Source organism: Bdellovibrionota bacterium (assembly GCA_040386775.1).
Lineage (GTDB): Bacteria > Bdellovibrionota > Bdellovibrionia > Bdellovibrionales > JAEYZS01 > JAEYZS01.
In genome coordinates this window covers 114,687-230,029 of sequence record JAZKEU010000012.1, presented here as the reverse complement: position 1 = coordinate 230,029, position 115,343 = coordinate 114,687, and the positions used below count along the sequence as shown (strand labels likewise).

The window sequence follows — 115,343 nt, the reverse complement described above, 5'->3', positions numbered from 1 at the left end:
AAACTTCATCATCGTGACTTTTAGTCCGCGAGACTCAAGAAGTGTGCCTAGACTTGCAGTCACTAAACCTTTTCCTACGCTGGAAACAACCCCGCCAGTAACAAAAATAAATTTTTGTTCTAATTTTTTCTTATTGGTTTTCTTTTTTAGATTCTTGGTGTTCTTCTGAGTCATTTTGTTCCTTTTATTTACGACGCCTATTTGCCAAGTAATTTTCTCTCTATAATTAACACATCTGAAGGCTGGTCGACACCTCTTGTTTCGTAATCGACGCTAGTAACCTGAATTTTAGCCCCTAAGTACAGGGCTCTCAGTTGCTCCAAAGACTCTTGAAGCTCAATATTTTGAGCCGGAGTTTCACAAAACTTCTGTAAAAATGCTTTTCTATAGCCATAGAGACCTACATGTTGCAGATTAACATCTTGCGAAAACTCAATGCCTCTAGAATAAGGTATTGGGAAACGGCTAAAGTAAATCGCCTCAGAATTGTGATTTAAAACAATCTTAACTACATTAGGATTTTCAATATCTTTCAAAGACTTAAATGGATGCCCCAATGTTGCCATTTCTGATTTTGGATTATTGATCATGGATTGAACCAAAATATCGAGGACTTCGCCAGTGAGAAGCGGTTCATCGCCTTGAATATTAATTGCGATATCAAATTGTTCATTTTTAATCGCCGCCCAAATACGATCGGTTCCGCTCTGGAGATGGGTATCCGTCATCACAGCATCCACGTTACAATCTTCAGCAAGCTTCATGATTCTCTCGTCGTCTGTGGCTACGATCAATTGATCTATCAATTTTGATTTTTTCCCCGCCTCGATCACCCACTGAAGAAGGGGCTTTCCTGCGATCAATGCAAGGGGTTTTCCAGGAAACCTTGTCGAGCCATATCTTGCAGGAATTACACCGATGACCTTCATTTATGTTCCCTTAATCCAGTGGTTATAAATAAAGTTTTCTAATTCATTAATACCTATATTTTTTTCTGCAGATGTTGCAAAAGTAAATTCTGTTTCGGATTCTTTAACGATTTCTTGTTTCTTTTTAGCAAGCTCAGCCTTAGAAAGCTTGTCCACTTTCGTAAGAGCAACGACCAAATGAATTCCTTCCATGTGTAGCCAATGTCTGAGGTCTTTTTCTTCTTCTTCCCAATTTCTTCTTGAATCCATCACGATGATCACGCCCACGAGAGTGTCTCTTGTCATCAAATAATCTTCGATCATTTGGCGCCAGCCTCTACGATCAGATTCTGCAACGCCAGCAAATCCATAGCCTGGTAAATCCACAACAATATATTTTTCTTCTTTGGTGAAGAAATTGATCAGTTGAGTTTTTCCTGGTTGTCCGCTGACTTTGACGATGTCTCTTTTTAGAATTGAATTGAGAAGTGAAGACTTGCCGGCGTTAGATCTACCAACGACGGCAACTTCTTTTAGAGATGGCTCGGGATACTGTGTTGGATTTTGTGCGCTAGTTATAAATTTAGAAATATGTTTCATGTGGGCCGCCCAAATGAGTATGTCCAAAAACGGGGAAAAGTTCAAATTCTTAGATCAAAAAAGTGCTTATTTTGCTTAAAAACCTATAAATCGCGTAAAAAGTCCCGGCATGGCTTTTGTAATTGGTCCTGTGGGCTATAAACTTAGCCGCGAGGAGGAAGTATGTTCTTAAAAAACCTGTCAAACCCGCATTCTGATCCCATAGAGATGACGGAGTTTCTGTGCTTTGGAAGTGCTGAAGACAATCACATTGTGCTGACCGAAGAGCACATGAATGAAAAGCATGCAAGAATCGAAAAGAAGGGGAGCGAATATCTGGTGAGAGATCTAAGGTCCGCAAGAGGAACTTTTGTGAATGACGTGCAAATTCTCGAAAGATATCTCCATCCTGGAGACATTATTAAAATTGGAAGTACAGAATTTATTTTTCACTCATCTAATACGGTTTCATTAGCGGAACAAATGACAAGTAAAAATCCGAAGTGGCAAGAACAGCTAGAAAGAATTCCAGATATAGCTAAGTCAGATCTTTCCGTGTTGATTTTGGGTCCATCAGGAACAGGAAAAGAAGTGATGTCCCAATATATTCATAAAATGTCTTTAAGAAAAGATGCTGCCGTATTGACGGTGAATTGCAGTGCTCTCACGGAGTCCTTAGCAGAGAGCGAACTTTTTGGGCACGTAAAGGGTAGCTTTACTGGGGCCACGCAAGATAGAAAAGGGGCCTTTGAGACCGCAAAGAATGGAACGCTGATTTTGGATGAGATTGGTGATCTGCCAATTGGTCTTCAGCCCAAACTTCTAAGGGCACTCGAAAATAGAGAGATCAAGCCTGTCGGCTCTGACCGTGTAGTGAAGACGAATGTTCGTATCATTGCCTGTACTCACCAAGACCTAAGGAAAAAAGTTGAGAAAGGGGAATTCAGGTTAGATCTCTTTTATAGATTGAATATCATTCAAGTCAATGTTCCCTCATTTAAAGAAAGAATGGAGGATTTTGACAAAATTCTTTTTACTTTTTCTAAAGAAATGAAAGTGAAATTCACAAACTGTGCTATCCAAGAATTAAAAACACATGATTGGCCAGGAAATATTAGAGAATTAAAAAATTTAGTTTCAAGAGCCAGGGCAGTTTTTCCTGGTCATTCTATCGAGAAGCGACATGTTCTAAAACTGATTGATCAAAAAACTGTGGACATAGAATCATTCGGAGCTATTCACATCGCTAATGGCTCATCAAAGAAAAATGTGATTAAAGAAATTGAAAAGCAAATCATTCAGAAAAGACTTTTAATCAATGTTGGAAACCAGAGAAAGACAGCGGAAGATTTGGGAATTCCCAGAAGTACACTGAATGATCGCATTCGCACTTACAAAATTAATATTGAAAGTCTTTTAAAAAGTAAAATCGAACAAGAAAAAGAGGAAACCGCTAAGGTTTGATAAGAAGAGTTTTAAAGAAAATGTCTTTGACCTTGCCGTTATTTAAAACAAGGTTGAGTTCTCTTTTCATTCGGTTCTTCCAAGTTTGCTTACCATCTTCTGTTTGAAGTTGATCGTAATTTAGACCTTCGCAAAAACGTTGCAAATGATCTTGGATCTGCTTTTCACGCTCTTTAATTTCCACAGAAGCTTCGCTGGTATCTGTACGAACATAAAGATCAAAAGCAATCATGGGATTGGCCGTGGAAAGTTTGCCAGGTTTTACGTTCACTACGATCTTATTGATAAGAACCACATGTTGTGGGAGTAGAAGATCATTGCTGTATCTGATCACCTTAGAATCTGAGGCATAATTGAACTTTTGATCAGCTACGCTTTCGAAGGTAGAGAGATAAGGTATTTTCCAAAATTTTTTCCACTGAGGAGCTGTTTTATAAACGGTGTAAGTGAGCAGAGCTACGGCAAAGCAAGTGAAGACCTTCATCCAACCCATCAATCCAAAATTTTTAATGATATTTTTAGGTCTTTGAATGATGGGAGAGCCAATGATGGCTTTTGAAACTTTACCTGTAGCTGCAATAATGGCTTTTGCTTTAACTAACCATGGAGGTGGTTCCGCAGGCGCTTCTGGAGCGGCAGCTGGAGGCGGAGTTGTGGGTTTTTTAGGATCTTTACTTTCAGCCATTTGAGAAATTCTAAGTTGAATTTCTCATCAGCGCAAATAGATTATCTTGTGCTCCAGCCTACAACTCGTCCATTTTCAAAATAAACAAGTCTTTTTTCGATTTTATAATCTTCTTGAGTTTGTACTGGTAGTGAAAAAGTCCATCTTTCATTTTCAAACTGTGGATTGCCTGAAACCTCAACGAAGTCTGGATCTCCCCAGCTTTCTCTGACAGCATCTTTTTGCATTCCTAATGCGATGTCATTTTGCTCAATCAAAGAGGCAATAGTTCTGTTGTATCTTTCAGCAGAGAACCCTAGCCCTCTTGCTTGAATCCATCTTTCTCTAGCGAAAACATCTGCGAGTTGCAAGAATTCGATTTTTTCTTCTTCGTTCAAGTAGGGTTTGTATCTTAGATATTGTTTTCTTTCTTCTGGAGTTAGAAGGTTAGATTCTAAATTTTTCTTCTCAGAGGTTGTCTGATATTCAGTACTTTCCCTTGGAGAAAGTGATCGAGAGGAAAAATCATTATGTCTTCCGCTGATATCTCTTAGAGAAACCTCTCTGAAATCCGAATCCGAGTAGCTGGTGTAACCGCTATTGGGTGATCTCTCAAGCGGTAAACCCGTGCAAGCGACGTTCATTGTTAGGTTTAAAAAACAAACTGCAAAAGTTAGTGCATTCAAAAATTTCAAAACTTACCTCCGTGTAAGTTATTTTTCTTACCATTCTTTATCGGATCAATCTGAGACGAAAATTAGGGTGAAGACTTTGATGTGCTTTCTTTCTAGACTTACCGCTGGACTTTAGGTTTGGAATCTCGACTTTGAGACTCGACCTAGGTCAAAGGAGCTAGACTCATAGAACAAAAAAAGGTGCTTACTTCCTTAGTCATTCTGTAGACTTATTAAAGACTAGAGCATCCAGATTTTTGCTGGTTATTTTTACTGTGGAGTATGCATCATGAGATTCATCGTGTTTTTAATATTACTCTCAATTTTTTCGATCGAGAGCTATGCCGTTAAAATTCAATTTCCCGAAGATGAATTGGCGAGCGAATCTGTATTACCAAAGTTTGACAATCCAGAGCCAGTGAAAAATAGAAATATAATGACCAAGGGAAGATTCGAGATCACGGGAATGTTCGGTTGGACATTGAACGATGTATTCGTTGATCCTCTCACATTTGGTGGCATTGCTACTTATCACTTCACAGAAATTCATGGCTTGCAATTTTACTACAATAAATTTTCTGCAAAAGAAAACGATTATCCTTCGCAAATTGACTCAGAAACTGGCGTAGATATTCCGAATCCTGCAGTTCCTGATTCAGCCATGCTTCTTGCGTACCAGATCACACCTTATTACGGAAAATTAAGCTTAACAAAACAAGGTGTTACCAACATGTCATTCTACGGAACGGCCGGCATTGGTACATATGCTGTTTCGGGAGATAATAGTTTTGCAATGAGCGCAGGTCTTGGTTCGAAAATTTATTTAACAAAAAGATTTAATATTCGTTTGGATTACAGATGGTTTTTCTTTAATGCAAAAGATCCCATCAATGAAGTGGATCAAGGCTCAAACGGATCAATTGATAAAACGTTACCGGATAGAGCACAGTTCAATTCGATCCTGACAGTTGGTGCGGGATTTTTATTTTAGTTACGACAATAGGTTGAAGAGTAAGGATACAACATGAAAAGACTTTTAGTTTTAATAATCCTTGGGACAGCAAGTACATTTGCGGTCAATGCTTATGCACAAGAGGAATTGTCTGAAGAGGTATCGGAAAACGTTGGAACGGCGGATTCGACTGCTCTGGAAGAACCTGCTATTCCCGAAGAATCTCTATACAAAAATGAAGCGGATACGCTTATGGAAAATAAAGTTGAAAGACTAGAAAAGAAACCCGAGACTTTCACCGAAGATGCACCTAAATCTGAAAAACTAAAAAGCATTTCTGAACTAGATAAGTTAACTCCATTCAACGATATCGCCGTTATTCAAAAAAGATTTTTACCAAAGTCTCAGCGTTTTGAATTCAATCCGAACTTAGGCTTGATCACCAACAATGCTTTCTTTATGACAACGTTCTTACAGGGGCGCCTAGCCTATGCCATCACAGAGAAATGGGCTATTGAAGCCATCGTTGCTGTATTTATGGATCAGAAATACAAAGTAACTAAAGATTTAGAAGATGAAGCCAGCGTTCAGACAACTAGTTTGCTCTTGCCAGAAATGTATTATGGAGCAGATATCAGATGGAGCCCGATCTACGGAAAAATGGGTTCTTTCAGCGAAGGTATTGTTCCCTTTGATATGTACTTCTCTTTGGGTGCGGGAATCATGGACACGAACCAAGAAGATTCGCCATTAGCTATTCATGTTGGAACAGGGCAAATTTTTGGGTTGAATAAGTGGATGGCGTTCCGCTGGGATTTGTCAGGGTATATGTATTCAAGTGAAGTGACTAAGTCCAACGGTACAGGAAAAAACAGCGATTCTTTTACGGATGTACAACTGAGCCTGGGGATGAGTTTTTTCTTCCCAGATGCGACGTATAGATAGAGATGGGGTCAATGATGACGAAGAAAATATTAATTTACATCTTAATGCTAGGACTTATACAGGCGGCACCGTTGTCTAATTTTACGGAGCGAGCCCAAGCCCAAACTGTAAAAAAGAAACCAACCAAAAAGAAATTAAGAAAATCTACTTCCAGTAAGAAGCCGACAAAAAAAACTACGTCAGCCAAAAAACTTCCTCCCAAAAAATCTGCAATCTCAGGAGCAAGATCAAGCAATTCAGAATTACAAGATGCACTGTCTTTAGCTAAGGGTGGAAATTATGAAGAAGCGTCATTAAGACTCTTTAATTTAAGCCGCTCTCCTAGATACTTAAAAGAAAGAATGCAGATTAAATATCTTTTGGGGCTTATGCTCTACGACATGAAAATGTATCAAGCAGCGGCTTTCCATTTTGTGGATGTTGTAAGAGATGGAAACAGTTCCTATATCAAAAAATCTTTAGAAAAATTATCACTGGCTGCGGATCAACTGGGTGATGTGACCTTACTCAACTACGCAATTTCGAAAGTGGAATTGAATGATTTTCCAGCTGATAGCCAAGACATGCTGAGATATAGAATTGGTGAATATCAATTTAGAAATGGTGAGCTTGCAAAATCTGCAGCGAGCTTCTCGGCTGTGGATGAAGGAACTCCGCTTTACGGCAAAGCAAAATACATGGAAGCTCTTTCGTATGCTACACAAAATAAAAATGAAATGGCGATCAGATCTTTCAATGAGCTATTGAGCTCTCGAAATCCTGAGAACATCACGGATACAACAAGAGTGGCCGCGTTAATGGGTCTTGCAAGATCTCATTATCAAAACAAAGAATGGGATCAGGGTATGTCTTACTACAGACAAGTCCCGAGAGATACCGAATTTTATCATGATGCTTTATTTGAAATTTCTTGGGCACAGATGAGAGCTGCGCAGTTTAGATCGGTGCTAGGGAATATGCATGCTCTTCACTCTCCTTATTATGAAGATTTTTATATTCCAGAGAGTTTGTTATTGAGATCTTTGGTTTATATGTACATTTGTCAGTATGAAGAGATGGAAAAAACATTGGATTTATTTGAGAAGATATATCAACCAGTGAGAAAAGATCTTGTAGACATCATCAAAGGTTATAAGACCACTGATAAATACTATAAAGAAGTCGAAAAAGTTATTTTAGGTTTTGATAAGTATAAAAAAGACATGGGAATCAGAAAAAATAGTGGAATCCCATTCATCGTAGCAAGAAAAATTATGAGAGAAACAGATTTTGCCAAGAGCTATGATTACATTAAAATGATTGATCATGAATTGAAGTTGATCAGCGAAAAAAGCTCAAAATGGAGATCTTCTCCTCTCGGCATGTATGCCAAGAAAGTATTAGCAACTCGTGCCGAACGTGCTCGTGAAAATACAGGCGTACTGGTTAAGAAGTACGTAGTGGATATACACAAGGATCTTCTGGAGCTATTCAAGCAGCATGATTTTGCTAGATTTGAAATGTTAAATGGTAAAAAAGACCAAATGAAAAAGAAGATGTTAAAGCCTGAAGGTGAAGAAAAAGAACAAGAAGATGAAGATAGAAGTTTCTACATCCAAAACGGTTTTGAGTACTGGCCGTTCCAAGGTGAATACTGGCTGGATGAAATTGGAAACTACTACTACTTAGGTAAATCTCGTTGCGAAAAATAAGGTTAGGATAAGAATGAAAAAATTAATCAACTCAGCTTTGGCCTTAAGTTTAATATCTGGTGGCTTGACTGTTAATGTCGACGTTTCTCATGCGCAAGATCGAGCGAGAAGAATAGCGCCGGCGAATAAATCAGCTCCAGGAAAGAAAGCCGCCACCGTAGCGGACGTTCTTTCTCGTTACAAAGACAGTGATAGGGGCGGTAATGTTCAGATCAGTAAATTCACTAAAATCATTCCAGATGCAGCAGCTCCAAAGCAGGTGGTGATACGTAACACCAAAAAAATTAAACCTCCATCAGCGATGAAATTCTTTATTAAGAGTAATGAAAAAGAAGCTCAGTTAGAAAAAATTCTAGATCAGCAAATCAATGAACTCTATTCACTCAGTCAAAAATTCAGAAAAAGTCCAGAACGTGGCGAGATCTGGCTAAGACTTGGTGAGCTCTATGTTGAGAAAGCAAAGCTTGTTCAATACAGAATTCAAAGTGATTTCGATAAAAAGATTGCGGTGTGGGAATCAAAAGGCAGAAAAGGCAATCCACCACAAATTCAAATGAACGCACCACAAGTGTACAATAAGAAGGCGATAGAACTCTACGGTTGGTACATTAAGGATTTTCCTAAGAGTAAAAAATTAGATCAAGCTTATTTCTTTATGGGTTACAACTTTGTTGAACTTGGGCAATTTAAAAAAGGAACAGCATACTATGAAAAACTCACCAAAGAATTTCCTCGCTCTATATATGTAACAGAATCATACTTCGCTACCGCAGAATTTTATTTTGAAAATAGTGATTGGAAAAAAGCTGCCGAAAATTACAAAGCAGTTTTAAAATCTCCAAGAAGCAGAATTTACCCATTTGCCATGTATAAAGTCGCTTGGTGCTATTATAGACTTGGCCAAACTGCGATTGCCATCAATCATTTAGAAAAAGTAATCGAAATTGCTGAAGAGAACGTAAATCAAGAATCGGAAGACGGAAAAGCTATAAATAAAATTCGACTTGCGGATGAGGCCTACAATGATTTAATTCTTTTTTATCCCGATGTTAAAGCCTATGAGCAAGCCTCCACTTATTTCGAAAGAATGGGCGGAGAGAAAAGAGTTTATAGTTCTTTAGAAAAATTAGGATATTTGTACTCTGATCGTGGCCAAAGGGAAGCGGCCAAATATGTTTTTGCCCAATTGATCGAAATGAATCCAGATGCGCCGAAAAACTTTGATTTCCAAAATCAAATCGTACAGAACTACGCTGTAGGCGGAAGTCGCCAAACTTTCAGAGAAGAGTTATTCAATTGGATTACTAACTACAATTCTGAAAGTTCTTGGGCGCAAGCCAACCCCAAAGAAGTTCAAAAATCTTTTGATACCAGAGAATCAACACTCAGAAATATTATCTTGAATGAGCACAAAGCTTTGCAAAAATCTAGAAATCCAACAGGGCAAAAGTTAACCAAGAACTTGTATGAACTTTATGTAAAAGAATTTGATAAAGCAAAGAACACGGCAGAGATGAGATTCTTCTTTGGGGAATTGCTCTATGACATGAACGAATTTGAGACAGCCTCTGCTCAGTACAGATGGGTGATTCAGAACGCGCCAACCAGTCAATATTACGGACCAGCGACTCTCAACGTGATTTTAGCACTAGAAAAATCTTTACCAACAGAAAAAGAACTTGAAAAAATTAGAGGTCAAAGTTTAGATCCATTCCCATTCAATGCAGAAGAACAAGAATTCGTAACAGCTGCAGAAAACTACTTTGCTAAATTCCCAAAATCCGAAAAATCTTTGGATATCAGATTTAAAACAGGCAGGCTCTACTACACGCACAATTATTTTGACCACGCTCTTGTGATCTTCAAAGAAATCATTAGCAAGCATCCAAAGACAGAGTTTGCGGTATATTCAGCGAATTTGATTCTAGATATCTATAACTTAAGAAAAGATTACGAAGGTTTATCGAAAGTTGGCCAAGAACTTCTCAATACTCCGGGTTTAAAGTCTGCTGATGTGAATATGGACATCAAGAGCGTTGTGGAGAAAGCAAAGTTTAAAGAAGCTCAAGACCTTGAAGTCAAAAAAGACTATCCAGGATCGGCAAAAGTTTTTGAGAATTTTTCTAAAAATTACCCAGCATCAACTCTGGCTCCGATTGCTAAATTCAACTCTGGAATTAACTACGAAAGATCTGGCGAGTTGCCAAAAGCTGTTCAGATGTATACAGGATTCTTAAACTCAGGCAGTAAGGAAAACGAAAAGCAAAAGAAAGAAGCCAGACGCCTCGTGGGTCGTATTTATGAGAGAACGGGACAATTAAAGAAAGCCGCTGAAGAGTTTGAGAAATTCACAAATGAATATCCAAATGATCCTTTGGCTGCAGATTTGTATTTTAACTCGGCAGTGATTTGGGCCGGATTTAAAAATTACTCAAGAGCCATTAAAAACTACGAGATGTTCCAAAAGACAAGTAAGAAAGCCAACAAAGTGGATGCCCTCTTCTTGATCGGCGAGATCTATGAGAAGAGAAATAGTCTAGCGATGGCTAATGGATATTATGAGCAATATTTGAATGCAGGTCCGAGAGATATGAGATTGGTGATCACCGCGGCTTATAGAATTGCCAAAAATGCTGAAAAGGCAGGAAATCGCGCAAAGGCTGAGGAATGGTACAAAAAAATCATTGGTCTAAAGCGCAGAGCTGGTGGAGACATAGGTGCGAGAGAATCCGCTGAGGCCCAATTCAAATTTGTATTGCCAACATTGAATGAAATGATGGCGATTAGAATTCCAAACGATCCAAGAGGACAAGGACCAGCAATTCAAAAGAAATTGGCTCTCATCAATAAAATGAATAAAGAATTAGAACCAATTGTAAAATTGGATGTGGGTGAATACGTGGTAGCGTCTCTTGCAACAGCAGGACAGGCTTATGAACACATGAGCGATGCAATTTATAAAGTTCCACTCCCTAAGGGTTTAAATGCTGAACAACAGCAGGTTTATATGGCGGAAGTGGATAAGGTTGCGGGGCCACTCAAGCAGCAAGGGTTGGATAATTATAAGAACGCCATCAATAAAGCTCGTCAAATTGATATCTATAGCGAGTACGTGAGAACGGCTTACCAGGCTCTCGACAGAATGAACAAATCAGAAAAAGTTCTCGAAGAAGTATCTATCGATTACATCATTCCGAAGGTGGATTTATGATGAACAATAAAAATTTAATATTGGCAGGGTTGATTCTTTTAAGTGTGGGTTGTTCTTCGAGCAAGGTAAAAAATTACAACGAAGGTGATAAAAAATCTTTTGGAGAATTTGATAACGAAGTGGAAGGCAGCCCAAAATCTGCAACTCCGGGAGGAAAGTCTTCTCCACAAGTCGATGAGAAAGAAACTCCAAAGGTTTCTAGTAGTGAGTTAGGAGATAAATTTGAAGCTGCCGTAAATTCTCAAAGAGAAAATGAGATGATCGCTACGGGCAGTGAACTCCTTGCGCGTGATTCTGAAAACGTTAAGATCCTCAATGGCTTTGCGATTTTTTATCTCAAGAACAATGAGCCGGACGCTGCAAAAATTTATTTTGATAGAGTTCTAGCAAAAGATCCAAAGAATGCGGACGCAAACAATGGTATTGGTGTGATTCAAATGAAAGAAGGAAAAGAGTATGAGGCTCAAGGATCTTTCAAAAAAGCACTGCTTGGTGATAATGACCATTTAGGAGCAAGTGCAAATCTTGGCGCCTATTATTTAAAATATTTAGATTACGATAAAGCTTTGGCTCTGTTAGAAAATGCATACGATGAAGACAAGAGTAATCCTGCCATTGCAAATAATTATGCCATCGCACTTCGTGGTGTAGGCAAAGTAGATAAGGCTCTTAGTGTGTACAAAAGTATAGATTCTAAAAATCAAAAGGTTCCAGTTTTGCTGAACCAAGCTATACTTTGGGCTGAATTTAAAAAAGATTCTAAGGAAGCAAAAGAGATTTTGAATAAAGTTAGATTTATAACAACTGATCCTGTTATACTTAAGAAAGTTAATACGTTAACTCAAAAGTTGGATCAAGAAGTAACTAAATAAAGACGGCAACAAGGATGTTCAGCTTGAATTACTTTAGACCATTCAAATTATTTGTAATCATTACCTTTTTGGCATTCCTATTTTCGGGAGTGCATTCTTTTGCGCAAGGAAAAGAAAAGAAGAGAACAAATATCAATTTCGAAGATCAGCTCATTCGCGGTGAAGTTCAAAAACCAGAATTATTTTATATTATGCAAAAGAAGCAATTCAACTTTGGTAGATTGATCAAGTTAAGAGAAAATTTCTTACCTGAAATGAGAAAGACTTCAGAAGTTGTTCCAAGAGGTGTTAAATGAGTATTACGGATCGCGTATTTATACGTGTTTACTTAGCGCAAGATTTAGTTGAAGTTTTTCAGTCTGGTGAATCTCAAATCGTTATTGGATCTGAAGGTGAAGCCCATCTAAAACTAAAAGGTTCAGATATTTCTTCGGTTCACGCTCTTATCGAAAAAAGACAAGATGGATTTTATATCTGTGACTTAGGTTCGCAGTCTGGAACATTCAAAAATGGACAGCAAGTTCTGGATGATAGAATTAATTCTGGAGAAGAAATTAAAATCGGCGGATACAGATTAGAATTTTTTATTGGTTTGCCAAAGCCAGTTTCTGCGGGGCCGGCTGCATCAGTGCCAAAAGTCCCAGAGCCACCGAAAGTAATTCCTGTATCAGCGCCTAAGGCAGTTCCGCAAGTTCCAAAACCAGCGCCGGTTGTCGTGGCACCCGTTGCACCGAAGGAAACTCCAAGTGTTCATAAAGTTGAAAAACCAGTTTCATTAGGTGGCGTAGAAAAACACGAACCTTATGTTCAACCCACAGGATTAAAAGGAACATACGCTCCTCCAAGTGAAATCAAAAACTTGAGTGAGCAAATGAGACCTGTAAAAGGAACTGTTGTTGAGGTGACGGTAGCTTGGAACGAAAGAATTCTAGATACATATCATTTTGACTCTACACAAGTTGTTACGATTGGTAGCAGCCCTAAAAATACAATTAGTATTCCTGTATTTGATAATACGGTTTCTCATCCATTGGTTAAAATTGATTCGCAAGTGAGAGTGCTCATTACTCCAGATATGAATGGTGAAGTGAGAGTGAATGAAACTGTGACAACGATCAATGATTTAATTTTACAAGGAAAGCTTCCGCGCGAAGGTGCGGGATATGCAATTCCTTTAGACCAAACCTATGTAATTAGAATTGATCTCGGAAGTGGCGTGAGTGTTTACGTTCGCTTCGTTGCGGCTACTCCTAAGGCGATTGCGGCTCCGTTCTTACTTTTAGCTACGAGTGAAATTGCGACATTACTTTCGACGGTGATGTTTTTTGGTATCTTAGGAATTTATTTTGCAATTTATACTCCAGATGCTCCAGAGGAGCCACCTGTTGAGGAAATAGTAAAAAAAGCAGCTTTCGTTTATGATCGTCCAAAGCAAAGAGTAGATCTTTCTGAAGAAGCAAAAAGCGCAGAATCTGCAACTGAAGCTTTCAAAGATCAAGAGAAGGCTCCAAGCCGTGGCGAAGAGGGTGCAGCTTCAGCAGCAATGCCAAACAAATCTCAGTCTACAGTTAAAAAGCCAACGACTCCAAATCCAGGAACCGGAAAAGGTGTCGTGAAGGCAACAACTTCAGCAAAGGCGAAACCAGATAGTAGCGCAAAGAGCAAAGCTCCGGATCCAACGAAGCAAGGTATCTTCAGTGCTTTCGGATCAAAAGGTTTCAACGATCAATTATCTAAAACATATTCGGGTTCTGGAAACTTAGCGGGCGCAGCTGGTCAAGCAACAGGAACTGGCGGACAAGCGGCACTTGGAGCAGGGAATACACCTGGTACAGGATTGAAAGATATTGGTGCTGGTGGTGAAGGAACTGCCACTTATGGTATCGCCGGCGTGAACACAAAAGGTCGAGGCGGAGGTGTTTCAGGTTACGGGACGGGTGGTCTCGGAGCGAAAGGTCGTGCATCAGTTGTTCCTGGTGGTGAAGGTGAAACTTTCTCTGGTTCGATCGATAGGGAAGCGATCAGAAGAGTGATAAGAGAAAACCAAAGACAAATTACGGCTTGTTATGAAAAGACATTAAATAAAAATCCAAATCTTTACGGTAAAGTGATCTTGGAATGGGTGATCGTTGGAAATGGTAGAGTATCTTCGGCTAGGGTATCGAGTTCAACACTCAAAAACTCTGAAGTGGAACAATGTATTCTCTCAAGATTGAGAACATGGAAATTCCCAGAGCCGCCGCCAGATCAGGAAGCTGTAGTAAGTTATCCGTTCCTGTTCAATGCACAGTAATTGGATATTGAGAATTAGAATTTAGGATTTAAAATTAGAAGTTGAGAATGTTTAATATTTAGAATTGGACCGAATATTTAGAATTGGAAATTACTTAAAAAATTGAAGGACAATAATGGAGGTTCCCTTGATTTCAATAGCACACGCACAAGAAGTAGTAGCAACAGCGACAGCAGAAACTGCTGTTCAGATGAACTTTGTTCAAAAAGCTTTCCACGATGGTGGATGGCCGATGTACATCATCGCGATTGTTGGAGTATTAACAGTATTTATCATCGTTGAGAGATTTATGGCTCTTATGAAATTAACGGTAGATAAAGATGATTTCATGGACAAAATCCTTGGAATGGTTTTAAGAGGAGATCTACGTGGAGCGATCACTTTCTGTGATTCACGCCCGGTTCCCTTAACAAATACATTAAAAGCAGGATTAGTTTCTGCTGCTAATAAAAGGCCAGATGAAGAAATTCAAGTGGCAATGGATGGAGCCGCACTAAAAGAAACACCAAGACTTGAAGGATGGACAACATTCCTTGCGGTGTTTGGTAACGTGGCAACATTGATCGGACTACTTGGAACGATCGTGGGTCTAATCACATCATTCGGTGCGGTTGCCGACGCCGATCCTGCAAAAAAAGCAGAATTATTATCAAAAGGTATTGCAGAAGCTCTGAATTGTACAGCGTTTGGACTTTTAGTTGCGATTCCAGCGATCATTTTCTACGGATACTTTCAACATAGAATCGGTAGAGCAATCACGGAAATGCAAGAAGGTTCAATGAACCTTATCAACGTTGTAGTAAGCAACCGCGATAAAATGAAGTACTAAGCAATATTGTTTTGATCGTTAAATTTAGTAACTAGTTAGGAATATTTGATATGGCTCAAATTACAGAAAAAGGTAACGGTAGGGATACGAACGTTGATTTGAACATCGTTCCTTTTATTGACCTTATGTGTGTGTGCATTATCTTTCTTCTTGTGACTGCGGTGTGGACTCAGGTTTCCATGATTCAGATTGGAAGCTCGGTTTACAGCAAAAGAACAGAGGCAACACCCGATGAACCTCCACCACGTCCAGAGGTAGCATTTAGACTCGATGTGGTTTCAAGTGGATATGTTGTGAAGATTGGGAAAAATCAATTGAGCATTCCTAAAGTGAGCGCAGCTTACGACGACAGAACATTGATGGCGGAACTTCAGAAAATTAAAAAAGAATATCCAGACAAAAAAGATGGCGTCATTACGGTTCAAGAAGAATTAACGTATGACGATTTGATCCACGGAATGGATATGTTACTCCGTGGTGGGTTCGAAGAGATTTCAGTCGCAGCGGGCGGGGGAGCTCCATAATATGCCAATATACGCACCAGGAAAAAGAGACAGAAAAAATAGACAGTTGAGTGGTGGGAAAAGAAGTGTGGTGGCGATCCTTTCGTTGACTGCCATGGTGGACATGTTCACCGTTTTGACAGTATTCCTTCTACAAAACTACAAATCGACAGGGGAAGTACTTTTTATTCCAAAAGAAGTAGTTCTTCCAAATGCAGCTGAAACAAAAGAATTAACACCAGCTCACGTGGTGACAATTTCCAATCAATTTGTATTCTTGGATCAAGAGCCATTAGTTGATTTCAAAGAAGTGAAAGAGCAGAGAGATTGGTTGGTCCGACCTCTTTATCAAAAACTAATTGATGCGATTCAAAAGAGCGAAGTGGACAACCGCCAAGCTTTAAAAACTCAAATCAAAAAAGTTGTCGGCAACCAACAAAAGCCAACAAAAGAAATCAACCAATTCCGACGCGTAACCGTACAAGCTGATAAAAAGATCGATTTCCTAACGATCAAAAAAGTCATGTACACCGTCACAGAAGCCGGCGCCGAAGAAATCAACTTCGCTGTAATGGTAGTTGAAAAAGGCGATTTGGGCGCATTACCAAAATAATATCAAAAAATATACTAAAACAAAAAAACTCTGGTAATCAGAGCTTTTTTAGAAAGAAAATTGGAGCTCTCGAATGGAATAAGTCTAACTTTAATTTGAAAGCTTCGAAATATTTTGAATTATCAGAAGAATCCATTTAAAAAGAAGTATGAGTAAACGTAATTTGCGCGTATTGATATTGATTATTGTGAATCTAGTCTTGGGTAATTCTATTTTGTACATTCATGAAATATATCTTAGAAAACAAGAGCAGTTTGATATGTCTTGGTCTGATTTTTCCTTAATAGCTGTGTTATTACTAATTCCAACTGCCAACTACCTAAAAGATAAAAAACCTCTCTGGATTTCTATAGCGATGAGCTTAGTTTTATCGTATCTGATTCCAGTACTAGGGTTTTTTGTAAGTATGCGCTTCAGTCTTATTGCGCTTATTGGTGGTGCAAGTTATCTCTTCCTTGGATTTTTTTACTTTGTGTTTCCAATGTTCATAGTCAACGCTATCATGTTCCGTTGGATCCAGAAGAAAAACTTTGCGGATATAAAGCCGATCACTTGAGCTCTTCGCTCGTCTAACCTTCCTATTTTGATTGTTTCTCAATTTTGAGTTTCAAAATAAGAAAATTATTTTATAAAACTATCACTATAGATTTTGTATTTTAAAGTTAAGGTATGGTTGCATCTTTTGGAATCCAAACTTTTCGATGGCTGCTCTTTGGTTGTGGGTTCTGCACAATAATCTTAGATTTTGGATGGTGGTTTTACCGCCCATTGCGATTGGTGTGATGTGGTCGTATTCGAGGAACTTGTTTGAGTTGCAACTCTTGTGTGTGCACTGGCCTTTGTCTCTCTTGTAGACTGCGTGCTTTATCGTGGATGGGATGTATCTAGTATGACTGACGCTCGTCCGTGATTGTCGATTCTTGAGACTCGAGGCATCCAGTCTCGACCCTGAGGGCTTGGTCTCAAGAATATTTTTACTCTGTTGTTTTTTTACTTCCTCTATCGGAAGCTGAGGCGTGTTATTTTTCTGTTTTCTAATCTTTGCTCTGTTAGCTTTTTCAATTGGATCTATCTTTTGTATTACAATCTCTGCCATTGCTTCGATTAGCTCTTGATCTGTCATACTTGGGTTTTTATGGGACATAAGAGCTTTGATCTTATCTAACTTTGAGATGAGATCTTTATTTAAAACCACCTTAAGCTCAGTCTTATTAACGGTTAGTTCTCTTCTTTTCTCTTGAGGAACGCTTTGCGGGGAAATCGTTATCAATTCTTGGATGCATTCTCGAGAAGACTTGTTTTCTAATTTTTCTAAGATTTCTTTCTTTTCTATTACCGAATAGCTTTTGCCTACTTTAGCCTCTTGTCTAAAAAAGCTTTGCGCTTGAGATATAGAAGATAAATTCAAATCCCCTGAAATGATCTTTTCTTCTAATTCCGGAATCAACTTCATGGCTCTCATGGAATCAATCCTTCTTTGAGCGGAAGCACTAGAATATTTTAACACTTTCACGCAATACTCAAAGAGTGAAGGATAGTTCTTAGAATAAAGTCTTCTTCTTTCTAGTTCTGCTAATTTATGAAGAACAATAATTTTATGATGAGTTTCATCGGCTACAGATTGTTTAAGTGATATTTCTAGATCGATATCTGATAAGTGTTTATAGGTCATGTGTTTCTCCTCTGAATGAAGAAGAACATAGCATATGTTTCTAGAATTCAATTTTTAACGATTTTGAAACTTGAAAGTGTAATTGATAAAATGGATTTACGCTTTCTCATCAGCCTTAGATTGTAACGATTGAATAAAAATATAAGAACCAGAGGAAAGAAAAAATAAATTCAATCTAGCTCTTCTAATTAACCAAAAAACTCGTCAATAAATTTGTAAAAATATTTTTTAATTGACGCGATGACAGTACGAAAAACTAGGGGGTACCTTTTTCATTTAAGCCATTCTTTCATTATTGTTTTTATTTGAGTTTGATACTTTACGTTTTTTGCAGAGCAAACAGCTTTAAATTCTGTAAGTAGACTCTCAGGAATTTTGATACTGATCAAAATACTTTCGTCTTTGGATTTAACTTCAGGAATATTCCCGAGATTTCTATAGTCCTCGAGGATTTTGATCACTTCATGGCTTTTAAGTTTTAAGCATTGCTTGATGAAGCTATTCATCTTCACAGCTTCGCTCATTTTGGAATCTCCAATAGAAACTTAAGATCCGTTTGGTCTTTCTCATCCGTCGAGGCTTTTTTCATTTTAATAAGATCTTCAAAAGTAACAATAGGGACTTGGTACGTGTGCATTCTTTTAACTTGAGAATTCATGGTTAAAGCATTGTACTTGATATGCACGTCCACTCTTTGGGTTTCATCCTTTGGATTGATGAAGTACCAAGAGTCTTCCACGTCTTTTAATTTTGAAATGCTTTGGGCACCAAATTTTTCTGCCTTAAGACCACAGTCTCTTAAAGCGTGTTCAATTTCGATGAATCCTTCGATCGAATTGTCTGTGATGATATCAATATCAAAAGTTTTACGAATGTAGCCGTGAAGAGCTACAGCGTAACCACCTGTGATGATGTAAGGGATTCCGTTTCTTTCTAATGTTTCGATGACTTGATAAAAGAACATACAGAAAGTATATACCGAGTAGCCCCGACCTCGAACTGCTTTGAAAAAATAAGAAATAAAATAAGACCTACGACTAGGCGTTGAACTGATTTACGTAATCTACAATGATAGATTCAAATTCTTTTGGAAGATCTCTGAACTCGAGACCTGTGTAGCCGCCAAGATCTTTATACACGACAACAGCATTCGTTTGAATTCCTTGTTCAAGAAGTGGACTTTTCAGTTGAAGATTCACATCCTCGCCAGTTCGCACTGTTTCTAAACCTCTTACGCCCATTCCGCCTGCACTGATAGATCCTGCATGTGCAATAAGAGTATCATTGATGTCACTTGCTTTTTTAAGTAGCAAATCACCTTTGAACGGAGCTCTTGGATGTTTTCTGCGAGTAATTCCAAAATAAGTAACAAGCTCTGGAATTTCAAAAATACTCATCCAGCGATCCATTCCTACATGCCATACACGGCAGCTGCCAATGATTCCATTGGTTTGAACAAAGTTTTGAAGTTCTTTAGAATTCATGGGACCTTTTTGTGTTCCTAGATATTCTGCGTACCACGCCACTGTTTGAATATTGTTTCTGAGACTTTCTAAGATTGTACTTAAGTCTTTACGCCAAACATCGATAGAAACCCAGTCGCGCTGACCTTTCCACCAGATAAGAGCTTGATTAGACCATTTTTTTTGATCCAAGCCAGCTTCAACGCTCTCAGTTGAGAACGGTCCGCTTACGACATCATTAAAATAAATATACCAGATGAGACTCATAGCCAGATTTGATCGGTACTTTTAACCGCTTTCTTTATGAAACATTTCTTTAAATCTAGTCTAGTCTATTAATTTTGGTATACATAGAGAATATATATTAATTAAATCTTAACACTTTTTTTCCTCGAGAAACCAAGTAGAATAGAATGATCATTTTATGAAGTTACTGAATAAGTTATCGAACAAATTTAAGAGTAAAATCTTTTACAGATATATGATTCCAATTTTGATGCTAGGAATAGTTGTCGAAATTTTAATCATTGCTCCTGCAAAAATCGAAAAGAGCAAAGACCTTGCTCTGGATGCAGACATTCCATCAGTGGCAACAGACCAAAATCAGCAAGTAATGCTGGGAGTGCATCTTGTTGAGACACATGAGACTGGAAAAGACTGGGAGCTTTGGGCAGAAAAAGCATACAACTTTAAAGACGACGGAAGTTGGGTCATTGAAAAAGTAAAGATCAGAATTTTTGGTCAGCAAGATGGTTCGAGTCAAAAAAATACTTATTATGATGTGACTGGCGAAAGGGGACAAATCGATCCAAAGAAGAAAAATATTGTGATTGATGGCGGAGAGGGAGATGTGCAAACCCTTACTTCAAATGGCTACCTCTTGAAAACTAAAAAAGTTATCTATGATACAGACATGAAGCAGATTCGCAGTGACTCGGAGATCAAAATGTTTGGCCCCGAAATCAAAGGAGAATCTCGTTTGGAATTGACGGGCTACGGAATGCTCACGGATTTAAAAACAAATGAATTAAAAATTCTAGACAATATCAAAGCAAAGAAAACTCTAAAACAAGGTCAATTGGTGACAGTTTCGAGTCAGACTGCCTCATTCAACTCTGAAAACTACGTTGCGCAATTTCACAAAAATGTTGTGGCGGATTATGGCCCATACCGCGTAACTGGACAACAGGCGAAGCTTGAAGTAGATCCTAAGTATCACAACGTAGATTTAGTCACAATTTCAGACCAAGTGAGGCTCTCTGATATCCAGAGATGGGCAGTGGCAGATAAAGTAGCAATTTACACTCAAAGCCGAAAAATGGTCTTGAGTGGATCACCTAGATTGATTCAAAATAATAACGAGCTTTCGGGCCAAGAGATTACATTCTTCGAAGAAACTCAACAGATTCAGGTGAAAAAACCTAAAGCCCGTTTTGATAAAGACACAAAAGGTCTTTAGAACCCTTAGAACAGGATTAGAGAAAAGGATTAGAGTAAGGATGACTGAAGAAAAAAGTAAACTGACAGCAGTAAAATTAAATAAATCTTTCAAAGCTAGAAAAGTTGTTTCCGATGTTTCTTTTTCGGTGGAATCGGGTGAGATCGTAGGATTGCTAGGACCTAACGGTGCTGGTAAAACCACCAGCTTTTACATGGTGGCAGGTCTTGTAAAGCCGGATGACGGAGAGGTTTTTATCAATGATAAAGCCATCCAAGATCAACCCATGTTTCAGAGAGCACGTGAAGGTTTGAGTTATCTTGCGCAGGAACCTAGTATTTTTAGAAGACTCACGGTTGAAGAGAATATTTTGGTTTCCCTTGAAGCTCAGGGATTTCGGGGAGCAGAAAGAAGAAAGCGTTTAGATGCGCTGATTGAAAATTTCAAATTGGGACACGTTAGAGAAAGTATCGGAATGGCACTTTCTGGTGGTGAAAGAAGAAGAGTCGAAATCGCAAGAGCACTTGCTTCTAGACCAAAGTTCTTATTGCTGGACGAACCTTTTGCGGGGATTGATCCCATTGCCGTCGGAGACATTCAAAAATTAATTTCGGAACTCAAAGACACAGGAATTGGGGTCTTGATTACTGACCATAACGTACGAGAAACTTTGAGAATATGTCAAAGGGCATATATACTTAAAGACGGTGCTATACAGGTTTCAGGGTCCAGTGAGGAGATCACAAATTCACCAGTGGCTAGGAAATTCTATTTGGGCGAGAATTTTACACTATAGGAAGAAAAAAACTGTCAGGATCGGATAGTTCAATATCGAAAATACCGATAGGTTTCTATCAAATAGATACAAAGGACTAGTAGATGGGCATGAATCAGAAGTTGAGTTTAAAGCAGACTACAGAACTAAGGATGACCCCTCAGTTACAGCAGGCTATTAAACTTTTACAGCTGTCTCGCCTTGAGCTTGAAAAAGCAATCAGAAAAGAGATCGAAGAAAATCCCGTATTGGAAGAAGCCTCTGACGGCGCTGGTGATCAAGCAGAAAAAGTGGCAAAGAGTGAAGATCCCACTGCGGAATCAACTCCAGATTTAGATCCAAGAAAACAAGAAGAATTTGATTGGGAATCTTACGTTGAAAATCAAAACAAGCCTTCGCCCGTAGCGCAAGGCCAAGATTTTGATGAGATCATGAATTACGAAAACATGATCACGGCGACGCAAACTCTCTATGAATATTTGATGTGGCAAGTGAATCTCTTTGGCTTCAATGATGAAGAACGCGCCATTGCTGCGATTCTGGTGAATTACATTGATGATGATGGATACATTAAAACTCCATTTGACCAGATCGCAGAAGAAGAGGGAATTCCGGTAAAAGAACTTGAAGAAATCCTCCCCTTCATTCACGAATTCGATCCACCAGGAGTGGGCGCAAGAAACCTGCAAGAATGTCTATTGATCCAAGCAAAGCATTTGCAAGAAGATACGAATGATCTTGTGGATCTCATTACAAATCACATCAAAGATTTAGAAAAAAAGAACTATGACAAGATTGCAAAATCGATCGGAAGAGAAATCGGCGACGTTGTCGAAATGTGCAAGATCATTTATGAAATGGAGCCAAAGCCAGGAAGAGCATTTATGCCTCCGGAGACTATTTATGTGACTCCAGATGTGTATGTTGCACAAGTGGGCGATGAGTTTATTATTTCATTAAACGAAGACGGTCTTCCGCGTTTAAGAGTTTCCAATTTATACAAGAACATCTTATCCGGAAAAGCTGAGAACAACGTGACTCAAGATTATATCAAAGAAAAACTAAAGAGCGCGGTGTGGTTGATTAAATCTATTCATCAGAGACAAAGAACCATCTACAAGGTGACAGAAAGTATTGTTAAGCACCAAAGAGAGTTCTTTGAAAAGGGTGCGGCCTTCATTAAGCCCATGATCTTAAGAGACATTGCTAATGATGTGGGAATCCATGAGTCGACAGTATCGAGAGTGACTACTTCTAAATACGTTCATACTCCTCAAGGAATTTTTGAATTAAAATACTTCTTTAATTCTGGAGTGTCGAAAACAGACGGCGATTCACTGGCTTCTGAATCTGTGAAATTAAAAATCAAAGATTTAGTGACTAAAGAAAACAACAAAAAGCCACTCTCTGATCAAGAGATCGTAAATAAGTTGAAAGCGGAAGGTATCCAAATCGCTCGTAGAACTGTAGCGAAGTACCGTGATGCTCTCAATATTTTACCATCCAGCAAACGCAAGAAAATGTTCTAATATGCTAGAATTTAATGATATGAAAAAACTAATATTATTATCTGTAGTGACCCTGTCTTTGGTTGGCTGTTCGTCTTCGCCAAAGCTTTATCCGAATCAGAAACTTCAGTCTGTAGGTAAAGAGCAGGCAGAAGCGGATATCGAAAAGTGTAAGGAACTAGCGGACAATTACTTGGAGTCTAGTAAGGGAAAGCAAGTGGCAAAGGGTGCTGGTAGCGGGGCCATAGTAGGTGCTGCCGTCGGTGGAGCCTTCGGTCTGCTAACCGGAAATTTCGGTAGAGGTTTAGGGCAAGGTGCAGTCATGGGCGGCGCTGGTGGTGCAGCGGGTGGAGCGATTTCACCGGATCAACTCAAGCGTAATTTCGTCAATAAGTGTCTCGCAGAGAGAGGTTACGAAGTCATTGGTTGGGATTAGTCTCATTTTGAGATTCTTTTAGACAGGCCTCAGGTCCAGTCCAGCAAACTCCGATAAATTATTATCAATAATACCTGTGGCTTTTGGTGAAACAGGTGCAACAGTAGGAGTCTCAGTCATGAAATGTGAATTTACATACATCAAGGTAGAGGGATCGGAGCATGTGGAAGGCCATGCGCAAACGCTCTTAAGTAAAGTTGAAAAGTTTATGACCGGGCCAATAAAAGGACACTTCACATTTTCTCAGGAAAAATTTAATCACAAAGTGGTCCTCACGCTGACGGCCAAAAATATTTATTATAAAGCCGAAGCCAAAGACGAAAATTTTTATAGCGCAATCGAAGACGCCGTAGAAAAAATGCATAAGCAATTGCATAAGAAAATGTCGAAAGTAAAGAACCACAAGATCAAGCATCCAGCCAAGGAATTAAATAATTTGATTTCTCTGGAAGACTACCGTGAAATGGTTCAAACGAGACGCAAATTAGGTTGATGTAATATTTCTTCTGACTATGCAGGAGCTAAAAACTTCTGCATAGTTTTTGCTAGTAAGTCCTTGTCTAATGGCTTAGTCAAATAATCGTCAAATCCACTTTGCAGAGCCCGATCTCTTTCGTCATTGATAGCATGAGCTGTTAATGCAATGATGGGCTTTTTAAAACCCAATTTCCTAAGCTGCTCAGTTGCAGAATACCCATCCAATATAGGCATCTGAATATCCATTAAAATCAAATCCGGGTTAAATTTTTCAACCTCGTCTATAGCTTCTTGTCCATTGTTGGAAATCTGTACCTGGGCCTGAAAAATTTTTAAATAATGTTGAATAAGAAACTGATTATCTACGGAATCTTCTACAACAAGAATTTTTTTATCGCTTAGATTAACCACTCCGCTCGAAGAAGAATTTTTAGGTTTCTCTTGAGTCCAATTCACTCTAATGGATTCATGATTTTCAGCTGGTTCAGCTGTGATTGTGAAAACAAATCGACTTCCTTTTAGAGGTTCACTCCATTCGATGTCCAGATCTCCACCCATTACGCGAGAAAGTTGGCGCGACAGAAGAAGGCCCAGACCACTGCCGCCATATTTACGAGTGGTAGAGGTATCAGCTTGAGAGAAAGGTTTAAAAAGTTTTGATTTTTGATCTTTAGAAATTCCGATACCAGTATCTTCAATTGTAAAAGCCAATTTAAATTCTTTATCATTATCAAGTGATCGTACAAATAAAGTCACACTTCCTTTTTCAGTGAATTTAATTGCGTTTCCGACAAGGTTTGTGATGATTTGTCTGAGCCTTGTGGGATCTGAAATAATGTTTTCTGGTAAATTCGCATCTTTATTTAAAGAGAGCAAAATACCTTTTTCTTTGGCTTTTAGATTTAAGAACGAAACCACATCGTCTAAGAATTTAGGTAAATTAAATTTAATTTTTTCTATCTCTAGGCGGTTAGCTTCAATTTTTGAAAGATCCAGGACTTCGCCTACGATTCGAGTGAGTTCTTCGCCATTTTTTTTAATCGTGCTTAAATATTCCGGTAAATTTTCAGGAAATTTAGTTTGTTTTTCCAATGCAAGGTCAGCATAGCCAATGATGATTCCGAGCGGAGTTCTAATTTCATGGCTCATATTTGCTAAAAAATTACTCTTAGCTTGATTGGCATCTTGTGCAGCTATTTGAGTTTCCCTCAACTCGGCATAGAGATTTGCGTTGTCCATCGCAACAGCTGCCTGTGCTGAAATGGCCTCTACAATTTTCTCCGCATTTTCTGTAAAAATTCCTGGCTCTGGATGGCCAAAAAATAATCCTCCTAGAACTTTTCCAGTTTTTGCAGATCTTACGGGTGCCGCGAGGTAACTACGGACAGGTAGATGTCCAGCGGGCATACCATGATAAGGTGCGCCCATTTTCCCATAGCGAGGGTCTTTTAAAATATCGTGCGAGCGAATAGTAGCGGCTCCATCAAAAGTCGGACCAAAAATTGCAGTCTTTCTAGGCATTGGAAATTTTGAGAAAGCTTCTGGTGGCGCGCCAGAGAGAGTGTAAAGAGTCAAAATTTCTCCTGTAGCGTCGATGGTATTGTAAAAAAAAGCGCCAAATTTTGCATCTGTTAGATCTGTCGCTGTGTCCGTCACCATCTGCACAATATCTTTTAAATCTGATTCCGCTTTTAAATTCAGTCCAATTTTAGAAATGAGCTCCACCATTCTTTTTTCATCAGCGAGCTCATGCTCTGCCTTTTGTCTAAGCTCTATATCTTTCATTAGCATACGACTTTGATTTTTAGAAAGTAAAAGTATTAAGGTAATTAAGCAGCTGATAATAAATCCAAAAATCGCAGCGTAGAGAGGAAATCTATAAATTTCTATCGGCGTGAATCCTGATAAAGAAGAAAAGTGAATTGTCCACTTAAGGTTTCCAACATCGACCTCTGTAGTTTTGAGAATTGTTCTGCCCCAAATTCCATTTTCTTTGGTTTGGGGTTCGTCGATAGTTTTAAAAATCAACTGATCTTGAGACGGCGCTTCATTGGAATTGTGGATTCCCTCATAAATTTCCATATGAAATTGTTTTTTTTGGCCATTATGAAGTGCTGATAAAAAATTAAAAAATACTTCAGATCTATAAGTGCTATAAACAAATCCGGCAATAGCAGCGCGGCGTTCTTCAGGAGTATCTATAGGCATATTGGATTTAAAATAAGGAACATAAATAATAAAACCTTGTTTGCGTTGGTTATCGCTCCCTCTCATAAATTCCAATCGTGGAGTAGCGGAAGGTCTGCCGCTCTCAATAGCTCTATCCATGGCAGCTCGTCGATTTGGCTCACTGTAGGTATCGTATCCCATTGCTTTACGTACAATTTCATCCATGGGATGAAAGGCTGCTACAGGATAATGAACCTCGTTCTGGAGATGATTTTTGTTTTCTCCTCCATGAATTTTGTAGCCTGGAAAATCTCTTTGAGAAATTTTTCTTTCAAATATAGGAATTTCGTTGGTTAAAATTTTGGGAGTATAGCCAATTCCTCGGATGCCAGGAAAGTTTTCGTCAAGCTTGAGGGCTTCAATAAATGTATCGAATTTTTTCAACGTGATATCCGGATAAATTTTTAAAAGACTTCGAGTGTGATATAGAGAAGCAATATAAATTTCAAATCGTTGCTCAATAGTGGCAGTCAGACTTCGTGTTAAACGCTCAAAGCGCGCTTCTTGTTCGGAAATATAGCGCTGATAAGAGTAAAATGTAGCTAGGGCAGTCAGTGATATACACAAAAGAAAGATACACCAGACCGGGATGCGTGCTGCCGATTTTTGCATTTTAATTAGAGATTTTTCAGACTTACTGAAGTTCTTCATTCCATTCTCGCTTTAGATGAACATTAGGAGACCAATGCATAGAGCAAACTTGCATAAAGAATTGAGATTATGGGTACCTATAAAATCAGTCAATATTCCAAGAGTGTAAAAAATGTCGCAAGCTGTTTAAGCTTACGATATTACAACGCATCGTGTTTTTTACATACAAAGCCTCAATATATAGCTAGAACTGTTTTTTCATAAATCACAGACATTTTTACGGAGAATAAAGTCCATGAAAGATTACTTTTTTACCAGTGAATCCGTTTCCGAAGGTCACCCAGATAAGGTTGCTGACCAGATCAGCGATGCCATCTTAGATAGTATTCTTGCTCAAGATGCAAAAGCCCGCGTTGCTTGTGAAACTATGGTATCAACGGGAAGAGCCATAGTCTCTGGAGAAATCACAACATCTGCAAATGTTGATTTCGAAAAAATCGTTAGAAAAACTATTCAAGATATCGGTTATGATGATCCGGCTTTAGGTTTCGATGACAAATCCTGCCAATTTTACAACTTTATCGGAAAGCAAAGTCCTGACATCGCAATGGGCGTTGATCGTGTGAACGAAGATCAGGGTGCTGGCGATCAAGGAATCATGTTTGGTTATGCTGTAAATGAAACTCCAGAATTTATGCCGCTCACAATCAGCTATGCTCACAAACTTGTTGAAGACCTAGCAAAAATTAGAAAAAGCAAAAAAGTAAATTTCTTAAGACCAGACTCGAAGAGCCAAGTGACATTCGAATACAAAAACGGTGTTGCGACTAGATTGGACTCAGTGGTGATTTCAACTCAGCACTCAGAAGATGTAACTCTTGAGCAATTGAGAGAATTTATCGTTGAAGAAGTTGTTAAAAAAACAATTCCTTCAAAATGGTTCGATGCTAAAACAAAATTTTATATCAACCCAACCGGTAGATTTGTTATCGGTGGTCCAACAGGGGACTGTGGTCTCACGGGCAGAAAGATCATCGTAGACACTTACGGTGGTCATGGAGCTCATGGTGGCGGTGCATTCTCTGGTAAAGATCCATCAAAGGTGGATAGATCAGCTGCTTACGCAGCAAGAAATGTTGCGAAGACCATCGTAGCGGCAGGATTAGCGGAAAAGTGTTTGATCCAATTGTCATACGCGATTGGTGTGGCCCATCCACTTTCGGTGATGGTACAAGATTACGGAACTGCAAAAGTAGATGTTAAAAAAATCGAAGGAGCTGTTTCAAAACTTTGGGATTTAAGACCAGCAGCGATCACAAAACAATTTGATTTGATAAAACCAAAATATTTAAAGACAGCAGCATATGGCCACTTTGGACGCAATGAAGATTCGTTCACTTGGGAAAAAACAGACAAAGCACAAGCTCTTAAAGATCTTGTGAAGTAACTACGAACATCTTTAGAAACGTTAGGATTCAATGGACCCGAAGTTTATCCGCAATTTCTCTATCATCGCTCATATTGATCATGGCAAGTCGACGCTTGCCGATTCTCTTTTGAAAGCAACAAATTCTTTAACCGACAGAGAGATGAAAGCCCAATTCCTAGACAACATGGATCTTGAGCGTGAGCGTGGAATCACAATCAAAGCTCAAACGGTTCGCTTGATGTTTCCTTCCAAAGACGGAAACACTTATGAGTTGAATTTGATTGATACTCCGGGGCACGTGGATTTCAACTACGAAGTTTCCCGATCTCTTGCCGCTTGTGAGGGCGCAGTCCTAGTGGTGGATGCAGCTCAAGGTGTCGAAGCACAAACTCTCGCAAACGTCTATCTTGCGATCGATAACAATTTAGAAATTATTCCTGTACTCAATAAAATTGATCTTCCATCTGCAGACCCCAAAGGTGTTTGCCAACAGATCGAAGACACAATTGGACTGGATACATCAGAAGCCATTATGGCTTCTGCAAAAGAAAATATCGGTATCGTAGAAATCTTAGAAGCTGTTGTCGCAAAAGTTCCTCATCCAAAAGGTGATGGTAAAGCAGTTCTTAGGGCTTTGATTTTTGACTCTTGGTTCGATTCCTATCAGGGCGTTGTAGTTTTGGTTAGAGTTGTCGATGGTACCGTTAAAAAAGGTGACCGAGTAAAATTCATGGCAACAGATAAAGACTACGAAGTTTTAAAACTCGGAGCATTTACACCGTTCGTAGAAGAGCAAGCCACACTCAATGACGGTCAAGTGGGCTTTATCATTTGCGGTATCAAAGACATCAGAGACGTAAAAGTGGGTGACACAGTTACGATGGCAAAACACTCGGCGACAGAACAGCTAGCGGGATTCAAAGTTGTAAAGCCAATGGTATTCTCAGGAATTTTCCCAATCGACTCTACAGATTATGACAAGCTCAGAGATTCTCTCGATAAATTATGCTTAAACGATTCTTCACTCACATTTGAATTGGAAACTTCAGCAGCATTGGGGTTGGGTTTCCGTTGTGGATTCTTAGGGCTTCTTCATATGGAGATTGTTCAAGAAAGATTAGAAAGAGAATTCAATCTTGATCTTATCACGACAGCGCCGAGCGTGGTTTACCACATCACAACCACTGATGGTGTGGAAATGAGAATCGAAAACCCCGCAAATCTTCCAGACGTTACTAAAATTTTGAAAATGGAAGAGCCATGCATTAAGGCGACAATTCATACTCCGAAAGATTACGTGGGTGGGGTTTTAAAACTTTGTGAAGACAAGCGTGGCCATCAAATTAAAATGGAATTCGTCAACGCGAGCAAAGTGATCATTGAGTATAAACTTCCGTTGAACGAAATGGTTATGGATTTCTATGACCGCTTAAAATCAATTTCTAAAGGTTACGCTTCAATGGATTATGAACTTGCGGGTTATGAGGAATCTGATCTAGTAAAACTCGATGTATTGATCAACGGAGATCCCGTGGATGCGCTATCACTCATCGTTCATAGATCAAAAGCACAAAACCGTGGTCGTCTACTTACAGCAAAGATGAAAGAAGCAATCCCAAGACAACAATTCCAAATTGCAATCCAAGCGGCCATTGGTGCCAAGATCGTAGCTAGGGAAACGGTTGCGGCCTTAAGAAAAGACGTTACCGCTAAATGTTACGGTGGTGATATTTCTAGAAAGAGAAAGCTCCTCGAGAAGCAAAAAGAAGGTAAGAAGCGCATGAAGCAAATCGGCAGCGTGGATTTACCTCAAGAAGCTTTCCTTGCAATCCTAAAAGTAGAGGAATAGGATATTTTTATCAACCTTCACCTTTAGAGTAAGATAAGTAGGAAACAAGATGGACAAATTAAAAGCATTTTTCTCAGTGTTATTTGGTAAAGCTCCTAAAACTGATAATAAAAAAGGTACTTTCTCGGATGGAATTGGCTCTTTAGCTTTGGCCATCGGTGTAGCACTTTTTATAAGATGGGCCTTGATCGAGGCTTATGTGATTCCATCAGGAAGTATGCTTCCATCGCTTTTAATTCATGATCATATCTTTGTAAACAAGTTCATCTACGGAATTAGAGCACCTTTCAGCAAAAAATGGATGGTTAAATTTGCTCAACCGAAAAGAGGCGAAGTCTTAGTTTTTAGATACCCTCAAGATGAAAGCACATTCTACATCAAAAGAATCATTGGTCTTCCTGGCGATGTGATCCGTTATGAAGATGGAAACTTATTTATCAACGATGCTAAGGTTGAAAAACAAGCGCCAACAGAGGATCAAGAAAAATCCATGAACGGCGTGGCTGAAGGCGATGTTCCGGGCGGAAAGGCCGACTACGTGCATTTTATCGAAGATTTAGAAAATTATCCGCACAGCACTCTTCTTAGAAGAGGTTGGTACCATATGAGTGTTGGTCCTATTACCGTTCCTCCAGACAGTCTATTTGTGATGGGTGATAACCGTGACAACTCTGCTGATAGCCGTGTGTGGGGCTTTGTACCGAATGAAAACATCATTGGCAGAGCAATGTTTGTATGGCTCTCTTGCGATGAAACATTGCCGGTATTGACGTTCCTTTGTAACCCTATTGAAGTTCGTTGGAAAAGGTTCTTTCATCCAATTCATTAGGATAATTTTTTTAGCATGAGAAAATACACTGTAAGATCTAGGAAATTTTATCGAAGTTACCTGGAAGCTTTAGCGATCACTTTGATTGTGGGAGTTATTCTTAGACTTTTCGTTATAGCTCCTTACAAGATTCCAACAAGTACGATGATGCCAGCACTTTTTTCTGGGGATTATGTTTTTGTTTTTAAACTTCCTTACGGCGCAAAAATTCCTTTCTTCAAAAAAACTGGCGAGATTCAAAAAATTGAAAGAGGCGATGTCGTTTTATTCTCTTACAGTCGCGATCCTGATACCAAATTCATCAAAAGAGTTTTGGGATTACCGGGAGATAAAATTGAGTATAAAAACCGAGAGCTTGTTATCAATGGACAGGTTTTAGGTTATGAACTTTTGGACTCAGCACCTTTTACCGCAATTAAAAGTTCCGAAGATCTCGATTTTTACAGTGAAAGTCTTAATGGTGGTTCAAAATATACAGTTATCTACAATAAAGATCACAAACCGGAGGAATTAGGACCGATAGTTGTTCCCGAGGGTGAAGTTTTCCTTTTGGGTGATCACCGCGATAACAGCGACGATTCAAGGTACTGGGGAATGGTGCCCAAAAAGAATTTGGATGGGCAAGTTGTCCTAGTGTGGTTTTCCGTGGATCCAGAAACTTCTAAAGTAAGATGGAATAGAGTTTTCCGAGGTCTTTGAATCTACAAAGGCCGACTTGATTTCCTTTAATTCAAAATTATTTGACCATTGACACCTGATTTGTCGAATTTTAATGTTGTCTCTAAAATAAACAGGGGAGAGTTATGAAAGTTGTATTTTTGTTTGTATTCACCATATTGGCAGGCTCAGTTTCTTACGCTAATTCAGATCAAGATAAATCACTAAAAGTTTTAAGAGCAGCTTGTAATGCTTCAAATTACTGGGACAAGCACCGAAATCTTCCAGATACAGATGGTTCACCAAATAACGTTTCTTGGTGTTATGCGCGTGGGACGGAATTAATTCTTAAAGGAATCAAAGGCACTGAATTAGTTGAAGGCGCATGCAAAGTTGTTATTTTTAGCTGGCCCAAAAACGATGGTGTTTGGAAAACAGAGTGTGTGGCTGCTGGCTACAAAGAATTACTAACGCAAGAACCGGTGTCTAAGTAAATCCAGATCAATATTACACCTCAGGCATGCAATGCAACACCGCTGGCGGTGTTGCTACGTTTCTTAAGCGTATACATTAAATCTGCAAATCATTTTCTAGGACTTTAATGACCGGGCTCTGATTCAAAATCATTCCGATGTTGACCTATAGTTTGTCCCAAAGATATGACGTGAATAGCATTTTGTGATACGTCCAGAAAAGGAATTAACAGTGGTCTTTAAATTAGATAAAGAAATCAGAAATAAAAAATTCGAAGGAAAATCCTTGGGTGAAATAATCCTTAGTTTGAAGGAAGATGATGTCTATTTAAACGAAGAATATGTAAAAAAACAATTTTTAAATACTGCACCTAAAAATATTTTTGATAAATATCAAATTCGATTAAAAGTGTTGGCCGCAATTACCGTTGTATATATCTTTACTCTTATTTTTGGAGCTTATTACTTTAAACTATCTAATATCTGGGCTTTAACATGGTTCCCAATAGGTTTTGTTGTCACTAGATTAGTGAATGGCATTAACACTAACCTATTTTGGAGTGTTTTATTATTATGTATTTTAAACTTGGGTTTAAGTTTTTCTATTTTTAACGAGGTGGATTTCGAGGATACTAGCATTGGAATACGGGCCTATTTAGCAGTTTTACTCATACTCTCAGCATATGTAGCATTAGAACCAATTTTGGTACGAAGAGGACTTTTTAATCCAAAAATATTCGTGAACTAATCCCTACATTTTTATTCACTCAACCATCTGCAAATCGCTGACTTATTGGTCGGCGTTTGCATTTGCGGCGCCGTAGAAACTCTGTGTCAATCGAGCTGATTTTGATTCACAAAAAGTCTACTTAGACTAGGCTATCTTTATGTTTAAAAAAATATTTTTAATTATTTTATCGTTTCAATTAGTTCAATGTACGTCCACGAAAAAATTTGATCAGAAAATCAGTGAACAGAATTGTGAAGAGGCCTTTGATATAGTTCCCGAAAAACAAACAGATTTTCGATTGATTTCCAAAGTGGAAGAGCTGTCAAAGACGCTGATGTCTTATTCGGCTACGGGGGCTGCTTACACAGTTCAAGTATTATGGGATGTGACTGCAACAACTGGGGCTGCTGTTATTTTATGTGCACCTACAATTGCGGTACAAGCAGCGGCTTCCCAAAATCCAGATTCTCGTACCTCCATTGGATTGTGCATACCTGCAGATATTAAAAAAGTTCAAGCTCCATATCTAGGAAGAGAGACTTACAAAAAAACTAAAAAATGGAGATGCCCAGACGTAGACGGAATTAGTCGATCTATTCGCAAAGTCGCTCAATGCTATGCTGATCGTAACCAAAAAGATGATCGCACAAAAGCCTTCAAAGCGTTGGAGTCCGTTGCAAATTCTGGTTCATTTTATAAATGCATATCAGATACAGAACGTGAATCATTTGAAAAAGATTACTCTGCTTTAAATCAATAATAGACCTAGAAACTTCAAAAATCAGATGGAATCGTGTGCCCCGCAAGATCTCCAATTGAAACAACCTTGTCCGGATTTTAATTCCGTCCATGACCTAGAACTTTAAAGATATTCTCTTAAGATGACTTAAACTGATTCAAAATCTGCAGCAAAAGCCACAAAATTTTCAAAACGATTAAAGCAACACTCAAAATCTGACGAAATACTCTATAGGTTGTATAGCGCATTCGTAACCTCCTGGTATAGTCCAAGGTGTTTCATCCAAAAAAACTGAGTATTCTATAAATTGTTCAGAGTTGAGTACTCTTCGTCCTCACTATAAGTACATTTGAATTGCGGTGTTTAATCGAGGCTGTTACAACGCCCTTCATGAGATTAACAAAGAACCAAATAATCAATCTTCGTGCTGAACTCCAAAGAGAGTTTGTGAAGCGCCGTAAAAGTAATCGTAGTTATTCACTGCGAGCTTATGCAAAGTACTTGGATGTAGATCAATCTCTGCTTTCCAAGCTAATGAATGGTCAGCGCACCATAAGTACGACAATCGCCGAAAAAATTACGCCAAAGCTTAAGATCAAACCTTCTGAGGCGGCGGGTTTCTTTTATCCATTCAATACATCTGAAAGTATTCAATACCAGCAGATGGCCGATGACCAAGTGAGTGTATTGGCAGAGTGGTCACATTTTGCAATTTTGGAGCTCATTAAAACAAAAAATTTCAAAATGGATATAAAATGGATTTCCGATCGACTGGATCTCCACCCAACGGAAATTCAAGAATCTATCGAGCGCCTTCTTCGTATGGGCTACTTGAAAATTGAAAAAAATAAAGTTGTCCTTCTCAAGCCCAACAACAATTGGACCAATACAGCGGCAACAACTGTAGCGAGACAAGAGCTGCAAAAGTCTCTTCTGGCTAAAGCCCAAGTAGCAGTTGAAGATGTAGAATTTCAAAAGCGTGATCATGGGTCTTTAACCGTTGCGGTGAGGAAAGATCGGGTTCTTGAATTTAAAGAAAAATTACAAAAAATTAGAGATGAATTAGACGCGTACTTTCAACCATCTGCAGATGACGGAAAGTATGATGAGGTTTACCAACTCACTGTCTCGTTTTTCCCACTAACCAAAGAAACAAAAAAATAAGGAGTAATTTATGAAAATAAAAAAATTGAGCATTTGTGCATTGGTACTAATACTGGCATCGGCGAGTGTATCGTATTCTGGCGAGTCCGAAATAAAGCCAGTTTACAAAGGTCAGAGTGGTAATGGATCGAGTAATAGTGGAGATCCATATGATGTGCATGCAGTAACTTTCCCAGACAAGGATAAGTTAAATAAAGCTATGGAGCTTGCTGAAAAAAAGCTTCTCAGTTCTAATCTTTCTAATTCTCTAATCACTTCTACTATAGCTGAAATGAAGAAACTGGCCGCAGATGATAAATATCTTTATTTAGAGAGTTTAGTTTTATTGAAAGAAAAAATGTCTAGTGCTGACTCAGAAGCTGCGAAAATTTTCACTGGCTTTGGTGCATTAACAGAGCCATTTGAGGGGACCATCATTTACTTCAGCAAGCGTGCGCTTGAGTATGATCTCGAAGCTTTTACAAAACATCTAATTCATGAGCTTCTCCATCATAGCTTAGATTACAATCTTTCTACAGATGAAGAGCTTGTGGAGTTGATCGCTCAGCAAGTTATGCTAGGCAAAGTTGAGCCTGAGATTCTTTTGGCTATTTCTAAAGGAATTTACATTAGAGAAGGCGTGGTTCGTGCTAGTCAAATTCTTGAATATTGGAATCGCATACCTGTTGTAAATTCCAAACTTGAGACCAGAGCGTTTAAAGTATGTTTACAAAATTTAAATAAGAAGAAGAAGACAAAAGAAATGGAGGAGTTTGTCGTACGTGTATGCCTGGAAGCTGCACGCTATGGGATAAATGGAGTTAATATGATAACGAAATTAAAATCAGAAAACGTTTGGAATCTGCCTGTAGATTTTGTGTCTGAAGTTGTGTCTGAAGAAATAGAGCGAGTGGAGGGTTATCAAGGTATAACGATTACACATGTGCGTGGATACAAGGCGATTAGAAAAATGGTGATGGATCTAGGTTATCAGGATCCTCTTAATAGATGGTCTGACATTTTTTGTAAGAAAAAACGAACTCTTTTTACAGGAAGATGCAATGGTACGGATAGAGTTCTAATGAAAGATTTATTTCAGTAAAAGCTAGATGTTAGTTTGCAACAGATAACCAAAGAAAAAATTAAGGAGTAACTTATGAAAATAAAAAAATTGAGCATTTGTGCACTGACATTAATGCTGGCATTGGCGGGTAAAGCCCATTCTGGTGAGCCAGAAAAGAAACCTATCTATGAAGGGCAAAGTGGAAATGGTTCAAGCGGAGATCCATACTTAATTGCTGTGACGAGTTTCCCAGATAAACAAAAATTAGAGGAAGCTATGAAGCTTGCGGAAAATAAACTTTTAAATTCAAACTTACCGCAATCATTAATCAACTCTACGATATCTGAAATGAAAAGCTTAGCCTCAAAAAATAAATATGTATACCTAGAGAACATCGCCTCATGGCCGACGTCTACTAGTTATGCGCGCAAGAATAAACAAAGAATTATTGGCTATGGCGCTGTTACAGAGCCATATGAAGGAAGTGTGATTTTTTTTAGTAAGCGCGTACTAGATTATGATTTAGAAAGTTTTACTAAACTTTTAATCCACGAGATTTTGCATCACACGCTCAGATATTCTTTATCTCAAGATGAAGAATTGGTTGAGTTGTTTGCCAAGCAAATCATGATTGGCCAATTACAGCCAGAGCTCGTTTCGGCAATTTCAAAAGGCATTTATATTAGAGAAGGAGTTGTTCCTGTTCGCCAAATTTTTGAATATTGGGATAGGATCCCTGAGACCAATGGAAAAATGGGTAGCAAATCAACGGAAGTATGTCCAATACGACAAAAAGGAGACCCTTTTGGATTGAAGCTATGCCTTGAGGGTGCATCTTTTGGAGTAGGTGGCATGAATATGGAGCGACAATTAAGCGTTATGCATATGCAGGAACAATTAAACGCAAAAAACTTTAATAATTTACCAGATGGAAGTGTAGAAAATGCGTGGGATTTACCTCTTGTATCTGTATCATACGCTCTTGGTAGAGAAATTGCTCGAGTTTATGATTATAAAGTCACTCTTCCTGACATGGCAAAGGCATATGAGGGGTATGAAGTGATTCGACAAATGGCCTTGGACCTAGGTTATGCAGATCCACTAAAAAAATGGCCAAATAAATTCTGTAAGAAAAAACCAAGATTTTTTGGTGGTTGTCGTAAAGCTGACGAAATTCTAATGAAAGATTTATTTCAGTAAAGGTATGTTTTCTTAGCTAGACCAGTTTTGGTTTGGCCCACCATGGACACTTGTAACGGGTTTAAATTCTGTCGAACTTAAACCCGTTAATCTTCGAATCCTCTGCGTTAATCCAATATAATTAAGTATTTACCAAAATGTTCCAGGTCTCGCAGAACACTATGTTCCGTTTGATCTTGATTCCTAAAATGAAGTTCGTATGCTATTTACATGTCGAGCTACAAAAGTGTAATTAAAAATCATTTCCAAAATAGGATTAAAAAAAATCCTAGATATTCTTTGCGTGCCTATGCAAGAGACTTAGATATTCCTGTCAGCCGGTTGTCTGATATCTTGAATGCTAAGAGTGGCCTGTCTTTAGTCAACGCTGAAAAAATAGCTAAGAACTTGAACCTTTCACAGAAAGAAAAAGAATTATTTTTAAATCAGGTCCTTGCGGCCCATGGCAGAAGTGATAAAACCAGAAAAATTGCTAAAAAATATATAGCTGAAACTAAAGAAAAAGATTTGGGCTTTTCTGAAATAAACTTAGATACTTTTAAAATTATTTCTGATTGGTATCACTATGCAATTTTAGATTTGGTGGAAACCCATTCTTTTACTGAAGATAGCAAATGGATATCGGATCGTTTAAATGTAAGTAAATTTCAAGTCGATCAGGCGCTGAGAAGATTAAAAAAGCTCAATTTGCTTGAAGCCAAGAAAGACAAAATAAAAGGCCTTAACAAAACAATAACAACCCCTAGCGATATTCCTTCCCAGGCCATCAAAGATTTCCATCGACAAATTTTAGAAAAAGCCATCGAAGCAATAGATTTTCAAAGCGTTGAAGAGAGAGATATAACGACGATTACCATTCCTTTAGATCTGACTTTGATGAAAGAATTAAAGAGTAAAATCAAAAATTTTCGAAGAGACATTAACAATTGGGTCAAATCTCACAACCTAAGACCTGAAGAAGTTTATTGCTTAAATTTTAATTTATTTAGATTAACAAAAAAATACAAAGAAGGGGAGAAGGTATGAAGAATATTATATGGATGTTATTTTTTATTATTACTACTGGCGCCGTGGCCGGAGAAGTAGGCAATGGAGGAGATCCATTGAGAATCCTATTTGAAGAAGCTCGAAGCTATACTGCCGAAAGAGTGCAAAGTGCTAAGTCCTGTGCCTTCAGTGTGGATGTGAATCCAGAAGTTGTATCTTGGATTATGAAAAATAAAGAGCAACTGGCGTCGGATATCATGAAGAGCCCTCATGTGTGGATTACGGATGAGCAAAGTACGTGTGCTTTTACGCAATCAAATCCTAATTCGACAGTCATATTGTCTTTTGAATCTTGCCGTCCTGGTATTAAAAGTATCAATGATGCAATAACTATCTTGGCCCATGAATCTGTACATCATTTTGATATTGCTGACGAGTCTTTTGCAGATCAAGTGGGTCAAGCGATCGAGTCTATCGGAAATAATTGCACTTGTGATCCTATTCCAAGCAATGATCCTTTTGATCCAGCAAGTTGTCCTGGCAACTCTTTATCGGAGAGAGATCTTTTAAGCAAAATTCCACTTCCAAATCAAACTGCAAAATGGGTAGGTAAGTTTAAAGTGCATAAGCGTATGCGCACATGCTACTTCGAAAATCATTGCTCTCCATGGACGGACAACGTGGATGATGGTGGTTTTATGCTTAAAGATCCACATAATGGTGGGGGGTATTCTGCGCAGACTTTGGGATCAGCAGCAGTTCAGCTGGTAAATAATAAACCTCAATTCAAGTTGGTGAGTGAAGTCCATAGTAATAGTGCCGGCCGTTGGATTATGAAGTATGACATTAGTAATTTTAGTCTTGTCAGTTCTGAGGCCTCAGATACTACCTATAATGCTTTATTTGTAGGAAACAGAAATCTGCACTGGAAGCCAGTAATTGGAAAAATAACGAATACTTGTTTTAGACAAGGGATATCAGGTCGAAGTGTTAGACTGGATGCTAACGGAAACAACATACTGGTAGAGTATGAAACAGTAATCCTTTCTCAATTTGATTAGGCGATGATTGGAGCGTTGGCTTGTGCTAACGCTCTTTAACGCACAATATTGATTTTTATCGTATTAGCTTTAGATTATTTTCTATAGACACCAAAAATCTTTGCAGATACGATGAATTTTAATGTCCTTCCATAACCGACATTTCATCAATTTCATAAATTCTAAACAAGATGATATTCTATTCCTTTTTGATAAGGCGGATAAGCTAGCGCCACACTATAAATATCAAAATAAGAATGCGTGTTTGTTGTTCTTTGAACCTTCGACCAGAACTCAGATCAGTTTTGACTTGGCCGTGAGAGATTGCGGAATGCAATCGGTGACTTTCAACCCAGAATCCAGCTCACTTAAAAAAGGCGAAACAGTTCTGGATACACTTTTAAACCTTGAGGCCATGGGTTTTGATTTATTTATCATTCGACATGGTTACCCTGATGAGAATTTAAAAGATTTATCAGCGCACATCAACGCTCCTATCATCAACGCGGGAGAGGGAATGAGTGGGCATCCGACCCAGGCTCTTCTTGATTGCTATACAATTTCAAAAGAAAGAAAAAATCTTAAAGGTGAGAAGGTTCTTTTTGTAGGGGATATCAAGCACTCTAGAGTTGTTCAATCCAACATTGAATTGATGAAAATCTTGGGCATAGAAGTAGCCCTGTGTGCACCAGAAGGATTTTTACCTCTAAAAGGTAAATATGATGGCATCAAAATCTTTGATAAACTTGAAGAAGGCATGGAATGGGCAACCGTTTTAATGTCTTTAAGAACTCAATTTGAAAGACACGAAGAATTTGGAAATGGAATCCAATCCTATGCCAAACTCAAAGAAAATTTCGTAAAAAATTACTCCATCACAGAGCAAAGACTAAAAAATTGGAAAAAAGACGGTATCATTATGCATCCGGGACCATTCAACCGTGGAATCGAGATTCAATCTGAAATTTTAGATGATCCAAGGAACTGCATTTTCAAACAAGTAGAGAATGGTAGAAAAATTAGACGAGCTCTAATTGATTCCATTATCGGAGACGGCAGATGAGTAAGAAGAATGGTTTTCTTGTTTTGGAGTCCGGCGAAACTTTTCAAGGTGAGTGGATATCAGGTCCCGATAAAGCAGGGGAAGTCGTTTTCAATACTTCGCACTCGGGTTTTGAAGAGATGGCGACCGACCCATCGTACTTTTCTCAAATTTTAGTCTGTACGGCTTCACAGCAAGGAAACTATGGAGCAGACCCAGCGGTTTGGGAGTCTGATAAAGTTCATATTCAAGGTTTTATTGCCTTGGAAATTCAAAACTCGGATCGCGAAAAAACTTGGGTCAAAACCTTAGAAAAAAATAATGTCCCTATATTTCATAAGGTAGACACCCGAAAGCTTACGATGTCTTTACGAAAAGGCACGCAGTGGGGAGCGCTAGTTCAGTCAGAAACAAAGGCAGAGGCCTTAGAAAAATCTCAGAGCTTAATTGCTAAGGCAAAAAACATTGATCCCGACTGGGCATTCTTAGTGTCTAAAAAACAAAAAGAAATCCGCAAAGGCGCAAAAAAGAACGGCCTTAGAATTGCCATGATCGATTATGGTGTAAAAGAAAATATTCTTAGAGAAACATTGGCTCTCGTAGAAGAAGTTTGTATTTTTCCCTCGCGTACCTCTCATAAAGAAATTCTTGATTACAAGCCGAGTGGAATTATTTTATCTAACGGCCCAGGCGATCCGGCTCTGGTAGAAAAAAGCGTAGATACAATTAAAGCGCTTTTGGGAGTGAAACCCATCTTTGGTATTTGCATGGGGCATCAATTACTTTCGTTAGCCTTGGGTGGGAAAACTTATAAATTAAAATTCGGACACCGCGGTGCAAATCATCCCATCAAAGACAATATTGCCCAGAAAATATACATGACAAGTCAGAACCATGGATATGCCGTGGATGCTAAAAGCTTGAGCATGGATATAGACGTTACTCACGTCAATTTGTACGACAATACTGTTGCTGGAATTAGGAGCAAGAAGTGGAATGCGCTCAGCGTTCAATTCCACCCGGAGAATAGTCCTGGACCACGAGATGCTAGATATTTGTTTGAACATTTCGTAGAGTTGTTAGGGCGATAAATAGTGATTCGCGAAGAGACTTGTTAGGCAGAGAATTAAGAGGCAAGAAAATGATATTCGAAGAAGTTTTGGATCGTCTTTTAACACTTTACACAAGTGATGAATACGCTGACGAAATCATTAAGGCAAAAGTGGAATTTTTTGAAAGATCAATTCCCAGTGTTGACGATGACACAGCTCAATTCAATTTACGTATGTCGCAATTTTTAGATTGGTATCTTTTCACTAGAAAGCTTTCCGGCCCGGCCCTCACACCTATCGAATTTGCTCTCCAGGATAAAAAATTTCCAAAAAGAGAGTCCGATACAGAACATTTTAAATCTCTTTTGAATGCAAATCACAGCGTTTTTGAATTCACAAAAATCAAAGACAACGATATTTACATTAAAGATTTATTCACTAATGATAAAATAGTAATAAAAAATTCGGACATCAATGCCGGCTTCAATAAAGATGATCTTTTCAGTGTAAGAGTGATTCCGCATACAGATACTTTTGTATTTGCAAAGGGATTTTGTTTTCATCCGCTCGAAGCTAAAAAGTATATTTTAAAAGAAATTAAAGCGAACAAAAAAGCTTCTCAGGATGAGAAAGAAAAGCTATTGCTCAAACTTTTAAGGATGAAAAATAAAGTGGATCAGTATAAACATATTTTACCAAAATTTATTTATACGAACGAAAACACTTTTAGAGTATAGCACAAAGCTGATCGTTTGATCAGAGGAGCTAATCCTTGAGAGATCCGAAGATAAAAAAGGTGTTGATTCTTGGCAGTGGGCCCATAGTCATTGGACAAGCGTGTGAATTTGATTATTCAGGAACCCAAGCCTGTAAAGCTCTAATGAAAGAAGGACTCGAAGTTGTCCTCATCAACTCCAATCCTGCGACCATCATGACAGATCCCGAAATTGCAACGAAAGTTTACATTGAGCCTCTCAAAGCGCAATTTATCGAACGCATCATCGAGAAAGAAAAACCTGATTCCTTGATTCCTACTCTTGGTGGGCAAACCGCATTGAATGCCGCTCTAGAGTTGGATCGTTTGGGAATTCTAGAAAAACACAACGTAAAAATGTTGGGGACATCTTCGGAAATCATTCAGAAAGCGGAAGACCGCGAAAAATTTAAACACGTTTTAGATAAAGTGGGTGCGAAAGCTCCCAAAAGTTATTTGGTAAGAAGTTTTGATGAAGGTTGGGAGCGCGGACAGGAGTTGGGTTTTCCAATTATCCTAAGACCCAACTACACACTCGGAGGAGCCGGTGGGGGAATTGCATATTCTATCGATGAGTATCGTGGCATGCTGCAAATGGCCCTCTACGAGAGCCCGACTACAGAAGTTTTAATTGAACAGAGCATTTTAGGTTGGAAAGAATTCGAACTGGAAGTGATGAGAGATCGCGATGGAACATTCGTGGTGATTTGTTCTATCGAAAATTTTGATCCATGTGGAATTCATACTGGTGATAGCATCACGGTGGCCCCACAACAAACTCTGACCGACAAAGAATACCAGGATATGCGTGATGAAGCGCAAAAGATCTTAAATGAAATTGGTCTTGAGACGGGTGGAGCAAATGTTCAGTTTGCTGTAGATCCAAAAACAAAAGAGCGTGTCGTAATTGAAATGAATCCCAGAGTGAGTAGATCATCAGCGCTGGCCTCGAAGGCCACGGGATTCCCAATTGCCAAGATCGCAGCCCTGCTTTCCATTGGTTATCGCTTAAACGAAATTACAAATGACATTACAAAATCAACTCCATGTTGTTATGAGCCGGCATTGGACTACGTTGTAACTAAGATTCCAAGATTTGCTTTCGAAAAATTTCCAGGAACAGAAGATGTTCTCACAACTCAGATGAAGAGCGTGGGTGAGGTTATGGGAATTGGGAGAACGTTTAAAGAATCTTTCCAAAAAGCTCTGCACTCTTTAGAAAATGATGGAATCGGTTTCAAAACTGTAACTTTCTCAGAGCAAAAAATTGCTTACCCGAACAGTGAAAGAATCCATTATATCGCGCAGGCTTTTAGAGAAGGAAAAACTACAGAGTATATTCACGAGCTTTCACAAATTGATTATTGGTTCCTAGAACAATTCAAAGAAATCATGGACCATGAACAGGTTCTTACAGGCGTTCAATTGGATAAAGACGTTTTACTAGAGGCAAAAAGAAAAGGCTTCTCCGATAAACAAATCGCCGTGATCAAAAATGTTTCAGAAGCATCTATCAGAGAGTTGAGAGAGCAATACAATCTCCATCCATGTTTCTTCCAAGTGGATACATGCGCAGCTGAATTCCAATCAGAAACTCCATATTACTACTCGACATACTGGTCAGAGCCTTCAGAAAAACAATCAAAGAAAGACACCATCGTGGTTATCGGTAGCGGACCGAATAGAATCGGCCAAGGCATTGAGTTTGATTACGGTTGTGTAAGAGGCGTTAAGGCGATTCAAAAAGAAGGCTTGAGAGTGGTGATGATCAACTCTAACCCTGAAACTGTTTCGACAGATTATGATACTTCCAATGAACTTTACTTTGAACCTCTCACTTATGAATTCGTTCACGAGGTGATGAGATTTATCGGTCCAAAAGGATTTATCCCGCAATGGGGAGGGCAGACTTCCATCGGACTTGCGCATAAACTTGTGGATGGCGGGTATGAACTTTTAGGTTCTTCGCTGCAAACCATAGATCTAGCGGAAGATCGCGGGCAATTTTCGAAAGTTTGTCGCGAACTCAACTTAAAGATTCCAAAATCGAAAATGATTTTTACGGTTGATGAAGCAAAGCAATTCGTCAAAGAAATCAACTATCCCGTTCTTTGCCGTCCAAGTTATGTGATCGGCGGTAGAAGGATGGAAGTGCTTGAGACCGATGAAGATCTCGAAGAGTACTTTGATAAATATGGTGAATTTATTTCGGCCGAAAATCCATTTATGGTGGATGAGTTTTTAGAGAGAGCTCTCGAAGTCGACGTGGATTTAGTTCGAGGACTTGACTGGTGCGTGATCGGCGGAGTGGTAGAGCACATCGAGGCGGCCGGCGTTCACTCGGGCGACAGTATGGGAGTTCTACCTCCACAAAGATTAAAGGACGAAACACTTATTAAAATGGAAGAGCTCAGTAAAGCTCTAGCCGACAAAATGAATGTGATCGGTCATCTCAATTTGCAACTGGCAGTGAAGAACGACGAAATTTATGTACTTGAAGCCAACCCAAGAAGTTCAAGGTCAGTTCCTTTCGTGGCAAAGGCATCGATGGTTCCACTTGTAGATTTAGCGGTAAAAGCGATTTTAGGTAAAAAACCAGAAAAACAATATGATTGGAAAAAGACCAAAGAAGTTTCCGTAAAAGGCGTCGTGTTCCCATTCAATAAATTCAAACAGTCCGACAGTATCCTTGGACCAGAGATGAAATCCACGGGTGAGAGTATGGGGAGAGGTGCCGATTATTCGGAAGCACTTCTAAAAGCTTTTATTTCATCACACGTAAAGCTTCCGCAAAGTGGTGAAGTGTTTTTATCCTTAAGAGAAAAAGACAAAGAAATCATGTTACCACTCGCAAAAGAACTTTTAGGAATGGGCTATACAATCTCTGCAACAAGAGGAACGGCACACTTCTTAGGTGATCACGATCTTCCATGCGTAATTGTCCGAAAAGTTTTCGAAGGCCGTCCAAACTGCGTCGATAGAATCAGAACAGGTAAGGTGAGTTTCGTGATCAACACCACTTCAGGTAGAAAAGCCATCGAAGATAGCTTCTCTATTCGTCGCAGCTGCATCGATTACGCAATTCCATGCGTGACGGAAAGCGATGCAGCTGAGGCGCTACTGTTGGCTATCAAAAAAGCACGCACCGGCGAATTCGACGTAAAACCTCTTTAATGAGGAAAGCCTAAAATAAACCCTGCTCTAAAAAGAGTTTTGATGTTGTTGTTAGAAAAATATTTTATATTGAATGGACCACTCTCATCACAGTTTACCATGATCATGGATGATTCATTTACTGCAGTAGCTGATTGCTTATCCGTGCAAGAACTCAAGTTTCGTTCAATAATAATATCCAATTGACGTGCTTTTAGCTGTAATGTTGCATAGGTCACTTCAGATGTAAAAGATCTATAATCAATCATATTTGTAATATGTTTGTTTGGCGTTTTCTGAATAATTTGAATTCCAGAAGAACTCTCTGTAAAAGATTTACTATAGATTTGACTCTTACCCTTAAGTAAAACTGGGAAAGTAGCATTTGATTTTTCATCTGCTACTTTTAACACTAAATTATCCATGCCAGAGCCTGAAATTTGCGCGCTGATTTTTCCTATTGGTGCGCGATCAAAGAGCATATAGAAATTTTCTTTAATGTTTTCGAAGTGTTCTACTGTGGTGACACCATTTATCATAGTAGTTAATGTATTTTCATATCCTAACCAGCCTTCTTTCTTTATTTTTTTTCGATCAAGAATAAGCTCCTTGGTATGATCTATGTTTTCTAAAGCACTTTCATTTGGGGTGTAGGAGATTCTGAGATCAATTAATTTAAAAAAATCATCACTCATTATTGTACCGGGAGCATGACTTATTCCATAAACGTGTCCGAGTTCATGAATTAAAATTCCTTGTAAATTATTACCCAATGTCCAATCAGGATAAAATAAGTCTTCATTTGGATAATCAGGCTTAATGCTTCCAGGAGATGCGATCCATATGAAGCCCTTACTCCAAATGTCAGAATTATTATTTTCTGTTCTTACAGAATAGCCTAGGGATTCATTAAATTTGTATTCATATTTTTTTACCCGTTCATCTTTGATTCCAAAATAGAACGCAATATCTTCCGTTCCATCACAAGAATTTAGTTTTTTATTTTTGGTAACTAAAAGAGCCGGTTCGTTTAAATCCTTTTCTTTAAAATAATTTTCCCAAGTATTAAAAGATTTCTCAATAAGTTGTTTAATTTGATCATGGCTGAAGTCAAAAGTAGGGCTGAGTTCTACGCAGTATTTTATCACTTTATTTCCGTTTTTATGTAAATCTACAAACCACGGATTATTCTCTCCTATGTAGTGATAATCAGCGCCATTACCCCTTTCTCCACCTTCGCTATTGGTTTGCACATTATTTTGAGTTTTACTTTGTCCACATGCTATTAAATTAAAAGCTAAGAATAGCGCAATAGCAGATATATTAAATTTTTTAATCATTGGAAACCCTCTTTGTAATCGGTAAAAGTTGTACGTTAAGATCATAAACTTCATCTTTTTTAGTTCCGGATTCTAAAAAGGCACAAAGTTGACGTCTGAATTTTTTTATCATTTCTTTTGCTTGTGGTATTTTTGAAGAATCGATCGCCATAGTCATGGATGTGATATCTCTCTTTTCTATCGAAACTTCTTCTAATGCTGTAATGGCATTTTCTAAGCTTTGTTTATGTGAATGCCTCAAAGCGATAGATTGAATGTCATGAGTAGTAGAGATATTTTTGTGGGTTTGAGTTAGCTTGTTGTTCTTTTCCTTTACTAAACCCAGTCTAAATAAACGCTCAAGTGCGGTATTAGTATCAACAATTGAAATTCCTAATCTGCGAGAAATCCATTTGGCATCGTTTTGGAAATTTTTTAATTCGATTAAACTTAAAATTGCAAAATGATACCAATCAGCAATCACATGAAAAGAATCTAAAGAAATTTGTTCAAAAGAGGGTTCTTGAAGATTATCTGACTTAAAAGCTGTTGTACTTGTAATCAATTTCGATCTTAACTCTGGATCCAAAGAAAGCTTATCTGCAATCTGAATTGCTAATTGTCTCGTCACTCTTCTTTTTCCTGACAAAATTTCTGAGAGTCTACCAGAAGGTATATCTAGCTTTTTCGCGAGCATCCTCAGTGAATAATGAGGATTTTTAGCGCGCCTTTTACTAAATTCAGATTGCAACCATACTCTTGGGTCAATGTGTGTGTTCATGTAGGGCATTATAAGGCAAGCGTAATGTAATCTGAAGACTTTTGGGAACAATATGCTCCCATGCTATGGGAGCACGAATAAAATACCTAATTGTAAAAGGATTGGACTATTTTAACCCTCTTTCTTCTTTTTGTGGGTCATGTATTTTCATTATAAAGCCAGTTTAAAGCGTGTTTCGAGTTCTAGTAGTCACACTTCTGCATAATCTTCAGAGCAAAATAAAACATGACTTTGCATCCAAGCTTGCCACTTTAAAATCTTAATCGCTCGATAAAAAGCGCCAGCCTACTTGTGTTTCGCAGCTGCTAAATAAAATTAAATATTTTTATTAAAAGGTACCCCTTAGTTTTTCGTACTGTCATTGCGTCAATAATACAAAATATTTTTACAATTTTAATAATTTATTTGACGATTATTTTCTGTGTTTAAATAGACGTAAGTTTGTTTGCAAATTCTAAAAATTTTATTTTTTGTAATTTTAATATTTTCTTTCTTTGTGAGAGTAATTACGCGCGTACAATTGCATTTTATTTTCCATCTAGATGCTCTCTAAAAATCTGTCTTTAAAACTTGTGGTAAGTTGTTCTTGCAGTTTGAACTTTTTAAAGGAGAAAGAATGAATCTACAAAACAATGCCTTGGTTCTTCACGAAAGACTTTTGAAACTGGTAAAACTTGAAAGAAGAATTACATCTAAAGTTTTAGATCTTTTACAAGCTATCGAAAATAATAGATCTTACCTAGAATGGGGTTACTCTAATCTATTTGAGTATCTGGTGAAAGGATTAGGTTATTCTGAATCTTTAGCATATCAAAGAAAGGCAGCTATTAAAATCTGTGAAGTTATTCCTGAAGTAAAACAAAAAATAGATGATGGATCTCTATCTTTAACTACACTTGCTCGTGCTAATAAAGTTCTAAATACAAAAACAATCTCTGAAAAAAGAGAGTTGCTACTAGAATTAGAGAATAAACCATCTTTTGAAGTTGATAAGATTTTGGCTCGCGAAATGCCTCTAGAATTAAAAAGTCCAGGGCCTGCGAAGAGGTATGTCAATGGAAGTACCATTCGTTTAACTTTGGATCTTTCAGAGGAAGAATATAAAAAATTAGAAAAATTAAAGGCTCTAAAATCTCATCAAACTACAGATGTAAAAACTCTTATCAATTTATTAGTAGATCAAGAACTCACGAAATACAGTAAAACAAATAACAGCCCATCCAAGTCTCAAAACCCAAGACAAATTAAGATTTCACTCAAGAACCACCTACTTCAAAAAGCCAATTACAAATGTCAGTATCCCGGTTGCAATCAGAATCATTTCCTACAAGTTGATCATATCAAGTCTGTAAGTAAGAATGGTAGCAATCAACCTGAAAACCTCCAGGTATTATGCCAAGCTCATAATAAATTCAAATATCAGAGACATGGATAAGGTGGAGGAAATCATTGAGAGTTCACCCTTTTGCAGGATGCATTATCCACATTAATTAGAAAAATCCCATTTCTTGGGGTCTACCTTGTATTTTAAAATTTCTGTAAATGTATTAAACATTTCAACAAAAAATTTAAAATTGCAGACGCGAACCCTTGCTCATTTGCCTCTGGCAAGAACACATATTGCACTAACATAGGTATATAAGAGAGGTGATTTATGAAAACTCTTCTTACTGCCTTAATGATACTGTTCGTATTCGAGGCTCACGGTTCAGCAACATCTTGTTCCTCAAAAGAAAACATAGCAACTGAGTACCGTGAATGGAAAAAAGGTTTCCAAAAGTTTATTTTGGATTATGACAATATCAATGCTGGAGAGCGCTTTGCCACGAGTAAAGATTCTCTTAAAATTGTGCTAGATAAAATGAAGGTACTTTCAGAAAAAACTTTGATTCCCATGCCAGAGACAACGGTTGTGCATGCTCGAGGTTTATTGGCTGAAATAGAAGAGGGAAGAATGGCGAGAACTACAGCTCTTCCGATTTTAAAATCAAGTTTGAAAAAGCTTGAGACCTCAATGGATGAGATGATCGCAAAGGCCCAGTGGAAAAATCCAGCTTGCCATATTGATGTAAAAATCTCAAGAAATGTAGGATTATAGAACTAATGTAGTCTTCTCTATGGTTGCCATCAGAGAAGATACATTTAAAGGCTTTTGCAACACGTAATCAGCGTTTGCTTGCATTTTAGAGGTAGTTTTATCCCCACTCATTATAACTACAGGTATATTCTTTATTCGGGGATTTGCTCCTTGTTCTCGGCGGAAAGTCGTCCCATCCATCACAGGCATTCTCATATCGAGCAAGATCGCTTGAGGTAATTCTAAATTTGAATTTAATAACGCTAGAGCTTCTTGGCCATTCGAGGTACTGTCTGTGGTATAACCTCGCGATTCAAGAAGAGTCTTCAGCAGTATTCGACTGTCAGGAGAATCATCAACTATCAGAATATGTTTTGCGCGAGTTTCGTTCATTTGAGATCACATTAGCATGTTCTCAAAAATAAAGGTGATGTTTATGCTTTCAGTGAAAGAATGTTAGTAAATTCAATTTGGAGATACAATTTGAAAGGTTGTTATCTAAATGCTAGATAAATTTTTAGAAGAAAATCGAAAAGAAATTTTATCTCTCACGGATGAAAAAACACAAATTCTTGCAGGAACTCGAAAAGGATCTGAGCAATTAAAATTAGGGCTTCCACTTTTTTATGAACAACTTATAAAAGTTTTAGAAGTCAAGCTCAGCTCTCGTCCTCCTGAGGACATGCTGGTTGCAGCAGCTGATCATGGAAAAGAATTTCTTCGCTTGGGTTATTCATTATCTCATGTTGTCCATGCCTATGGGGCCATGTGCCAGTCTATTACAGAGCTGGCTACAATAAAAAATGCCAAAATTACTCCAAGTGAATTTAATATTCTCAATGGATGTCTCGATGTTGCAATAGCATCGGCAGTCTCAGAATATCAATTTCGAAGCGATGAAGCGATTGAGAAGAGAGAAATTCTACATTTGGGTTTTTTAGCACATGAATTGCGAAATGCACTTTCGAGTGTGATGGTCGCACACGAATTAATTAAAGCGGGAATGGTGGGAATAGGTGGAAGTACCGCCAATGTACTTGAAGCAAACCTTGTTCGAATGAGGAATTTAATTGATCGTTCTCTATCAGAAGTGAGAATGCGCGCTGATGCAGATCTATTTGTAGAAAAATTTCGTTTGGCAGAATTATTTGAGCAAATTTTAATTACGGCTCAAGTAGATGCTGATAAAAAGAAACAGACTCTGACAACGGCAGTGGACTGGGCCCTCGAAATAGAGGCAGACAGGCAATTTATCGTGTCCGCTGTAGCAAATATTCTACAGAATGCGATCAAATATACTCATGCTGGCGGAAAAATTGTGTTGCGAGGAGAAGCCAAAGGAGATCGTGTTTTTATCGAGGTAGAAGATAAGTGCGGTGGACTTGAAGTGGATAAAATTAGCTCCTTGTTTAAACCTTTTACTCAAGAAGATACAGATCGAAGTGGTTTGGGCTTAGGGCTTTCAATCACTCAACGAGCTGTGCATTTGAGCCAAGGAAAAATCAACGTAGTGAATAAACCTGGAGTTGGTTGCATTTTTGTAATTGATATCCCACTCAAGCTTATTCCTGGTCCAAGTCAAAAAATTTCAGTTCCTGGTAAAGATTCTGTTCAGCCAAATCTGCAGAAAAAATAATTTATCTTATTTTACTTTAAAATGAGTAATTGTCGGGAGTCCTTCAGGAGCATGGGCTTTTCCAGAGTGTACGGAATCAAAGTAAATGATCTTAACGTGAGGACAATCTTTAAGAACCAAGTGAATATTGACGGGTTCATTCTCAAAAAACCAAATTTTTTCATCTGCTGGAAATATATTGAAGTGATCACGTTTAAATTCGGCGTCATCTAATTCTTTGTAGGGCTTCAAGACAAGTTCAGCCCGGTCTTTGTCTACGGGGAAATTCCATTTTTTTAAGCTCTCAATTGTTCCCACTTTCATTCGGGGTTCATCGCGACCTGTGAGATAGATAATATGTACGCCGCGTTCATATAGCTCTTGTACAAAATCTACTGCGCCTATTTCAGGTTCATCAAAGATCACATAATGGTCATGAAAGAACCTGCTTTTCCAGTATTCAAAAATCTCCTTGTAGAATTCTTGAGTTTCTTTGTCCAATCCAATATCCGCCATAAATTGCTTGAGATAATACGGATGGTGAGTGATTTGAACTTGAGAAAGCACCTCAATAGCCTTTGCATATTTTGCGCGCATAATATTGTCAGAACAAAACTCTTGGATGATCTTGGAAAATCGAGGAGCTACATTAAAAAGAGTTGAGTCTAAATCAAACACAGCTCTGGTAATGGAGCCTCTTTGGATCTCTTTATCGATGTCTTTTTGAATGCTATTCAGGATTTCTATAGTTTTTGGCATAAGCAAAAAATATCGCCTTAAAATTATCAGAATTCAAACAGTTTTCCGTTAACGTTTAGCATATGCTATAAAAGATTAATATCCATATAAATGGGGTAGTGGTCAGAGCCTTTTCTGCCATCGAATCTATGGCGAGCGGAGAAATCAACACCTCGGCTAAAGAAATGGTCTAGCTCATTTTTTATGAACATTTTTTCAAAAGTGCAAGTGTTTTGGCCTGAAGAAGTAGCCCTCTTGAGTTGAGCCTGATCCATAATTTCTTCTGTGTTGGAGATTTCTTCATCTCCGCCTGTAGTGTTAAAGTCACCAGCAATTACGCCCATAGATTCAGTTTTGTTAAAATATTCCACCAAACTCAAGAGTTGCTTTTTACGGTCATTAAAGTCGATCGAAAAAATCTGAACTTCATGATCAGTGTTAGCAAAAAAGAAGTTTTCGCCATTTTCTGTTTTGAAATTTGCAACTAAAGCTACTCTTTTTTTCTGGCCAGAATGATTTAAGGGAATTACTTCGACCGATAAAATGGGGAAGCGACTGGCGATCACTTGGCCTTCCCAAACCCCCTTTTTTTGATCGAGGAGATTTACTTTTTGGCTAAAAATATACCATTCTCCAGAAGGAAGAATATTTTTTAATTTTTGTTCTGTTTTTTCAGAAAAATTTCCTTCCACTTCTTGAAAGGCCCAGATTTGAACATTGGAAAGGGAATTTAAATCTTTTTTGAGGTCATTTTCATTTCTTAATCCATACAAATTGTAAGATCCAACAGTGAATTGTAAAGGTAGATTTGCCTCTGAGATGGATGCAGTAATTAAAATTAATTTGAAAATCAAAATTACAAAAAATGATTTCATCCCCATGACCCCCAAAGTCGCCTCTAAAGTTGCCATAAATTCATTTTCATAGGAAGAAATAAGCTCATCACAGATGAGGAAGTGAAAAATGTAGACGTTCTCTAGAGGCTAGACTTTGTGAATTCTTCAAGACCAGTCGAAGGTCTACTCTGTGAGTCAAAATGGGACTTGGAATTCCGTGTGCTGACCATAACTTAATCATCTTGGATCACTATGTTTAAAAAACTGTAAAAAGGTTTGATAGCATTTATTAATTTTTGAGGAATTTCATCAGCTTACTTAAGTCGGTAATTTAATACACCGAAGAAGAATTTGGCGTGCTTTGGTTAGGCCATGGATTGATCACTTAACCTGAAGTAAAAATACGACAAAGTTTTGAGGGTAATTTATGACTGTAAAAGACGTTAAAAGCTTACAAGAGTGGTACATTTTAAAATGGGATAATAAATACGGCCCATTCAGTTACGTTGAAGTTGTAAAAATGCTTCAAGGTAAATCTGTATTCGAATTCGATTACATCTGGAGAAATGGCCAAGAAAACTGGAAGCGTATTGCTGAAGTTGAACATTTCGATTCAAAAGAAATCAAAGAGCTATATAAACAAAAAGAAGACCCAACCGTGAAAGATTCATTCTTCAGAAGAAGACATGAAAGAAAGAATTTTAATGGTTCAATCATCGTCCACGATAACGATAAAGTTTGGAAAGGCGATGCCATTGAGATCAGTGAGGGTGGGGCGGGTATCGTAATGCAAAACTCTCTCATTAAGCCCGGTGAAAAAATATTCTTGCACGTGAAGCCCGGAGACAATGTTCCTCCGTTCAATGCTATTTGCGAGGTAGTAAGCAAGAAGTTCACTAAAGGTGTTAGTGATAGAGAAGCTCCGGTGAAGTACGGCGTGAGATTCTTAAAAATTCATTCTGCACATTTAGAAAGCATTAAAGAATACATTAATAACAATTCTGCGAAGAAGGCTGGTTGATCATGATTTCAAAATCATCACTTTACATTGCGCGCTCAATTGTATTTTCGCTCTTAGCTTCAACATTGATTGCTGAAAGCGGATTTGCGCGCAAAAAAGTGGATGAAGACACGGACAAGCTAAACAAGAAGCTCAGAGTAGTGAATGAGAAAGGTGAGATGGACGACTACAAAGCCACGCTCACGGAAGTTCTTATCACTAAGAACGAAAATCAAGCGATGCAACAGCTCAATAAATTGATTGGAAAATATAAAGGTTCGCCGCTGGAGCCAGGTCTATTATATAGAAAAGCTGAACTTTACGTACGCCAAGCTAAATCTGCTCGTTTCTTTGAATACAATAAATTGGAAGTGGACGCAAGGCAGCCGTCTTCAGCGCAATCATTATTGTCGATGATTCCCAAGACTATAAAATCTGAAACATCCCAAGGCAAATTAAAACAAGCTGTGAACATATATGAAGAGATCGAAAGGCGTTATCCTAATTACTCTGAATTGGATTCAGTCTTATTCAATAATGCTTTCTTAAGACAACAATTGAACCAAGACGACAAAGCAGAAAAGATCTACAGATCATTACTTTCTAGATTTTCAGAATCTATTTTAATTCCGGATACACACTTAGCTCTGGCAGAAATGTATTACCAAAAAGGCAAATACGATATGGCTTTGGCAGACTATGAAGCTATAAAAAAATATCCACTGGCTAGAGTCTATCCCTATGCCATCTACAAAACGGGTTGGACAAAATATCAACTTAAAGATGTAGAAGGTGCAATGAAAGAATTAGAGATGGTGATTGATGTAACTGAAAAGTTAGCTCAACAAGAAAACTCTAAGATCAATTTAAGAGAAGAAGCGCTTAATGACTTGGTTCTATTCTATCCCGAAGCCAGAGAGGCAAAGAAAGCTTATGCTTATTTCAATAAATTTGCCGGTGATAAAACGGGTCAATATATCATTTCATTATCAAAGTTGTATGAACGACATAGTAAGTTTTTAGAGTTAGAAACGGTATTGAATGATTTGATTTCTAATCTTCCAGGTTCTGTAGATACATCCGTGGCTTACAAAATGATTATTGAAAATGATTTAACTGCTAGAAATTATGAAAAAGCAACAGACCATCTGGCAAGATTTGAAACTCATTGCTTAAAGTACTTTAAGCAAGAGTATAACAAGCCAACCGCAAATACTGCAAAAGTCAAAGCTGATGAAATGGATGAAGATGTAAAATCTTGTCCAGTTGTTCTGTCAAAACAAAGTTTAAAGTTATCTATCAGATGGCATAAAGAGTGGCAGAACAAGTCTAAAAAAGCCAAAGAAAGCAATATTGATAAGTCAGATCTTAAGAGAATTGATAGTATTGCAGATGCAACAGAATTGGCTTACAGCATTTACTTAAGAAATGCCAATTTAGAAGTTCCTGAAAAGAAAGAAACAGTGAGATTCAACTACGCGGAACTTCTATTCCAAAGAAAGAAACATAGACTTGCGTCCGAAGAATACTACAAAGTTGCAACGGCAATTAAAGATCAAAAGATCATTCACGAAGCAAGTTACTTTGCCATCGTGAGTTTAGAAAATGCAGTGGGTGATAAGTGGAGTGACGATGATGAAAAGAAATACAGTCACCTTGCGGACCTTTACACAAACAAAAATCCAACTGGTAAGTTTGTAACAGAAGTGAAGTACAAGAAGGCATTTATTGCCTATGAAAAAGGTCGTTATAATGAAGCTCTTCCTACATTCAAACAAATTGGATGGAGTAAAGGCGAAGATAAACTGGTGATGAAGTCACAGGATTTATTTCTAGATATTTTAAATATTCAAAAAGCTCACAAGGAATTGATCCAATCAACGGATCATTTAATGGCTTTAAAACCACCTCAAGAAAGAAGAGATGCTCTTCTTAAAATCAACAGAGAGGCACAATTTGCTCTGGGTAATGCTTTGGAACAAAAAGGTGATCTGGATGAAGCGGTTGCAATATACAATAAGTTTGCACACGAAAATACAGATTCTAAGCTTGCCGATAAAGCAATGTGGAACTTGACACAAATCTTGATTAAGAAAAATCAAATGAAAATGGCGGCAGATAAGTCATTTGAACTTTATAAGCTTTTTCCTAAATCTGAGTTTGCGAAAAAATCACTTCAGAAGTCAGCTGAACTCTATGAATTTATGGCAGATACTGCTCATGCGGCTGTAGCGGTGAAAGAACTTGCAAAGGTCGACTCTAAAGATTCTATGAAGTGGGCAAAGATGTCTGCGGATTTCTATATCTTGTCCGGTGACTTCAAAAAAGGTGTTGATACTTATAGGGAACTCTTAAAAAATCCAGACGACAAGATGAGAAAAGACATCGTTGCGGCGTTAACTCGTCTTGATTCTTCAAATATCTATTCAACCAAAGAAGTCAAAGAACTAGTGAACAAGTACGGTGGAGCTAAATATTCTGACGATACAATCATGAGTGCTAAGAAAGCCTATGCTGATAAGAACTCAACGCTTGCCTTCAAGCTAGCAAGCCAAATTGTGGGAGACAAAAATGCTCCAGATGATGTTCAGGCCCAGGCTAGATTTATCCAAGCAGAAATTCTAAGAGATGAATTGGTACAACAGAGTGTGAAAACGAAAGTGGATAGACTTGAGATGGTTCTTACTCTTAAAACGGAAAAACTAGATAAAGCCCAAAGAGCTTATCAGTCTACGATCAAGTACGGTGACCCAGCTACAACATTGAGAGCTTTCTATTCGCTAGCAAGAATGTATCAGCATTATGTAGATGCTCTTAAGGGAATTCAAATCACTGATGATATTTCGGAAAAAGATAAAAAATTGTTGTTAGAGGAAATTTCAAACGTAGTGATTCCAATAGAAGAAAAGATTGCAGACACACTTCAGTCGGGAATTGATTTTGGTAAAAAATATCCCGCATACGATGGATACGTATTTGAATTAAGAAATGAATTAAATAGAGTGAATTTTAAAGGTTTAAAGTTTGTGAAGTACAATGTGGAAATGCCTAAAGCGGCCCTTCCAGATGTTCAGTAGCAGTGCTGCCTGCGGGCAGGTGGAGAGAATGGAATGAAGTTATTTGTTGGAGCTTTGACATTAGCAGCGTTGATGACAGCTTGTAGTAGTGCCCCACTAGCACCGACTGCGAAAAAGGTAAATACCGCAGAAGTGCAGCGTAAGTATGCTTCACAAATTCAATCGTCTTTTGTGGGCGAAAAGAAATTTCAAACCTGTCCAACACAAAAACAAGTGGATTTGGACAATAATTGGAAAAGTTTGATGGAAAAAGCCAACGGTTGTATCAACAAGGCTCAGTGGTCAATGGTAGAAACAATTGGGGAGAAGATTTCGCAGGTAGAGCCAGATGCGCCATGGGGTGCATACTACCTGAGCGTTGCCTCTGAAAATAGAGGTCACACAGAAAGAGCAATGTGGATGATTGATCTAGCTTTAAAGAAGTCCGTTGAAGTTGGCGTACTCAGGTATCAAAAAGGAAGAATTCTTTGGAAGCAGCAGTTTTATAAAGAGGCGATTGCAGAAATGCAAAAATCTATTGATTTAGATAAAAACATTAAAGATGCGCATTTGTTTTTAGGACAAGTTTATTTAAGAGAACTGGATTTCAAAAAAGCTCAAGCTCATTTTGAAAATGTGTTATTGAGCGAATCTAGAAATCACCAAGGTCTTTTTGGATTGGCTAGTTGTTACATCGAACTAGATAATGCAAAAGAAGCAATTTCAGTTCTCGATAGAGCAATAGCTAACTTTCCAAGAGTTTTAGATTTCAGGCTGCAAGAGGTCTATGTGTATGAGAACTTAACTAAGGACACAGATGTAACTCTTGCAAAGTACAAACAATTGCAAAGCTTAATGGCAACAAAAAAAGTAGAAGGCACATTGCCATTTGATATTACACAAAAAATTAAAACGCTAGAAGAAATTACTTTAAAGACAAGACAACTTGCTAGCAAGAACTCGCAAGAGAAGAAGTAGGAGATTTTTATGAAACTATTATTACTGGTTGCAGTGTTGATAGTAGGGGCAAATGCTCATGCTCAAAAAGCAACAAGAGTTCAGAAAATCAGTTTCGATGGAGCAGATGTGGACGGTAAGGTTAGGCAACCTGATGGTTCCTACATTGTGCAAAAAAGAGGTATCGAATTTATTCCTCTTTATAAATTAAAAGAAAGCTTTGATGAGCAGATTCAGGATTCAGTGGAATTTATTAAATAGGAATGAGTAAGAATAAGAGATCAGACGCGCAGATGCTGATCAAATGTAGATGAGGAACGTTATGGGTGCAAAGAAACATTTACTAGTTGAATATACAACGGCGAAGAAAGTATCGAAGAAGCTCAAGATGGAGCCGGCCTCGACACCAACGACAATTGGGTCTGCTCGTAAAGCAGATTTAAGAATCGTAGGGCAAGATATTTCTGCTTATCATGCGGGTATAGAATACAAGAATGGCGATTGGTATATTTCAGACTTAGCAAGTGATTCTGGTACTTGGAGCAACAAAGAAAATATCGTATCTCAAAAAATCGAATCAGACATGGATATCCGCATTGGTGACCATGATTTTAAACTAAAACTCATCCCAGCTCCGCACAATTTGTATAGCTGGGAAGAAAGACGTGATTTGAGTGCAGATATTCAAGAAGTGGTTGTAAAGTCCATCCTCACAGGAAAAATTATTGAGACTCATTATCTACATAAAACAGAAACATTTAGATTGAGTAATGGTATGGGTGGGTATGTAGAGTTTAAAGCTCCACCAACAATTGCTTGGCAGAAAAAAGAAGCTCTTGGATTTGTAGTCCAACAAAGATTAAGAGCTAGACCAAGACCTCTTGAAGTCGAAGAGCATCAAGGCCGCTTCGATCAAAAAACACAGTACATTGTTTCTGCGGCAGGATTCTTAATGCTTCTTCTCGCATTCTATTTCTTTCCGAAGCAACCTAAAATGGATATGCCAAAAGAAATGGAAAAGAACAAATACGCGCGTATTATTTATGATGCGAAGTTTGTTCAAGAAAAGAAAAAACAATCTCAAGCGACAAAGCAAATTCAACAAGCTCAAGGTGGGCCGGCAGCTAAGGCAACTGCGGCACCAAAAGCAGAGAGTCAGAAAACAGTTAAGGCTATTTCACAAATTCGTTCAGCAAGTTTAAAAAACTTGTTAGGAAGAATTTCGGTAAGAGCGAATATGAATGCCATTGCAGTCCAAGGCGGAGGATCTAAGTCCGCTAAGAATGCACCAACCAGTGCGTTCGGTGGAACTGCAGTTAATGCACAAGGATTTGGAGACACTAAAGCAACCGGAGAATCTTACGCCATTGGTGGTGTGGGAACTGAGGGTAAGGGTGGAGGTGGAACTGGATACAAAGGTTTAGGAAAACTTTCTCAAGGAGACATCGGTCAGGCAGCTACTGTCGGTATGCTGGATGAAGAAGCAGATGTTTCTGGAGGAATGGATAAAGACGCCATTGCAGAAGTGATTCGCAGTAACATCGGGCAAATTCGTTTCTGTTACGAGAGACGTTTGTCGGCTGTGCCGAATCTTTTTGGTAAGGTGTTAGTACAGTTTTCTATTCAAGATGGAGGCACTGTCCTGCTTCCGAAAGTGGCGAATTCGACACTTTCGGATTCCGTTGTAGAGGGATGTATATTGAGACGGATAGCAAGTTGGAAGTTTCCTTCGCCGCCGGCGGGTACGTCAGTTGTAGTGACATACCCATTTTTGTTTAAGAGTACACAATAAGTTTTTAGTTTAAGTTTAGGATAATAAGAGCAGCATTAGAATTTAACAACTGAGAGAATTACAAAACGAGACCTAAAAAGTGAATGTGTCCTCGATGTGGTTCGTTAACTGGGGGGAAGAAAATGAAATTGCTCAAGAGCTCAATAGCGTCGATAACTATTTTATCAGCGGCTATATCAATGTTAGTAGGTGGATCAGCTTATGCTCAATCCAATAAGTATCAACGTCCGGGGAAGAAGGAAGCAGCACCTGTTGCACCAGCTCCTGGAACAGCTACGGATAAAGCAGCTGCTCCTGCAGCTGCGCCCGCAAAAGATGCTAAAGCTGTGGATACAAAATCAGAGAAAGTAGATATTCAACAAATTGAACAAGACTACTGGCAACAAAAGGATACCGAATTCCATGTTGTGCAAAGCAGAAGATTCACGAAAGAGAAAAGACCTTTTGTGAACTTAGGGTATGGGCTTTTAATTAATGATAGCTTCACTAAAGGTTCAAGTCTCAATTTATCAAGCGGTTACTATTTTAAAGAACAACATGGATTTGAAGTTTCATACTCTCAATTCGATGTTAAAAATAGTAAGACTACAGACGAAATCATCGTTGCTGGCGGTACACCTGCTTATAATAAATTGAACTATCAATTGGCGGCTACATACAACTGGATGCCAATCTACGGTAAAGTATCAGTATTTGATAAATCAATTATCTATTTTGATATGGGTGTACACGTAGGTTTAGCGTTGGTGGATTACGACCACGCGTTGCAAGCTGGCGACAAACAAGACAGTTCAGTTGCATTAGTATTAGATATTTCGCAACAGTTCTTTTTAAGTGAAAAATGGGCATTCAGATTCGACGTTAAAAACAGATTCTACAAGCAAGACCGTTTAGATTATGTCACGGGCGCTGCTAAGGATGATAGTGAACACAACGTGTCTGCAGTGTTTGGGTTCACTTATTACTTTAAATGATTTTAATAGTGCTCACCATAGTGAGCACTGAAGTAAGCGGCTTGATACGATGGTTCCCCAAGAAAAGGGGAACCGTGATTTTAAAGAAAACTCTTTGGAGGAGTTATGATGAACAGAAAAAACAACAACGCATTACTAATGAAGATATTCAGTTTAATGCTTGTCGTATTGATGATTGCAACGGTTGTGAATGCACAAGATGCAGTTACGGCGTCAACACCAGTTGTGGCTCAAGAAAGATCGTTCTTTGATCGCTTGAAAGCAAAAGCTGTAGTTTATAAAGCGAAGGCCGAAAAAATTTATCAAGAAGTTGTAAACAAGTTCTTTGGTGAAGAAAAAGTAGCTAAGAAAGCAGATGGTAGAGTTCCGGCATCGGAAGCGACAACTGCACCCGTGATTACCGCGGACCAAAGCAAATTGGCTGAACTCCCATCTTTCAAAACCCAAGGTGTAGAAGAGCAAACTGCTAAATTCAAATCCGTAAAAGAAGAAATTGCACAAAAGAAATCTTTCGAAAAGAAAGAAGGTCGTGCAGCTGATCAGACGCTCCAAAAGTCAAAATCAGGTGTTGCGGTATTTGATCTTTATGAAAAAGTAGATCCAAAAGACATCAAAGTTGGAAAAGACGGCAAAAGAATAATGCCAAAATTAAAAATAGTAAAAACCATTCCCGTACTCAATATTGGGGTTGAAGATGAAATCTCTCAAAGTGGTTTCACATTCGAATTACCAAAAATATTCTCAGCAGAATTCCAAAAGATTAAACCACTTCCTACTCCCGAAGGCGTAAAGCAATCTGTGGTGGATGGTTTAGTAAAAGAAAAATACGAATTGGCAGGCAAGCCTACCAAGCTGGAAGATATTAACTTGTCTTTCCCGAAAGACATTACGGCAGATAGAATTCAGCAAATCCAATTAGTTATTGATACAGATAAACCTGTAACACTAAAACCGTATACAGAAATCACCATGAAGGATTTGGCTTTACTTAAAGGTTTATTATTCTCTGAGTACCAAGATCGTTGTCATTTGGCAGCAGGTTATTTTAGAGAATTGAGAGATCTTCAAGGCACTGAAAAAGACTTAAGAGACTATCATTACAGCACTTGTCTTTTTAAAATGGGTTTCTACACGGAAAGCTTACCAATGCTTACAACTTTTGTAGAAAGAAACTCAAAAGAGACAAAACCTGCTGTGGATTTGATCTTATCCGATGTACGTCGTGAATTTGTACCTGTAATTTCGGAAGGTTTAGTAAAAGTAAAATCTGAAAATATTCCTGACAGAAAAGTGAATGAGTTCAACTATTATATCGCCTTAGGTAAGTCGATGAAGACAGACCACAAGTCAGCGTTAACTTATGCCTTAAAAGTAAAACCAGAATCAGAAAAGTATCCTGAAGCTCAATATCTTGCGAGTGTGTCAGAGTATTTAACTGGTGACGTAAAGTCTTCTCTAGAGAGACAGGAAAAGCTTTTGGTTGAAATCGACAAGAGAAAAGTAGCGGGACCACTCAAGTCCTTAATCAAAATGAACATTGGTAGAACTGCATACAGAAACAAACAGTATAAGAAAGCCATCGAAGCTTACCAATTCGTAGGGAGAGAGAATTCCTTGTGGATTCAATCTTTGACAGAGCAAGGTTGGATGCAAGTATTGGCCGGAGATGCGCCAGGCGCTGTAGGTAATATGCACTCTATCCAAGTTCCACAGTTTAAAGATATTTATAAACCCGAGTCTTATGTTGTAAGAGCAATTGGTTATATCAATATTTGTCAATTTGGTGATGCAAAGAAAACTTTGGACCATTTACAAAAAATTTACAGTCCTTGGATCTCAAGCATTAAAACAGAATTGAATAAGCAACAGTTCAATTATGCCTTTTACCAAAACGTGGTGGATGCATTAAGAACTCCAGAAAACAAAACCACTCTTCCGCAACCGATCTTAAGAGAGATTAGTCGTCATAAGGATTTCTTGAATGTTCAGGAAGCCATTAATAACAAAGTGGATGAAGGTGTTCAATTCGGATTTATTAAGGGTGTGATTCAAAAGGATTTGGCTACGGCAAAATCAAGAATGGCAGGAGCAAAAGGCAGAGAAAGAGCTCTTGATCAAAAAATCAAGACCGCATCTTCAGCCAAAGACACTTTAAAATTTGTGAATCAATGGAAAGCCGAAAAATCACACGAAACAGACACGATGGATTACTACAACTTTGAAATCGACGTGATCACAGAGAGTATGGCTGGATATAAGAGCTTCGAGGCTTACGCTAAGAAGAACTTAGAAGAACAAAAGTCAGAGCTTAAATCAGCTGCTGGTAAAACAATGAAAGCTAGATTGTTGGCTATGCAAAAGAGATTAGAGAAGTTGATGGAGAACAACGAGTTCTTAACTTATGAAATCTTCTCTGGTTCTGGTGAAAACATCCGTTTCGTATCCGCTGGTGGTCAAACGAAAGGTACAAAATCAACTCGTGAGACTGCAAGTAAAGTGAATACAGATGGTAAAGTATTTTTATGGGATTTTGATGGTGAATTTTGGGCGGATGAAATCGGTAATTACAAATCATCGCTCAAGGACAACTGTCCAAACGCAAACAGTTTAACGCAAAAAGTTCAATAGACCTAATTCAGTACTCGCTGGGGCGAGTACTAGGCAGTAGAATTTAATTTTATAGTTTTAGTGCTCACACCAGTGAGCACTGATACAAGCGTATAGGGGATTTATGAAATGAAAAAGTTATTATCAGTATTATCGGTGACAGCAATTGTGGGTACAGCATTCGACAGTAACGTTTTTGCCAGTGATTATGTGGAAGAAAAAGTAAAAACAATCGGTACGAACGCTGAGAACAGTAAAGAAAACTTGAAGCAGTATGAAGACAACTTGAAGATCGTAGAAAAAAACATCTCAGAGATGGATAAAGTTCTAAAAGATCTTGCTGAGAAAGAAAAAACTGTTCAGGTGACAGTCAAAGACGCTGAGAAAAACAGCGTGAAGCTCGATGCTCAAAAACTCGAAATCGATAAGCTTGTTAAAAAAGAAGATGCAAAGATCTTAGATGAAACCAAGCAGATCGAAAAACTCCAAGCTAAAATCGCAGAAATTCAAAAGAACATTGATTCTAGAAAAACCAACATCGCTACTTATGGTCAAAAAACAAAAGAAATTGACGAAGAAAAAGTGAAGTGGGCAGACCAAAAGAATCAAGTGGGTCTAATCTTAAAAGAAATCGAAACAAAAAAAGTGAACGCTTCGGGTGAAAAGACAAAGTGGGCAGAAAAGAAAAAGACCTACGATGATGAAGTGAAGAAGTGGAGAAAGATCTCTTCTGAGTCAGGTTCTCTCAACAAGAACGTTAAAAAATTGAAAAACTGACGAACTTGTTAGCAGGAGTAAGACAAAAGTCGAGTTGATGTATTTAAACCTCAATTTGACTCTAGAAGTGACCGATTTAGTACTGAGAATAATTACGGCTTAAGATTATATAGGGAGGCTTTCCGTGAATAACATGTACATGATTTTAGTAGATTATTACCTCATCGATATTGGTATTGTGGGTATGGGTATTATATCAATTGGGTTGATTTTAGAAAGAGCAAAAGTTCTATTCTTTGATTACCACATCAACTCAACAGCATTCACAGATCAAGTGATGAAGCTTGTTTCACAAAATAAAATTGAAGAGAGCATTGCTTTCTGTTCTGCAAACATCAAGAAGCCCATTGCTCAAGCGATGAAGATCATCTTGGAGAGAGCGGATAGAAGTGACGAAGAAATCGGTAAAGCGGTGGATCGCGTGGCTTCGGAGATCGTTCCAACTCTAGAGAAGAGATTGGGTTACTTGCCGATGGTTTCTAACGTGGTAACACTGATTGGACTATTGGGTACAGTTGCTGGTCTGATCATGTCATTCAAAGCGGTGAGCTTTGCTGACCCAACTCAAAAACAAACATTATTAGCAGATGGTATTTCGGTTGCCATGAATGCGACAGCATTAGGGTTAATGGTTGCAATTCCTGTAATGGTTGCTTATGCGTTCTTGAACATTAGACAAGGTAAGTTGTTTTCAGATATCGACGTAGCAACGCAAAGACTTTGCGACTTCTTGAGAAGCCGTGGCGTTACAGAGATGAACGAGGCAAATGCATATCCAACAAACTTAGGTAATGGTACTGCGTTACACACGCCCCCACCAGCACCAGCTAAAAAAGTATCTTAATTGATTTAGAAGTTTTTGAAAGCAAATTTGTATAGGGATAATTAGGTATGGCAAAAGGTAAATTCAGAGATAAGGCAGATTCAACGTTCGACATCAACCTTGCACCGATGTTGGACGTGATCGTGGCGATCGTGCCGATGCTACTGATGAGTGTTGTGTTTCTTCGTGTGAACATGATCGAAGCACAAATTCCTCAGATCGTGGCTGAAGCCATCGAAAATAATAAGAACAAACCAAACCCTGTAACGGTGGCTTTGGTTATCCAAGGTACGACTTATAAATTTGAAGTTACTGTGAGTGGCAAAAAATCAGACATCGTAATTGCGGCAGTAGACGGCAAGCCAAATATGGATGCTCTTTACAGAGAGGCACTAGCGATTAAGAGAAAGCATCAAGATATTTTCAAATTAGAAATAAAGCCTTCTAAAGAAATATCGTTAGATAGAATCGTAATGACTCTCGATAAAATCAGAAAAATCAAAACGGGCGAAGAAGGTTTCACCATCAAAGACGAAAAAACAGGTAACACTGCAAAAACGGACTTGATGTTCCCAGAAATCGCTTTTGCTGACATACTTGAAGGATAACTATGAGTTTCTCAAAACGTAAAAAGAAATTGCCACAGAATTTTAAAATTCAAATTACATCCATGGTGGATATGTTTGTGATCCTGTTGGTATTCTTAATTAAAAGTTACTCAACGAGCCCTGTGCAAATCGCACCAAGCGCTGACATCCGTTTGCCTCCATCAGAATCAACAACAAATCCAGTGGACGTATTAAAGCTTATGGTTTCAAAGTCTGGCGTATACGTTGAAGGTCAAAAAGTGATCGACCTTACAGAAGGCCAAATCGACAAAAAATACGTTGATGGTTCAGACACCAACTACATCCCAGAATTATTCAAATTCCTAGATGCCGAAGCAAAGAAAACTCAAGACATCGCAAAAGTGAACTCCACAGTAACTTTCGAAGGCAAGATCCTCGTCCAAGCCGACAAAGACCTCGCCTATGAAATGCTAAGAAAAGTCATGCACACTTCCGCAGTCGCCGGCTATTCAGACGTAAAATTCGCCGTAATCTCCAACGACTAAAAGGCAAACCAACCTCTATCCTTGACACTTAAATCTCACTAGGTTTTACGCCCATCGATAGCCGTTGTAAGTAAGTTGGAACAAGCTATCAAACTACTTTAAAAGGTCATTGATTCTTTTAATAACTTCAAGTCCAAGCAATGCTAAGTTTAAAATTACTTTAAGAAACCTTACAAACTTCCGAAACATACATTGGTGGTGTTGTTTCTTCATTTTGATCTCCTTTGAATAGTGGAGATTCAAGATCCTCAAGAGGTTGGTTATGCCAATCTCTTTGTATTGCAAATATCAAGTACCAGCTGAGTGATAAATAATTGCAATTGAGACAGAATATGCCTGAGTTTCGAATTACTATTCGATTATCGGATTAAAATTCCCAAGATAAAATCAGTGGCGAAATAAAGTACTGTCCGTACTTATCATACTTTAAATACGGCGATACATAATTCGCGGTGAGTTGATACCAGTCCCATTTCATGGAGAACCCGTAGCCGTATCTATAGTTTTCGATATCTTCTAGGTAAAAATCACTTTGAAATTGTTGAGCAACTTCTCCTTGGAGTCCGATTTTAAAAGAATTTCCGCCAAACACAAAATTTAAGCGAGCGATGGCCTCTCTCATCACGGGACTCTCATGTCCGTACACCATAAAGAGAGCATATTTGGTAAGAAAGCCAAAGCCTATAGAGCCCGCTAGAAAAGAGTTATCAATTTTTTCGCCATACTTATCTGTCTCATCTTTTGCACCGATCACTTTATGGATAAAGTCCGTAATTCTATGGCCTCCAAGACCAGCATAGTATTCTCCACTCACCGCGGACTCAAATTTGAAGTGACCATTGACATAAGAATATCCAAGTCTTGATTCGAGCTGATCCCCGTAAATTCCTTTAGGCGGATCAAATGCTGGCTCTCCAGATCTAGTTTTAATAATAGGAGTGATAAGTCTTCTCTGTGCAGAGAGTTCCCAACCATGATTTTTTGAAGACTGCCAATAGAGAAACAGCGACCCAGAAGCGGTCATTAACTTATCCGTTTCTCCAATATAATCATTATTGAAGAGGTGAAGGGTAAGGCTTTCTTTATTGAGATAAAAGGATCCAGGATCACCAATTCCGGTCATCGGAGTATTTGGTAATTCCCATACAGCGAGGGCGCTCAATGTAAAAAAACATATTGCAAGAGCTGCAAAATATTTTACCATTTTTTCTTTCCGCCTCCGCGTGAATGTCTTCTGCGATTGCCAGGCTTTCTTCCGCCACCGCCACCATTTTCCATCTTCTCGATGGCAGCTTTCGCTTTGCCTTTAGATAAAAGCTTAGCATTAGCCACATCTTGAGAATGATAAGGATGATCCGTAACTACAGGAATAGATCTGCCGATTAATTTTTCAATGTCTTTAATGAATGCTTTTTCTTCAGAATCACAGAACGAAATTGCAATGCCCGAAGCCCCGGCTCTAGCCGTTCTTCCAATTCTATGCACATAGCTCTCGGAAATATTGGGAACTTCATAATTGATCACATGAGTGATGCCATCGATATCAATCCCGCGAGCGGCGATATCCGTTGCGATCAACACGCGAATCTTTCCTGACTTTAAATTTTCGAGTGCGCGTTGTCTTGCGCCTTGAGATTTATTTCCGTGAATGGCTTCCGTGGTGATTCTATTTTTTAATAAAATTTCGGCCACGCGATTGGCCCCATGCTTGGTTCTTGTAAAAACAATCACGCGCTGAAATTCAGGTTTTGCTAATAAAGCTCTAAGTAAATCTCTTTTCTTACTTTTATCCACATACATGACTGACTGTTCGATAAGCTCAACGGTTGTCGCCTGCGGAGTCACTTCCACTTTTGTTGGATTCACTAACATGGAATCTGCAAGCTTCACGATATCTTGTGGCATGGTTGCCGAGAAAAAAAGATTATGGCGTTGCTTTGGGAGCATAGTTAAAATTCTTCTGATCGTATGAATGAATCCCATATCGAGCATTCTATCAGCTTCATCCAAAACAAAAATCTCAACTTTATCCAATCTCAAACATCTTTGCTCAATCAAATCCAAAAGTCTTCCTGGAGTAGCAACCAAAACATCCACGCCATTTCGAAGAGCCTTTACTTGAGGCCCCTGGCCAACTCCACCAAAGATAACGGTGTGGGTGAGTTTGAGATTTTTTCCGTAGGTTTTAAAGCTATCGAAGATTTGAATCGCCAGTTCTCTTGTCGGGGTAAGCACCAGTGCTCTTGGACATTTTGGTTCTGGTCTTTTTTGGTTGGTGGCCAAACGTTGTAAAATGGGTAAAGCAAAAGCTGCCGTTTTACCGGTTCCAGTTTGCGCACAACCTAAAAGGTCTTTTCCTTCCAAGAGAGGAGGGATCGCCTGTTGCTGAATTGGTGTGGGTGTGGTGTAGCCTGTCTCAGTAATAGCCTTTAAAATAGGCTCTATAAGGTTCAGATCAGTAAATTTTTTGGTATCCATTAGTGTGCACATCTCTTTCGTTTAATTGAAAGAGATTATATGCTTAAAAATTAAAAATCTAGGTTTTACTGTTTTAATTGTTCTAATATCGGTAGTTATTACTAAGAAAGGAGCCAGAAGCTCCTTTCTTTTTAGATTTTACAGGTGCGTAAGGTCTAAGTTAGTTCGATTGCGGAACAATAAAGTCAAAATACTCTTTCTCAACATTTAAAGAATTTCTACGTAACCATAAACCTTTCTTAGGTTTTTTCGACCAAGATGGTTTTTCAACTCGAAGGCTTGCAAATTGAGCCGCACCCAGTTTGTAGCTTTGAGCTTTTGACAATAATGTTTGGATGGCTTGAGCGCCACTCAGTGTGGGTTTCTCAATCAAAATCTTGGCCACTTGTCTGGCGATGATCGGTGAAGCCATCGAAGTTCCGCTCAACTCTGTCAGCGTTGTATCTCGGCACTCTTCTCTAAGGGCAGCTACAAGTTTTGCTTTAGAATCGATGTTGTTGAACGTCTCTTGATTTGCAAGTTGAGAAACAGATTTTGACGTGGAGAGACTCAGGAACCGTAGACAAGACATTTACGCCATAGCCAAAAATAAAGGCTCCTTCTGTCATCAGAATATTTGTAAAACTCGCGATTTTCCCATTCTCATCCGTCGCGCCCACGCACAGAATGTTAGGCGCATCTGTTCCGCAAGGCAAACCTAATCTAGCATCTTGGTCGACCCATTTCCCATCATTACCCGCCGCAACCACAATCACGACGTCGGGATTTGCGAGAGCGAATTGTCGGAGTTTCGCCACTCTTGCTTTGTGTTTGGTTTCACTTTCTTCTGACTTTTTTAGATCTTCGTAATTTTTATCTACGATCATACCCAATGACATATTGAGCACTCTTGCGCCGTCCCGAACTGCTGCACTAGAACCAGCAATGATTTGGTCAATAAATAAATCTCCCATATCTTGTTCGAGAAGTTCGCCATTTTTATATTTACTGCTAAAAGGAATTACGCGGTAACCCAATATTCCAATTTCAGGATCATCATATGAAGCAAGTCCTGCCACATGAGTTCCATGGTAAGCGGAAGTTTCAATTTCTTGGACATTATGTCTGAGAGGATTAAGGAAGCTTTCAAACTCAGGATTTTCTCTCAATAGTTGAGCAATGTTATTTGCTTCAGTTTGTGATTTTAGTTTTTCGGTTGGGCCAATCTCCGGATTATAATCCGAAGTTCTCGCAATAAAAGGGGATGCCCAAACGTCTTCGCCGGAGACATCGTAACCAAAGCCCGAAGGTAATGATACGAAGTCATTCAACTTGAAGTGGATATTTTCAACCAAAAGAGGTTGATTGTAATCCACACCGGAATCAATGATTCCCACGAGAACTTTGTGTTGAGAATTGATTCTTTTAAAGTCCCTTTTCACAACACTTGGATTGGCCAATGATTGTCTTTCTGGGATCACGATCGTCTGATCGTCCATCGAATTGCATGACGTCAGTAAAGTCGCTGCCGTAACAACAAGCATTAAATTTGCAAAGATTTTCATAATATTCCCCTCTTAGTAGTTGAGGAGAAAATAGGTGATAAGGATGACTTCTACAAAAATAAAAAGGGAGCTAGTAATTTATACTTAGCTCCCTTTGGCATTCTCTGGAATAAAAGTTACTCCTTATCAGAGTAACTTATAGTCTTCCGCAGAATTATTTATTCATCCGATTATTTGTTCATCCTAATTAGGTTATGAACTATTTGTTCATTAATGATTGAACATTCATTTTACCGTTCGAAGTCACTTTACCTTGAACAGCAGAGATAGATGTTACTGATGTCATTAGAGCATTTTTAACATCTTTCCAAGTTGCCGTTGGATTCTTTGACCAGTAAAGAGCCGCAGCACCAGCAACGTGTGGAGTAGCCATAGAGGTACCATCCCAAGTCACTACGCCCATTCCTAAGAATGAAAGATCCGCAACTGTGTCAGAATATCCACCACCAGAAATGGTAGAGAATACTTTTACTCCAGGAGCTCCGATATCAACTGATTTTGCACCCCAGTTAGAGAATGTACCAAGAGCATTGTTTGCATCTAGAGCCGCAACACTGATGATGTTCTCATGAGTGTATGAAGCAGGGTATGCAGGAGCACTGTTTGTATCGTTATCATAACCTTTACCTTGTTGGTCACCGTTACCAGCCGCCGCAACAAAGAGAGTTCCTTTATCCATAGAATATTGAACGATATCTCTTAAAGCTTGGTTTCCAGCAGCATCATTTGGATCTTCACCAGATGAACCCCAAGAATTTGAAAGAACTTTTGCGCCGTTATCAACTGCGTACTTCACAGCTTTTACCGCATCCGCAGTTGTTCCAGAACCTTTTTCAGAAAGGAATCTTAAGATCATGATTTTTGCGTTTGGAGCAACACCACCGATACCTTTACCGTTGTCGCCGCGAGCTGCAACGTTACCTGCACAGTGTGTCCCGTGACCAGGGTTTCCGCCTGAAGTTAACATTGTGATAAGGTCTGTTTTAAAATCGTAAGGCTTGTTGTCGTTAGAAACGAAGTCCCAACCAACAAGGTCATCAATGTATCCGTTGTTGTCATCATCAATATTGTTACCAGCGATTTCTTTAGAATTTCTCCAAAGATTTGGAAGAAGGTCTTCGTGTTCATAATCAACGCCAGTATCGATCACCGCTACGATGACGTTATCGCCTTTAGCTTTTGACCAACCGTCTTTTACGTTGTTATCAACCATGCCCCATTGTTTGCTGAATTCTGGATCCGCGCCCGAACCAGATACTGGTTGTGCTGCGGGGATTTCAGGATTATCTGGCTTAGGAGCATCCATACCTGGGAATTCTTGTTGTGGTTGAAATTGGCTTGGAGCTTTATTAAGCGCTTTTGCAGCAGCTTTGTTTTGGAATCTGTTTGCCGCGTACAACTTATAGTTAGGTTGAACGTGTGCGATGATGTTCTTTTGGCTCTTCAAAGAATTGATAGCATTCGCTTGTTCTTTGCTTTGCGCTTTAACCAGGATCCATTGCTCTAAAGGAAGTTGTTCAATGGATGAGCCAGCGTCTGAAAAGCTGTTCATTAATTGAGCTTTAACTTTCATTCCTTCTTGAGTGAATTTAACTAGAAACTCTTCGTTAGCCTTCACATTATTTTGTGAAGCAAATGCTGCTGATGCAGCAAGCAAGACGACAGACAATATGATTTTTTTCATGATTTCCCCTCCGTGGTACTTCAAATTGAGCGGTGAACGTCCATTTGTTCGTGCTCAAACATTTATCAATACCTAAGGCTACCTACCTCGACTAAAATCCCCAAGAGAAAAAGTGTTATTTCTACATTAAGATGTGACGCATTGAATATATGATTAATTATTTAGCATGAAGAGATGTCGTCCATCTCGCGTGACAACACGTTTTCACATATGTAATATCATACAATTGATAACCAATTGAATATGAAAAAATACGGTGCGGTATAATGCAAAATAGTACAATGCAAAACAATCTCGAAATTAAAACTGTAGATCTTGAAACTCAAACTCAAGAATTTTTACGAACCGGCGGCTTCACTACAAAGCTTGATGATATCATTGCTTGGGGAAGAAAAAATTCTCTCTGGCCAATGCCCTACGGAACTGCATGTTGCGGAATCGAACTCATGTCAGTGATGGGACCAAAATATGATCTCGCAAGATTTGGAGCAGAGGTTGTTAGATTTTCTCCGAGACAATCCGATTTACTTATCGTTGCAGGAACAATCACAGAAAAAATGGCGCCAGTATTGGTTCACATCTATCAACAGATGTTAGAACCAAAATATGTTCTCTCAATGGGAGCTTGTGCTAGCTCTGGTGGATTCTACCGCGCGTATCACGTTCTTCAAGGTATAGATAAAGTTATCCCAGTTGATGTTTATGTCCCAGGATGTCCTCCCGCACCAGAAGCAGTGATGGATGGAATTATGTTATTACAAAACATGATCGAGACGCACGCGCCTCGTCCATGGAGAGACAACTGGAAAGTTCCGGGATTCTTGCAAGCAGCTGAAGGAAATCATCCATGAACCATTTAGAAAATATCAAATCAGATCTTGGAAATAAATTTTCAAAAAATAATTTCGGTTTCTCTAACCAATTCGGAAATGACGCGATCGAAGTTCCCAAGGAAGCAATCCTTCCATTGATGAGACACTTCAAAGACTCAGGAAGATTCGATTTCTTGATGGATCTTTGTGGAAATGATTTTCCATCTCGTGAAAAACGTTTCGAAGTTGTTTATCAATTGTTCGATACAAAAACTTTCAAACGCTTAAGAGTAAAAACTCAAGTGGCTGATGGTGATGCAGTCGATTCTATCGTTTCAGTTTGGAAAGGTGCGAACTGGTTCGAGAGAGAAACTTACGACATGTTCGGGATTATCTTTAAAGGTCATCCCTATTTAAGAAAAATTCTTACGCACCATCATTTTAAAGGTCATCCACTCAGAAAAGATTATGATCCCAATCATCAACAACACTGCTCAGATGTTTTACCAGTACATTTTGAAAATGACGATTCATACATCATCGATCCAAATAGAAACTTAGTACCATTAAACATTGGTCCTTCACATCCTGCTACTCACGGAACACTTCGTGTGATGGTGGAGCTTGATGGTGAAACAGTGAATAGATCTAACGTAGAGTTAGGATTCTTACACAGATGTTTTGAAAAGATGGGTGAGACTCATTTTTACAACCAGGCAATTCCCTACACAGACAGATTGAACTATTGCTCGGCTCCTATGAACAACATGGGATACTGTAAAGCCGTGGAAAAAATGTTGGGAGTAGAGATTCCGCCAAAAGCCCAAGCAACAAGAGTGATCTTGGCAGAACTTTCTAGAATCATCGACCACATCGTATGTATCGGTGCTAATGGCGTAGATCTTGGAGCACTAACCGGATTTTTCTACCTTTTCGGACTGAGAGAAAGAGTTTACTCCGTATTTGAAAAGCTTTGCGGCGCTCGTTTGACAGTTTCACTCCTGAGAATCGGCGGTATCGCTAACGAACCACCAAAAGGTTGGTACGAAGAAGTTCTAAAGGTGAACGAAGAAATCAAAAAAGGAATCAACGAGATTGATAAGCTTTTAACGAACAACAAAATCTGGATTCAAAGAACTAGAGGCGTTGGCGGAATTTCTATCGAAGACGCAATCGAGTATGGATATACAGGTCCATGCATGAGAGCGACGGGACTTAATTTAGATTTAAGAAAAGCAGATCCTTATTATGGATACGATCAATTGGATTTCGATGTTCCAACTGGAACAACTGGTGACTGTTACGACAGATATCTCGTTCGTCTAGAGGAAATGAGACAATCTACAAAGATCATCGACCAAGTTGCCAAAAATATTCCAGCGGGCGATTACACAATCAGAGATAAAGACATCGTATTGCCAGAGAAAAAAGATGTTTACGGAAACATCGAAGGTTTAATGAACCACTTCATGCTCGTGATCAAAGGAATTAAACCTCCACAAGGTGAAATCTACGATGCAACAGAAGCTGCAAACGGAGAATTAGGATTCTATGTGATGAGCGATGGCGGACCAAAACCATATCGCTTAAGAGCAAGACCACCATGCTTTGCAATTTACCAATCATTTTCTCAATTGATTGATAAGGGTTTAGTAGCTGACGTGATCGCAGTATTAGGAAGTTTAAATTTAATTGCCGGCGAATTAGATCGCTAGTGCTCGCTGTGGCGAGCACTGTATTAAGAAGGGTTAATATGTTTCAACTGAGCAAAGACGGATTAGCATTCGTAAAAAATGAATTAACAAGATACGAGACAAAAAGGTCTGCTGTGCTTCCAGCTTTATTTAAAGCTCAAGAAGAAAACGGCGGATGGGTTTCGCCTGAGGTTGTAGTTCACTTATCACAAGTGATGGATATTCCAATGTCTCAGATCAACGAAGTATTAACTTTCTATACAATGTACAACAAGAAGCCCGTTGGAAAACATCATATCCAAGTTTGTTGCAATATCTCTTGTGCAATGGCAGGCGCTCATGAAATGGCTGATTATCTTTGTGATAAATTAGGCGTTCACGATGGCGAGATGACTAAAGACGGTCGTTTCACAATCTCTAGAGCAGAATGCTTAGGGTCTTGCGATACAGCTCCGGTAATGCAAATCAATATGGATGAATATATCGAAAATTTAACTTATCCAAAGCTTGATCAAATGATCAAGGAACTGAAGTAGACCATGGCAGAAATTAAACTTTTAACTGAACATTATCACAAACCAGAATTTCAAACTCTTGATGGTTACAAAAAAAACGGCGGATACGACGTTTTAAAAAAAGCTTTCAAGATGAAACCAAAAGAAATCATAGAAGAAGTTAAAGCTTCAGGTTTAAGAGGAAGAGGCGGCGCTGGATTTCCAACAGGAATGAAGTGGAGCTTCTTACCCGACAACGGCGAACCAAGATATTTACTCTGTAACGCCGATGAAGGTGAGCCAGGAACATTCAAAGATAGATTGATGATGGAGCGCGCTCCTCACCAATTGATCGAAGGCATGATTATTTCGGCATTCGCTGTTCAATCTAAAAAGAGTTACATCTACATTCGTGGTGAATACACAAAATGTTTGAGTGTTGTTAGAAAAGCTATCAAAGAAGCCTACGATGCAGGACTTTTAGGAAAAAACATCTTAGGTTCAGGCTTTGATCACGATATGGACGTCTACTCAGGCGCAGGAGCATACATCTGCGGTGAAGAGACAGGAATGATCTCTTCTCTCGAAGGTAAAAAAGGCCAGCCAAAATTAAAACCTCCGTTTCCAGCAGTTCAAGGATATTTGGCAAAACCAACTATCGTAAACAACGTGGAAACACTTGCAGCAGTAAAATACATCATCAGAGATGGCGCTGCCGCTTACAAAAAAATCGGAACAGAAAAATCTGCAGGAACAAAATTATTTTCAGTGAGTGGTGATGTGAATAAACCAGGAACATATGAAGTTCCACTCGCCTATCCTCTAAGAGATTTGATCGCTAACGAATGTGGTGGAATGAAGGGCAAATTAAAAGCCGTGATTCCTGGTGGATCATCAGCACCAATTCTCAATGCAGACGAATCAAACAAAGTGAATATGGATTACGAAAGTTTAGCAGCAGCTGGATCAATGTTAGGTTCTGGCGCGGTCATCATCATGAACGAGACTCGTTGTATGGTGGACATGCTGAATGTAATTCTCCATTTCTACCATCACGAATCTTGTGGTCAGTGCACTCCTTGTAGAGAAGGAACTGGCTGGTTAGAAAAAATCGTAAGCAGTATTCTTTTAGGTCGCGGACGTCCTCAAGACATCGATTTATTAGATACAATCGCGCAAAACATGAAAGGTCGCACGATCTGCGCCCTTTCTGATGCAGCGGCATTACCGACTATTAGCTTCGTGCAAAAATTTAGAGACGAATTTGAATTTTATATCAGAGAAGGAAGATCGAAAGTCACAGGACAGCCGATCAAGAGAAAAAACATAAAGGGATCTCACCATGTTGAAATGCACCATTAATGGTAAAGAGGTTCAGGTAAAACCTGGATCTACAATCATTGAAGCCTACATGAAGGCTAAAGAAAATATTGCGCACTATTGTTGGCATCCAGGATTATCAATCGCGGGTGTTTGCAGAATGTGTATGGTTGAGATCGAGGGAAATCCAAGATTACAAATCGCGTGTAACACAACTGTAGCTGAAGGTATGAAGATCAATAACACTTCAGTGAAAGTAAAAGAATCAGTGGAATGGACTCTGGGTTTCCATCTGATCAATCACCCTCTGGATTGTCCAATCTGTGACCAAGCCGGTGAGTGTGGATTACAAGAATACTACATGCAATATGGTAAATACGAACCGGGCATGGCAGAACACAAAGTAACAAAAGATAAAGTTGTCGATCTGGGTTCTAAAATTGTTTTAGATAAAGAAAGATGTATCCTTTGTTCACGTTGCGCGAGATTCACAGAAGAAGTTTCTAAAACAAATGAATTTGGTATTTTCAATCGTGGTGACCACTCAGAGATCGGCACAGTTGATGGAATGCCAGTAGAAAACAACTACGCACTCAATACAGTGGATATCTGTCCAGTGGGTGCATTAACGTCGAAAGACTTTAGATTCCGCCAAAGAGTTTGGTATCTAAAAGACTTCGATACAGTTTGTAACGGTTGTTCTACGGGCTGTAACATTAAAGTTTATTTCAACGAAAACGGACTATACAGAGTAAAGCCAGTTTACAACGAAAAAGTAAATGGCTACTGGATGTGCGATGTGGGCAGAGATGTCTACAAATTCGCAGACCGTGATGCAAGACAAGTGAAAGGTTTGAGAAATTCAAACAATCAAGTATCGCAAGATTTCGCTGGTAAAATTGCTTTAGAAGTTTCGCAACACTTGAATTCGCAAAAAGCAGATTCAATGGCGGTGGTTCTAACAGGTCAATACACAGTGGAAGAATATAAAGACTTCGTTTCGTTCTTTAAAGCGAAAGGCGTTTCACAATTCTATCACTGGATCAATAATCCAGATAAATTGAACGACTTTGATGGCATTTTATACCGTGGTGACAATAACCCGAATACAAAAGGTCTCGCTAAAACATTAGCTGACGAAGGCATAAAAGTAAAACCTTGGAACGAATTATTTGAAAACGTAGAATCCAGCAAAGTAAAAACTGTTGTTGTGGCAGGACCTGAGATTCAAAAATTCTACCCAGATCTTGAAAGCGTGTTCACTAGATTGAACAAAGCCGACACTCTTGTTTGGTTAACTCCAGGTAAGAACGATCTTTTCGAAAAAGCAAATTATGTGATCCCAACAAAATCATTCACTGAAAAGAATGGAACTTTCGTAAACCATGCGGGAGTTGAGCAGAAGATCAAGAAAGGTGTAACTGTAGTTTCAGAAGCACTGACATTGAGTGATGCCTCTCAGTTATTCTCTGGAAAAACAGCGGTAGGTTTTGAGTCTAATGTCTCTAAAGGTCACGCAGGAGCAACGTTATGAGTGAAGTAGCTAAACCAAATAGATTATCGTCTTGGTATTTACCAGGGATCTTTGTAGGTCTTGGAATCACGTTTAAAAACATGATGAGAAATCTTTTAAATAAAGATCAAATGCAAACTCTCAACTACCCAGAAGAGAAGTTTGAATATTCTCCAAGATTCAAAGGCACTCACGTTTTAACAACGAAAAAAGACGGAAGCTTAAGATGCACAGCTTGCATGCTTTGCGCGACAAACTGTCCTGCAACTTGCATTTCCATTGTTGCTAGTGAACACGTCGATCCAAAAGTAGAAAAATACCCAATCACATATGAAATTGATATGTTGAGATGTGTATTTTGTGGCTTTTGTGAAGAAGCTTGTCCAGTAGACGCCATCCGTATGGGCCCAGAGTGGCAAGTAGCTGGAAGAAACGGATCCAACTTCATCTACGGAATCCAAGATCTAGCCTACAGACCACAACTCAAAGGCGGAATCCAATCCGTCCTAGACGACGAAGAACGCCACACATCAGGAATCTAAAGGTGAGCCGCACCTTTTCCAAAGGTTTGCGTCATTCCAAAAATTTAATTTATTATAAAATAATTAAGGAGAAATAAAATGTTAAAAAAACTATTGATCGCACCCGTAATTTTACTGTGCGTTCTCACTTTGAGCATTTCTGCTCAGGCACAAACAGCTACAAAGAAAAAAATAAAGAAGACAGTGGTAACGACAACTACTGAAGAAGTTGATGAAAACGGAAAAGTAATTAAGAAAACTGAAAAAGTTGAGTCTGAAACTGATGATTCAGATCCTGAAGTAAAAGCAGAACCAAAAGAAGAAGCTCCAAAAAATGTTTGGGCAGGAATGCCAACACCTAATGAAGATTGGTATACACTTTGGGGATTGGGTTTTTCAAAAGCAAGTTACTCTGGAGATTTAGGCGATGCTTATGAAAAATCGGCTGATGCCCCTGGCATTGACCGCAGCTCGACAATGAACCTTGATATTTTGGGTTTTTATTGGCCACTTTCTGGTCACAAAACTATGATGGGATTCATTTTTAACGTTGCAGGAGATACGGCAGAAGACAATGTTGGTGGAGAACTATCTTTATACACTTATCTTATGGGGTTCAGTGTTCATCATTTCTTTGGTCGAAATATTGGTGATGGTTGGTTTGTAAGAGGTGATGCAGGTTTATCTTGGGCAACAGTAGAACTCTCAAGCAGTGGAATAACAGCTGAAGAGCGATCAGACATGACTCTTGGTTTCATGTTCGGAGGTGGTTACGGATTTGCCATTGGTGAAGAAACTAGGCTGTTAGTGGGATTATATATTCGCCCACTTCCAGAGATGAAGGCTGATGGATTCACATACGGAGGAGACCCTGTTAGTAAAATTAAAGGAACGATAACTAACTTCTCAGTTGGGTTTTTGTTCTAATTTTTTCAAGGTATTTAATATTTCTAAAAGAAAAAAGCCGACTTTTCAGTCGGCTTTTTTGCTATTATAAAAGGTACGCCGGTTATATTGAATATAAAATATACATGTTGATTTGTTCTCAACAGATTGTTTATTAAATTGTTTCCATATCTTCAAACTCTGCTACAAAGCTTTCATGGAAACAACGCCCGGAACAACATTTAGAAATTTTTTAAGAAACGAGCTAAAAGAACGTAGCCAAAAAAATGCTAGCTATTCTTTGCGCGCCTTTGCAAAGCAGTTAGGGGTATCGGCTGCAGGATTATCCAAAGTCATGAGCGGCAAAATGCCACTCTCCTTATCATTCATTGAAAAAATTGGAGATAAGTTAAAGTTAAGTGAGGAGCAGGTTCAAAACCATCAAATCACCTTACTGTCAGAAAAAAAAGGATTGAATACGCGCGAGAAAGAGTTCGAGTTCATTGAGCAAGAACGATTCGAGATTATAAAAGAATGGTATCATTACGGTATTTTAAACCTAATGCGAGTCGAAGGATTTAAGCCAAACGCATCGTGGGTAGCCAAACGTTTAGGAATCACTATTGGCGAAGTCCAAGGAGCTGTAGAACGACTGCAAAATGTAGGTCTTCTAAAAGTTGAAGATAGTAAGTGGGTCGATGTTTCTTCAATCTTCATTTCACATACGAATAATAAGAAGTTTAGTGAAGCTGCCAAAGAAAACCAGAAACAGCTTTTTACTAAAGCACTAAGTGCAATAGATGAGGTGGATTTCAAGGAACGAAATCACACGGGAACAGGGGTTGCATTTTCATTAAAAGATTTAGATCAAGTAAAAGAATTTATTAACAAATTCCGGAAAGAATTTGCCAGTCGGTTTGATAGACAGCATGGCGCTGATGATGTCTATCAACTCAGTGTCGCATTCTTTCCTTTAACAAAAAAAAGGAAGTAGATATGAATATTTTAAAATTAGGGCTTATAGCTATTTTTATTGGATTAAACATAGCAAATGCAGCAACGGATGGTGGTGGTGCTGGAGGCTTTTGTGTTGAGGATCAATGCGTAACATTGGCAGAAGCTGGTTTTCGAATTAAAGAAAAATCATTAGACACGCCTGTTGTATCATCCGCTGTATTTAATGAGATGAAAAGTATCATTCAGTCTTTACCTTTAACTGTAGAAATGAAATCAGATTTGGTATTGTATTCAACTGGCACTTCGGAAATATACAAAAAAGTTGATTCCTATAATGAGGAAAACTTCGATAGCTATAAAAGCGAATATAGAAAGATACTCAGTGAAAATCCTCAGTATAAGCCAAACCCAGCAGAGGAGTTAAAGCTTTTTGCTGTATCCAATAGGGACAACACTTATATTTTACCAAAATTCTATTCTCTAAGCACACGTTCTCAAGCGCTGGTATTAATCCATGAAGGAATTATTCGTAAAACTCAAAAAGTTCCTTTGGCGTTGCGAATTGACGGAGCCATTCAAGATAATTTAGATGGTAACTTTAATTCATATGACATTGTGTACGTTCTTTTATCAGCGGGTTTTAGAGTTGAACATCTAATAAGCCAATATGAATTATGGAATAGTAGGAATCATGACTCTGGGCCATCTGTTTTACCGTCACAGACGATCACTCTCTGGAGTTATATGAGAGAAAAAACTACTACAGATTCAACTAGATTAGTAGATATCTCCAGCTTATTTAAAAAGACAAGCCCATATAATCATGGTTTAAAAAATAATAAGCGGGTGCATAGTTTAGATGCAAGTACTATGGCAGAAATATATGAAAAAGATAAGCGCTTATGGAGAATTTTTACTGAAACCGAAACTGCTCAGTTGCTTTCAATTTCATTTGAAAGGAATGAAGCTTTGTTAAAAAGTATCAATGTATTATGTAAGTCTGCGCCAGACGGAATATATGGGCTGTTATTTCCTAAAGATCTAATCAAAAATTATAACTTAACCTCGGTGAGTGCTCACATCGCTTATTATTTAAAGTGTAGCAAACAACAATCAGTCGAGTTCGGTAGTCTCCAGGCGAGTGGGTTGTACGCGATTAAATTAAAATAGTTACGAATAACTACAACAATCTAACTTGCAAGCAGTAACGAATCAACACAGCTATTCTTGATAAGACAAGAATAGCTGTGTTATTTTATTTTACATATTCGATTATATCTTCTTGTCTAAATCTAACCTTCTTTAAGTTCTGATAATTATCTTCCGGATGACGATAGCCCAGAGCAACAGTTGCTACCGTTCTCCAACCAGAATTTTTTAAGTTTAAAATTTCATCGTAAGCCTTAGGGTCAAGGCCTTCCATAGGAGTGGCATCAACTTTTAACAACGCGGCAGTTTCTAATAGAAACCCCATAGCGATGTAAGCTTGTCTCTGTGCCCAGCTATCAATCGTTAAGGATCTCGGTCCTTGAATTAGATTTTCGATCATCATTTTTTTATAACTGTCGAGAGTTCCCAAGGGGACGTTTCTCACGTCCGCGATTCTTTCTATGTATTTTTGAATATGCTCTTCGTCTAATTTTTCCTTATATAAGAAGACCACGTAATGGCTTGCGTCTGTCACTTGGGTTTGATCCCAAGAGACAGACTTAAGCTTATTACGGAGGGCAGGATTTTCGATGACTAGGAATTTCCATGGTTGCAATCCATATGATGAAGGAGCTTGCTGAAGAGAATCTGTTAAGACTTGCCAGTCTTTCTCAGAGATCTTCTTTTTGGGATCGAAACGTTTAGTAGCATAGCGCCAATCGAGCGCTTCTTGAATGTGACTTTGTGAGACTGAATTGTCCATGGTTTACTCCCTAGAGCATCTTAAATGTGCTCATTACTGTTACAGTATGAGGCCAATTATAAAGTTTGGCAAGTCCAAAATGTAACAATCAAGAGCACATTTAAATCTCATATAATGGAAATGGCTAAATATTGGAATTGTTTATTCAATTAAGTCGTGCTATATTTATATACATGTTGGATCAAAAATTTTCTGTATCAATTCATATCATGACAGTTTTGGCTTACCACCAAGGTGAGCTGATGACGTCCGAGCAATTGGCGGGAAGCATACGTACAAATCCTACAGTTATCAGAAGGCTTGTCGCAAAATTGGTGGACGCAGGTTTACTGGAATCTTTTAAGGGCAAGTCGGGTGGTGTAAGAATATCTAAAAGTGCTAAGTCCATTTCTTTAAAAGACATTTATGCGGCAGTTTCTAACAAGCAATTGATAAATACTCCAGACAAGGAGCCTCATAAGCAATGTGCGGTCAGCTGTTCGATGAAAGAGATTCTTTGTGGTTTTGCCAAGAACTTTGAGTCCAATTCAATGAATTATCTTTCTAAAATCAAACTCTCAGATTTTATATCTAAAGTTTAATAGTTTAATTTTTAAACAGCTTGAGATTTCTCTTTAGTGCCTTCGTTGTGTTGAATGTATTTTCTATGTTCCTTTAAAATACACAAATTAGAAATCACGAGTATCCCAGCTTTAGCTGCTTTTTCTTCCGCTTCAGGATGAGTCACGCCTTCTTGCAACCAAAGAACTTTTGCTTTCATTTGTATAGCTTGGTCTACAATTTCAGGAACAGCTTTTGAGTCTCTAAATACATCTACGATTTCGACTTGCCCGGGAACTTCAGAGAGAGAGTTGTAGCAAGGCTGATCTAATATTGAGGCATGACCTGGATTCACGCCAACAATATTATATCCTTTTCTGATCATATATCGTGTAACGGAATTGCTGGGTCTTTCTTCGTTAGGGCTCAAGCCAATAACGACAATCTTTTTGTAATTTTGAAGGGCTTCTTTTATTTGCGTTGGTTTTGCATTCATAGTCTTAATTCTACTACGGGAGGCCGTGATGTAAAGCCTACTTTTAAAATGTGTTATAAATTAGTCAAAAAACTAATAGCGGATCAACATTTTAGGAGCTAAAAGCGGATGTGTTTTAGTTTTTCCAGATGTGTCTGTTACAGAAATATAAAACTCTCCACTTTTTTTATTAGTCTGTGCTTTATATGTATGATTGTGGTCAAGGATCAAAGTCAGGCGTTCCACCTCATTGCCATTTTCAACAAAAATAGCTTCTGCTTTTAGAACTTCACTATTAGGGCTTGGAATAATTTCTGCGCTAACAGTAAGTTGGTTGGATGTAAAAACAGGAGTTTGAATTTGAGGAAAGATAAATATGGTGTCTTTTTTAATTAAATTTCTTGTTCGACAGTGAACAGAATCTCCCCATTCAGTTCCCTCTGCATCGACACCAACAATTTTGTATCCAGGGAGTGCCTGCTGATAAACTCTCTTGGCTTCGTCGTCACCAGCGTCTCCGTAGGTTGGGAAGTAAAGAGCGCCGTTACTGATGAAGGAGTTGATGTAAGCTCTATAATATTCTCTAGACTGACCTTTGGAAGCTGAATTCATTCTCAAGCGAAAAATTTTGTATGGTGTTCCGTAAGGACTGACTTTTGATTTTAAAATCTGAACCATTCTTTCCGCGTCCGTATAAAATCTGGAATTTTTTGGAAATTCGCTAAAAACCCAAGTGTCTGGTGCAACTAGTTTTCCAAAAGTATCCAAATGTTCAATGGTCGCATTTTTTCCCAATTCAGATCGGGTATAAGAGTTAATGCCCAAGAAGTTCAGCATGCGCTCTAGAACTTGAGCCACACTAAAGTTATTATTTTCAGTTTCCACAAGTGTCGAAGAGAAGGCATTTCCTAGGCCATCGCTATAGTAATTCCCACCAGTATGAACGAGACCTGGTTTATAAACCGGAACATCGAGTTGTCTTCCAATAAATTCTGGAACCACATCATCTTCTGGGCGCGGGCGATTATAAATAGTGTCAACGATCCCAAATTTACCACTCCCATCGACAATCCACCATGGACCGTAATCACGAATCCAAATGCTATCCGTTGGAACAATATAAAAACTGAATTTAGATTCATCGAGATTTAAATTCTTAATACTGGCCAGCCAAGAATTTTTACCAGAGTTATTTTGAGTTAAAATTTTAACATTTCCATGCTCGGAAAGAGCTTTGATTAGAGAATCATTCTGCCAAAGGGTCATTGCAGCGTCTGCTTCTTCCCATTCTCCAAGGGAATGCACGGGTCCCATTGGAGGAGCTGTCACGTTTCTCATTTGACCTTGAAGGTAACTTTCGAGAAGTGGCTTTTCTTTTTCTGTCAAACCTATCGGAAGATTCTCCGCGTGAGCAGCAAAAGAATTTAGGACAAACAAATTTATTGATAACAAAGTTAGAATAAGTGAGTATTTTATCATCTGATAATTACAAATCCCATAGGGAATAGAGTCAACTTATGAAAAAAATATTAATGGTCACGCCAGAGTTTTTTGATGTCGAGTACGCTATAAATCCATATATGACATCTAGTGATGGTCAACTGCATAAAATCGATCGTTTAAAAGCGCAGAGTCAATGGAATGAATTAAGGAATGCCTATTCAAAACTAGGATATGCAGTCGATGTGCTCCCAGGTGTAAAAGGACTTCCAGATATGGTTTTTGCGGCAAACCAAAGTTTTCCATTCTGGGATCATAAAAAAGAACAACCTTCCGTCATTATTAGCAGTATGAGATCAGAGTTTAGGAAAAATGAAGTATCGTATTTCGAAAAATATTATTCTGAAAACAAATATACAATTTATCATCTCCCTTTAGATAAGTTCGGAGAGAAATCCGGACAAGCCTTCGAAGGAAACGGCGATGCACTGATTAGACCAGGTAGAAAACAAATTTTCGGTGGTTATGGTTTTAGAACTGACAAAAATGTTTACAATGAAATTCAAAGGATTACAAATTACGAAATTTTTCTTTTGGAACTAAAAAAAGAACATTTCTATCATCTTGATACATGTCTTTCATTCTTAGATGAAAATACAATAGCCATTGTGCCCGAGGCTTTTACTAGTGATGACCTAAGATCTTTAAAGAATAAATTTGCAAATATAATTGAAATTGATATCGACGAGGCCAAAAATAATTTTGCAGGAAACTGCCACTGCCCAGATGGAAAGAATGTGATCCTTCAGAGTGGTTCTGAAAAATTAATCAAATCACTTCACAATCATGGATTTAAAACCATAGAAGTAGACACTTCAGAGTTTATGAAGTCCGGAGGCTCGGTATTTTGTATGAAGATGATGTGCTATTAACGTTGTTTAATTGCATTCTGACTTTGTAGATATTCGGCTATCTGTACGGCATTAAGGGCCGCACCTTTTAAAAGCTGATCTCCCGACAAGAATAAATCTATTCCACCATCAAACACGAGGCTAGCTCTGATTCTGCCAACTTCTACATCATACTTATTTGCAGCATTGAGAGGCATTGGATAGATTTTTTCCGCAGGGTTATCGACAACTTGCACGCCCTTGGATTTTTTTAAGATCTCACGAACTCTTTCAGGAGTTGCAGGTCTTTCAAATTCCATTGTCACAGCCTCACTGTGGGCTCGGAGAGTTGGAATTCTAACTGCCGTGCAAGAAATTTTTGGAGATTCATCGCCCATGATTTTTCTAGTTTCCCAAGCCACTTTCATTTCTTCTTTGGTATAACCATTATCTTGAAATACATCAATATGAGGAATGATATTGAATGGGAGTGGGTGAGCGAAAACTTCATTTCCAGGTTTCTTATCTTCAAAATAAACTTTTGTTTGTTCCAACAGTTCATCCATACCTTTTGCACCAGCACCGCTTGCCGCCTGATATGAGCTCACGATCATTTTTTTAATTTTAAACTCTTTGTGCAAAGGGTAGACCGCAACAACAAGAATCGCTGTCGTACAATTTGGATTAGCAATAATGCCTTTATGCTTTAGAGCTGCTTCCGCATTCACTTCAGGAACTACAAGGGGCACATCTTTATCGTACCTAAAAGCGCTAGAGTTATCGATAACGATTGATCCACCTGCGACCCAATGAGGAGCATAGGTTTTGGAGATCGCCCCACCTGCTGATGCCAAAATTATATCTGCTGGAATTGCGCCTTCAGGCATAGCCTCTACAGTTATACTCTTGCCTTTGAATTGAATGATTTTACCAGCGCTCTTTGGTGATGCATAAAGTTTGAGTTCACTAAATTTTAGAGAGCTTTTTTCTAATACACTTAAAAATTCATAACCAACGGCACCAGTAGCGCCAACGATTGCAAGTTTCATTTATAGTTCCTATTTTTTTAATTCTTTATCGACTGGATATCTCTACCGGATATCTCTAAAGTATTCAAATGTCTTTTGAAGTCCCACTTCTAAAGAGATTTTGGGTTCCCAGTTGAGAACTTCTTTAGCGCGAGTGATGTCAGGTCTTCTTCTCTGTGGATCATCTGTAGGAAGAGGTTTAAATTCTATTCCCGCAGTGTTTCCCAAAAGCTTATTGATGGTTTCAGCAAGTTCTAACATCGTCAGTTCACGAGGATTTCCTACATTCACAGGACGAGTTTCACGACTCTCCATGAGTTGAAATAAGCCTTCAACTTCGTCGCGCACATAGCAGAGTGATCTGGTTTGCTTTCCAGTTCCAAAAACAGTCAGAGGTTTTTTTGCGATAGCTTGAGAAAAGAAATTCGGGATCACTCTTCCATCTTCGGGTCTCATGCGAGGTCCATAAGTGTTAAAGATTCTAACGATTCTTGTGTCCACACCATAAGTGCGATGATAAATCATCGAGAGAGCTTCGCCGTAACGTTTTGCTTCGTCATAGCAGCTTCTTGGTCCAAGGCAACTTACATTTCCACGATAGTCTTCTTGTTGTGGATGGACTTCCGGATCTCCATACACTTCGCTTGTTGAAGCAAAGAATACTCTAGCACCAGTTTCTTTTCCAACTTCAAGAAGATTTCTATGTCCGATAGAAGCAGTTTCCATGATGAACATCGGAATTTTTTCAAAATCAATCGGCGAGGCCGGTGAAGCCATATTATAGATCTGATCAAATTTTTGATCGAACTTTAATGGCTCTCGAATGTCTTTTTCAATAAGGCGAATTTTGTCTTTGATATGAGCAAGATTCTTCTTACTTCCGGTAATGCAGTTGTCGATCACAGTCACTTCATAGTTCTTCTCTAAGAGAAGATCTACAAGATGACTTCCAACAAAACCTGCTCCACCTGCAACTAAAACTTTTTTGCTCATCCAGTGAATCCTTTCTTAGACCAAAGCTTGTCTGCCCACGCAGTAGTAATTGAAACCTTGTTGTTTCATTTTTGCGGGATTTAAAACATTTCTACCATCAAAGATTGTAGGAGTTTTTAAATTCGCTTTTACAACTTCAAGATTTGGATTTTTAAATTCATTCCATTCCGTGACGATAAAGAGCGCATCGGCACCTTTTGTAATTTCAAGCGCGTCAGTTCCTAGATCAAACGGAGTTCCAAAGAATTCTTTGGCATTTTCACCAGCAACGGGGTCATAGGCAATTACGGTCGCACCAAGTTCATTTAATTTTTCAATCATGTACTGAGCAGGAGCTTCTCTTACGTCGTCAGTTTTAGGTTTAAAGCTTAAGCCCCACATTGCAATTCTTTTGCCTTTGAGACTTCCACCGAAGTGCTTTTCAGCAAGTTGAACTAGGTAATACTTTTGATCTCTATTCACTTCAAGGGCGGAGCTTACGATCTTCATAGGTACATTATTTTTGTGACCAGACTTCATCAGAGCATGAACGTCTTTTGGGAAACAGCTTCCACCAAAGCCTACACCTGGGTAGAAGAACGCCGGGTTGATTCTTGAGTCTGATGTGAATCCTTTTCTTACAGAGTCAATATCAGCACCGACAGCGTCTGCCAGTCTTGCCATCTCATTGATAAAGCTAATTTTAACCGACAAGAAAGAGTTCGCTGCATACTTCGTCATTTCAGCCGATGTATTGTCCATGAAAATGATAGGATTTCCGTTTTTCACAAATGGATCATAGAGTTCTTGCATAACTTTTCGAGTCTCTTCAGTTTCACAACCAATAACGACTCTGTCGGGTCTTAAGAAGTCTTCGATTGCGGCGCCTTCTTTTAAAAACTCCGGATTGTTCACAACCTGAACTGGGTGTTTGCAATTTTCTTTGAAGTATTTTTTAACATCACGGCCAGTCCCGATTGGAACTGTGCTTTTTAGAACTACGTATTTTTGTCCGTTGGCAGCGTCACAGATGGATTGAACAACTTGATATGTTGGGCCCATGTCGGCATTTCCGTCATCTTTTTCTGGAGTACCAACGGCGATGAATACCACTTCGTTGGCTTGTACTGCTTTTGGAAGATCAGTAGTGAACAGAATTTTCTTTTTTTGAACAGCCTGTTCTAACAATTCCTCAAGCCCTGGCTCGTAGATAGGAATTTTTTTGTCGTTTAAAAGGGTGATTTTTTTAGGGTCCTTATCCACGCAAGTAACATCGTGACCAGCATCTGCAAAGCAAACGCCCGCAACTAATCCAACATAGCCCGTACCGATTACACAAATTTTCATAGTTTTACGTCCTTATCCTGATCTTTCTAAAGGGTGCTATAATTTCATAAAAATTTCGTAAATTCAATCGGTGACATCTTGTAAGGGCCGCATTATATATATTTTATGATAGATAACAGACTTAAAGTTCTCATATCGAGCGTTAGAAAGCTTTTAAGACGTAATGCCCTTAAAAATATCCAAATTATTATGGATAAAACGCACGCGGTGGATATTGCAGCCATTCTAAAAGAGTTGGATCCGCATGAACGTAGCCAGCTATTAGCTCTTAAGCTTTCTATCGAAAAGAAGTCTGAAATTGTATCCCACTTGGACGAAGACATCCAAAAAGAGGTTGTTGAGCAATTAGACAAGGCCCAAGTTACAGCCATCGTTACCGAAATGGAAACGGATGATGCTGCAGATCTTTTAGGAAACCTTTCAGAAGAACTTTCGCAAACGATCTTAGACTCAATGCAGACCGACGAAAAAAGGGAAGTCACGGATCTTATGAAATACCCGGAGGACACAGCTGGGGGATTGATGAGTTCTGGATATTTGGCTTTCCCTCAGGATATGGCGGTTTCAGAAGTTATCAGTCGTATGCAAAGCGACGAAAACAATGCGAGCATTACTTTTTATATCTACGTCATTGATGATTCACATAAACTTTCCGGGGTTGTCTCTCTAAAAGAAATCATTCTTTCAAAGCCTCGCGAAACTTTAAAGGACATTATGACGGCGGAAGTTGTGAGCGTTGCTTTAGAGACAGATCAGATTGAAGTTTCTAAAATTGTTGAACGTTATGACTTTTTATCAGTTCCAGTTGTTGACGACACGAATACACTCATGGGTGTGATCACGGTAGATGATGTGATCGACGTTATCCGTGAAGAAGCACAAGAAAATTTACTCGCAATGGGTCTCGTGTCTGCTAGTGATGATGAGAGTCCTTGGGGACGTATTAAGGCAAGATCGGCTTGGCTACTTGTAACTTACATTGGCGGTGTGATTTGCTATAACTTCATTTGGTCACTGCTTTACGAAAAAACCTCTCAAGCTTGGCTTGCGGTAACGGCATTTTTACCTATTATTCTTGCTATGAGTTCAGCAGTCGGGCTTCAATCAGCAACATCCATCGTAAATGCTTTGATTTCTGAAAATCCTGATATGAGAGCTATCAAAAAACTTTTACAAAATGAAATGATCTGTTCGGTGGTGTTTGGTTTAGTTTTTGGAATTCTCTCTACAATTTTAAGTTTACTTGCCGGCGAAACTTTATTTATTAGCTGTTTTATGGGTGCGAGCTTGCTTGTTCAACTTTTATGCTCAGTTTCTATCGGAACTTTGATTCCACTTGTAATGAAAAGAATTGGAGTTGATCCAACGGTGGCATCCGTTTCACTTTTCCTCGCGGCTTCAAATATCACAGCTGTTTTCATCACCTTTGGTGCTGCTTACAGAGTGTTTCAGAATTAATCAATGAAACATCAAAAAGACAAAATCATAGTTCTCAAAGTTAGTAAATACTCCGACTCTCATCTGATGGTGAATGGAATAAATCAAAGAGGCGCAAAAATTTCTGCCATGGCTCCGGCGGCACTCAAAAGTAAAAAAAGATTCGGTGGCGGAGTTTTAGAGCCCACGCATTTTATTGAAATTCAATATCAGCAAGCAAAACAAGAAGGAATGCTTCCGGTCTTAATGGAAGCTCAAATCATCGATAGTTTTGAAGGCCTAAGAACGGATTACGATAAGCTCAATCTTAGCTTTTACTTTCTAAGATTGATTGAGCTCGTGGCCCAGGAAGATGCACCTGATTCTCAGTCTTTATTTTCACTTTTAGGGCATGGCTTAAAGGCACTCGAAAAAGCGAAGGATTTCTCTGCTCTAAAAAAACACTTCGAAATTAAATTTTTATACACTCAAGGAATGTTAGAGTTAGGTGGAGACTTGGGTGGAATTCTAAAAAAGAAGTTCTCGGACTACGTAACTTTTCACCCGCAATACGAAGACAGTCCTGATTATAGAAAGCTTAAATCTTCACTGGAAGACTATATTGGACGAGTAGACCTCGACCCAAATTGAGAGCCGTCTCAAACTGAGATGACATCAAGTTCAGCTCTTAAAAATCCGATATAATAGTGATAGGCGAATCACGATATAGCACGTATTTTAAGGAGTTTAGCTTGAAAACCCTAAGTGGCGTTTTTTTATTTTTCATTTTGATAAGCCCAAATTCTTTTGCAAACTCTAACGCTCATGGTGTTTTGATGGTTGTAAAAGGTGATGTACAAGTCATTCAAAAAGACAAAACCATAAAAGCTAAAGTAGGAACCAAAGTTGTTCAAGGCGATACTATTTCGACAGGAAAAGACTCTAGAGCAAAACTTGTGATGGTAGATAAAAACGTTATCAACATTTCTCCTGATTCTAAATTTTTGTTAGAAAAATATGAATACAATCCGGACACGAACAAGAAAGGTGCCTTGCTGAACGTAATTTACGGAAAAGTGCGAACAACTGTAAACCAAAAATATGATGGGGATACGAATAAGTTCCAAGTAAAAACAAAATCTTCAGTAGCCGGTGTAAGGGGGACAGATTTCCTAGTGTCCTTCAACGAAGTGACAAGCACGTCTAAAGTCGTGACATTTGAAGGTGTAGTTGAAGTGGGTTCGGGTCTAGATAAAATGGGTAAAATTACAAATCCCGTTTCTGTGACACCTGGGCAATTCACTGTGGCAGCAATGGGAACGGCTCCAGCAACGCCAGTGGTAATGCCAGAGGCAGAGATGAATTCACTCAATTCACAAACAGTTGCCGAAGCTCCGCCAGCAAAGAGCGATCAACCGGCTCAACCTAATGGCGAGAAAAAAGAAAGAACTCCTTCAAACCAGCCACCGCAAGATAATGGTGCTACTGCTCCAGGATCTGTGTTGAATCAAATGGGCGAAGATGTCTCTGCTCCAGTGGTTACTGGTAATAATCAAATGCCTCCACCTCCAATTGTTCCTACAATTGGTATTGGGACAAATCAACCTTGCCCGAATGGCCAGTGTGGGGTGCCGACAACGGTTGATCCGACACTCATCCAAGGTAAGACCAATCTCTTAATCAATTTACAGCCCAATCCATAAGGTATATTCTAATGTTGCCTCTCGAATATGACTTTTTAAAGTGGGTATCAGCAAGTGATAAAACATCAGTTAATTGCATTTATTTATGTTCTCTTGTTTTCAAATTTTGCATTTGCTCAAACTAAGATTAGAAAATCACGTGCAGAATTTGATTCCAAAAAAATCGTTCAAGTGAAATTAGGTAGCGCTATTTGGAATAAGGATCCCGCTGTGATTGATAGCGGTGTTGTGATCCTTCGTGATGGTAAGAGTGCAAAGACAATGCAGGTGCTACTGGAAGAAACTGCTCCAGACTCATCCATATTTTCAGGGACATATTCTATCTCCTGGGGAGGTGATGAATCAATTAAGCCCGAGGTTTATGTTTTAAATGAAAAAGAATTACTAGGTGAAAAAGAGCTAAAGAAAATCAGCGAAGATATTGTTTCAGGTCAACTCAAGAGAAAGCCCTTGTTCTATAGAAAAAATGAAGTAGGAGTGCAAACTTTAGAAGTTTTCGAAAACAAAGACCAAGCACAGGAAGCTTTAAATCTCATAAAGTTACAAAATCAAAAATCCCCTTCGATGGATCTTTCCTCAGTAACATCTAAAGACTATGCCGCTGCGAAGGCCATAATGGACAGCCAAGAGCTTGCGCAATTTGCTTTAGATAATGAAACGAGAAGAAAAGAAGTTCAAAAGAGACTCGTGGACCGTTTCCGCTTAGAGCAAACAGAAAGACAACGTATCGAAAAATACAAAAAAGAATTTGCTGCGGCTGGTGACGCCGCCGAAAAGAAAAGAATTGCTGAGGCAGAGCAATTTGCAGAAGCAGCACTGGATCTTTATAAGACTAACCAATTTGAACAGGCGGAAGATAATTTTAGAAAGGCATTTCTACTCAATCCAAATTTGACAAAATATTATTTCCAGTATGGAATGAGTTTGTACAAATTAGAAAAATACAATGCAGCTGCAGTGATATTTAACGTCGCAAAAGAAGATAAAGAATTCGAGAAGGAATCTCTCTACTATGCAGCTCTTTCTCTCTATGCGATGAAAGATTATGAATCTGCATTTTTGGCTTTTTCAGATTTAAAAAAATTAAAAGACGAAAAGCTTTCTCCGCTTGCAAGTTTTTATATGGGTTTAATTCATTACGATCAAAAAACTTATGAAAAAGCTAAACCTATGTTTGAGGAGGTTTTGGATACTTCAAAGGATCCAAAGCTAGATTCCAGAGCAGAAAACTATATCGATAACATCAATCAAGCTCTACAATACGCCAAACTAAAACAAACAAAAATATTCTTAAATGCTTCACTGGGGGCCCTTTACGACTCAAATGTTTTACAGCAGAGTGATTCGAGCGGTGACCAAGGAGCTGCAACAGAAGAGAAAAGCTTAAGATACATTTTGGGTTTGGGTGCCTACTATCGTCCTGTATTCACAAAAGCATATGAATTTGGTTTGAAGGTGAGATCAGATTATATTTATACACAGAATGACGATGCCACTCATTACGATCCATGGTCGATTCAAGTGAATGCTCCTTTTGCTTATAAGACTGCGCTCTTTGGGAAATCCTACAAATTAGATATCAAGCCAGGTTATGAATTGCTGTACTTGGGACAAGAGGCGGATACAGGTGATCCTAAGAAAACTTTGAAAGGTTATTTCTTAGAGGCAGGGAATACTTTCATCATGCGAGATGATTGGTTTACGACTTTTACTTTAGGATTTAGAAAAGATGATTTTTTTGAAATAGCTGATCAAGGTAAGAATGCGAATAAGATCAATTTTAAATGGTCAAATATGGTTTTTATAAATCCTGGAAAGACAAAAGGAATTTTAGCTGACCTTAACTTCACAACGACAAATGCTGAGGATGCGACGAATAGCTCAAAGCGTTTTGATATCAGCGCGCTTTATCTGACACCAGTATTTAATGACAAAGCCACTTTTGCAGGAGGCTTAACAGCGTACCTTTTGGATTATGAAACCAAAGAAAAAGATATAAATAAGACTGTGAATTTGACTCTTACTAAACAGCTCTCCGAGTGGCTCAGCGGAACTCTTCTCGGAACCTACGTGTTGAACGATTCCGACACGCCTTCTCAAGAATATGACAAGTGGACACTCGGATTCTTATTCAACGCCGAGTACGGATTTTAAAAATCATCGAGAATAGAGGTAGTTTTTTATAGTACGCTAGCTTTAATAAATTGAGCACTGTCTAGTAGGTCGTTTGCGATGTATTCTGGCGGAGCAAAGTCTGATTTTTCAGGATCTTCACCGCTTGTCTTTAATAGTATAGAGCGAGTGCCAGCTCTGTGGCCCGCTTCTACATCGAGCATCTTGTCTCCGATGATCCAACTTTTCTTGAAGTCTACACCAAAATCCTTATGGGCTTCTTCGAGCATTCCGGGATTTGGTTTTCTCATGTGGTGATTTGAATCTGTCATATAAGGAGCGTAATAAAATCTTTCGATCGTTATGCCATGCTTTTCACATTCAACGCTCATTCTTCGGTGAATTTCATTTAGATTTGGAATAGTGACTTTCCCTCGAGGAACGCCAGACTGATTGGTGACGACATAAATCTTGAAGCCCATGTCGCGAAAAAGCTTTAGGCCTTCAATGGCATTCGGAAGAAATTCAATCTGGTCAGGATCGTTGAGGTACACTTTATCTACGATAATGGTGCCATCTCTATCTAGGAATATTGCTTTGTGCATATCTAAAAACTATCAGATACTATAATTGTGGGCAAACCTATTGAGGTTAATTTTCAAAACATTGCATAGGAATAGCAAAACAAGAATCAACTGCAAATGCACGTAGTGTCGACGATCCTTCAGCGCAAGTCGAAGCAGTTGTGTGGTCTGCATCGGGATTTTTCCTATTGCTCAGGGCATTGTTGATTTCTTCTTGGGTATGACCTAGACCTTTCATCAATAGGGCTAACTCTTCATCACCAACAGCTGTAAGCTCTAGGTGTGCCGCTGCCAATAGCGAAGGCATTTGATTGCATTTGTTCTTAATGCATCTTAAAGCCACATTTGTTTGCGCCTCCATTAAGCTTTTACCTTGAGATGTGAACGTTGAATCCAATACAACTGCATACTCACAAGTAAACTTACCATTGCCTTGAAGCTGCTCATTACTCAAATTTAAAGCAAGATAAACATATTGATCTACCGTTGATTGCTCTGGCGGCTTTGCTGCGAGAGCATTTAAAGAACTAAGAATAAGTAGCGTAATAAGTAATTTCATAAAACCCTCTTACAGTATTTTTTTATAACTTCATCAAAGTTTCCAACTAAATATTGAGCAAGATCTGATCTATTTTGAGTAACATAAAATAAATATTGATTGATGCTAGAGTGGGGTTCGCACAACATGATCAGCGCAGTAGCTTGCTGTAAGCTTTTCTCATCAAACTGATTCGACCATCCGATCTGTTGGTGGCGAAGAACTTCATGTACGAGAAGTCCTGCCTGGCTAAGAACTCCAAGGTCATTCCAAATTTTTCTAGAGATTATAACAGAGTAATTGCGACCATCTTTTTCATAATAAGCAGCCGTCTTAATATTGTTCCGAGAAATAGTTGGAATAGGTAGGTATGAGTCTGGAGCTGAAAGGTTTTTTTCAGTAAAGCTCCATGTTAGAGGTTTCATAAAAGCGGTATGAATTGTGCCGGCTGTAAAATCTAAAAATTGTGTTTCCCATTTTTCTATAATAGTCAAAGCGAGATCAAATGCAGAATTCTCAGATCTTACTTGGTCTTCAATTATTCTAGTCAGTTCAATTTTTGTATTCACATCATTAATTTGTGAAGAATTCCATTCTAAATGGGAGTCTTTGTCTTCAAAGTCAGGATTAATATTGAGGAAGTCTACAAGGACGGGCTTGGATTTGCCGTAAAGTACTCCGCCACCACCGCCACTCTCATGTCCGGCGAAAGATTGTACTGAAGAGACGAGTATTGCGATCACTAAATAAATTTTTTTATTCATAAGTCCTCTATACATTAAATACATCTAAGGTTATGGCGTACAGTTCTTCGTCTTTAGAAGGTCGGATTACAGTTCTAGCATCTTCAATGGCTTTTAAAAAGATTTCTTTTATTTTTGGAAAATCTTTTCTAGCGATAGAGCAAGTGTTAGAGTAGTGCATGTCTGTCGGCAGGTTTTTCTCTGCTGATTGTAAAGCCTGGCTCCTCCAGTTGATATGATGCTGATGTATGAAAACAGAATTTCTTTCTAAGTGAATCGTTTTGTTGGTGAGCACGTAGACTCCTTTTTCGCTTTTAATGAGTCCCGTTTCATCTAAGAATTGAATTGCGTCTTTAACTATTTGAGGAGGAAGATTAAATCTTTTGGCAATGGAGTCGATGTCTTGAAATTCAGGTATTGCTAGAATGATGTGAATCGCCGAATAGTACCATGTGCTGTAGTATCGATGTCTTGCTTCATCAGGAATTTCATCTGTTTCTTTTAGACGCTTTTTAAGATCAAATCTAGATTCCAATATTTCTTCAATTTGCTCAGAGAAAAAATCTTTTAAATTTTTTGTTCCTGCACGTTCCATTTGCACGAGTAGGAGAAAGTATTTTGCTTCCAACTTATTATGCATAAAAAAACTATTGATAAGATGTGCTTGCTCTAGAGTGAATTGAGGATTTCCGTTAAGCACTTGAGAGAGATAAGAGGGCTGACATCCAATGTGGTCACAAAGCTTTAATCGTAAACCTTTTGTAAGTTTACTATCGTGATCGACTTTATCAGCGAGATACTTTTTATATTTTTTATAATTAATTACATCTATTTTCATTATTTAAAAATTCCATATATCTTTTTAATATCAATTAGTTAAGTAATTTTCATTATTTTAAAATAAATGAATGCTATATCTTTTTATAAAATTAATCTAGAGAAAATTGCGCAAAGCGTAGAAGTTACACGAATCAAAAAAGAGGAGATGCTTATGAGAAATATTTTGCGCTGCACGCTTGCAACAATTGTAGCAGTATTATTTTTAATTGGTTGTTTACCAGCAGAAGCCGGTGCTTTTGGAAGAAAGAAAAAAGAAGTTCAAGAAGAAGAAACTTCAACACAAAGTTTAAATCCACCAAAAGCAGCAAATACGGATGAAATGCTAAAAGTCTTAGTAGAGAAAGTGTCAGCAAATTTTAATCAGTTGAACCTTCTAATGTCGCAGCAGCAATATGAGGCGGCCATGACTCTGGCTAAACAGAGTTTGGATGAAGCAAGAATCAAAACCGGTCTTGATCCAAAATCAAATAGAAAAGAAATCATTGCTGTTCCTAAAGATACTTTCTCTGCAGAATATGATCGTTTAGGGAAAAAGCTTTCAAGCTTTTCTGTGCATACACAGAACCAAGTGATGAAAGCCATTGAAGAACATCGAAGTGGGTATTTTTTAGATCTACTCAACTTGCTTAAAAGAACAAACTTAGTTTACATACAAGCTTTTCACCAAGCTTTAAAACGCGGCTCGTTTGGTTTGTTGTCTGAAGACAAAGAAAAAATCAGAAATGATATCAATGCCGTGAGAGCAATCCCACTTTATTTGCAAGACCCTAATAGTAAAAGTCTGCTTTTGGTTTTTGATTATGAGGTGGCTAATTCTGATCAGAATTATATGTTTAATCGCGAGTTGAAAACTTATCTTTTGAGTCAGGGACAAGATCTTGGCTACACAGGAGAATCTTTAGAGCAAAGAATCGATGCAGAACTGGATCAAAAAATTCAAAGCGTGATTAAAAGTTTCTTAAGCACTGAATCCAAAGACGTTGAATTAGATGCGAGTTACAGACTGTGTGTAACAACATATTATAACGATGGCTATAAAAGCGAAGAATCTATTAAAAATCAATGTTCTTCTGTTTTTAAAAGAATCAATTTTTCCAATCAAGCCTTCATGAAATGTTTTGGTGATCAATGGAATGGCTATGGCTCTGATCGAGAGAAGACTGTAATAGAATGTCAATACTTGGCGACTTATTAATTTAATAGTTTGGAGAATTTATGAAAAAAATAATTTTTATTTTAGCGGTTCTTATGTTCGTGGATATATCGATTGCGAGATCGGAAAATCTTTTGATTCCAAATATTTCTGAATATGATAGTTCTAAAGAAATTTTAATTAAGACAGATAAAGCCATTCGTATGATCTATCAGGGTCTTGGTTTAAATAAAATTCAAGTGCAGATGAATTCTACAATTCACGAGATAAATAAAGAAGTTTTGACTGAAAGAAAAACTACCAATTCTCAAGATAAATATGGAGGAGGATTGAGCGGGTTTCTGATCAGTGGTTCATTTAGCTATAAGGACTCAAGTAAAAGTCGTTTGGATATTACGAAAATCATTGCTGCAAATCCAAAAGAAGTCTTGGCGCAAGAGTCTGCGGCTGTAAAAAGCCTATCTCAACTGAGAAAAAGTCTAAATGATCTGATGAATCAGAACGAGTCCAGCCTTGTTATTATGAAAGAACTTGCGATGATTCAAGCTTCAGCCATCTATGAAATGATTCAGGCGGGTGAGGACGTGCCATGGCAAAATATTGAAGAAACTTTTGCGATGGTGAGAGAGGTGAGTTTTATTGGTTCGCAAACAGTGACTCGCTGCCTTTCCACGAACTATATCAACACTAAGAATTACGAAAAAGATGACAGATCTGGTGGGTTGAAATTCCGTCTATTGTTCTTCTCATTAAACTTCAGTGGAAGTGAAAAGAATCATAGATACCACCAAAAGTTCGCACATTCTGAAACGAGCTGCAGCTCAACGACAAATGTGATCAAGGTAAACTCTAAGGACTCAGTTTTTGTAGTCAATATGAGTCTTTTAGATATGGAATTAGACAAATGGGTTAAAGCTATCGAAGCTGTGAAAGCATTCCGTGATCAAGCCCCTGCATTTCCCACTTGGAATAGCCCTCATTATTCAAATTAAAAAATTACAGAAAGAAACATGAAGATTTTAATAAAAAAGGAGAAAGAGTTTATGAAGAAATTATTTTTAGTAATTATGCTTATATCTATAACTACCCACGCGGAAGATTTTCCATTGATCACCCCAGCGGAGGAGAAGAGAATCATTCGCGAGATACCGTTAGCTAAAGAAAGAGCCAAAACGGCAAAAGGTATAACCTATTGCACTTATGAAAATATGGCCGGAATGAGATTGTATTTGGATGTGCCAGGCAGATTGTTATTCAGTTTTCCGTCGTCTGGTGGGGTAGAGCAGGGTATGGAAATGCCTGCTCTGGTACTTGCTTCAGACACTAGAAAAATGCCTGTAGAGATTGAAGCTACACTGAAAAAATATGGAATTAGAGGGAAGATCTCCGATCAAGTTCAAACCTATTTTGCTAAAAGCTACGAGAAGTCGGCCAAATATGAAACGGTGGTTGTCCTGGCATCTTATTTGGACGAGAACAATGATATCATTCCCCATGAATCGGCTTTGATATTGGCTAACAATGTTCATGGTACATATTTTGTTGGCTCTACCAAAAATTGTAAATGAAGATTTAAAAGGGTTCTGGAATACTGCTCAGTAACATATAATAAGTATCCATGGATTAGCCGTTATAGCATGACGGCTACAGCCCACGACGGCGATTTGAAAAATAGATTTGTCGATAGCCCAATATGATTGGAAAGTTTAAAGCGCAAACCTTTTGTAAGTTTGCCATTGTGATTAATTTATCCTCACGGAAATTTTTATATTTAAATACATCATTAATCATATTTAATAAATTCTATTCAGTTATATAATTTCAATTACTTAATACAAATTAGTTATTTTAAAATAAAAGAACACTATAACAATTTATAAAATTAATCTAGAGAAAATTATGCAGCGAGTAGATATTTATCGAAACCAAACGAGGATTAGTTTTTGTGAAACAATATTTATTAATTTTACCTTTAGTGTTCTTAAGTCAAAATTATTTTGCCGAAACTCCAGTGGAGAATCCTTCAATCAAATGCACTGTGAAAGAAGATCCTGATACAAACGAAAGCGTTGCGCCTTATGAAATTGAAGCCGCTTATAATTTGGTTAAATAAATATTTTTAAATTAAACGGGGGACCTCAATGAAGAATTTTTGTATAGGCTTATTTTTATTAGTAATGATATTTTCGCCAGCCAGTGAGGCTTGCACTACTCAGACGATAAATGAAACCGTTTCAACGGTGGATCCGTACAGAGAGCATCAAGTTGAATCGAATTTTGATAATGCTTTAAAAAATCTATCTCTTTGCGATGAAAATTTATTTTATGCAGGAAAGAAATTAGGCAAGAGCTTTGATCCTTATCGTGAAATTTCGACTTACGTTATGTCTAATGTTGTAATTAGGAATGCCAGTACAATAAATAATGAGCTCGCGTATGGGTTGGGTTTGGGATTAATTAATGAATTGGATTTATATAGGCACAGCTCCACAATTTACATGCTTAGATCAATTGTACAACTGGCGAAGGTGAATACGCAAAATGCTAAAGAGTACGCTATTGAAACGTTAAAAAAATCTGACCCATATCGTGAAAAAACCAATAGAGAATTATTAAAAGCAGTAGAAATCCTTCGAGAATTGGCAAAACCGAGTCCAACAGAACCACAAGCTCCAACTTCGATTTGGAGTTTCCGCTCAGAAGAGCGCACATGCAAAACGATTCCAGGTCCATGGGGCGATTACTATCCTTGTCCAAAGTACACTGCGAGTGTAAAGGACTGACAGTGAAATAGACTCATTCTTACGTGTCGATCAAATGAATATGGAATTAATTTTAGAATAAGACCATCTCGAGAGTTCTGGAATAATGTTTGGAATTCTCAAATTGAAAGCGTTGCTTTTGGTACAAGCAGTATAACTCAACAAATGGGATTGCCATATTTGATAAATGATGACACCGCAATCTACGTCGAAGAACCCATCTCAGAAGAATTATTAGAACGTTTAAGAGCTGATAATATTTTAAACATCAAGATGCGATTAAACTCCGGTGAATCATCGGCAAATTTAACTTACAAACTTGCGGGTTCAAATAAAGCCATTACAAAGCTAATGTCGGTTTGCCAGTAACCCTAACAGGAGATTCCATGAGCTATGAAGAAATGAATGCACGTCTTTATTACCAAGGTATTTAAAAAACAAACAAAGGAGAAAAAATTATGAAATTTATGTTTTTAATATTTATAGCAAGTTTGATTGCATTTAATGCCGACGCTCAGCCACGAAAAAATGGTGTTGATAAATCTTCTGGCGGGAGCTGTGATGGACGTTTTATTATTCGTTTAACTAAACAGGCTGAGCAAGCAGTTTTAAAAGATGATTCTAGGCAAACTTTGAAAATATTGGATTTGATTCGTCAAGAGGCAAGACAGTGCCGCAGTGACGAAACCCCAGGTCATGATCCGGAGTACACACCAACTTGTACTTTGGCCATTAATGACAGTAACGGATTTACTTTTTATAACTCATCAACAAATTTTAACATTGATGAAACTCGCAGACTTGAGACGGGAGCTGTTCTAGAAGTTCTTGATTATCCAACTGTATCTTATAATTCAGAAAGCTCTGCTGGCGTCAGATTCAGAGTGCAATCAAACCCAATTGTGAAAAATCATTCAGCCCAAGTTGGAGAAATTTTATATGGGTACAAAGCAATTTTTGAAGCAGAATGTCACTGATATAGATATTTTTACTTCTTCGAAAGCGGGTGATGCGCCTCCAGAGTACGAGCCAGATGATCGATATCTAGATGCGTGTACTTTTGAGTGGCCGTTAAGCTTTCATGACCCAAAAGTTCTTGAATAGATCTCAAATCTGCGCCGCTCATCAGAAGGTGAGTGGCGTAGGAATGTCTGAGAGCATGAGGATTGATTCTTCTTATAATACCAGCGCGTTTACTCCAGCCTTCTACAATAGAATAAACTTTTCGTTGCGTGAGATTCTCAAAAAGATATTCGGTCTCACATTTATACTGTGAAAGAAGTTTCAGAACACCAGACGGCAGCGCAATCATACGCTCCTTTTTTCCTTTACCGATCACAATAAGACATTTTCTCTTTATATGGACCTGATTCCACGTAAGACCAATCAACTCAGATACGCGAAGGCCGCATCCATACATTAGAGTGATCATAAGTTTTTCTTGGTTCAGCTGATCAGAGTCTTTGGTTTTTATAGACTCATTGATGGTTTTAAATAAAGACATCACTTCATCCACTGACAAATACTTGGGCAAAGCCGGGTTCACCTTATTGATGTGAAGTCTGTGAGAAAGATCCTCATCAATATATTGATTTTCGTACGCCCACCTCAAGAAGCTCTTCGCGGATGCGATTTTGCGGTTTTTTGAGGCAGGTTTAAGACTTTTAAGATTTGAAAAGTAGGTTCGAATCGTTGCCAAAAGAGTCTTTTCATCCAACTTCTGCTTTTGACCTTCAGCTGTCGGCTTTTTGGGCAAATTCTCCTCAAAATAACTTGTAGAAATTTCAAAAAGTTGTGTTAAATCAACTATATAAGCTCTAATTGTCTGAGGTGAATAGCCCTTGACATACTTAAGGTGATAGAGATATTTCAAACTTACTCTTTGTAGGCTTTCCATAATATTTTTTTTACTGTCGCAGTCTTTTTGATGTTGAATATTTTAATAAGTAGCTGTAATTGCTAAATATTTTACTATAACGCTGAGTATAAAAAATTTCTTGCATTAATTACAGCAACCTGGTAAATTGTGCCTCGTGTCAAAGACTAGTCTTTAGTTGAGACACTAAACGACGCAACTAATCAAAGGTGGTACGTATATGTCGTCTGATAACATAATTTTGCCTTCTAATAAGAATACTAACATTAATCCGTTAGATTCTGGCAACAACGGATCTAATACAGAACAAAACACAACGATCGTCTATAAAGCCGATGTTATGGGTCAGCTATTAAAAATGGTTGATAGAGTAGCATCATCAGACGCAACTATTTTAGTCCTCGGTGAAAGCGGTACTGGAAAAGAACTGATCGCAAAAACAATTCACGAGAAGTCACGAAGACTTCATAAGCCCTTTGTAGCTATTAACTGCGGTGCTTTAAGAGAATCATTACTTGAGAGTGAATTGTTCGGTCACGAAAAAGGTGCCTTCACTGGTGCTTATACAAAGAAAACTGGTTTAGCAGAAGTTGCTAACGGTGGAACTCTTTTCCTTGATGAAATCGGAGAATTGTCTCCGGGTATCCAAGCTAAGCTTTTAAGATTCATCCAAGAAGGTGAGATCTATAGAGTTGGTGGTAAAGATCCAATCAAAGTTGATATTCGTTTAATCTCAGCAACAAACAGAGATCTTGAAACAGAAGTGATGAAAGGTAATTTTAGAGAAGACTTATTCTATAGAATCAACACGATCACTGCTCATATGCCTCCATTGAGAAGAAGAAAAGAAGATATTCCTTTGTTGATTTCTTACTTCCTAGAGAAAGGTTCACACAAACATTTAAACCGCGGTCGTCAAATGTCAGAAGAAGCTATGAAAATCATGGTGAAGTACGACTGGCCAGGTAACATTAGAGAATTACAAAACGTATGCGAAAGACTTCAGATCTTATCTGAAGGTCACATGATCATGCCAAATGATGTTCCTGAGAACATCAGAAGCCCTGATCAAAAAATCGTGTTTGATGATTACGATCCATCAACAACTCTTTATGAATTAGAGAAAAGATATATTATCAAAGCTCTTTCATACTTTGATGGTAATAAGACTAGAGCAGCAAATGCTTTAGGAATTACGATCAAGACGCTTTATAACAAGCTTCATGAGTACGGTGAGTTCGATAATTTCGCAGTTCACTCGAAAGAGTAGTAATTAAATCTTAAATCTTGAACGATAACGGCTTTAGGGAATTCCCGAAGCCGTTTTTTTTTACCGGAGACATTATGAAAAATTGGATTATTGCGTTCACGCTCATAATATCTGTAGAGGCACTTGCCAAACTGAACTGTAAAGGGAATATGTTTACCAAGTTGGACAATGGCAACATCTCCTTCGAGAGAGTTCGCTTTGTCCCGACGCCTTCATTTGAGAAGACTCTTACGACAGAACAAATTAATGGTCGACCATATTTTAATTTTGAAAAGAAATCTGATGAATGGACTTACTATTCTTATCTTGATCAAGAAGAAATGTTTGAGTCTGGTTACAGGCAGCGTCCTCCCGGAGCTCTTCAATATTCGGATATGAATTTTGATAGAGAATCTTTCTTAAAGTTTAAAGATAAATCAATTGTTGGATTCAATTTAGTTTGTAGGATGTAAAACTGATATGAGAGTTACATTTCTGTTCATCATTATCTCTTTGATTCTTTCTGTGCAAGCGCACGCGAGTGTTGTGTGTGGGAGACTTTTTGAAGAGCCTTTCGAGAGCAAAATTGTAAAACTAGAAACCCACACTCATGGTGGAAAACCTAGATACTTTTCTGTTCGGAATCATAGACGTTTCGTAGGTGGTGAGATAGACCTTCTAATTCAATCTATGAAAAACTTAACACAGTTTTCTGAAAGGCTCTCAGAAGTAAACACATATATGCCAGATCTTGGCTCTCTGCCGAGTGAAGCCTTTTTTGTGGCAAATCAAATTATTCCATTGATTGAAACTCATTTAAGCTCCCACGGAGTTAATTTTAGAATTGAGACTTACGAGTCGATGGAAAATAAGAGAACTCTAGTGGTCATTGCCGAAAACGGAACAAATCCATTAAACACTCTGGCAAAGCTTTTGTGGGATCAAAGAAAAATAAGCCTCACTGTAGATCCGATTGAATTGTTCTACGGATACAAACATTATAATCAGAGCAGAGGAAAGTTTTTTGATATTGATGCCGAAAATCCAGGTTATGCCATGAGTTTTTATTTGCTCATGCATTCACAGCATAGAAATTTTAACTTTAATATCTCAAAGACTGATCTCGAGCTACATCGATTGAACGTAGAAATTCAAGGGGAGTTGGTGGTTCAAAAAATTGAAGTGAATGCTCTGGGCAAAGAAGAAACAGAAGTGAGTGAATCAAGAGTTCGAGAGAATCAAAGAAGGGCTCATGTCATTCAAGGCCTCATAGACAAAGCAAGAGCCCGCAAATAAAGAAGGCAGCTGTTAGGCTGCCTTCTAGTATCACGATAGCGTGATGAGAATCAGAAGTATCCGCCGCCCGGTGGAGTTTCATCGTCTTCGTCATCATCTTCGTCGTCTTCAAGACTATCAAAGTCATCATCTGCTGATCCAGAAAATTTATCATCTTTTTTGAATGAAGATCCTGCTTCTTCATCATCCAAATCTTCTGCTGATCTTGAGAAATCATTGTTTGATTTCAAGTTGTCAGCGGCAAAAGGGTTTGAAGTTGGAATTACAACCTTGTTGTCTTTTGCGATATCTTCTAAAGAAGGAACTTTAGGTTTGTTTGACTTAGGCATTTTCGGCGACGCCTTCTGCGAAGCTTTAGCTTTTACAGCTGGAGCTTTTTTAGCTTTAGGAGCGGCTTTCTTTGTCGCTTTTTTTGCTTTAGCTTTTTTAGGCGCAGCTTTCTTTGCCTTCTTAGCTTTAGTTTTCCCTTTTGCTTTTTTAGGTGCAGCTTTTTTCTTAGCTGTCTTTTTAGCAGCTTTTCCTTTTTTAGGTGCCGCTTTCTTTTTCTTAGCCATGAGATTCCTCCAAATAAATTAATCTATGTCTTATAATTTTTTATATCTAAAAACTAGAATCAAAATCAATATGGGTTATTTAAACAGGAAAGGGTTTTTCGAGCAATGAAATCGCAATCCCCAGAAGGTTATTTCGCATTGCGATGTTTAAGAATTATCCACAAATCGAGGGCAAAAAACAAAAAACCCCTAAAGCTTTACCTTTAGGGGTCTTGAACTGTCCTATTGGACGGTTTTACTTATGATTACGATAACAATTTCAATGCCACTGCTGAAGTTTGGTTGGCTTGAGCAAGTGTGGAAGTTGAAGCTTGTAAAAGAATGTTGTTCTTTGCAAGTTCAGAAGAAGCCTTCGCCACATCTGTATCTCTGATACGTGAGTTCGCAGCACTTAAGTTTTCATCAGAAATGCTTAAGTTACTAAGAGTTGATTGAAGTCTATTTTGTAGAGCTCCAAGGTTTGCTCTTGTGCCGTTCACTTTGTATTGAGCTTCATCAAGTTGTGCTAATGATGTTTGAGCGCCTTCTTTAGAAGTGTAATCTACACCTGTTAATCCTAAAGCGTCCAATGTAGCAACGTTTTCTTGAGCCATGAAAGAGATTCTATCTTCTGCTTCATTGTTATTGATACCAACTTGGAAATCGAACTGTTGTGATGAACCATCAAGAAGTTTAGTAGAACCCCAAGTAGTTACATCCGCGATACGTTGCATTTCCGTCTTAAGTTGATCAACTTCCTTATTGATGAACCCACGCTCTCTGTCACCGATAGTGTCAGAAGCTGCTTGGATTCCCAATTCTCTCAATCTTACGATGATGTTACCGATTTCGTTCAAACCACCTTCAGCAACTTGTACCATTGAGATACCGTCTGAAGCGTTTCTATAGGCTTGTCTTGAAGATCTGATTTGAGCCTTTAAGTTCTCAGAGATCGCAAGTCCTGCAGCATCGTCTGCTGATTTGTTGATTCTGCTACCGCTAGCTAATTGTGCGTAGCTGTTTGAAATTTCGTCCTGACTGTTCTTCAGGTTTCTTTGAGCGTTTAACGCTGGCATGTTAGTGCTAATTCTTAATCCCATAGTAAATCCTCCAATTAAATTAATCTTTATATTTCATAAATATTCCTTCCTTGTTTAACCTCTTCATGAGGATGGCATCCGAGCCTTTTTTTATTTCTGGTTTAAGCGTTTTTACTTAAACTCTTTTTTTGATTTAATCCGTTTTATCCTACGCTTTGTTAATTCATCCTTGAAAGCCTCCTTTCCTTTTTCAGGATGTGAGTTACATTCAACATGTTTACTCACATAATCTTTTTATAATTGTTCTTACATGAAGCTTTTCGTATTCAGCTGGCGATATCTTGACAGGACTTGTGGTGGGAATAACACGACTGGACATGAAACCAATGAAAACTGGTCTAACAGTCTTAAGACTTTCGTTTTGAAACCTTTAGGAAGGGCCGGAGAAAAATCCGGAAACCTAGATCAATATCAAGTTTCAGAGAGGAAAAGAGGATTTTTTTGACGATCCGGATGATACTTTAGGCTTTTAGAAAAGGAAAAATTTTAGATAAAACCCAGTCGGGATCGTCTTCTTGAACGTGATGGCCGGCGGTTTGGTGAATTTCTAAAAGTGAGTGTGGGATTTTTTTCTGAATTTTTTGTGCAAACTTAAAAGGAATGATGCGGTCTTTTTGTCCCCATATAATCAAGACTGGATTTTTGATCCCATCCAGCTGTTCGAACACTCGTGGGTCACGTAAAAGCGAAAACGATTTTACAAAAGAATCCACAGCACCTTCGCTGCTCAGATAAGGTTCGGAATAAATTCTGATATTTTCATCGGTGATATTCTTTTTATCTGTATAAACGCGCTTCATGATCTGCTTTACAAACCTTTCTGTAACAAGAGGTCTTACTACGGGAGAAAGAAAAGAAATTCTATTGAGATCAAAGAACGTGATCTTTGGATCAGCAGCAGGAGAAAGAACAACAACTTTATTAAATAGCTCGGGATTTATTTGAGCTAGCCTCAAGGCTATGGTTCCGCCCATGGAACTTCCTATTACCGTGGTTTTTTTAATTCCTAAATTTTTAAGAAGTTCCAAGATCATATCGCACTGGCTATCTAGATCGTATTTAAAAGTATTTGGCTTATCACTTAAACCAAATCCTAAGAGGTCAACGGCCGTGACAGCGTGAGTTTCTGCTAGTTTCGGAGTGATAAATCTCCATACGAAGTGCGAGGCACCAATACCATGAAGAAGGAGGATGTGATCCCCTTCGCCTTCCTGTGTAAAGTACACCTTGTGTCCAAAGATACTCTTATAGTTATGTTTTCCTGAAGATAGGCCTGGGCCTTCGCTTTTGTTATATAGAAAACCTCTGAGATAAAGGATGCAGATGAGAGACCCTATTGCAATTAGGGTGATTGCAATGGTCATTAACGCTGTGAGAGAAAATTCTGCGGGCATTGGGGAAGTATAATACGATACGTAACTGTTTGACCACTTTCTTTTACCTCTTGAAAGGTTGCGCAAAGTGTATTTGAATTGTGCTTAAGTAGGACTATGGTCTAAGAGCCATGCGGGTGGGATAAAGATGATTAAATTTGCATCAATGACAAAATCAGTAGTTATTTATTTTATTGGATTATTTCTTTTTTCGACTCTGGGCATATCAAGCGCCATGGCAGATACAAAAATCACGATCCTTCACACGGGTGATATTCATGGTCACTTTACAAACAAAGATTCTCCCATTCGTCTGGGTGGGATTTCAAAGTTAAAAACAAAAGTGGATTTCTTAAGAAAGCAAAACGCAAGCAACTTACTCTTGGATGCAGGGGATTGGACAGAAGGAACAATTTTCTATACATTGAATTCCGGCGAGGCAAATCACCGAATGATGGAAGCTTTTGGTTTTGACGCAATCGTCTTCGGAAATCATGAATGGCTCGTTGGTCCTAAAGAACTTTATGATGGTTTTGCTGCTGCAGAATTCAAGGTCCCCGTGCTGGCGGCAAACCTAAATTTAGATAAACTTCCTGAAAATATTCCTCTTGGAAAATACATGAAACCTTATGTAATTAAGGAAGTTGCGGGAAAAAAAATAGGTGTCCTTGGTATTTCTACTTTTGAAATGATTTTTGATCCATTCTTCGAGCCGGGTCGAATCACAGAGCCTGTTCAAGCTGCTTTAAAATATGTAAAAATACTCAGGGAAATTGAAAAAGTAGATATTGTTATCGTGCTCACTCACATCGGCGTAGATCAGGACAAAAAAATTGCTGAATCTGTATCTGGCATTGATTTGATCGTAGGTGGTCATACGCATATTCTCACAAAAAAACCTATTTACACAAACGGTGTTCCAATTGTTCATGCAGGATTCTGGGCGCAATATTTAGGTGAGTATGAGTTAACAGTTAGAGACAGTGGCAAAGTTGAACTCACAAACCACAAGATCCATCAGATCGATAATACGGTTCCAGAGAATGCGTACATCGAAGACATGGTGATTGGTTTTCAAAAAAGAATCGAAGCAATTCGCGGAAATGTATTCAACGATAAGATTTTTGAATCTAAGGTGAACCTTCCTCTCTGTTCTGACATCACGGAAGATGTTCTGGGAAACTGGGCCGTGGATTCCATAAGAAAAGCAGGAAAGACAGAAGCTGCATTTGATGTGGGTCAATATTTTAGAAGAGATCTTTTTACAGGAACTTCATCGACCGTGGATTTCTACAATATGTTTCCACATGTATGGAGTCAGGCAAAGGGAAAGAATTGGACAATTTTCAATATGGATGTACGCGGAGAAACTCTTCAGCAATTAATCAATTTAATTGTGAGAATGGGTAAAGGCGTAAAGGTCAGTAACGCGGACTACAGAATTGACGGTAAAGAAACTTACTTTGTTGTAAAGAATATGAAGATCAGCGGGGAAAGAGTAGAGAGTAATAAATTCTATAAAATTTCCGCGACAGAAGGTATTCTTCAAGCTTTTGATTTCTTAAAGAGAGGTGGCGCGGATGTAGGAATTAAAAATGTTAAGGATACTGGAGTTGAGGCCTGGACGGTGATCAAGGACCATGTGGTTTCAATGTCTCCGGTCACAACTCAAAAAGCGAAGTGGGAGGGGCGTGTGCGCACGATTCAACCAGATTTGTATGTTCCTTTGGAGCAAGTTGAAGTTATTAGAAAAGACGAACATACAGTAGAAATTCGCTATAAGGTCATCAACGCAGGTATGGAAAAAGTGCCGTATCCAACAACATCGGCTAAAATTGATCTAACACCTTTAAATACCTTGGATGAGAAGTGGCTTTCAGTTCAAGAAATTGCACCAAACGACGGTTCTCAATTGAAGCCGGGCCAAGTCATTGAAAAAACGGCTACATTTAAGCAAGACAAGTGGATCTCGGGATATTATCCGGTTGAAGTGGAATCCAATATTAGTAGCAAAGAATTCAACAAGCTAAATAACAAAACCCTGGGATACTTTATACTCGAGTAGGCAGTGTATAGGCTTTTAACGTTTTAAACGTTTGGAAGGATAAATTTCATTATGCTTTCGTTCAATTGACGAAAGCCCTCTAAGCGTGTAAATTTCTTCACAATGTTCACAGGAATAGTAGAATCCACAACTCAAATTAATCGTCTTGAGAAAAATGGTTCCGTATACCAAATTCTCGTTCAAAAACCTGAGAGTTTTGATGATTTAAAAATCGGTGACAGTATCGCTGTGAATGGCGTTTGTCTGACGGTTGAAAAATTTGACAATCAAACAATTGAATTTGCAATCGGCCCAGAAACTCTCAGCATCACTAAATGGGAAAACTCACTTCAAAAAGATATGCTCATGAATCTTGAAAGATCTTTGAGATTTGGTGATAGAGTTCACGGTCACTTGGTAACAGGTCACGTGGATGGTATTGGTCAGATTGTTGATACTCTCAATAACGATGGGACCTTATTCTTTGCTGTGCAAATTCCAGATGAATTCAAAAAATACGTTTGGAAAAAAGGCTCTCTTTGTGTTTCAGGAGTAAGTCTCACGGTGAACGAAGTGGACGGTGACGTTGTGAGTTTTTATTTGATTCCAGAGACTCTTAAGAAAACAAATTTAAGAGATATCAAAGCCGGAGATCTCGTAAATCTAGAATTCGACTATATGGCAAAAGCTGCGATTCATTTTCAAGAAATGTCCAGACAGGAAATGTCAGGAGAGAAGATGACAGGACAGGAGATGTGACCATGAGTAGTTTAGAATCTAAAATGAATTCGATTGAGGAAATCGTAGAAGATATCAAACAAGGCAAGATGGTCATTTTGATTGACGACGAAGATCGCGAGAACGAAGGTGATCTTATATTCGCTGCAGATTTCGTAACTCCTGAAAAAATAAATTTCATGTCCAAAGAAGCAAGAGGGTTAATTTGTTTGAGCTTAACTTCAGAGCAAATTGAAAAACTTCAACTTCCATTGATGGTGAAGGACGATCTGAATCTTTCTCCAAATAAAACTGCATTCACAGTAAGTATCGAAGCAAGAGAAGGCATCTCTACAGGAATTTCTGCTCAAGATAGATCTAAAACTGTAGAAGTAGCCGCTAACATCAACGCAAAAGCAACAGACATCATCACGCCGGGACACATCTTCCCAATTCGCGCCCAAGTCGGTGGAGTTCTAAAAAGAGCTGGTCACACCGAGGCAAGCGTGGATCTTGCAAGAATGGCAAAATTAAATCCTGCAGCAGTAATTTGTGAAGTAATGAATGAAGATGGATCAATGGCAAGAACTCCCGATTTAATAAAGTTTGCCGAAAAACACAATATCAAAATTGGAACAATCGTAGAGCTTATAGAATACAGAATGAGAAATGAAACGCTCATCGAAGAAGAGGCAAAGGCTCAGCTCCCAAACATTTACGGCGATGGATTTGAGGTTCGTATTTTCAAAAGTTTAGTGAATGGTTTGGAACATGTTGCTCTTACAAAGGGTGAGATCACTACAGAAGACTCAGTTCTAGTAAGAGTTCATTCAGAATGTATGACTGGAGATGTATTCGGAAGTCTAAGATGTGATTGCGGTCCTCAGCTTCACAAGGCTCTTGATATGATCAACAAAGAAGGTAAAGGCGTTTTGCTTTATTTAAGACAAGAAGGTCGCGGAATTGGTCTTGTGAATAAGATCAAAGCGTATGAGCTTCAAGAGCAAGGAATGGACACTGTAGAGGCCAATCAACATTTGGGATTCAAGCCTGATCAAAGAGATTATGGTATCGGAGCTCAAATTTTAAGAGCTCTGAGTGTTACAAAAATGAGACTTATGACAAACAATCCTTCTAAAAAAGTAGGATTAAAAGGTTATGGCTTAGAAATCGTAGAGCAAGTTCCACTTGAAACAACTCCCTCAAAAGAAAATTTAAAGTACTTAAAAACAAAAAAAGAAAAAATGGGACATACTTTTACTGACCTAGAAAAAGATGATCCTAAGACTGATTCATTATTAAACTAAATAGCCAAACTTAAAGAGCCAGAAGTAAAATATGAGAATTGGAATTGTAGTTGCTGAGTTCAATAGAGACGTCACTTCAAAACTTGAAGAGGGCGCAGTAGCTTTTTTAAAAGAAAAAGGAATTAAAGGTAAGAGCGTTGAGCTTGTTCATGTTCCGGGAGCATTTGAAATTCCTTTGATAGCTAAGGCACTTCTCAAGACTAAGAAAATCGACGCAGTTATAGCTCTAGGAGCGGTGATTCGCGGTGAGACCACTCACTACGATTACGTCTGCCAAGCGGTCGAAAGAGGTTGTACGCTTCTCCAATTGGAATTCACAAAGCCCGTAGTTTTCGGTGTTCTTACAACAGAAAACGAAGAACAGGCTTTTGATAGGGTGGGCGGCAAGCACGGACACAAGGGGCGTGATGCTGCGGAAACTGCAATCCGAATGGTAGAAGCTTTAAAAAAAATTAAGAAACTGAAGTAGAACCTGTACGTAAACTGATAAAACACGAGGAGCTGTTAATGGAATCGATCAAAATGAACGTAAACGCAAGTGTCTTTAGAAAAAGCCTAGAAGTGAAAATGAGTCCATTCAATGCTAGAATCATTTTGGATTCAGCCTTTGTATCTTCTGGTGTACTTAAGACAGAAGAGGATCTAGATAAAACTCAAACTTCGAATCTCTGTTTAGCTCTAATCAAAAAAGGTGGACCTGCGTTCCATGTAGGAACTGAAATTTACAAAAAATACGTTCAATAATCGCGGACAATCACACATAGAGTCATAGTCTAATATGAGAGACCCGCAAGGGTCCCAATTCCTTGTCTTTCCACTAAAATGATTTTAGAGTCATTTTAGTGGAAAAAATCAATCCAGACTTACTGGAAAAGATAGACGAAAATAAAAAACGCAAAAAAGAGATATTGATTGCAATATGTCTTGCCGTTTTATTCCTAATTTTAACATTTGTTGAAGTTAGACTTGCTTATTTAAGTCGTGAACTTCCGTTTATGCATTCCATCTTTTTCTTTGGATTAGTCAACTTCAACATCGTACTCCTTCTTTTCCTAGCGTTCCTTGTTTTCAGAAACGTTGTTAAAACTTTTGTTGAGCGCAGCGGAAAAATCATTGGAAGCTCTCTGAAGTCAAAATTGATCGCAGCATTTGTAACGTTCAGTTTTGTGCCTACAGTTCTAATGTTCTTTATTTCGGTTTTTTACATCAACTCCAGTTTTGATAAATGGTTTAGCATTAAGACTTCAGCTGTTTTGAGAGATTCTTTAGAAATTACAAATTCTTACTACCTCACTTCAAAGCAAAAAAACTACCACTTTGCAAATCAGATTATAAAGGGGATCGAAGGTAAATCTGAAGGTGAAATCAAAAAACAATTAGACAATTACAGAAGCCTTTACAGCTTAGATGTTGTAGAATTCTATCCAGGTTTATTTGGAGAAAGAGTTTCTTCAATTTCAGACAATAAAACGATTCCAGAAATTCCAAAGGTTTCCTTGGAATTCTTAGAAAAAGGAATCAAGAAAGGTACCGATTCAAGTACTATGCATCACTTCCAAGAAGGAAGTTTGATCAGGGTCATCGCGCCACTAAACTACTATGCAAATGGTCAACTCAATAAGGGTGCCTTGGTGATTTCAACTTTTGTTCCGATTTCATTGATTTCCAAAATGGATGAAATCGCATCAGCCTACGATAACTTTAGAGACATCAATCCACTGGTATCGCCCATTAAAACCATTTACCTTGTAATCCTTTGTTTGATGACAATGGTAATTATGTTGGGCGCAACTTGGTTTGGATTTTATTTGGCAAAACAATTGGCTACGCCTCTTGCCTCCTTAGGTGAGGCTGCTGATCAAGTGGCGCAGGGGAATTACCAACCTGTGGATATTCAAACAGGGTCTCAAGAGATCAACCAGTTAGTTAAAAACTTCAACCGCATGACTTCATCACTGGCAGAGTCCGAAAAAGAAATTTTAGAGGTAAATAAAAACTTAAAAACAACCTTAGATATTCTTGATGAACACAATAGATATATCGAAGTTATTTTATCCAATGTTAGTGCTGGTGTAATTTCCATTGATCATGAAGGCATGATTACCACTATGAATCCCAAAGCTGCTCAGCTTTTAAGAGTTCCAGCAGATAGATATATCGGCATGGATGTGTCGAATGTGTTAACTGGCCAAAATAGAGATACGTATTCAGAAATCATAAGCCAAATGAAGAAAAACAACTTCAAGACTTTGCAAAAAGAATTGAGAATTCAAATTCAAGAAGATTCATTGCTAATGAAACTTACGATCACGATGTTAAAAGACGAAAGAAACAAAGATCTAGGGCTTGTCATCGTATTCGATGATCTCACTGAACTGGTAAATGCTCAAAGAGCATCGGCGTGGAGGGAAGTGGCGAGACGTATTGCTCACGAAATTAAAAACCCACTAACGCCAATTAAGCTTTCGGCTCAGCGTTTAGAAAAAAAGTTTGGTGCCCAAGTTCAAGATCCAGCCTTTCAACAGTGTACGGCGATGATCATTAAGCAGGTGGACGAGCTAAAAAATCTCGTAAATGAATTCAGTTCCTTTGCAAGACTTCCTCAGATCAATCCAAAATTAGGATCGCTAAATAATCTTATTCAAGAAACCCTGGTGCTCTATTCAACAGGTCATAAAGAGATGGAGTTCAATTTCTATCCTGATCCAAAACTACCAAATTTTGAGTTTGATCAAGACCAAATCAAGCGAGTAGTCACAAACTTATTGGAAAATGCCATTGACGCACTCAATGAGGCAGAGGCGCCGAAAATTGAAATTGTAACGCTTTTTGATGCTCAATTGGGTATCGTTAAGACGCGAATCAAAGACAATGGTTGCGGAATTGAAACTGATATGAGAGATAGAATTTTCGAGCCTTATTTCAGCACTCGTGAGAATGGAACAGGTCTTGGTCTTGCCATCGTAAAACGCATTATAGAAGATCATCATGGATTTATTCGAGCATTTTCAAATCAGCCGAAAGGCACAGAATTTGTGATCGAACTTCCTGTCGGTCAAATGAAAAAAACAGGAGCGGAGGACAGTCGTGAATATGAGAACAAAGCATAAAGTTTTAGTTGTCGATGATGAAAAGCCAATTTGTGAGGTTCTGTCAGCAGATCTTTTGGATGAAGGCTATGAAGTCGAAGTGGCGAACAATGGCGAGAAAGCACTTAAAGCCATCGAAACTTTTGATCCTGATGTGGTGCTTTTAGATATTTGGATGCCAGGTAAAATTGACGGAATCGAAGTTTTACAAACCGCAAGAGCAAAGTTTCCAAATCCGGAATTCATTATGATGTCAGGTCATGGAACAATTGAGACAGCCGTGAAGGCGACAAAATTGGGCGCTTGGGATTTTGTCGAAAAGCCACTTTCTAGCGATCGTATTTTTATTTTGATTAAAAATATTTTAAGTTTCCAACAAGAGCGCAGTGAAAAAAGAGCACTATTAAATAAACTCAGAAAAAACTTTGCAATATTCGGTCATTCACAACCTATTCAGGACTTAAAAAAGAATCTTGCAAAAGTGGCGCACTCCGATGGCCCATGTCTTATCCAAGGTCAAATGGGCGTTGGAAAAACATTGGTGGCGCAGAACATCCATTATCTTTCAGAGAGAGCGAGTCAGCCATTTGTGGAGATCAACTGCAAATTGGTCCCTCAAGATCTCGTGGATATGCAAATTTTCGGTTTCGATAAAAAACCTTTGATTGGTGTCGATGAAACTCAAAAAGGAAAATTGGATCTTGTTCAGGGTGGAACTTTATATTTAAAAGAAATTTCATATCTCAATAAAGATTCATTCGCCAAAATTGCAAAATTGATCGAGACAAAAACTTTTCATAGAGTAGGAAGTCAGCAGACGATTCAGGCTGATGTAAGAATCGTAGCATCGACTACGCAAGAGTTAGATCCAAAAGTATTAGCCATGTTTGCAACTGTAGCAATGTCGGTTCCGGCATTGAAGGACAGAAAAGACGATATCCCCGTTCTCGTTCAACACTTCAGTGACTTTTACGCAAATGAGAGTGGTACAAGAACCAAGAACATGACT

At 38.4% G+C, this 115,343-nt stretch carries 113 protein-coding genes (2 of these 113 cut by a window edge); 79 read left to right on the top strand and 34 right to left on the bottom strand.

Annotated features, from left to right (window positions below; genetic code table 11):
* The 3 genes in view from V4596_07870 to yihA are tightly spaced (at most 23 nt apart) and all read right to left on the bottom strand, a layout consistent with a single transcriptional unit that may run on beyond the window.
* On the bottom strand, window positions 1–174 hold the 5' portion of the coding sequence (locus tag V4596_07870) for a CTP synthase (GenBank protein MES2769047.1). The gene continues 1,563 nt to the left of window position 1, outside the view; only the first 174 of its 1,737 coding nucleotides appear in the window; it begins with the start codon at window positions 172–174; its stop codon lies off the left edge, out of view.
* 23 nt (window positions 175–197) lie between these two features.
* Window positions 198–929 carry a 3-deoxy-manno-octulosonate cytidylyltransferase gene (gene kdsB / locus V4596_07865; GenBank protein ID MES2769046.1) on the bottom strand — a complete coding sequence of 244 codons (732 nt, stop codon included), beginning with the start codon at window positions 927–929 and terminating at the stop codon, window positions 198–200.
* Entirely contained in the window at window positions 930–1,508 is a 579-nt protein-coding gene (gene yihA / locus V4596_07860) for a ribosome biogenesis GTP-binding protein YihA/YsxC (GenBank protein MES2769045.1), read from the bottom strand. It abuts the gene before it with no gap.
* A gap of 162 nt (window positions 1,509–1,670) precedes the next feature.
* On the opposite strand from yihA, the gene V4596_07855 reads away from it, so the two are divergent.
* Entirely contained in the window at window positions 1,671–2,951 is a 1,281-nt protein-coding gene (locus V4596_07855; protein ID MES2769044.1) for a sigma 54-interacting transcriptional regulator, read from the top strand.
* Here V4596_07855 and V4596_07850 read toward each other — a convergent pair.
* Both V4596_07850 and V4596_07845 read right to left on the bottom strand, forming a co-directional pair.
* Window positions 2,941–3,636 carry a flagellar basal body-associated FliL family protein gene (locus V4596_07850; protein MES2769043.1) on the bottom strand — a complete coding sequence of 232 codons (696 nt, stop codon included), beginning with the start codon at window positions 3,634–3,636 and terminating at the stop codon, window positions 2,941–2,943. The two genes, V4596_07855 and V4596_07850, sit on opposite strands and share 11 nt — an antisense overlap.
* A gap of 41 nt (window positions 3,637–3,677) precedes the next feature.
* Complete coding sequence (locus tag V4596_07845) at window positions 3,678–4,310, bottom strand: hypothetical protein (protein MES2769042.1); 633 nt, start codon at window positions 4,308–4,310, stop codon at window positions 3,678–3,680.
* Window positions 4,311–4,578: 268 nt separating this feature from the next.
* Here V4596_07845 and V4596_07840 point away from each other — a divergent pair, with 268 nt between their 5' ends.
* From V4596_07840 to V4596_07790, 11 genes are all read left to right on the top strand, one after another.
* Window positions 4,579–5,280: an outer membrane beta-barrel domain-containing protein gene (locus V4596_07840; GenBank protein MES2769041.1), complete on the top strand. Its 702-nt coding sequence runs from the start codon at window positions 4,579–4,581 to the stop codon at window positions 5,278–5,280.
* Window positions 5,281–5,313: 33 nt separating this feature from the next.
* Window positions 5,314–6,186: an outer membrane beta-barrel domain-containing protein gene (locus V4596_07835; GenBank protein ID MES2769040.1), complete on the top strand. Its 873-nt coding sequence runs from the start codon at window positions 5,314–5,316 to the stop codon at window positions 6,184–6,186.
* A 14-nt stretch (window positions 6,187–6,200) separates the two neighbouring features.
* Entirely contained in the window at window positions 6,201–7,877 is a 1,677-nt protein-coding gene (locus V4596_07830; protein ID MES2769039.1) for a tetratricopeptide repeat protein, read from the top strand.
* Between the two features lie 13 nt (window positions 7,878–7,890).
* Window positions 7,891–11,088 (top strand): tetratricopeptide repeat protein, encoded by a 3,198-nt coding sequence (locus V4596_07825; protein MES2769038.1) that lies wholly within the window; start codon window positions 7,891–7,893, stop codon window positions 11,086–11,088.
* Window positions 11,085–11,960, top strand: a complete 876-nt coding sequence (locus tag V4596_07820) for a tetratricopeptide repeat protein (GenBank protein MES2769037.1) — start codon at window positions 11,085–11,087, stop codon at window positions 11,958–11,960. Before V4596_07825 ends, V4596_07820 begins: the two co-directional genes overlap by 4 nt.
* A 23-nt stretch (window positions 11,961–11,983) precedes the next feature.
* Complete coding sequence (locus V4596_07815) at window positions 11,984–12,256, top strand: hypothetical protein (GenBank protein MES2769036.1); 273 nt, start codon at window positions 11,984–11,986, stop codon at window positions 12,254–12,256.
* On the top strand, window positions 12,253–14,253 hold the full coding sequence (locus V4596_07810) for an AgmX/PglI C-terminal domain-containing protein (protein ID MES2769035.1): 2,001 nt from the start codon (window positions 12,253–12,255) through the stop codon (window positions 14,251–14,253). The genes V4596_07815 and V4596_07810 overlap by 4 nt, the downstream gene beginning before the upstream one ends.
* A 127-nt stretch (window positions 14,254–14,380) precedes the next feature.
* The gene (locus tag V4596_07805) at window positions 14,381–15,082 is read left to right on the top strand and encodes a MotA/TolQ/ExbB proton channel family protein (protein MES2769034.1); all 702 of its coding nucleotides are present in this window, start codon (window positions 14,381–14,383) and stop codon (window positions 15,080–15,082) included.
* 50 nt (window positions 15,083–15,132) lie between these two features.
* Window positions 15,133–15,606 (top strand): biopolymer transporter ExbD, encoded by a 474-nt coding sequence (locus V4596_07800; GenBank protein MES2769033.1) that lies wholly within the window; start codon window positions 15,133–15,135, stop codon window positions 15,604–15,606.
* 1 nt (window position 15,607) lies between these two features.
* Window positions 15,608–16,198: a biopolymer transporter ExbD gene (locus V4596_07795; protein MES2769032.1), complete on the top strand. Its 591-nt coding sequence runs from the start codon at window positions 15,608–15,610 to the stop codon at window positions 16,196–16,198.
* A 148-nt stretch (window positions 16,199–16,346) separates the two neighbouring features.
* Entirely contained in the window at window positions 16,347–16,754 is a 408-nt protein-coding gene (locus V4596_07790) for a hypothetical protein (protein MES2769031.1), read from the top strand.
* An 84-nt stretch (window positions 16,755–16,838) separates the two neighbouring features.
* On the opposite strand, the gene V4596_07785 is transcribed toward V4596_07790, so the two are convergent.
* The 4 genes from V4596_07785 to V4596_07770 form a co-directional block, all read right to left on the bottom strand.
* The gene (locus V4596_07785; protein MES2769030.1) at window positions 16,839–17,870 is read right to left on the bottom strand and encodes an HNH endonuclease signature motif containing protein; all 1,032 of its coding nucleotides are present in this window, start codon (window positions 17,868–17,870) and stop codon (window positions 16,839–16,841) included.
* Between the two features lie 272 nt (window positions 17,871–18,142).
* Window positions 18,143–18,394 carry a hypothetical protein gene (locus V4596_07780; protein MES2769029.1) on the bottom strand — a complete coding sequence of 84 codons (252 nt, stop codon included), beginning with the start codon at window positions 18,392–18,394 and terminating at the stop codon, window positions 18,143–18,145.
* The gene (locus V4596_07775; GenBank protein ID MES2769028.1) at window positions 18,391–18,834 is read right to left on the bottom strand and encodes a hypothetical protein; all 444 of its coding nucleotides are present in this window, start codon (window positions 18,832–18,834) and stop codon (window positions 18,391–18,393) included. Before V4596_07775 ends, V4596_07780 begins: the two co-directional genes overlap by 4 nt.
* A gap of 73 nt (window positions 18,835–18,907) precedes the next feature.
* A complete protein-coding gene (locus V4596_07770) occupies window positions 18,908–19,600 on the bottom strand; it encodes a GYF domain-containing protein (protein ID MES2769027.1) in 693 nt (230 codons plus the stop codon).
* A 157-nt stretch (window positions 19,601–19,757) separates the two neighbouring features.
* Here V4596_07770 and lptC point away from each other — a divergent pair, with 157 nt between their 5' ends.
* The 5 genes from lptC (at window position 19,758) to raiA (ending at window position 23,983) form a co-directional block, all read left to right on the top strand.
* Entirely contained in the window at window positions 19,758–20,792 is a 1,035-nt protein-coding gene (lptC, locus tag V4596_07765; protein ID MES2769026.1) for an LPS export ABC transporter periplasmic protein LptC, read from the top strand.
* A 40-nt stretch (window positions 20,793–20,832) separates the two neighbouring features.
* Complete coding sequence (lptB, locus tag V4596_07760; GenBank protein ID MES2769025.1) at window positions 20,833–21,567, top strand: LPS export ABC transporter ATP-binding protein; 735 nt, start codon at window positions 20,833–20,835, stop codon at window positions 21,565–21,567.
* Window positions 21,568–21,656: 89 nt separating this feature from the next.
* A complete protein-coding gene (gene rpoN / locus V4596_07755) occupies window positions 21,657–23,075 on the top strand; it encodes an RNA polymerase factor sigma-54 (GenBank protein ID MES2769024.1) in 1,419 nt (472 codons plus the stop codon).
* Window positions 23,076–23,094: 19 nt separating this feature from the next.
* Window positions 23,095–23,490 (top strand): cell envelope biogenesis protein OmpA, encoded by a 396-nt coding sequence (locus V4596_07750; protein MES2769023.1) that lies wholly within the window; start codon window positions 23,095–23,097, stop codon window positions 23,488–23,490.
* Window positions 23,491–23,608: 118 nt separating this feature from the next.
* A complete protein-coding gene (gene raiA / locus V4596_07745; protein ID MES2769022.1) occupies window positions 23,609–23,983 on the top strand; it encodes a ribosome-associated translation inhibitor RaiA in 375 nt (124 codons plus the stop codon).
* Window positions 23,984–24,000: 17 nt separating this feature from the next.
* On the opposite strand, the gene V4596_07740 is transcribed toward raiA, so the two are convergent.
* The gene (locus V4596_07740; protein ID MES2769021.1) at window positions 24,001–26,847 is read right to left on the bottom strand and encodes a CHASE domain-containing protein; all 2,847 of its coding nucleotides are present in this window, start codon (window positions 26,845–26,847) and stop codon (window positions 24,001–24,003) included.
* 235 nt (window positions 26,848–27,082) lie between these two features.
* Between V4596_07740 and metK the strand changes: the two genes are divergently transcribed.
* From metK to carB, 16 genes are all read left to right on the top strand, one after another.
* Window positions 27,083–28,234 carry a methionine adenosyltransferase gene (metK, locus tag V4596_07735; GenBank protein ID MES2769020.1) on the top strand — a complete coding sequence of 384 codons (1,152 nt, stop codon included), beginning with the start codon at window positions 27,083–27,085 and terminating at the stop codon, window positions 28,232–28,234.
* A 31-nt stretch (window positions 28,235–28,265) separates the two neighbouring features.
* Window positions 28,266–30,065: a translation elongation factor 4 gene (gene lepA / locus V4596_07730; GenBank protein MES2769019.1), complete on the top strand. Its 1,800-nt coding sequence runs from the start codon at window positions 28,266–28,268 to the stop codon at window positions 30,063–30,065.
* A 49-nt stretch (window positions 30,066–30,114) separates the two neighbouring features.
* On the top strand, window positions 30,115–30,894 hold the full coding sequence (lepB, locus tag V4596_07725; protein MES2769018.1) for a signal peptidase I: 780 nt from the start codon (window positions 30,115–30,117) through the stop codon (window positions 30,892–30,894).
* 15 nt (window positions 30,895–30,909) lie between these two features.
* On the top strand, window positions 30,910–31,593 hold the full coding sequence (gene lepB, locus V4596_07720; GenBank protein ID MES2769017.1) for a signal peptidase I: 684 nt from the start codon (window positions 30,910–30,912) through the stop codon (window positions 31,591–31,593).
* A 104-nt stretch (window positions 31,594–31,697) separates the two neighbouring features.
* Window positions 31,698–32,045 (top strand): hypothetical protein, encoded by a 348-nt coding sequence (locus V4596_07715; GenBank protein MES2769016.1) that lies wholly within the window; start codon window positions 31,698–31,700, stop codon window positions 32,043–32,045.
* Window positions 32,046–32,229: 184 nt separating this feature from the next.
* The gene (locus V4596_07710; GenBank protein MES2769015.1) at window positions 32,230–32,772 is read left to right on the top strand and encodes a hypothetical protein; all 543 of its coding nucleotides are present in this window, start codon (window positions 32,230–32,232) and stop codon (window positions 32,770–32,772) included.
* A 139-nt stretch (window positions 32,773–32,911) separates the two neighbouring features.
* The gene (locus tag V4596_07705; protein ID MES2769014.1) at window positions 32,912–33,514 is read left to right on the top strand and encodes a hypothetical protein; all 603 of its coding nucleotides are present in this window, start codon (window positions 32,912–32,914) and stop codon (window positions 33,512–33,514) included.
* A gap of 369 nt (window positions 33,515–33,883) precedes the next feature.
* Window positions 33,884–34,657 (top strand): DUF4423 domain-containing protein, encoded by a 774-nt coding sequence (locus V4596_07700; GenBank protein ID MES2769013.1) that lies wholly within the window; start codon window positions 33,884–33,886, stop codon window positions 34,655–34,657.
* 10 nt (window positions 34,658–34,667) lie between these two features.
* Window positions 34,668–35,738: a hypothetical protein gene (locus V4596_07695; protein MES2769012.1), complete on the top strand. Its 1,071-nt coding sequence runs from the start codon at window positions 34,668–34,670 to the stop codon at window positions 35,736–35,738.
* Between the two features lie 54 nt (window positions 35,739–35,792).
* On the top strand, window positions 35,793–36,899 hold the full coding sequence (locus V4596_07690) for a hypothetical protein (protein ID MES2769011.1): 1,107 nt from the start codon (window positions 35,793–35,795) through the stop codon (window positions 36,897–36,899).
* 210 nt (window positions 36,900–37,109) lie between these two features.
* A complete protein-coding gene (locus V4596_07685; protein MES2769010.1) occupies window positions 37,110–37,925 on the top strand; it encodes a TIGR02147 family protein in 816 nt (271 codons plus the stop codon).
* Window positions 37,922–38,947 (top strand): hypothetical protein, encoded by a 1,026-nt coding sequence (locus V4596_07680; GenBank protein MES2769009.1) that lies wholly within the window; start codon window positions 37,922–37,924, stop codon window positions 38,945–38,947. The genes V4596_07685 and V4596_07680 overlap by 4 nt, the downstream gene beginning before the upstream one ends.
* Before the next feature lie 121 nt (window positions 38,948–39,068).
* A complete protein-coding gene (locus V4596_07675) occupies window positions 39,069–39,989 on the top strand; it encodes an aspartate carbamoyltransferase catalytic subunit (protein ID MES2769008.1) in 921 nt (306 codons plus the stop codon).
* A complete protein-coding gene (gene carA, locus V4596_07670) occupies window positions 39,986–41,059 on the top strand; it encodes a glutamine-hydrolyzing carbamoyl-phosphate synthase small subunit (GenBank protein ID MES2769007.1) in 1,074 nt (357 codons plus the stop codon). Before V4596_07675 ends, carA begins: the two co-directional genes overlap by 4 nt.
* 50 nt (window positions 41,060–41,109) lie before the next feature.
* Window positions 41,110–41,757, top strand: coding sequence for a hypothetical protein (locus tag V4596_07665; GenBank protein MES2769006.1), 648 nt, complete (start codon window positions 41,110–41,112; stop codon window positions 41,755–41,757).
* 35 nt (window positions 41,758–41,792) lie between these two features.
* Entirely contained in the window at window positions 41,793–44,948 is a 3,156-nt protein-coding gene (gene carB, locus V4596_07660; protein MES2769005.1) for a carbamoyl-phosphate synthase large subunit, read from the top strand.
* Here the strand turns inward: carB and V4596_07655 are convergent.
* Window positions 44,945–46,267 carry a hypothetical protein gene (locus tag V4596_07655; protein MES2769004.1) on the bottom strand — a complete coding sequence of 441 codons (1,323 nt, stop codon included), beginning with the start codon at window positions 46,265–46,267 and terminating at the stop codon, window positions 44,945–44,947. The two genes, carB and V4596_07655, sit on opposite strands and share 4 nt — an antisense overlap.
* Entirely contained in the window at window positions 46,260–47,027 is a 768-nt protein-coding gene (locus tag V4596_07650; GenBank protein ID MES2769003.1) for a TIGR02147 family protein, read from the bottom strand. Before V4596_07650 ends, V4596_07655 begins: the two co-directional genes overlap by 8 nt.
* Window positions 47,028–47,643: 616 nt before the next feature.
* Between V4596_07650 and V4596_07645 the strand changes: the two genes are divergently transcribed.
* Both V4596_07645 and V4596_07640 read left to right on the top strand, forming a co-directional pair.
* Complete coding sequence (locus V4596_07645; protein MES2769002.1) at window positions 47,644–48,462, top strand: HNH endonuclease signature motif containing protein; 819 nt, start codon at window positions 47,644–47,646, stop codon at window positions 48,460–48,462.
* A 219-nt stretch (window positions 48,463–48,681) separates the two neighbouring features.
* Window positions 48,682–49,125, top strand: a complete 444-nt coding sequence (locus tag V4596_07640; protein ID MES2769001.1) for a hypothetical protein — start codon at window positions 48,682–48,684, stop codon at window positions 49,123–49,125.
* Here the strand turns inward: V4596_07640 and V4596_07635 are convergent.
* On the bottom strand, window positions 49,120–49,497 hold the full coding sequence (locus V4596_07635) for a response regulator (protein ID MES2769000.1): 378 nt from the start codon (window positions 49,495–49,497) through the stop codon (window positions 49,120–49,122). The genes V4596_07640 and V4596_07635 overlap by 6 nt on opposite strands.
* Window positions 49,498–49,606: 109 nt before the next feature.
* Between V4596_07635 and V4596_07630 the strand changes: the two genes are divergently transcribed.
* Complete coding sequence (locus V4596_07630; GenBank protein MES2768999.1) at window positions 49,607–50,740, top strand: HAMP domain-containing sensor histidine kinase; 1,134 nt, start codon at window positions 49,607–49,609, stop codon at window positions 50,738–50,740.
* A gap of 6 nt (window positions 50,741–50,746) precedes the next feature.
* Here the strand turns inward: V4596_07630 and V4596_07625 are convergent, their stop codons facing one another.
* The gene (locus V4596_07625; GenBank protein MES2768998.1) at window positions 50,747–51,478 is read right to left on the bottom strand and encodes an HAD family hydrolase; all 732 of its coding nucleotides are present in this window, start codon (window positions 51,476–51,478) and stop codon (window positions 50,747–50,749) included.
* Window positions 51,479–51,543: 65 nt separating this feature from the next.
* Window positions 51,544–52,332 (bottom strand): endonuclease/exonuclease/phosphatase family protein, encoded by a 789-nt coding sequence (locus V4596_07620; protein ID MES2768997.1) that lies wholly within the window; start codon window positions 52,330–52,332, stop codon window positions 51,544–51,546.
* A 388-nt stretch (window positions 52,333–52,720) separates the two neighbouring features.
* On the opposite strand from V4596_07620, the gene V4596_07615 reads away from it, so the two are divergent.
* The 11 genes from V4596_07615 (at window position 52,721) to V4596_07565 (ending at window position 65,393) form a co-directional block, all read left to right on the top strand.
* Window positions 52,721–53,314, top strand: coding sequence for a PilZ domain-containing protein (locus V4596_07615; GenBank protein ID MES2768996.1), 594 nt, complete (start codon window positions 52,721–52,723; stop codon window positions 53,312–53,314).
* Between the two features lie 2 nt (window positions 53,315–53,316).
* On the top strand, window positions 53,317–56,370 hold the full coding sequence (locus tag V4596_07610) for a tetratricopeptide repeat protein (GenBank protein MES2768995.1): 3,054 nt from the start codon (window positions 53,317–53,319) through the stop codon (window positions 56,368–56,370).
* A 33-nt stretch (window positions 56,371–56,403) separates the two neighbouring features.
* Entirely contained in the window at window positions 56,404–57,327 is a 924-nt protein-coding gene (locus V4596_07605) for a CDC27 family protein (GenBank protein MES2768994.1), read from the top strand.
* Between the two features lie 9 nt (window positions 57,328–57,336).
* On the top strand, window positions 57,337–57,567 hold the full coding sequence (locus V4596_07600; protein MES2768993.1) for a hypothetical protein: 231 nt from the start codon (window positions 57,337–57,339) through the stop codon (window positions 57,565–57,567).
* 61 nt (window positions 57,568–57,628) lie between these two features.
* Window positions 57,629–59,098 carry an AgmX/PglI C-terminal domain-containing protein gene (locus V4596_07595; protein MES2768992.1) on the top strand — a complete coding sequence of 490 codons (1,470 nt, stop codon included), beginning with the start codon at window positions 57,629–57,631 and terminating at the stop codon, window positions 59,096–59,098.
* A gap of 122 nt (window positions 59,099–59,220) precedes the next feature.
* Complete coding sequence (locus V4596_07590; GenBank protein MES2768991.1) at window positions 59,221–60,072, top strand: outer membrane beta-barrel domain-containing protein; 852 nt, start codon at window positions 59,221–59,223, stop codon at window positions 60,070–60,072.
* A gap of 105 nt (window positions 60,073–60,177) precedes the next feature.
* Window positions 60,178–62,700, top strand: a complete 2,523-nt coding sequence (locus V4596_07585; GenBank protein ID MES2768990.1) for a hypothetical protein — start codon at window positions 60,178–60,180, stop codon at window positions 62,698–62,700.
* Between the two features lie 108 nt (window positions 62,701–62,808).
* The gene (locus V4596_07580; GenBank protein MES2768989.1) at window positions 62,809–63,456 is read left to right on the top strand and encodes a hypothetical protein; all 648 of its coding nucleotides are present in this window, start codon (window positions 62,809–62,811) and stop codon (window positions 63,454–63,456) included.
* A 133-nt stretch (window positions 63,457–63,589) separates the two neighbouring features.
* Window positions 63,590–64,300, top strand: coding sequence for a MotA/TolQ/ExbB proton channel family protein (locus V4596_07575; protein MES2768988.1), 711 nt, complete (start codon window positions 63,590–63,592; stop codon window positions 64,298–64,300).
* 47 nt (window positions 64,301–64,347) lie between these two features.
* The gene (locus V4596_07570; GenBank protein ID MES2768987.1) at window positions 64,348–64,887 is read left to right on the top strand and encodes a biopolymer transporter ExbD; all 540 of its coding nucleotides are present in this window, start codon (window positions 64,348–64,350) and stop codon (window positions 64,885–64,887) included.
* Window positions 64,888–64,889: 2 nt separating this feature from the next.
* The gene (locus V4596_07565) at window positions 64,890–65,393 is read left to right on the top strand and encodes a biopolymer transporter ExbD (GenBank protein ID MES2768986.1); all 504 of its coding nucleotides are present in this window, start codon (window positions 64,890–64,892) and stop codon (window positions 65,391–65,393) included.
* Between the two features lie 367 nt (window positions 65,394–65,760).
* Here V4596_07565 and V4596_07560 read toward each other — a convergent pair whose 3' ends face one another.
* From V4596_07560 to V4596_07540, 5 genes are all read right to left on the bottom strand, one after another.
* Window positions 65,761–66,597, bottom strand: a complete 837-nt coding sequence (locus tag V4596_07560) for a hypothetical protein (GenBank protein ID MES2768985.1) — start codon at window positions 66,595–66,597, stop codon at window positions 65,761–65,763.
* On the bottom strand, window positions 66,591–67,871 hold the full coding sequence (locus V4596_07555; GenBank protein MES2768984.1) for a DEAD/DEAH box helicase: 1,281 nt from the start codon (window positions 67,869–67,871) through the stop codon (window positions 66,591–66,593). Before V4596_07555 ends, V4596_07560 begins: the two co-directional genes overlap by 7 nt.
* 160 nt (window positions 67,872–68,031) lie before the next feature.
* The gene (locus V4596_07550) at window positions 68,032–68,442 is read right to left on the bottom strand and encodes a S8 family serine peptidase (GenBank protein ID MES2768983.1); all 411 of its coding nucleotides are present in this window, start codon (window positions 68,440–68,442) and stop codon (window positions 68,032–68,034) included.
* Complete coding sequence (locus V4596_07545; GenBank protein MES2768982.1) at window positions 68,354–69,415, bottom strand: S8 family serine peptidase; 1,062 nt, start codon at window positions 69,413–69,415, stop codon at window positions 68,354–68,356. The genes V4596_07550 and V4596_07545 overlap by 89 nt, the downstream gene beginning before the upstream one ends.
* 199 nt (window positions 69,416–69,614) lie before the next feature.
* Window positions 69,615–71,099, bottom strand: coding sequence for a S8 family peptidase (locus V4596_07540; GenBank protein ID MES2768981.1), 1,485 nt, complete (start codon window positions 71,097–71,099; stop codon window positions 69,615–69,617).
* Between the two features lie 281 nt (window positions 71,100–71,380).
* Between V4596_07540 and V4596_07535 the strand changes: the two genes are divergently transcribed.
* The 9 genes from V4596_07535 to V4596_07495 all read left to right on the top strand — a co-directional run bounded on the left by V4596_07535 (window position 71,381) and on the right by V4596_07495 (window position 80,465).
* Complete coding sequence (locus V4596_07535; protein MES2768980.1) at window positions 71,381–71,950, top strand: NADH-quinone oxidoreductase subunit B family protein; 570 nt, start codon at window positions 71,381–71,383, stop codon at window positions 71,948–71,950.
* The gene (nuoD, locus tag V4596_07530) at window positions 71,947–73,626 is read left to right on the top strand and encodes an NADH dehydrogenase (quinone) subunit D (GenBank protein MES2768979.1); all 1,680 of its coding nucleotides are present in this window, start codon (window positions 71,947–71,949) and stop codon (window positions 73,624–73,626) included. The genes V4596_07535 and nuoD overlap by 4 nt, the downstream gene beginning before the upstream one ends.
* 38 nt (window positions 73,627–73,664) lie before the next feature.
* Window positions 73,665–74,141 carry an NAD(P)H-dependent oxidoreductase subunit E gene (locus V4596_07525; protein MES2768978.1) on the top strand — a complete coding sequence of 159 codons (477 nt, stop codon included), beginning with the start codon at window positions 73,665–73,667 and terminating at the stop codon, window positions 74,139–74,141.
* A 3-nt stretch (window positions 74,142–74,144) separates the two neighbouring features.
* Window positions 74,145–75,461, top strand: a complete 1,317-nt coding sequence (nuoF, locus tag V4596_07520) for an NADH-quinone oxidoreductase subunit NuoF (GenBank protein ID MES2768977.1) — start codon at window positions 74,145–74,147, stop codon at window positions 75,459–75,461.
* Window positions 75,442–76,953, top strand: a complete 1,512-nt coding sequence (locus tag V4596_07515; GenBank protein MES2768976.1) for a 2Fe-2S iron-sulfur cluster-binding protein — start codon at window positions 75,442–75,444, stop codon at window positions 76,951–76,953. Before nuoF ends, V4596_07515 begins: the two co-directional genes overlap by 20 nt.
* Entirely contained in the window at window positions 76,950–77,474 is a 525-nt protein-coding gene (locus V4596_07510; GenBank protein ID MES2768975.1) for an NADH-quinone oxidoreductase subunit I, read from the top strand. The genes V4596_07515 and V4596_07510 overlap by 4 nt, the downstream gene beginning before the upstream one ends.
* A gap of 78 nt (window positions 77,475–77,552) precedes the next feature.
* On the top strand, window positions 77,553–78,380 hold the full coding sequence (locus V4596_07505; GenBank protein ID MES2768974.1) for a hypothetical protein: 828 nt from the start codon (window positions 77,553–77,555) through the stop codon (window positions 78,378–78,380).
* Between the two features lie 175 nt (window positions 78,381–78,555).
* Complete coding sequence (locus tag V4596_07500; protein MES2768973.1) at window positions 78,556–79,332, top strand: TIGR02147 family protein; 777 nt, start codon at window positions 78,556–78,558, stop codon at window positions 79,330–79,332.
* A gap of 2 nt (window positions 79,333–79,334) precedes the next feature.
* Window positions 79,335–80,465: a hypothetical protein gene (locus V4596_07495; GenBank protein MES2768972.1), complete on the top strand. Its 1,131-nt coding sequence runs from the start codon at window positions 79,335–79,337 to the stop codon at window positions 80,463–80,465.
* A gap of 85 nt (window positions 80,466–80,550) precedes the next feature.
* Here the strand turns inward: V4596_07495 and V4596_07490 are convergent, their stop codons facing one another.
* The gene (locus V4596_07490; protein ID MES2768971.1) at window positions 80,551–81,207 is read right to left on the bottom strand and encodes an NAD(P)H-dependent oxidoreductase; all 657 of its coding nucleotides are present in this window, start codon (window positions 81,205–81,207) and stop codon (window positions 80,551–80,553) included.
* A 173-nt stretch (window positions 81,208–81,380) separates the two neighbouring features.
* Here V4596_07490 and V4596_07485 point away from each other — a divergent pair, with 173 nt between their 5' ends.
* Complete coding sequence (locus V4596_07485; GenBank protein MES2768970.1) at window positions 81,381–81,788, top strand: Rrf2 family transcriptional regulator; 408 nt, start codon at window positions 81,381–81,383, stop codon at window positions 81,786–81,788.
* A gap of 11 nt (window positions 81,789–81,799) precedes the next feature.
* Here V4596_07485 and V4596_07480 read toward each other — a convergent pair whose 3' ends face one another.
* Together V4596_07480 and V4596_07475 are read right to left on the bottom strand one after the other, a co-directional pair.
* The gene (locus tag V4596_07480) at window positions 81,800–82,243 is read right to left on the bottom strand and encodes a CoA-binding protein (GenBank protein ID MES2768969.1); all 444 of its coding nucleotides are present in this window, start codon (window positions 82,241–82,243) and stop codon (window positions 81,800–81,802) included.
* Window positions 82,244–82,315: 72 nt separating this feature from the next.
* The gene (locus tag V4596_07475; GenBank protein MES2768968.1) at window positions 82,316–83,701 is read right to left on the bottom strand and encodes an agmatine deiminase family protein; all 1,386 of its coding nucleotides are present in this window, start codon (window positions 83,699–83,701) and stop codon (window positions 82,316–82,318) included.
* Window positions 83,702–83,739: 38 nt separating this feature from the next.
* On the opposite strand from V4596_07475, the gene V4596_07470 reads away from it, so the two are divergent.
* Entirely contained in the window at window positions 83,740–84,594 is an 855-nt protein-coding gene (locus V4596_07470; protein MES2768967.1) for an arginine deiminase-related protein, read from the top strand.
* Here the strand turns inward: V4596_07470 and V4596_07465 are convergent.
* Genes V4596_07465 through V4596_07455 form a run of 3 tightly spaced genes read right to left on the bottom strand, consistent with a single transcriptional unit; the run spans window position 84,591 to window position 87,899 of the window.
* Window positions 84,591–85,601: an aspartate-semialdehyde dehydrogenase gene (locus V4596_07465; GenBank protein MES2768966.1), complete on the bottom strand. Its 1,011-nt coding sequence runs from the start codon at window positions 85,599–85,601 to the stop codon at window positions 84,591–84,593. The genes V4596_07470 and V4596_07465 overlap by 4 nt on opposite strands.
* A gap of 42 nt (window positions 85,602–85,643) precedes the next feature.
* Entirely contained in the window at window positions 85,644–86,573 is a 930-nt protein-coding gene (locus V4596_07460) for a UDP-glucuronic acid decarboxylase family protein (protein MES2768965.1), read from the bottom strand.
* A gap of 15 nt (window positions 86,574–86,588) precedes the next feature.
* Entirely contained in the window at window positions 86,589–87,899 is a 1,311-nt protein-coding gene (locus tag V4596_07455) for a UDP-glucose/GDP-mannose dehydrogenase family protein (protein MES2768964.1), read from the bottom strand.
* Window positions 87,900–88,004: 105 nt separating this feature from the next.
* On the opposite strand from V4596_07455, the gene mgtE reads away from it, so the two are divergent.
* The 4 genes from mgtE (at window position 88,005) to V4596_07435 (ending at window position 93,172) form a co-directional block, all read left to right on the top strand.
* On the top strand, window positions 88,005–89,357 hold the full coding sequence (gene mgtE, locus V4596_07450) for a magnesium transporter (protein MES2768963.1): 1,353 nt from the start codon (window positions 88,005–88,007) through the stop codon (window positions 89,355–89,357).
* Window positions 89,358–89,360: 3 nt separating this feature from the next.
* Window positions 89,361–89,966, top strand: a complete 606-nt coding sequence (gene recO / locus V4596_07445) for a DNA repair protein RecO (protein ID MES2768962.1) — start codon at window positions 89,361–89,363, stop codon at window positions 89,964–89,966.
* Window positions 89,967–90,103: 137 nt separating this feature from the next.
* Window positions 90,104–91,018: a FecR family protein gene (locus tag V4596_07440; protein ID MES2768961.1), complete on the top strand. Its 915-nt coding sequence runs from the start codon at window positions 90,104–90,106 to the stop codon at window positions 91,016–91,018.
* 93 nt (window positions 91,019–91,111) lie between these two features.
* Window positions 91,112–93,172, top strand: coding sequence for a hypothetical protein (locus V4596_07435; protein ID MES2768960.1), 2,061 nt, complete (start codon window positions 91,112–91,114; stop codon window positions 93,170–93,172).
* A 26-nt stretch (window positions 93,173–93,198) separates the two neighbouring features.
* Here the strand turns inward: V4596_07435 and V4596_07430 are convergent, their stop codons facing one another.
* Genes V4596_07430 through V4596_07415 form a run of 4 tightly spaced genes read right to left on the bottom strand, consistent with a single transcriptional unit; the run spans window position 93,199 to window position 95,833 of the window.
* Window positions 93,199–93,735 (bottom strand): HAD family hydrolase, encoded by a 537-nt coding sequence (locus V4596_07430; protein ID MES2768959.1) that lies wholly within the window; start codon window positions 93,733–93,735, stop codon window positions 93,199–93,201.
* A gap of 46 nt (window positions 93,736–93,781) precedes the next feature.
* Complete coding sequence (locus V4596_07425; GenBank protein ID MES2768958.1) at window positions 93,782–94,273, bottom strand: hypothetical protein; 492 nt, start codon at window positions 94,271–94,273, stop codon at window positions 93,782–93,784.
* Window positions 94,270–95,016 carry a hypothetical protein gene (locus V4596_07420; protein MES2768957.1) on the bottom strand — a complete coding sequence of 249 codons (747 nt, stop codon included), beginning with the start codon at window positions 95,014–95,016 and terminating at the stop codon, window positions 94,270–94,272. The genes V4596_07425 and V4596_07420 overlap by 4 nt, the downstream gene beginning before the upstream one ends.
* A 7-nt stretch (window positions 95,017–95,023) precedes the next feature.
* Window positions 95,024–95,833 (bottom strand): TIGR02147 family protein, encoded by an 810-nt coding sequence (locus tag V4596_07415; protein ID MES2768956.1) that lies wholly within the window; start codon window positions 95,831–95,833, stop codon window positions 95,024–95,026.
* A gap of 153 nt (window positions 95,834–95,986) precedes the next feature.
* Between V4596_07415 and V4596_07410 the strand changes: the two genes are divergently transcribed.
* The 7 genes from V4596_07410 (at window position 95,987) to V4596_07380 (ending at window position 100,727) form a co-directional block, all read left to right on the top strand.
* Window positions 95,987–97,030: a hypothetical protein gene (locus tag V4596_07410; protein MES2768955.1), complete on the top strand. Its 1,044-nt coding sequence runs from the start codon at window positions 95,987–95,989 to the stop codon at window positions 97,028–97,030.
* A 20-nt stretch (window positions 97,031–97,050) separates the two neighbouring features.
* A complete protein-coding gene (locus V4596_07405) occupies window positions 97,051–97,980 on the top strand; it encodes a hypothetical protein (GenBank protein MES2768954.1) in 930 nt (309 codons plus the stop codon).
* Window positions 97,981–98,031: 51 nt separating this feature from the next.
* On the top strand, window positions 98,032–98,556 hold the full coding sequence (locus V4596_07400; GenBank protein MES2768953.1) for a hypothetical protein: 525 nt from the start codon (window positions 98,032–98,034) through the stop codon (window positions 98,554–98,556).
* Window positions 98,557–98,933: 377 nt separating this feature from the next.
* Entirely contained in the window at window positions 98,934–99,101 is a 168-nt protein-coding gene (locus tag V4596_07395) for a hypothetical protein (protein MES2768952.1), read from the top strand.
* Window positions 99,102–99,129: 28 nt separating this feature from the next.
* Window positions 99,130–99,771, top strand: coding sequence for a hypothetical protein (locus V4596_07390; protein MES2768951.1), 642 nt, complete (start codon window positions 99,130–99,132; stop codon window positions 99,769–99,771).
* A gap of 150 nt (window positions 99,772–99,921) precedes the next feature.
* A complete protein-coding gene (locus tag V4596_07385; protein MES2768950.1) occupies window positions 99,922–100,119 on the top strand; it encodes a hypothetical protein in 198 nt (65 codons plus the stop codon).
* Between the two features lie 89 nt (window positions 100,120–100,208).
* Entirely contained in the window at window positions 100,209–100,727 is a 519-nt protein-coding gene (locus V4596_07380) for a hypothetical protein (protein ID MES2768949.1), read from the top strand.
* An 11-nt stretch (window positions 100,728–100,738) separates the two neighbouring features.
* On the opposite strand, the gene V4596_07375 is transcribed toward V4596_07380, so the two are convergent.
* A complete protein-coding gene (locus V4596_07375; protein MES2768948.1) occupies window positions 100,739–101,647 on the bottom strand; it encodes a tyrosine-type recombinase/integrase in 909 nt (302 codons plus the stop codon).
* A gap of 199 nt (window positions 101,648–101,846) precedes the next feature.
* On the opposite strand from V4596_07375, the gene V4596_07370 reads away from it, so the two are divergent.
* From V4596_07370 to V4596_07360, 3 genes are all read left to right on the top strand, one after another.
* Entirely contained in the window at window positions 101,847–102,896 is a 1,050-nt protein-coding gene (locus V4596_07370; protein ID MES2768947.1) for a sigma-54 dependent transcriptional regulator, read from the top strand.
* A gap of 74 nt (window positions 102,897–102,970) precedes the next feature.
* Window positions 102,971–103,348, top strand: coding sequence for a hypothetical protein (locus V4596_07365; protein ID MES2768946.1), 378 nt, complete (start codon window positions 102,971–102,973; stop codon window positions 103,346–103,348).
* A 7-nt stretch (window positions 103,349–103,355) separates the two neighbouring features.
* Window positions 103,356–104,171 carry a hypothetical protein gene (locus V4596_07360; protein MES2768945.1) on the top strand — a complete coding sequence of 272 codons (816 nt, stop codon included), beginning with the start codon at window positions 103,356–103,358 and terminating at the stop codon, window positions 104,169–104,171.
* A gap of 50 nt (window positions 104,172–104,221) precedes the next feature.
* Here the strand turns inward: V4596_07360 and V4596_07355 are convergent, their stop codons facing one another.
* The 3 genes from V4596_07355 to V4596_07345 form a co-directional block, all read right to left on the bottom strand.
* Window positions 104,222–104,725, bottom strand: coding sequence for a hypothetical protein (locus V4596_07355; GenBank protein MES2768944.1), 504 nt, complete (start codon window positions 104,723–104,725; stop codon window positions 104,222–104,224).
* Window positions 104,726–104,970: 245 nt separating this feature from the next.
* Window positions 104,971–105,804 (bottom strand): flagellin, encoded by an 834-nt coding sequence (locus V4596_07350; GenBank protein ID MES2768943.1) that lies wholly within the window; start codon window positions 105,802–105,804, stop codon window positions 104,971–104,973.
* 461 nt (window positions 105,805–106,265) lie between these two features.
* Window positions 106,266–107,198, bottom strand: coding sequence for an alpha/beta hydrolase (locus V4596_07345; GenBank protein ID MES2768942.1), 933 nt, complete (start codon window positions 107,196–107,198; stop codon window positions 106,266–106,268).
* Window positions 107,199–107,325: 127 nt separating this feature from the next.
* Between V4596_07345 and V4596_07340 the strand changes: the two genes are divergently transcribed.
* The 7 genes from V4596_07340 to V4596_07310 form a co-directional block, all read left to right on the top strand.
* Entirely contained in the window at window positions 107,326–109,242 is a 1,917-nt protein-coding gene (locus V4596_07340; protein MES2768941.1) for a bifunctional UDP-sugar hydrolase/5'-nucleotidase, read from the top strand.
* Between the two features lie 102 nt (window positions 109,243–109,344).
* Entirely contained in the window at window positions 109,345–109,980 is a 636-nt protein-coding gene (locus V4596_07335) for a riboflavin synthase (protein ID MES2768940.1), read from the top strand.
* A gap of 2 nt (window positions 109,981–109,982) precedes the next feature.
* Complete coding sequence (locus tag V4596_07330; protein MES2768939.1) at window positions 109,983–111,245, top strand: bifunctional 3,4-dihydroxy-2-butanone-4-phosphate synthase/GTP cyclohydrolase II; 1,263 nt, start codon at window positions 109,983–109,985, stop codon at window positions 111,243–111,245.
* 31 nt (window positions 111,246–111,276) lie between these two features.
* The gene (gene ribH / locus V4596_07325; GenBank protein ID MES2768938.1) at window positions 111,277–111,714 is read left to right on the top strand and encodes a 6,7-dimethyl-8-ribityllumazine synthase; all 438 of its coding nucleotides are present in this window, start codon (window positions 111,277–111,279) and stop codon (window positions 111,712–111,714) included.
* A gap of 38 nt (window positions 111,715–111,752) precedes the next feature.
* Entirely contained in the window at window positions 111,753–111,989 is a 237-nt protein-coding gene (locus V4596_07320; protein MES2768937.1) for a hypothetical protein, read from the top strand.
* Window positions 111,990–112,087: 98 nt separating this feature from the next.
* Window positions 112,088–114,355, top strand: a complete 2,268-nt coding sequence (locus V4596_07315) for an ATP-binding protein (protein ID MES2768936.1) — start codon at window positions 112,088–112,090, stop codon at window positions 114,353–114,355.
* Window positions 114,339–115,343, top strand: partial view of a sigma-54 dependent transcriptional regulator gene (locus V4596_07310; GenBank protein ID MES2768935.1) — the 5' portion only. The gene runs 324 nt beyond the window's last position; the window shows 1,005 of its 1,329 coding nt (coding positions 1–1,005); the start codon lies at window positions 114,339–114,341; its stop codon lies off the right edge, out of view. Before V4596_07315 ends, V4596_07310 begins: the two co-directional genes overlap by 17 nt.

What these genes read in the sequence shown, in the direction of transcription:
- V4596_07550 (MES2768983.1), bottom strand. Translation starts at nt 68,442, where the DNA reads ATGTCTTGTCTACGGTTCCTGAGTCTCTCCACGTCAAAATCTGTTTCT.
- V4596_07545 (MES2768982.1), bottom strand. Translation starts at nt 69,415, where the DNA reads ATGAAAATCTTTGCAAATTTAATGCTTGTTGTTACGGCAGCGACTTTA.
- V4596_07455 (MES2768964.1), bottom strand. Translation starts at nt 87,899, where the DNA reads ATGAAAATTTGTGTAATCGGTACGGGCTATGTTGGATTAGTTGCGGGC.
- V4596_07625 (MES2768998.1), bottom strand. Translation starts at nt 51,478, where the DNA reads ATGCCAAAAACTATAGAAATCCTGAATAGCATTCAAAAAGACATCGAT.
- V4596_07510 (MES2768975.1), top strand. Translation starts at nt 76,950, where the DNA reads ATGAGTGAAGTAGCTAAACCAAATAGATTATCGTCTTGGTATTTACCA.
- V4596_07370 (MES2768947.1), top strand. Translation starts at nt 101,847, where the DNA reads ATGTCGTCTGATAACATAATTTTGCCTTCTAATAAGAATACTAACATT.
- V4596_07615 (MES2768996.1), top strand. Translation starts at nt 52,721, where the DNA reads ATGACTGTAAAAGACGTTAAAAGCTTACAAGAGTGGTACATTTTAAAA.
- V4596_07775 (MES2769028.1), bottom strand. Translation starts at nt 18,834, where the DNA reads ATGTTCTTTTATCAAGTCATCGAAACATTAGAAAGAAACGGAATCCCT.
- nuoD (MES2768979.1), top strand. Translation starts at nt 71,947, where the DNA reads ATGAACCATTTAGAAAATATCAAATCAGATCTTGGAAATAAATTTTCA.
- V4596_07630 (MES2768999.1), top strand. Translation starts at nt 49,607, where the DNA reads ATGCTAGATAAATTTTTAGAAGAAAATCGAAAAGAAATTTTATCTCTC.
- V4596_07665 (MES2769006.1), top strand. Translation starts at nt 41,110, where the DNA reads ATGATATTCGAAGAAGTTTTGGATCGTCTTTTAACACTTTACACAAGT.
- V4596_07465 (MES2768966.1), bottom strand. Translation starts at nt 85,601, where the DNA reads ATGAAACTTGCAATCGTTGGCGCTACTGGTGCCGTTGGTTATGAATTT.
- V4596_07375 (MES2768948.1), bottom strand. Translation starts at nt 101,647, where the DNA reads ATGGAAAGCCTACAAAGAGTAAGTTTGAAATATCTCTATCACCTTAAG.
- V4596_07645 (MES2769002.1), top strand. Translation starts at nt 47,644, where the DNA reads ATGAATCTACAAAACAATGCCTTGGTTCTTCACGAAAGACTTTTGAAA.
- carA (MES2769007.1), top strand. Translation starts at nt 39,986, where the DNA reads ATGAGTAAGAAGAATGGTTTTCTTGTTTTGGAGTCCGGCGAAACTTTT.
- V4596_07335 (MES2768940.1), top strand. Translation starts at nt 109,345, where the DNA reads ATGTTCACAGGAATAGTAGAATCCACAACTCAAATTAATCGTCTTGAG.
- V4596_07700 (MES2769013.1), top strand. Translation starts at nt 33,884, where the DNA reads ATGAGATTAACAAAGAACCAAATAATCAATCTTCGTGCTGAACTCCAA.
- V4596_07470 (MES2768967.1), top strand. Translation starts at nt 83,740, where the DNA reads ATGAAAAAAATATTAATGGTCACGCCAGAGTTTTTTGATGTCGAGTAC.
- V4596_07685 (MES2769010.1), top strand. Translation starts at nt 37,110, where the DNA reads ATGTCGAGCTACAAAAGTGTAATTAAAAATCATTTCCAAAATAGGATT.
- V4596_07650 (MES2769003.1), bottom strand. Translation starts at nt 47,027, where the DNA reads ATGAACACACACATTGACCCAAGAGTATGGTTGCAATCTGAATTTAGT.
- V4596_07570 (MES2768987.1), top strand. Translation starts at nt 64,348, where the DNA reads ATGGCAAAAGGTAAATTCAGAGATAAGGCAGATTCAACGTTCGACATC.
- recO (MES2768962.1), top strand. Translation starts at nt 89,361, where the DNA reads ATGAAACATCAAAAAGACAAAATCATAGTTCTCAAAGTTAGTAAATAC.
- metK (MES2769020.1), top strand. Translation starts at nt 27,083, where the DNA reads ATGAAAGATTACTTTTTTACCAGTGAATCCGTTTCCGAAGGTCACCCA.
- V4596_07525 (MES2768978.1), top strand. Translation starts at nt 73,665, where the DNA reads ATGTTTCAACTGAGCAAAGACGGATTAGCATTCGTAAAAAATGAATTA.
- V4596_07345 (MES2768942.1), bottom strand. Translation starts at nt 107,198, where the DNA reads ATGCCCGCAGAATTTTCTCTCACAGCGTTAATGACCATTGCAATCACC.
- V4596_07475 (MES2768968.1), bottom strand. Translation starts at nt 83,701, where the DNA reads ATGATAAAATACTCACTTATTCTAACTTTGTTATCAATAAATTTGTTT.
- V4596_07825 (MES2769038.1), top strand. Translation starts at nt 7,891, where the DNA reads ATGAAAAAATTAATCAACTCAGCTTTGGCCTTAAGTTTAATATCTGGT.
- V4596_07770 (MES2769027.1), bottom strand. Translation starts at nt 19,600, where the DNA reads ATGAGTCTCATCTGGTATATTTATTTTAATGATGTCGTAAGCGGACCG.
- ribH (MES2768938.1), top strand. Translation starts at nt 111,277, where the DNA reads ATGAGAATTGGAATTGTAGTTGCTGAGTTCAATAGAGACGTCACTTCA.
- V4596_07695 (MES2769012.1), top strand. Translation starts at nt 34,668, where the DNA reads ATGAAAATAAAAAAATTGAGCATTTGTGCATTGGTACTAATACTGGCA.
- V4596_07640 (MES2769001.1), top strand. Translation starts at nt 48,682, where the DNA reads ATGAAAACTCTTCTTACTGCCTTAATGATACTGTTCGTATTCGAGGCT.
- V4596_07430 (MES2768959.1), bottom strand. Translation starts at nt 93,735, where the DNA reads ATGCACAAAGCAATATTCCTAGATAGAGATGGCACCATTATCGTAGAT.
- V4596_07380 (MES2768949.1), top strand. Translation starts at nt 100,209, where the DNA reads ATGAAATTTATGTTTTTAATATTTATAGCAAGTTTGATTGCATTTAAT.
- V4596_07780 (MES2769029.1), bottom strand. Translation starts at nt 18,394, where the DNA reads ATGAGCGAAGCTGTGAAGATGAATAGCTTCATCAAGCAATGCTTAAAA.
- lepA (MES2769019.1), top strand. Translation starts at nt 28,266, where the DNA reads ATGGACCCGAAGTTTATCCGCAATTTCTCTATCATCGCTCATATTGAT.
- V4596_07855 (MES2769044.1), top strand. Translation starts at nt 1,671, where the DNA reads ATGTTCTTAAAAAACCTGTCAAACCCGCATTCTGATCCCATAGAGATG.
- raiA (MES2769022.1), top strand. Translation starts at nt 23,609, where the DNA reads ATGAAATGTGAATTTACATACATCAAGGTAGAGGGATCGGAGCATGTG.
- V4596_07830 (MES2769039.1), top strand. Translation starts at nt 6,201, where the DNA reads ATGACGAAGAAAATATTAATTTACATCTTAATGCTAGGACTTATACAG.
- V4596_07320 (MES2768937.1), top strand. Translation starts at nt 111,753, where the DNA reads ATGGAATCGATCAAAATGAACGTAAACGCAAGTGTCTTTAGAAAAAGC.
- V4596_07515 (MES2768976.1), top strand. Translation starts at nt 75,442, where the DNA reads ATGTTGAAATGCACCATTAATGGTAAAGAGGTTCAGGTAAAACCTGGA.
- V4596_07330 (MES2768939.1), top strand. Translation starts at nt 109,983, where the DNA reads ATGAGTAGTTTAGAATCTAAAATGAATTCGATTGAGGAAATCGTAGAA.
- V4596_07750 (MES2769023.1), top strand. Translation starts at nt 23,095, where the DNA reads ATGAAAAAACTAATATTATTATCTGTAGTGACCCTGTCTTTGGTTGGC.
- V4596_07690 (MES2769011.1), top strand. Translation starts at nt 35,793, where the DNA reads ATGAAAATAAAAAAATTGAGCATTTGTGCACTGACATTAATGCTGGCA.
- V4596_07505 (MES2768974.1), top strand. Translation starts at nt 77,553, where the DNA reads ATGTTAAAAAAACTATTGATCGCACCCGTAATTTTACTGTGCGTTCTC.
- V4596_07850 (MES2769043.1), bottom strand. Translation starts at nt 3,636, where the DNA reads ATGGCTGAAAGTAAAGATCCTAAAAAACCCACAACTCCGCCTCCAGCT.
- V4596_07600 (MES2768993.1), top strand. Translation starts at nt 57,337, where the DNA reads ATGAAACTATTATTACTGGTTGCAGTGTTGATAGTAGGGGCAAATGCT.
- V4596_07655 (MES2769004.1), bottom strand. Translation starts at nt 46,267, where the DNA reads ATGATTAAAAAATTTAATATATCTGCTATTGCGCTATTCTTAGCTTTT.
- V4596_07715 (MES2769016.1), top strand. Translation starts at nt 31,698, where the DNA reads ATGAAAGTTGTATTTTTGTTTGTATTCACCATATTGGCAGGCTCAGTT.
- V4596_07795 (MES2769032.1), top strand. Translation starts at nt 15,608, where the DNA reads ATGCCAATATACGCACCAGGAAAAAGAGACAGAAAAAATAGACAGTTG.
- V4596_07405 (MES2768954.1), top strand. Translation starts at nt 97,051, where the DNA reads ATGAAAAAAATAATTTTTATTTTAGCGGTTCTTATGTTCGTGGATATA.
- V4596_07420 (MES2768957.1), bottom strand. Translation starts at nt 95,016, where the DNA reads ATGAATAAAAAAATTTATTTAGTGATCGCAATACTCGTCTCTTCAGTA.
- V4596_07400 (MES2768953.1), top strand. Translation starts at nt 98,032, where the DNA reads ATGAAGAAATTATTTTTAGTAATTATGCTTATATCTATAACTACCCAC.
- V4596_07360 (MES2768945.1), top strand. Translation starts at nt 103,356, where the DNA reads ATGAGAGTTACATTTCTGTTCATCATTATCTCTTTGATTCTTTCTGTG.
- V4596_07575 (MES2768988.1), top strand. Translation starts at nt 63,590, where the DNA reads ATGTACATGATTTTAGTAGATTATTACCTCATCGATATTGGTATTGTG.
- V4596_07680 (MES2769009.1), top strand. Translation starts at nt 37,922, where the DNA reads ATGAAGAATATTATATGGATGTTATTTTTTATTATTACTACTGGCGCC.
- mgtE (MES2768963.1), top strand. Translation starts at nt 88,005, where the DNA reads ATGATAGATAACAGACTTAAAGTTCTCATATCGAGCGTTAGAAAGCTT.
- V4596_07495 (MES2768972.1), top strand. Translation starts at nt 79,335, where the DNA reads ATGAATATTTTAAAATTAGGGCTTATAGCTATTTTTATTGGATTAAAC.
- V4596_07810 (MES2769035.1), top strand. Translation starts at nt 12,253, where the DNA reads ATGAGTATTACGGATCGCGTATTTATACGTGTTTACTTAGCGCAAGAT.
- nuoF (MES2768977.1), top strand. Translation starts at nt 74,145, where the DNA reads ATGGCAGAAATTAAACTTTTAACTGAACATTATCACAAACCAGAATTT.
- V4596_07485 (MES2768970.1), top strand. Translation starts at nt 81,381, where the DNA reads ATGTTGGATCAAAAATTTTCTGTATCAATTCATATCATGACAGTTTTG.
- V4596_07535 (MES2768980.1), top strand. Translation starts at nt 71,381, where the DNA reads ATGCAAAACAATCTCGAAATTAAAACTGTAGATCTTGAAACTCAAACT.
- V4596_07355 (MES2768944.1), bottom strand. Translation starts at nt 104,725, where the DNA reads ATGGCTAAGAAAAAGAAAGCGGCACCTAAAAAAGGAAAAGCTGCTAAA.
- V4596_07675 (MES2769008.1), top strand. Translation starts at nt 39,069, where the DNA reads ATGTCCTTCCATAACCGACATTTCATCAATTTCATAAATTCTAAACAA.
- V4596_07590 (MES2768991.1), top strand. Translation starts at nt 59,221, where the DNA reads ATGAAATTGCTCAAGAGCTCAATAGCGTCGATAACTATTTTATCAGCG.
- V4596_07365 (MES2768946.1), top strand. Translation starts at nt 102,971, where the DNA reads ATGAAAAATTGGATTATTGCGTTCACGCTCATAATATCTGTAGAGGCA.
- lptC (MES2769026.1), top strand. Translation starts at nt 19,758, where the DNA reads ATGAAGTTACTGAATAAGTTATCGAACAAATTTAAGAGTAAAATCTTT.
- V4596_07340 (MES2768941.1), top strand. Translation starts at nt 107,326, where the DNA reads ATGATTAAATTTGCATCAATGACAAAATCAGTAGTTATTTATTTTATT.
- V4596_07785 (MES2769030.1), bottom strand. Translation starts at nt 17,870, where the DNA reads ATGACCTATAAACACTTATCAGATATCGATCTAGAAATATCACTTAAA.
- V4596_07790 (MES2769031.1), top strand. Translation starts at nt 16,347, where the DNA reads ATGAGTAAACGTAATTTGCGCGTATTGATATTGATTATTGTGAATCTA.
- V4596_07425 (MES2768958.1), bottom strand. Translation starts at nt 94,273, where the DNA reads ATGAAATTACTTATTACGCTACTTATTCTTAGTTCTTTAAATGCTCTC.
- yihA (MES2769045.1), bottom strand. Translation starts at nt 1,508, where the DNA reads ATGAAACATATTTCTAAATTTATAACTAGCGCACAAAATCCAACACAG.
- V4596_07460 (MES2768965.1), bottom strand. Translation starts at nt 86,573, where the DNA reads ATGAGCAAAAAAGTTTTAGTTGCAGGTGGAGCAGGTTTTGTTGGAAGT.
- lepB (MES2769017.1), top strand. Translation starts at nt 30,910, where the DNA reads ATGAGAAAATACACTGTAAGATCTAGGAAATTTTATCGAAGTTACCTG.
- V4596_07500 (MES2768973.1), top strand. Translation starts at nt 78,556, where the DNA reads ATGGAAACAACGCCCGGAACAACATTTAGAAATTTTTTAAGAAACGAG.
- V4596_07390 (MES2768951.1), top strand. Translation starts at nt 99,130, where the DNA reads ATGAAGAATTTTTGTATAGGCTTATTTTTATTAGTAATGATATTTTCG.
- V4596_07565 (MES2768986.1), top strand. Translation starts at nt 64,890, where the DNA reads ATGAGTTTCTCAAAACGTAAAAAGAAATTGCCACAGAATTTTAAAATT.
- V4596_07620 (MES2768997.1), bottom strand. Translation starts at nt 52,332, where the DNA reads ATGAAATCATTTTTTGTAATTTTGATTTTCAAATTAATTTTAATTACT.
- V4596_07705 (MES2769014.1), top strand. Translation starts at nt 32,912, where the DNA reads ATGTTTAAAAAAATATTTTTAATTATTTTATCGTTTCAATTAGTTCAA.
- V4596_07555 (MES2768984.1), bottom strand. Translation starts at nt 67,871, where the DNA reads ATGGATACCAAAAAATTTACTGATCTGAACCTTATAGAGCCTATTTTA.
- V4596_07540 (MES2768981.1), bottom strand. Translation starts at nt 71,099, where the DNA reads ATGAAAAAAATCATATTGTCTGTCGTCTTGCTTGCTGCATCAGCAGCA.
- kdsB (MES2769046.1), bottom strand. Translation starts at nt 929, where the DNA reads ATGAAGGTCATCGGTGTAATTCCTGCAAGATATGGCTCGACAAGGTTT.
- V4596_07840 (MES2769041.1), top strand. Translation starts at nt 4,579, where the DNA reads ATGAGATTCATCGTGTTTTTAATATTACTCTCAATTTTTTCGATCGAG.
- V4596_07580 (MES2768989.1), top strand. Translation starts at nt 62,809, where the DNA reads ATGAAAAAGTTATTATCAGTATTATCGGTGACAGCAATTGTGGGTACA.
- V4596_07595 (MES2768992.1), top strand. Translation starts at nt 57,629, where the DNA reads ATGGGTGCAAAGAAACATTTACTAGTTGAATATACAACGGCGAAGAAA.
- V4596_07415 (MES2768956.1), bottom strand. Translation starts at nt 95,833, where the DNA reads ATGAAAATAGATGTAATTAATTATAAAAAATATAAAAAGTATCTCGCT.
- lptB (MES2769025.1), top strand. Translation starts at nt 20,833, where the DNA reads ATGACTGAAGAAAAAAGTAAACTGACAGCAGTAAAATTAAATAAATCT.
- V4596_07350 (MES2768943.1), bottom strand. Translation starts at nt 105,804, where the DNA reads ATGGGATTAAGAATTAGCACTAACATGCCAGCGTTAAACGCTCAAAGA.
- V4596_07605 (MES2768994.1), top strand. Translation starts at nt 56,404, where the DNA reads ATGAAGTTATTTGTTGGAGCTTTGACATTAGCAGCGTTGATGACAGCT.
- V4596_07610 (MES2768995.1), top strand. Translation starts at nt 53,317, where the DNA reads ATGATTTCAAAATCATCACTTTACATTGCGCGCTCAATTGTATTTTCG.
- V4596_07740 (MES2769021.1), bottom strand. Translation starts at nt 26,847, where the DNA reads ATGAAGAACTTCAGTAAGTCTGAAAAATCTCTAATTAAAATGCAAAAA.
- V4596_07480 (MES2768969.1), bottom strand. Translation starts at nt 82,243, where the DNA reads ATGAATGCAAAACCAACGCAAATAAAAGAAGCCCTTCAAAATTACAAA.
- V4596_07410 (MES2768955.1), top strand. Translation starts at nt 95,987, where the DNA reads ATGAGAAATATTTTGCGCTGCACGCTTGCAACAATTGTAGCAGTATTA.
- V4596_07490 (MES2768971.1), bottom strand. Translation starts at nt 81,207, where the DNA reads ATGGACAATTCAGTCTCACAAAGTCACATTCAAGAAGCGCTCGATTGG.
- V4596_07560 (MES2768985.1), bottom strand. Translation starts at nt 66,597, where the DNA reads ATGGTAAAATATTTTGCAGCTCTTGCAATATGTTTTTTTACATTGAGC.
- rpoN (MES2769024.1), top strand. Translation starts at nt 21,657, where the DNA reads ATGAATCAGAAGTTGAGTTTAAAGCAGACTACAGAACTAAGGATGACC.
- V4596_07635 (MES2769000.1), bottom strand. Translation starts at nt 49,497, where the DNA reads ATGAACGAAACTCGCGCAAAACATATTCTGATAGTTGATGATTCTCCT.
- lepB (MES2769018.1), top strand. Translation starts at nt 30,115, where the DNA reads ATGGACAAATTAAAAGCATTTTTCTCAGTGTTATTTGGTAAAGCTCCT.
- V4596_07585 (MES2768990.1), top strand. Translation starts at nt 60,178, where the DNA reads ATGATGAACAGAAAAAACAACAACGCATTACTAATGAAGATATTCAGT.
- V4596_07835 (MES2769040.1), top strand. Translation starts at nt 5,314, where the DNA reads ATGAAAAGACTTTTAGTTTTAATAATCCTTGGGACAGCAAGTACATTT.
- V4596_07820 (MES2769037.1), top strand. Translation starts at nt 11,085, where the DNA reads ATGATGAACAATAAAAATTTAATATTGGCAGGGTTGATTCTTTTAAGT.
- V4596_07800 (MES2769033.1), top strand. Translation starts at nt 15,133, where the DNA reads ATGGCTCAAATTACAGAAAAAGGTAACGGTAGGGATACGAACGTTGAT.